Raw genomic sequence first — 95,424 nt, forward strand, 5'->3', positions numbered from 1 at the left:
GGTGGGACACAGGAATCGCCCTCGCCATAGCGGCCTTCGTTGCCGTACGCGCGGTGATGCTCGGGCGTGAGGTGCTCGCTGTGCTGGGCCAGCACGCTCCTGCCGACGTCGAGCCGCGCGAGATCCTCGAGGCGCTCGAAGCCCTCGGGTCGGTCGAGGACGTGCACGACCTGCACGTGTGGCAGCTCACGAGCGGAATGAATGTCGCTACAGCTCACGTCGTCGCCTCCCCAACGGGTGCCCGCGACGGCGTAGCCCTGCGAGAAGCGAGCGACCTGCTGCGAACGAAGTTCAGCATTGCCCACGCGACGCTCCAGGTGGAGACCGGCGTCGAGAACTGTGAAGGGGCGGATTGGTGACGACATTGACTGCTGAACGTCGGGCCGCCCTCGGGCGCCGGGCGCAGTGGCTTGCGCTCGCGACGGTGCTCTACAACACCGTCGAAGCGTTCATTGCCATTTCCGCCGGCAAGATTGCGGGCTCGGTGGGTCTTGTCGGTTTCGGTCTCGACTCGATCATCGAAGTGTCAAGCGGCCTCATCATCCTGTGGCAGTTCCGTCATGCCATGCCAGAGTCCAGGGAGCAGACCGCGCAGAAGGCGATGGCCTTCGGGTTTGCTGCGTTGGCGCTGTTCGTCGGCTACGAAGCCATCTCGGCGCTCGTGCGGCGGGAGGCGCCGGATGTCTCGTGGGTCGGCATGCTACTCGCGGCGTTGAGCGTCGTGATCATGCCGTTCCTGTCTTACGCCCAGCGATCCACGGGTCGAGAGCTCGGTTCGGGATCGGTTGTCGCCGATTCGACACAGACGCTGCTGTGCACGTATCTGTCGGTCGTGCTCCTCGTGGGACTCGGGCTCAATGCACTGTTCGGATGGTGGTGGGCCGATCCGATCGCGGCCCTCGCCCTGGCTGCGGTCGCCGCCCGGGAGGGTTGGCAGGCATGGCACGGGGAAGGCTGCTGTGCCGTTGGGAACTCAGGTACCCCTTGCTCGGCAACCCCCACGGTCGACGACTGCTGCTCCGGCAACGTTGCCACCGGACCCGAGCGTGTCGATGCCTGCGCAGACGGCTGCTGCTCGGGTGAGCACTCGAAGTCGTCCACGCCGCAGCTCGTGCAGTTGGGGCGCAGCTCTGACGCGTGAAGTCCGCGGATGACGATCGGGCCGGGCACTCTCCATTGAGGTGCCCGGCCCGATCGTCATCGGTGACCGTGGTCAGTTCATGAAGTGCGCGGCGAGGAGACCCCCGCCGAGCAGGATGCCGTAGGCGAGCTGGAAACGTCCGGTGCCGGCGAGGGCGGGTACGAGGTCGCGGCCCGTGGCCCCGCCGAGAACACGACGCAGTGGCGGCACCGCGAGGACGAGGGACACGAAACCGGCGGCTGCGGGCAGGTGGTAGACGGCGCAGACGCCGACGGCGAGGGCCGCGACAGCCACGAGGACGGCGTAGAAGATGCGCGTCGGGCGGTCGCCGAGCCGGACGGCGAGGGTGTTCTTACCGACCTCGGAGTCCGAGGGGATGTCGCGCAGGTTGTTCGTCACGAGGATCGCGCAGGCGATGGCACCGACGCCGACAGCGCCGGCGATCGCCGGAACGGAGATCTCCTTGGCCTGGGTGTACGTGGTGCCGAGCACTGCGACGAGGCCGAAGAAGATGAACACGAAGACCTCGCCGAGGCCCTGGTAGCCGTACGGGTTCTTACCGCCGGTGTACTTCCACGCGGCGATGATCGCGGCAACCCCGACGAGCAGCAGCCATGGGGTGTTGGCCAGCGTGATGAGCGCGAGCCCGACGAAGGCGGCCACGAAGAAACTGGCGAACGCGGCGAGCTTCACGTTGGACGGGTTCGCGAGGCCCTGACCGACGAGTCGAACGGGCCCCACACGGTCCTCGTCGGTGCCGCGGATGCCGTCGGAGTAGTCGTTGGCGTAGTTGACGCCGATCTGGAGGAAGAGCGCCACGAATAGCGCGAGCAGCGCGAAGCCGGCGTTGCCCCGGTCCAGCGCGTACGCGGCGCCGGTGCCCACGGCGACCGGTGCAACGGCGGCGGGCAGGGTGCGGGGGCGTGCGCCTTCGACCCATTGGTTGAGCGTGGCCATCGGTGTCTTTTTCTCCGTCGGATCGGCAAGGAAGCAGAAGTGCTAGCGCAAATTCTGCCACTGGTCATGGCGAGCGACGAACGCGCGATCCGGCTTGCCCACGCCCGTCAGCGGCAGGGCCTCCTCGTAGCGGACCAATCGTGGAACCGCGTACGGCGGCAACAACCTTCGGCACTCGATGAGCAGACGTTCGGAGAGTTCCTCGGTTGCATCGACGGCCGCGTCCGTGACGATTGCCACAGCGACGGTCTGGCCCCAACGCTCGTGCGGGCGGGCGACAACCACAGCGTCGCGTACTCCGGGCACGCGTTGGACGGCTTCCTCGACGACGCGCGGGCTCACCTTGTAGCCACCGGTCGTGATGACGTCGTCGATGCGTCCGGTGATGGCGAGGGTGCCGTCGAAGCTGCCGAGGTCGTCGGTGAGGAAGTGATGTGCGCCGGCCTCGTCGACGAACGTGACGGCGGTGCGCTCGGGGTCGCCGAGATAGCCGGCGGCGAGCATCGGGCCCGTGAGGGCGATGCGACCGACACCGTCGTCGTCGGGCTCGATGACGCGTACGCCGACGCCGTCCAGCGGGGTGCCGTCGTAGACGCAACCGCCGGAGGTCTCGCTCGAGCCGTACGTCGTGACGACGGAGAGGCCCCCCTCACGGGCCCGCTCCAGCAAGGCGCGGGGTGTGGCCGAGCCGCCGACGAGGATGCTGCGGTACCGCCGGGCCGCGGCGAGGGCGCGCGTGTGTGTTTCGTCGTCACCGTCGAGCAGGTCGCGCAACTGAGTGGGCACGAGGCTCGTGTGGATCGGCGAGAACGGGGGAGCGTTTCGGGCGACGAGGCCGGTCGCCTTCGTAAAGCCCTCGAGGCTCCAGGCGTCGAGGACGGTGGGCGTCGTGCCGGAGACGATGGAGCGGACGATCACCTGGGTGCCGGCGATGTGGTGGGGCGGCAGTGGCAGAAGCCACGTGCCGGCGCCGATGCGGTCGTGGGTGGCGGTAGCACTCGCGACGAGAGCGCCGCGCGTCAGCATCGCGCGTTTGGGGGTACCGGTGGAGCCGCTCGTCGCGACGACGAGGGCGAGGTCGTCCGGTGCGGCGGCGAGTGCGGCGGCGTCGAACTCGGGTGCCGGGGCGCCTGCCTCGTACGGCGCGAGCGCCGGTCCCGCGCCATCGAGGGCGGCGGCGAGGGCCTCGTAGTAGCCGGTGATGTCGGCGCGGTCGACGGGGAACGGAACGAGCTCGGGCATGTCCTTCACCCTAGTCACGCCGGTCGGCGAGCCCGCGCAGGGTACATGGTGACGGTTGGGGTTCTTGGTGACGCTTGACCGTCACCAAGAACCCCAACCGTCACCAACGATGGCGGGTCAGCCTCGTCGTCGGGCCTGACGCAGCGCGCCGATGAGCGTGATGACCGCTCCGATCGCGATGACGGCCCAACTCGCGAGGATCATCAGGCCGGCGCCGATGTTCGCCCCGATCACCTCGTCGTTGCGGTTGCTGTACTCGCCGAGCCCCCACAGGCACAGGCCGACGACGATGACGGCGATTCCGATACGGACCATGGCTCCCCTTCAGGCGTTGAGTTCATCGCCTGCGGAGGATCGCGCGGCGCACAGTTCCGACCGTACTCATCTGCAGCCCTCCACCGCGGACCTGAGCGCTCATTGTGGAGACCACGCGACACAATGAGCCCATGACGAATCGCAAGGTGGCAGTGGTGACGGGCGCGAGCAGCGGCATCGGGCGGGCCAGCGCCCGCGCGCTCGCGGCGAAGGGCTACGAGGTCGTGTGCGCGGCCCGTCGTCTCGATCGCATCGAGGAACTCGCTCGCGAGATCGACGGCCGCGCCGTCCAGTGCGACGTGACGAACCGCGAGGACGTCGAGCGTCTCGCCGCCGAAGCCGGGCCCCGCGTCGACGTCCTCGTCGCGAACGCCGGGGGAGCGTTCGGCACCGACCCCGTGGCGAGCGCCGACCTCGACGACTGGCGTCGCATGTACGAAATCAACGTGCTCGGCACGCTCTCGACGATCCAGACGACGCTGCCCGCCCTCGAAGCGGCGCACGGCGTCATCATCACGATCGGCTCGACGGCCGGGCTCGTCTCGTACGAGGGCGGCGGCGGGTACTGCGGCGTCAAGCATGCGGTGCGCGCCATGATGGGCTCGCTGCGCCTCGAGCTGTTCGACAAGCCCGTGCGCGTGTGTGAGATCGACCCGGGCATGGTCAAGAGCGACGAGTTCGCGCTCGTGCGCTTCGACGGTGACGAGGAGAAGGCCGCAGCCGTCTACGCAGGTGTCGAGGCGCCCCTGACGCAGGAGGACATCGCCGACGCCGTCACATACATCGCGGAGCTGCCGGAGCATGTCAACATCGACCAGATGGTCGTGCGCCCGCGCGCTCAGGCGGCCCAGCACAAGGTGTTCCGCACGTCTTGACCGGCGCGCCCGACGCGCGTTCCACCCGCCGAACTGCTCGGCGGGCGGACCCTCGTCCAACGCGGCATGCCGCGGCTCTACGGTGGGTGAATGCGGCCCGATCGGATGGCCGCATTCATGACTGATCGGGTCCACGCGTCGGCCCGAAGCGCTCTCAGGAGGTGGCTCGTTGTCGACCCCACGTCTGCGCACCCGGGGCGGCACAGCCCCCGCGGTGCTCATGGTCATCGGATCCTGCACGTCGCTGCAGTTCGGTGCCGGCCTCGCCGTCCAGCTCTTCCCGGAGATCGGCGCCGCGGGTGTGACGACGTTGCGTCTCGGCTTCGCTGCCGTGCTCCTGCTGCTCGTCACCCGTCCGAAGCTGCGTACCTGGACGAAGCAGCAGTGGTTCGCCGTCGTCGCGTTCGGTCTGTCGTTGGCCGGCATGAACGGCCTGTTCTACGAGGCGATCGCGCGCATTCCGCTCGGTCCGGCCGTGGCCATCGAGTTCCTCGGTCCACTCGGTCTCGCGGCGGTGCTCTCGCGCAAGCTGCGCGACTTCGCGTGGATCGGCCTCGCACTCGCCGGCGTCGCGATGCTCGGTCTCGACGACGGGGGCGGCTCGCTGGACCCGGTGGGTGTCGCGTTCGTGCTCGGCGCTGGCTTCTTCTGGGCCCTCTACATTCTGGCGAGCGAGCGCGTCGGCTCGCTCCTCGACGGTGCGGGTGGCCTCGCGATGGCACTCGTCATCGGCACGCTTGCGATCATGCCGTTCGGCGCTCCCGGGGCTGTCGAGGGCCTCACGGACACCCACTTCTTCATGCTGGCGCTCGGCGTCGGCATGCTGTCGTCGGTCATTCCGTACGGCTTGGAACTCTCTGCGCTGCGTCTGTTGCCGAAGGCGGTGTTCGGGGTGCTGCTGGCGCTCGAGCCCGTCATCGCGGCGCTCGCCGGGTGGCTGTTGCTCGATCAGGGTTTCGGCATGGTCAGTGCTCTCGCGGTGGCGCTCGTCGTCATCGCCGGCGCCGGCTCCGCCATCACTGCGTCACGCTCGGCCAGCACCATCACGCCGCCGGAGGACACCCCCGACGAGGTGACGGCGTCCGTTCACGCGTGACGCACCACGCCGAGTAGGCACCGATAGGCTGACCGGCGTGAGTGACGAGACGCAGAAGCAGCCGGGCAACCCGTTCGACCCCACGGCCTGGAAGGTCGTCGAGGGGTTCGAGGATCTGACGGACATCACCTACCACCGCAGCGTCGAACTCGGCTGCGTGCGCGTGGCGTTCGACCGCCCTGAGGTGCTCAACGCGTTCCGCCCGCACACCGTGGACGAGCTGTACCGCGTGCTCGACCACGCGCGTCGCACGCCGGACGTCGGTGTCGTCCTTCTCACCGGCAACGGCCCCGGCCCGGAGGGCACCGGCAGCGCCGGCAAGTGGGCGTTCTGTTCGGGCGGCGACCAGCGCATCCGCGGCCGCTCGGGCTACCAGTACGCGGCCGACCACGACGGCGACCAGACGGCGTCCGGCGTCGACGAACTACGCGTCAAGGCCGAGGGTGGGCGTCTTCACATCCTCGAGGTGCAGCGCCTCATCCGCACGATGCCGAAGGTCGTCATCTGCCTCGTCAACGGTTGGGCAGCCGGTGGCGGCCACAGCCTCCACGTCGTCTGCGACCTGACGATGGCCTCCCGCGAACACGCGCGCTTCAAGCAGACCGACGCCGACGTGGGTTCCTTCGACGGCGGCTACGGCTCCGCGTACCTCGCGAAGATGGTGGGCCAGAAGTTCGCGCGCGAGATCTTCTTCCTCGGCCGCACGTACACGGCCGACGACATGCACCGCATGGGCGCGGTCAACATCGTCAGCGCGCACGACGAACTCGAGTCGGATGCCCTCCAGGCGGCCCGCGAGATCATGAGCAAGTCGCCGCAGGCGCAGCGCATGCTGAAGTTCGCGTTCAACCTCTCCGACGACGGCCTCATGGGCCAGCAGGTCTTCGCCGGCGAAGCCACGCGCCTCGCGTACATGACCGACGAGGCTGTCGAGGGGCGCGACCAGTTCCTCGAGAAGCGCGACCCCGACTGGTCGGGCTTCCCCTGGTACTTCTGATCGGCATTTCGTACTGCCCTGTCGGACAAGCGAACCAGCGAGAAATCGACGCCGAGGGAGACACTGGAGCGGTGAGAGCATGGTGGTTGCTGGCCGTTGCGGTCGCGTGTGAGGTCTCCGGTTCGCTTGCCATGAAGGCGGCTGTCGATGTGCCCGCCTGGTACGTCCTCACCGCCGTCGGGTACACGGCGTCACTCGCTCTGCTCGCGCTCGTGCTGCGTACGGGAATGACCGTCGGCAAGGCCTACGGCATCTGGGGCGCCACGGGCGTCGCACTCACCGCCGTTCTCAGTGCCGCCATCTTCGGTGAACCTCTGACGCCCCTCATGGGCCTCGGCGTGCTCCTCGTCATCGCAGGTGTTCTGCTCGTCGAGTTCGGCTCGCGCCCCAAGGCGAGCGACACGGTGGAGGCAGCGTCGTGAGGTGGGCTTACCTGGCGGTCGCCATCATCTGCGAGGTGACGGCAACCCTTTCGCTGCGGCAGGCCACCGTCACCGGGCGTCGGTGCTGGTACGCCTCCGTGGTGGCGGGATACCTCGCCGCGTTCACCCTGCTCGCCCTGACGCTGGCCGCAGGCGTCCCGCTCGGCGTCGCCTACGGAACGTGGGCCGCCTGCGGCGTCGCGCTCACGGCGCTCGCGAGCCGCGTGCTCTTCGACGAGGCTCTCACCCGGACGATGTGGGTCGGCATCGGCTGCATCGTCGTGGGGGTGCTGCTCATCGAGCTCGGCGCCAGCGGCGCGCACTGAGCCGACTTTCGTCTCGCGGGGACCAACGCCAGTGTGGCGAACCCGAAGGCATCGTCGCTCGCTGCGGTGCGGGGGCGGTCGAGCCGATCAGGCCTGCGTCCAGGGCGTCGTCATACCGAGAACCCGCGAGCCGTCGAGGTCGCCGAGCGACACCCCGGCGAACGTCGCGGCAGCGTCGCTCGTCTGCCAGCGGAAGCGGTACTCGTCGGCGAGGGCCGCACCCGCGATCGCCTCGCCGGCGCTCTCCGCCGACTGCGCGTTCGCGAACGCGCCCGCCGTGCGCGCGAGGTAGGCGTCGAGCTGTTCCTGATACGGTCCGCCGTCGATCTTCTCCACGTTGTCGACGAACTGGGTTGCCACGGCAGCCGGCTCGATGACGGAGACGCGAACGCCGACCTGAGCGGCGACGGTCGAGAGCGACTGCATGAAGCCCTCGACGGCGAACTTCGCGGCGCAGTACGCGTCGGCGAACGGCTGTCCGACCACGCCGCCGACGGAGGTGACCGTGACGATCGTTCCGCGTCGTGCCTCGCGCATGTGCGGGAGGACGGCCTGCGTCAGGGCGACGACGGAGAAGTAGTTCGTCTCCATCTGCCCGCGCACGGTCTCCATCGGCAGGGTCTCGGCGGTGCCGACGCATCCACGGCCCGCGTTGTTGACGAGAACGTCGAGGCGTCCGTGATCGCGCACGACCCCCTCGACGAAACGGGCGTTCGCGGCATGGTCGGTGACGTCGAGTTCACGGATGTCGAGTGTGACGTCGGCGCCGGCCGCCGCCTCTTCGAGCGCAACGGCGCGCTCCTTCGAGCGGACCGTTGCGACGACGGTGCACACCGCCTTCGCGAGGGCCAGGGCGGCGTGCAGGCCCATACCGCTGGAGGTTCCGGTGACGACCGCGACGCGATTCATGCCCCCAGTGTGAGCCCTATCGGATCTCGCCGTCACCGGCGTCCACAGGTGCCCCGGTCTGCGCCAGGCGCTGACGGGCCGTTGCCAGCCCCGGTCCGACCGGGACGGTTCCCAGCGCCTTCCCGAGGCCGAACTCGGGCATGTTGACGTACACCGACTCGCACCCCTCGGGCGGGCACACGTAGGTCTCGTGCCAGATGCCCACGTGTCCCTCGCGCCCGAGCTTGCGGAAGTCGCGCCACGGCTTGAGGTGGGGAGCGTCGGCGTTCGTGGCGAAGGCGTGAAGGTGTTCGGGGGAACGCCAGTACTGCACCGAGATCGTGGTGCGCCCGAACCACTGTTCGTGGTGGAGCAAACCGGCGTCCGGGTCCCGCACGAGGTGGTTCAGCATCCGGGGCATCGAGACGGCGACAGGCCCCCAACGGTCAGGGCGCCACAGCGAGTTGAAGCGCATGCCGATGAGGAAGACGATGACGTCGCCGTCCGTCGTCGCCGTCGTGCGAGCAGTGTTGATGGTCATGGCAGCCTCCGGTCGCCGAGTTCCGTAACACTGTTATAAAACGATGTTTTGTTACCGTCGTCAAGTGCCTCGACCCAAGACCTACGACGACGCCGACCGTGCGCGCATCGTCGAACGCGCTGCCCGTGTCATCGCGACGGAGGGCGCCTCGGGACTCTCGCTGCGCTCCCTTGCCGCCGACTCCGGCGTCTCGACCACGGCGGTCTACTCACTCATCGGGGGCAAGGACGACGTCATCGCAGCCGTCGTTCACGAGGCCACTCTGTCGTTCGCCACAGCGCAGGCGAATGCCGTCACGGGCGAGGATGCCCACACCGACTTCAGGCGTCTCGGCGTCGCCTACCGGGCATGGGCGATCGAGCATCCGAGCCTGTACGCCGTCATCTTCACCGGCCGCGCAGGCAGCGCCGGCGAGACGCACGAAGCGGCGGCATTCGAGCCCCTGCTCGACACCGTGACGCGATTGTCGGAGGCGGGGCGACTGCACGGCGACGACCCGCAGGCGGCGGCGCTCGCCATCTGGGGCTCGGTGCACGGCGCCGTGTCGCTCGAACTCGAACTGTGGCCCGATCAGCCGAAGGCGGAGTCGGCTCGCGCGTTCGACGTCATGCTCGACGCCGTCGAACGCGCGTGGGTGCGCTGACGCGCTTCACGCGGTGCGGGTCGACGCCTGCGCTTCGCAGTAGTCGCGAAGCTGTGCGGCTTCGGCGTTCAGCTTCTTCTCGAGCAGCGGGCCGCTCATGGACGCGTTCACCTTGGCGAATGTGCTGTCCATGCGCAGCAGGAAGTGGACAGCGACGTGACGCTCGTCCACCTGGCGCAGCGTGTACTCGAACGTGACGCCGCCGCCGGTGGTCTCCGCGGAGTAGGTGAGGCGTTCGTTCGGCCGGTAGTCGTGGATCGTGAGGCGCTGATTGTCGAAGCGCCACCAGGCCTGGGAGGCGCTGTACCGAGCGCCGGGCCCGGGGGCCGTCGTACCGTTCTCAGGTTTCACGTCGGTGAGGTCATCCATCCACTTCACCCAGTTCTGCGGGTCGCCGAGTGCGGCCCAGACCGTCGCGAGGTCCGCGTGAATTTCCTGCGTTGTCGAAAACTCCATGACGATTGCTCCCTGAGATGGTCGTTCCCCGATGACAAGAACCTAAATGCGTATGACGCGCCGTGACGCGGTCGAAGGCGTTGTTCACCAGAACGTCACCCGGACGGCGGCCGACCTCCCACGTGGTTCGACTGCGGCGCCTGTCTACGCTGACGGGATGACGTTCGATGCACGCGCCGCGCTGCTCGCCAAACGTGCCGAGACGACGCAGCGGCTCAAGGGGCTCGACGAGAGCTTCGCCGACATCGTCGAGTCGGTGCGCGACAGCAACCTCGACGACGAGCACGATCCGGAGGGCTCGACCGTGGCCGTTTCACGCGCCCAGGTCGCGTCGCTCGCGCAGGAGGGGCGCGAACAGCTGCGTGAAATCGAGGCGGCCCTGCGGCGTCTGGACGACGGCGCGTACGGCACCTGTGCCCGCTGTGGTGGGCCAATCGGCGATGCGCGCCTCGAAGCGCGGCCGACAGCGACGCTGTGCATCGGCTGCGCGCAGCAGGAGAACGCGAGCCCGCGCCGATGACGCCGGGCAGCCACGTTCGCACTGGAGCGGGCGTCGGGTCCCACGGGCCGCGCATCTGACCTGGTCCTAGGCTTTGATCATGGCGTTGCCCCCGCTCTCCGACCTGCTCGACGGCCTCAAGGTCGTCTCACTGCCGCTCAACACGCGCTTTCGCGGCGTGCAGCACCGCGAGATCGCCTACATCGAGGGGCCGTGCGGCGTGGGGGAGTTCGCCCCGTTCCTCGAGTACGAGCCGGACGAGGCATCACGATGGCTCGCGGCCGCCCTCGAGGCTGCGTACGTGGGGTGGCCCGAGCCGGTGCGTGACGTAGTCGCGGTCAACGCCACCGTGCCGGCCATCCCGGCGGCCGACGTGCCGCGGGTGCTCGCGCGCTTCGACGGCTGCTCGACGGCCAAGGTCAAGGTGGCGGAGAAGGGGCAGGCGCTCGACGACGACGTTGCCCGCGTCGCCGCGGTGCGTGACGGGCTGGGGCCCGAAGGCAGAGTGCGCCTCGACGCGAACGGCGGCTGGGGCGTCGACGACGCCGTCGCAGCCATCACGCGGCTCGCGGCCTTCGACCTCGAATACGTCGAGCAGCCCGTCATGCCGGTCGACGACCTGGCGCGCGTGCGCCGAAGCCTCGCCGCATCGGGCGTCGACGTGCGCATCGCCGCCGACGAATCCATCCGCAAGGCCGACGACCCCCTGCGCGTCGTCGAACTCCATGCCGCTGACCTCGCCATCGTCAAGGTTGCACCGCTCGGCGGGGTGACGGGCGCGCTGCGCATCGCGGAGCAGACGGGCCTGCCCATGGTCGTCAGTTCCGCGCTCGATTCGAGCCCCGGCATGGCGGCGGGCCTGGCGCTCGCGGCCGCACTGCCGGGGCTCGAGCACGCGTGTGGCCTCGGCACGATCAACCTGCTCGACGGCGACGTCGTCGAGCGATCGCTCGTGCCGGTGGGTGGCAACCTCACAGTCGCTCAGATCGACGACGCGCGTGCGCTCGACCCAGAACGCCTCGAGCGCTACCGGGCGAGCGCCGAGCGCGAGGCGTGGTGGCGCGAGCGCGTCGCCGCGAGCTACGAGGTGCTGGCCGCTCACTGAGCGAGCGAATTGACGGCGTGGGCATAGAGACGGCACCGTCGCTGTTGTCAGGAAGGACCAACACAATCGACCGAGGAGGTCCCGTGGCACACGTCGGAATCGTCGGAGGACACGGCAAGATCGCACTGCTCACCGCACCGCTGCTCGTCGAGGCAGGGCACGAGGTGACGTCCATCGTGCGCAACCCTGACCACGTGGGCGACGTCGAGGCGACCGGAGCCACTGCGCTCGTCGCCGACATCTCTGCCCTCAGCACCGAGGAGATGCAGAAGCTCTTCACCGAGCAGGGCTTCGACGCCCTCGTCTGGTCGGCTGGTGCCGGCGGAGGCGACCCGAAGCGCACCATCGCCGTCGACCGCGACGCCGCGATCCGCACGATGGACGCCGCGTCCGCCGTCGGACCCGAGCGCTACGTCATGGTGTCCTACCTTGGCGCCTCGCTCGATCACGGTGTGCCCGAAGACAACGACTTCCACACCTACGCCCAGGCGAAGGCCGAGGCGGACGAGCACCTGCGCGGCACGTCGCTGAAGTGGACGCTCGTCGGGCCGACGGCGCTGTCGCTGGACGAGCCGAGCGGTTCGATCGAGATCACGACGAAGCCTGGCGACGTGAAGGCCTCACGCGCCAACGTGGCCCGCGTCATCGCTGCAGTGCTCGCCGACGACTCCACAATCGGCAAGGCGTTGCCGTTCACCGACGGTGACGCACCGATCCCCGAGGCCGTGGCGCAGGCGCCGGCGTCGGACCGCCTCGCCTGAGTGGGCCAATGCCGAAGGCGCCGAACGGTATTCGTCCGGCGCCTTCGGTGTGTGGCGCGAGTCAGTCCTGCTGAACCATCTCGCGCACGAGGGCCTTCTGCAGTTTGCCCGTTGCCGTCTTCGGCAGGTCGCCCGTCACCTTGACGAGCTTGGGCACCTCGAAGGGCGCGAGGTGCTCGCGGGCGTACGCCACGACGCGATCCGGCAGTTCCTCCTCGGCCACCGAGCCGTCCGGCACGACGACGGCGCACACGGCCTCACCCCAGCGCGCGTGCGGCACGCCGATGACGGCGCACTCGGCGACACCGCCGAGTGACATCAGAGTGCGTTCGACGTTGAGCGACGAGACGTTCTCGCCGCCGGTTTTGATGATGTCCTTGAGGCGGTCGGTGAACCAGACGACGCCGTCGTCGTCGAGGTGCCCGACGTCGCCGGAGTGGAAGTAGCCGTCGGCGAACGCAGCTTCGTTCGCGGCAGCGTTGTTCCAGTACCCGAGGCAGACGTTGGGGGAGCGGTAGACGATCTCGCCCGTCTCGTTGCGCGCGTTGACCTGGCCTGCGGTGATCGTCGTGGCGAACACCGTGGGGGCCTGCGGGCCCCACGAATCCGCTGCGCTGTGACGATGCTCGGGCCACTGCATCGTCGTGGCCGGCACGACCTCCGTCTGACCGGAGCCGAGCAGCACGTCGGCGTTGGGGAACAGGTCGTCCGACGCTGCCAGGATGTGCGCGGGCATGGGAGCCATCGCGTAGATGGCTCGTCGGACGCTCGAGAGGTCACGGGCACGCTTCTTCTGTTCCGCGAGGCACGCGGCGAACATCATCGGCAGCATCGCGAAGTGCGTGACGTGGTGCTTCTCGATGGCATCGAGCATGCCATCCGCAGTGAACGACTTGCCAGCGAGCACCACCGTGCCGCCCATCCGCAGCGGTGGCATGGCGAGGGTGTTGAGGGCGGTGACGTGGAAGAGCGGCAACGCGATGGCCATGACGTTCGACTTCTCGCCCCACGGCTGGTCCGTTGCGAGCGCGTTGCTCAGCAGCGCGATGCTAACGGCGACGTGACTGGTCAGAACGCCCTTGGGCTTGGACGTCGTGCCGGAGGTGTAAAGGCACTGCACGGCGTCACGTTCGGGAACGATGACTTCGAGTGGTTCCGAGGGCGCGTTCTCGACAAGACCTTCCCACGTCGTCGACGTCACTCCGTCGATCTCGGGGACCGGCGCTCCGAGCCCCACGAGGTGCGTGATGCCGGCACCGAGGGAGGCGATCTCACGGGCGCGCGGGAGCACCGCGGCGTCGCTGACGAGTGCGTGACACCCGGCGTCCTTCAGGATCCACACGAGGTCGGCGGTGGTGAGCAGGTAATTCAGTGGCAGGAAGACGAGTCCGGCGCGAGCGCACGCGAAGTACGTTGCGAGGAACTCCCAGGAGTTCGTCACCATGACGGCGACGGGCTCGCCCGTCTCGAGGCCCAGCGAGCGCAGGCCGTGACCGAGGCGGTCAGCGGTCTCGACGAGCGTGCGGAACGTGACTTCCTTGTCGCCGTCGACGATCGCAACCCGATCGGGAAAGAGCGCAGCGGTGCGCACGAGGTCGTCGCCCACGTTGACGCGGGTGGCCAGGTGGTGGTGGAGAGGGTCGACGAGGGACAGATCGGGTTTCATGGCGAGCCTTTCACTCTGTGACGCTGGGTGGGTCGAGGAACAGATCCAGCGCGAGGCTCTCGGCCTCACCGCCGTAGGGGGAGAGGTCGGTGATGCCGGCCGAGGCGAGCACCTCGTCGTCGATGAGGAATTGGCCCGTGCCAGCGTCCATCCCGCGGGTGAGGACGACGTGCGCGGCGTCGGCCATGATCTGCGGGGTGCGGCTGATGCGCATCGCCTCGTCGCCGCCGAGGATGTTGCGCACCGCAGCGGTGGCGATGGTGGTGCGCGGCCAGAGACTGTTCACGGCGATCCCTGCTTCGCGTGCCTCCTCGGCCAGTCCGAGCGTCACGAGGCTCATGGCGTACTTCGCCATGGTGTAGCCCAGGTGGGAGCCGGCCCAGCGCGGCGCGAGATTGATCGGCGGTGACAGTGTCAGGACGTGGGCGCGATCCGATTGCTCGAGGTAGGGCAGGGCCGTCTTGGCCATGAGGAACGTGCCGCGGGCGTTGATGTCCTGCATGAGGTCGTACTTCTTCATCGGCAGGTCTTGCGTCGAGGACAGGTCAATGGCGCTCGCGTTGTTGACGACGATGTCGACGCCCCCGAATCGTTCGGCCGCCTGCTCGAAGACGCGGGTCACGTCGGCGTCGTTGCGCACGTCACCCGCGAAGGCGAGGGCGCGCCCTCCCGCCTCCTCGACCGCAGTGGCAGCCGTGTGCACCGTCCCCTCGAGCGAGGGGTGCGGCTGATCGGTCTTGGCGAGCATGACGACGTTGGCCCCGTCACGCGCTGCGCGCAGAGCGATGGCCAAGCCGATGCCGCGGCTGCCGCCGGACATGACGATCGTGCGGTCCTTCAGGTTCGCTCCCACGGGTTTGCTCCTTCGGTGACGGGGGCGGAGGTGCGCCGGCGGCTCAGGCCGGCAGGCCGTCCTGGCGGGCGAGGACCTGCAGCATCACTTCGTCGGCTCCACCGCCGATGGAGACGAGGCGGGCGTCGCGGAAGAAGCGGGCCGTCCACGTGTCCTCGATGTAGCCGCCACCGCCGTGGAACTGCAGGCATGTGTCGGCGACCTCGCGGATGAGACGGCCGACCATGAGCTTGCCGACGGTCGCGGCGCGGGTGATGTCCTCGCCCGCGAGAATCGCCTCGCAGGTCTGCATGTTGTGACTGCGCACGAGTTCGAGCTGCGCCTGCAGCTCCGTCAACCGGAACGCGACGTACTGCTTGGAGGCCAAGGGGGAGCCGAAAACCGTGCGCTCGTGGAGGTACTGGCGGGTGAGGCGCAGGGCTCGGTCGCACTGACCGGTGGCCGCGTAGACGCCGTACATGCGCTCGGTGACGAACTGCTTCATCTGCTGCTGGAAGCCGCGCCCGGGTGTACCAATCGTGTTCTCGATCGGAACGCGGACGTTGTCGAAGGCGAGCAGCGTGGTGTCGGAACTGCGGTTTCCGAGCTTGTCCAGCACGCTGACGACCTCGAAACCTGGGATGTCGGTGGGCACGACGATCTGCGACATCCCGCGGTGGCCGCCCTCGTCGGATGTCCGCGCGAGCAGGCAGATCCAGTCGGCCTGAGCGCCGTTGGTGATGTACATCTTGCTCCCGTTGATCACCCAATCGTCCCCGTCTCGGCGGGCGCTCGTGCGCAGGGACGCGACGTCGGAGCCGGTGTCCGGCTCGGTGACGCCGATGGCGGCGACGTGCTCGCCGGCGATGGCGGGAACGAGGAAGCGCTGCTTGAGTTCCTCGCTGCCGAACTCCGCGAGGGAAGGGGTGGCCATCATCGTCTGAACGCCGATGGCGAGGGGAACACCTGCGGCGTGGGCGCCGCCGAGTTCTTCGGCCGCGACCATCTGGAAGCTGTGGTCGGCGTCGAGACCTCCGTAGGCCCCGTCGTACTCGATACCGAGCAGCCCCTGTTCGGCGGCCTTGGCGAACACGTCGTGCGCCGGAAAACGCCCGGCCGCCTCCCACTCGTCGGCGTGCGGGTTGATGACGTCGTCGACGAAACGGCGGACGGACGAGCGGAAGTCGGCGTGGTCCTTGGTGAGTCGCATGACAGCACGCTAGGTCCGCCCTGAATCAAAAGCAAGCATGCTTGCTTGTTTATTTATTTCGACTGTGACATGTTCGTCGCATGACGCAGATGGAGAACGCGCCGAGCCCGGGAGGCCCCGAGGCTCGCCTGCGCGTCGGGAACTGTTCCGGCTTCTACGGCGATCGGCCCTCCGCCATGCGCGAGATGCTCGAAGGGGGCGACCTCGACGTTCTCACCGGCGACTACCTCGCCGAATTGACGATGCTCATCCTGTTCAAGGACCGCATGAAGGACCCGGCCGCTGGGTACGCGCGAACCTTCGTCGCCGCGATGAAACAGAACATGCGAACCGCCAAGGAGAAGGGCGTACGCATCGTCGTCAACGCCGGCGGGCTCAACCCCGCCGGGTGTGCGGATGCAGTGCGAGAACTCGCCGAGGGGGAGGGGCTCGACCTCGTCGTGGCCGTCGTCGACGGCGACGACCTCAGCGCCCGCGCCGGTGACCTCGGTCTCGGTGAAGGGGTTCTCGCCAACGCCTACCTCGGCGCGTTCGGGATCGCGGAGGCCTGCACAGCGGGTGCGGATGTCGTCGTCACGGGCCGCGTCACGGACGCTTCACTCGTCGTCGGCCCGGCGATAGCCCACTTCGGCTGGGGCCGTGAGCAGCTCGACGAGATCGCCGGCGCCATGGCCGCAGGGCACATCATCGAGTGCGGCACCCAGGCCACGGGCGGCAACTTCGCCTTCTTCGGCGAAGTCGCCGACATGACTCGGCCAGGCTTTCCCATCGCCGAGGTCGGCTCCGACGGTTCGGCCGTCATCACGAAGCACGAAGGCACAGGCGGTGCCGTCACGCGCGAGACGGTGCTGAGCCAACTGCTCTACGAGATCCAGGATCTTCGCTACGCCGGCCCCGACGCGGTGCTGCGCCTCGACAGTCTCGAGGTGAGCGAGGTCGGCCCCGATCGAGTGCTCGTCCGCGGTGCTCGCGGTGAACTGCCACCGCCGAAGGCCAAGGTTTCCTGCACGCGCCTCGGCGGATTCCGCAACGAGTTGGAGTTCGTCCTCACCGGCCTCGACATCGAGGCCAAGGCTGATCTCGTCAAGGAGCAGATGACCCACGCGATGACGACGCAGCCCGCCCAAGTGGAGTGGTCACTCGCCAAGACCTCTCACACGGACCCGGACACCATCGAGCGGGCCGCGTCGATCCTGCGCGTCGTCGCTCGAGATCAGAACGCCGACGTCGTGGGCCGCGCCTTCTCGGCTGCCGCCGTCGACATCGCCCTTGCGAGTTACCCCGGATGCTTCCTCACCCGACCGCCGTCGGGAGGGAGTGCGTACGGCGTCTACACGGCTGGGTACGTCGATCAGGGCGTACCCAGTCATCGGGTCACTCTGCCGGACGGCCGACGCGTCACCATCGACCCGCCGCGCGAGACCGCACCGCTCGAGCCCTTGACCGAAGTCGGTGCCCGCCCGCCGTTGCCCGGCACTGCCGGCGCGACTCGCACCATCGAGCTCGGTCGAATCTTCGGCGCTCGATCCGGCGACAAGGGCGGCAGCGCCAACGTCGGGGTGTGGGCGCGCGACGACAACGCCTACGCGTGGCTGCTCGCCAATCTCACGGTCGAGGAGTTCAAGCGGCTGCTGCCGGAGACCGAAACCCTGAGCGTGACCCGCGTCCTGCTCACGAACCTTCGCGCGCTCAACTTCGTCGTCGAGGGAATCCTCGGCGAAGGCGTCGCCTACGGCGCTCGCTTCGACCCGCAGGCCAAGGCCCTCGGGGAGTGGTTGCGAGCCCGACACATCGCCGTTCCCGCCGACCTCGTCGGATCGTCATCGGAAGGAGACCTGTCATGGCCGTCTTGAAGAGTGTCGTCGACCCCGCGTCACCGGAGTTCGAAGCGAACTGCCGCGGGATGCAGAGCCAGCTCGACGAGATCGACGCAGTCGCCCAGCAGGTGGTGCTCGGCGGCGGTGAGAAGGCGCTCGCACGTCACGCGAAACGCGGCAAGCTCACCGCGCGAGCGCGCATCGAACTGCTGCTCGATCGTGACGCACCGTTCCTGGAGCTCGCCCCGTTCGCCGGTTACGGCTCGGACTTCGCCGTCGGCGGCAGCGTCGTCGGCGGTATCGGAGTGGTCGAGGGCGTCGAGTGCATGATCATCGCCAACGACCCGACGGTGAAGGGCGGAGCGTCGAACCCGTGGTCGCTCAGGAAAACCTTGCGGCTCCAAGACGTGGCACGAGAGAATCGTCTGCCCGTGGTCTCGCTCGTCGAGTCCGGTGGCGCGGAGCTGCAGACCCAGAAGGACATCTTCATTCCGGGCGGTGCCACCTTCCGCAACCTGACGCAGCTGTCCGCGGCTGGCGTCCCGACCGTCGCGATCGTGTTCGGTAACTCGACGGCCGGCGGGGCCTACCTGCCCGGCATGAGCGACTACGTCGTCATGATCGAGGAGCGCTCGAAGGTCTTCCTCGCCGGGCCGCCGCTCGTCAAGGCGGCCACGGGCGAGATCGCCGACGACGAATCGCTCGGCGGTGCGGCGATGCACGCGCGCACGAGCGGCCTCGCCGACTTCTACGCCGTCGACGAGCCCGACGCGATCCGGCTGGGCCGCGGCATCGTGCGTCGTCTCAACTGGCGCAAGCGTGGCCCCGCACCTGCCACGACGTCACCCAAGCCGCCGCGGTATCCCGAGGAGGAACTGCTCGGCATCGTGCCGCCCGATCTCAAGATGCCGTTCGATCCGCGCGAGATCATCGCCCGCATCGCCGACGACTCCGACTTCGACGAGTTCAAGGCTCTCTACGGCACGTCGCTCGTCACCGGGTGGGCGCAGCTGCACGGCTACCCGATCGGCATTCTCGCCAACGCCAGGGGTGTCCTGTTCAGCGAGGAAGCGCAGAAAGCCGCGCAGTTCATCCAACTGGCCAACCGCTCGAACACGCCGCTGCTGTTCGTTCACAACACGACCGGCTACATGGTCGGCACGCAGTACGAGCAGGCCGGCATCATCAAGCACGGCGCCATGATGATCAACGCGGTGTCGAACTCAACCGTGCCGCACCTGTCGTTGATCGTCGGAAACTCATACGGCGCAGGTCACTACGGCATGTGCGGGCGTGCCTACGACCCGCGGTTCCTCTTCGCCTGGCCGAGCGCCCGCTCGGCCGTGATGGGCGCCGCTCAACTCGCGGAGGTCGTGTACACCGTCTCCAAGGCGTCGGCGCGGAGCCAGGGCAAGCCCTTCGACGAGGACGGGGCGCAGCAGATCCGCGCCTACGTCGAAAAGCAGGTCGAGAGCGAGTCGTTACCGCTTGTCCTCTCCGGCCTCATCTACGACGACGGCATCATCGATCCGCGTGACAGCCGCACCGTGCTGGGGCTCTCGCTCTCGGCGATCCATTCCGGCCAGTACGAGGGCGCCGACAGCTTCGGCGTCTTCAGGATGTGAGGCAGCGATGACGACCATCACCAGTGTGCTCGTCGCCAACCGCGGCGAGATTGCCCGGCGTGTTTTCGCGACGTGCCGAGCCCGGGGCATCGACACCGTGGCCGTGTACTCCGACGCCGACGCGAACGCCCCCCACGTGCGCGAAGCGGACGCAGCCGTCCGGCTTGCCGGCGTGACGCCGGCGGAGACCTACCTGCGATCCGACCTCATCGTCGACGCGGCCCGTCGCGCGGGAGCGGACGCCGTCCACCCGGGCTACGGGTTCCTGTCGGAGAACGCCGACTTCGCGCGCGCCGTCATGGACGCGGGCCTGACGTGGATCGGCCCGCCGCCGGAAGCCATCGACATGATGGCGTCCAAGGTGGCCTCGAAGGCGATAATGGAGGACGCCGGTGTGCCCGTTCTCGAGCGCCTCCCCGTCGAGGAGATCACCGCCGACCACCTCCCGGTGCTCGTCAAGGCGTCCGCGGGCGGCGGCGGGCGCGGTATCCGCGTCGTGCGCGCTCTCGAGGAGTTGGAGGACGCCTTCGCGCGGGCCTCGCGTGAGGCCGAGAGCGCTTTCGGTGACGGCACCGTTTTCTGCGAACGCTACGTCGAGTCAGGCCACCACATCGAAGTGCAGGTCATGGCTGACGCCCGCGACACCGTCTGGGCCATCGGTGAACGTGAGTGCTCCGTGCAGCGTCGCCTCCAGAAGGTCATCGAGGAGGCGCCGGCGCCGCTCGTCGAACGCGTCGGCGGCGACATGCGCGAACGCCTCGCCACGGCCGCTCGGGATGCCGCTCGCGCCGCCGGCTACCGGGGTGCGGGCACCGTCGAGTTCCTCGCCGACGATCGGGGGAACTTCTGGTTCCTCGAGATGAACACGCGCCTCCAGGTCGAGCACCCGGTAACGGAGTGTGTGACGGGGCTCGACCTCGTCGGGCTGCAGATCGACTGCGCCGAAGGTGTGGCGCTCGAGGGCGACGAGCCTGTGATGCGCGGGTATTCAGTTGAGGCGCGCCTCTACGCGGAGGATCCGCTGACGGACTGGGCTCCGGCGAGCGGCACGCTCGAACTGCTCGAGGTGCCCTTCGTCGAGACGACGTTCACCCCGCCGGCGTCCGGTGGCATTCGCCTGGACGCGGGCGTGGAGAGCGGTTCGGAAATCGGCATCCACTACGACCCGATGATCGCGAAGGTCATCTCGTTCGCCGACGAGCGCGCCACGGCGGTGCGTCGTCTCGCGCAGGCCTTGCGCAGGGCGAAGGTCCACGGCCTCACGACGAACCGTGATCTGCTCGTGGCGACGCTGCTGTCGCCGGACTTCCTCGAGGGCGACTTCGACACACGCTTCTACACGATGCACCCGCCGCAGGACCTCGTGCCGGACGCCGGCCTGAACGCCGGGCTGGCGGCCTGCGTCAGCGCTCTCGCGGACCGGAGTGTCGACGCCTGGCGTGACGGGCCGACCGGTGGCTTCCCCGCGGGCTTCCGCTCCCTGGCGGGTGAGTACCAGAACCGGACTTACGCGCTCGGCGACGAGTCGTTCGAGGTGCGCTACCGCGAGCGGCGCGGGCGGGTGGAGTTCGCCGAGCTTCCGGGCGGCATCGAATCGCTCGAGGTGTTCAGCGCCTCAGGCGGCGAGGTGCGCCTGCAGATCGACGGCGTCGTGCGCACGTTCCGTGTCGACCGCTATCGAGACGGCGCCACGGTCGTCGTCGACGGCGGCGCGCTCGGTACACGCACCCTCGCCGCCCAGCCGCGTTTCGTCGACGCTGCGAGCCGCCTCGCGGAAGGGGCGCTCACGGCCGTCATGCCCGGCGTCGTCACGAACGTGGCGGTCGAGGTCGGCCAGAGCGTCACGGCAGGTCAGCCACTCGTGTGGCTCGAGGCGATGAAGATGGAACAGTCCGTGACGGCGAGCGCTGACGGAGTCGTGAGCGCCCTTCACGTGAAAGTGGGCGACCAGGTGGAGCCCGGCACCGTGCTGGCCGTCGTCGATGCCGCCGAGGCCGAGGGGGAGCAGGCATGAGCGAGAACACTCAGGAGCCGGTGGTGCGCTACGACGTTGCGGGCGGCGTCGCGACCATCACTCTCGACTCGCCAGCGAACCGTAATGCCCTGTCGCCTCGCCTCGTACACAAGCTCACCGAGGCGCTGACCAGGGCGGAGAGCGACGACACGGCGCGCTGCGTGGTCCTCACTCACACGGGGTCGACGTTCTGCGCGGGCGCCGACCTCACGTCGCCTCCGGTGCCGGGCGCGGAACGAAAGAGTCCGGCCGACGCGGTCACCGATCTCATGGTCGCCATGCTCGCTCACGACAAGCCGATCGTCGGGCTCGTCACGGGGCATGTCCGGGCCGGCGGGATGGGTCTCGTGGGAGCCTGCGATCTCGTCGTCGCGGGGCCGAAGGCGGACTTCGCCCTCACCGAGGTACGCCTGGGCCTGGCCGCCTCGATCGTCTCTATGACGATCCTGCCGCGTCTCGCCGGCCGGGACGCCGCGCGAGTGTTCCTCACCGGTGAGACCTTCGACGCCGCCCGTGCCGCCGAGCTCTCCTTCGTGTCGGCCGCTGCCACCACCGATGACGGTCTCGTGAGCGAGCTGAAACAGCTGACCGACGCGTTCGCTCACTGCTCACCGCAGGGCCTGCGGGAGACGAAGCGTCTGCTGAACGAGGAGATCCTGGTGCGAATCGAGCGAAAGCGGGCGGACCTCGGCTCACAGTCGATGCGCCTGTTCTCCTCCGACGAGGCACGTGAGGGCATCGCCGCTTTCCGTGAGAAGCGCCGCCCCGCGTGGGTTCTCGGCTGAGGCGATTCGCGCCTCCGGGCCCGTCCTGGCAGCATTCGAGGCCTCATGACTACAGAACCCAAGCAGGAGCGCAGCCGCCGCACGCGGCAGAGCATTCTCGACGCCGCGGTGGTCTCCCTGGCGAACCGGGGCTGGAACGAGACGACGGTCGGTCTCGTCGCGGCGGACGCGGGCACGAGCCGCGGCGCGCTGCAGCACCACTTCCCCACGCGTGAGGACCTGACGCTGGCCGCGCTGCACTACATGTTCGAGCAGCGCTCCCGACTCCTGCGGGAGTTTCGTACCCCCGAGGGTGTCGAGGGAGCCGAGAAGGTGGGCGCCGTCGTCGATCAGCTCGCCGAGCTGTTCACGGGCATCACTTTCCGTGCCGCGCTTCCGGTGTGGACGGCCGCAGCGGTCGACGATGACCTGCGTGATCGCGTTCTCGAGCTCGAGCGACGCTTCGGTCAGGACGTGCACGAGCGGACCATCGAAATGCTCGGCGCGGATGGGAGCGACCCGGCGGTGCGCCGGCTGGTCGAAGTAACTCTCGACCTCCTGCGCGGCCTGGGGCTGGCCAACATTCTTTCCGACGACTCGAAGCGTCGTTCGCGCGTGATCGAGACCTGGCTGCCGCATCTCACAGAGGGGCTCGACCTCCCCTGAAATAAAACAAGCAAAGATGCTTGTTTGGTGTCGGTTCTGGTGACAACATCGGCACATGAGTGAACTTCGCGACGTCACAGCAGCCTTCCTCACCCAGTGTGATGCGCTCGATGACGCCGTCGCGGCACGTGACGACACCGACTGGCGCCGCGCGACGCCTGCAGCCGGTTGGGACGTTGCCGACCAGGTTGCCCACCTCGCGTGGACGGACGAGGTCGCCCTGCTGGCATGCGCCGACCCGACCCGGTTCCAGGAGTTGGTCGCCCAGGCGATGACGACACCCGACATCGTCGACCTCGAAGCACACCGGTGGGCGAGCAGGCCGCGCGCAGAACTCCTGGCGACATGGCGCGAGGGGCGGCGACGTCTCGTCGAGGCGTTGGAATCCCGCCCGGGCGACGCCGGTCGCATCCCGTGGTTCGGCCCGCCGATGTCGGCGCGGTCGATGGCCACCGCCCGGCTCATGGAGACCTGGGCGCACGCCCAGGACGTCTACGACGCACTCGGCCTCGCCCGTCCGACGAACGAGGGGCTCGGCGACATCGCTCACCTCGGGGTGCGAACGCGCGATTTCGCGTACGGGATCAACGATGTCCCACCGCCCACCGAGGAGTTTCGCATCGAACTGGCCGACGGCGAAGGGGCGCTTTCGACGTGGGGGCCGCCGGACGCCGCCGGCCGGGTGGAGGGTGATCTCGAGGAGTTCGTCCTGCTCGTCACCCAGCGTCGCTCGGCCGACGACCTGAACCTTCGCTTCGAGGGCGAGGCCCGCACCTGGGCCACGATCGCGCAAGCTTTCGCGGGCCGTCCCGGGCGTCGCGGCGCATCGTCATGAGCCTCGATCCGTGGACGACGCCAGAGCTCACGGCACTGCGCGAGAGCGTCACCCGATTCACGCGTGACGCCGTTCTGCCGCATCAGAACGAGCGGGAGGAGGCGGGTCTCCTGCCCCGTTCATTGTCGCAGGCAGCGGGACGGCAGGGCCTGATCGGCACCGGTTTTCCCGAGTCGGCCGGCGGACAGGGCGGTGGGCAGCGCGAGAGCCTCACGCTCACCGAGGCGTTCCACGAGGCCGGCGGTGCCGCGGGTACGTACGCGTCGCTGTTCACCGCAGGGATTGCCTGCCCCCACATCGTCGCCGCGGGTGATGCGGGCCAGATCGCCCGCTGGGTGGCGCCGACGCTGGCGGGCGAACTCGTCGGGTCCCTCGCCATCACCGAACCCAGCGGCGGTTCGGATGTCGGCAACCTGCGCACCACGGCGCGCAGGGACGGCGACGCCTACGTCGTCAACGGCTCCAAGACCTTCATCACGTCGGCCTGCCGTGCCGACTTCGTCACGACGGCGGTGCGCACCGGCGGAGTCGACCTGCCCGGCGCTCGCGGCATCTCCTTGCTCGTCATCGAGAAGGGCGCGCCCGGCTTCGCGGTCAATGGTCCACTCAAGAAGCTGGGGTGGCGATCGTCGGACACGGGGGAGTTGTCGTTCACCGACGTCCGCGTGCCCGCCGAAAACCTCGTGGGTCCGGAGAACGCGGGATTCGCGCTCATCGGTTCGGCCTTCGTGTCCGAGCGGGTGGCACTCGCAGCGCAGGGGTACTCGCAAGCGCAGCGCTGCCTCGATCTTGCGGTGGCGTGGGCGCGTGAGCGCCGGACGTTCGGCGAACCGCTCATCGCGCGTCAGAGCGTGCAGGACCTTCTGGCCCGCATGGCAGGGCGAATCGACGTCGCCCGCGTCTACACCAGACACGTCGTCGACCGGTACGAGGAGGGCGAGAGCGTCGAATCCCTGATTCCTGCAGTGTGTTTCGCGAAGAACACGGCCACGGAGACCGCCGAGTGGGTGGCGTCCAAGGCCCTGCAGCTCTTCGGTGGCACGGGTTACATGGCCGAGTCGGAGGTCGAGCGTCAGTACCGCGACGTGCGCATCCTCGGCATCGGCGGGGGCACGGTGGAGATCCTCAACCAGATGGCGGCGCGACGCCTCGGGTTCACGAGCTGAAGGTCGTCAGCCTCGATGTGCGATCGCCAGAGGTGAGGTCACAGGTGTGAGCGCAGGCGCTCGTGCAGCTGCGGGTCGGCGGCGACGAGCAGCGGAGTCGGAGTGCGCTCGAAGCGCGGGTCGTAGTCGGTGCCGTCGGCGTAGGCGGAAACACCACCCGATTCGCGGATGAACAGCGCGCCGGGTGCGTGGTCCCAGGGCTTCGTCGTGACGTAGAGGATGTAGTCGGCGCCGCCGGAGGCGATCTGCGGGTAGTCGACGGCGCAGCACACCCAGGAGAGCTTGAGCGGCGGCAGGCCGTCGAGCGACTCACCGACGCGGGTGGGGCGCGACGTGACGCCCTGGGCAACCTCGCCGACGGTGCGCGGGGCGATGCGCTCACCGTTGCGGAACGCGCCCGCGCCCTTCTCGGCCACGTAGGCGACGCCGTGCTGCGGCTGCCACATCCAGCTGCGGACGACGTCGCCGCCGCGCATCTCGGCCACCATGACGCCGTGGTCGGGGGAGCCGTGGACGAAGTTCTTCGTGCCGTCGACCGGGTCGACGGTGAACCAGTGATCGGCGTGCTCGGTTCGGTCGAGGATGCTCGGGTCGGCGGCGACCGCTTCCTCGCCGACGATGAGTGCGTCCGGGTAGGCGTCCAGAAGGCGGGCGGTGATGGCGACCTCGGCCTCGCGGTCGGCGACCGTCACGAGGTCGCCGGGGTTCTTCTCCATGACCTCGTGTCGGGCGAGAGATTCGAATCGGGGGTTGATGAACTCGTCGGCGGCTTCTTGCAGCATGGTCAGGACGGCCTGGGTATCCACACGTCCGATCCTAGTGGCCCCGGTGGGCCCGCGATGTCGCCGTCGTGAGCGTGCAACACGGAACGACGGCCTCTCCCGAACCGTGTCGTATCGCGCGAGAAAACCTCAGGCCCCCGAGAACCTTCTCGGGGGCCTGAGGTCGAGCCGCACAATGCGGCGAGGAAGTCAGTTCGTCGGGTCGTGGTCGATGATGTCGCCGGCTTCCTTGACGAGAGCCTTGGTGCGACGGCGGTGGGCGAACCACTCGTAGGCCATCGGCAGCACGCTCACGAGGACGATGGCCATGATGGCGATGTCGATGTTCTTGCCGAGGCCGGGGAAGGCCTTGCCGAGGAAATACCCGGCGAACGTGATGGAGAAGACCCACAGCACGGCGCCCACGGCCGACCACGTGAAGAAGCGCTTGCGCTCCATGTGGCTGGCGCCGGCAACGACGGTGATGAACGTGCGCACGATGGGCACGAATCGGCCGATGACGAGGGCCTTGTTGCCGTGCTTGTCGAAGAACGCGTTGGTCTGTTCGAAGTATTTCTTCTTGAGGATCTTGCCGTCGCGTTCGTACAGCGGTGTGCCGAGCAGGCGTCCGAGTTCGTAGCCGACGACGTTGCCGAGGAACGCTGCGATGCACAGCGCGGGCAGCGAGACGTAGAGCGGGATGTCGAAGCCGCTCGTCGCCGACGTCGCGGTGAACATGCCGATGGCGAAGAGCAGGGAGTCGCCGGGAAGGAGCGGGAAGAACAGTCCGCACTCGACGAAGACGATGGCGAGGGAGACCCAGAAGAACGCTCCGCCGAAGTGGCTGAGGAGGTAGTTCGGGTCCATGAAGTCGGGGCCGAGGGCATGCATCACGTTGTCGAGCGTACCGGGGTGGCCGGTGTGGGGCCTGTGAGCAACGCCGCGGCGGTGAGGGGCAAATGAGAGGTTCGCGCGGGCCGCCGGGGCGGCCACTACCCTTGACGCTCGTGGGTGAAGCGATCGAGGAACGTCCGGATCACGTCGTCGGGGTCGGACCGTGGCAGGGGCCGTGGCCGCTCGATGACGACGGTGAACTCGACGCTCGCTTCGACCCGAAACTCCTGCGTGACGGCGACCGCCGCAACGTCGAGGACCGGTTCCGATACTGGCGCCACGACGCCATTGTCAGGCACCTCGACGAGTCGCGGCACGACTTCCACGTGGCGGTGGAGAACTGGGAGCACGACTTCAACATCGGCTCCGTCATCCGCACGGCCAACGCGTTCAACGCCAAGGCGTTCCACATCGTCGGCCGGCGCCGGTGGAACCGCCGGGGCGCGATGGTGACCGACCGGTACCAGCACGAGATGCACCACACGTCGGTCGACGACCTGCTCACGTGGGTGGCGACCGCGGGCCCGGCTGACGCCGCGGGTAACGCGACGCGCATGCCCGTCTACGCCATCGACAACGTCGCGGGCAGCGTGCCCCTCGAGACGTTCGACCTGCCGCGACACTGCGTCCTGCTGTTCGGTCAGGAGGGCCCTGGCGTCAGCGCGGAAGCGCTCGAGAAGGCCGACGCCGTTCTCGACATCGCGCAGTTCGGCTCGACGCGCTCGATCAACGCCGGCGCCGCGGCCGCCGTCACGATGCACGCCTGGATCCGTCGGCACGTGTTCGGCCAGCGCATCGGCGAATGACCCCGCAGTGTCAGTGTCCGAAAGCTGAGCATCGCTGCTCACTCCTCGGCCCGTCCGGCGCCGTAACGCCCACGTCCGTGTGGTGCGTGAAAGGATGAATCGGACGGCCGTGCCAGCACCCGGTACGGCCCGCGAACCGCAGATCGACAAGGGAGTGGACATGCCCATCGCAACCCCCGAGGTTTACCGCGAGATGCTCGACCGTGCGAAGCGTGAGGGCTTCGCGTACCCGGCCATCAACGTTTCGTCGTCGCAGACGCTGAACGCCGCCATCCGTGGTTTCGCCGAGGCCGGTTCGGACGGCATCATCCAGGTTTCCACCGGTGGCGCCGAGTACTTCTCGGGCCCCACGGTGAAGAACATGGTCACCGGCGCCCTCGCGATGTCGGCCTTCGCCCACGAGGTGGCGAAGAACCACGACGTCAACATCGCCCTGCACACCGACCACTGCCCGAAGGACAAGCTCGACAGCTTCGTCCGCCCGCTCGTCGACGCCTCGATCGAGCGCGTCAAGGACGGCGGTCAGCCGTACTTCCAGTCGCACATGTGGGACGGTTCGGCCGTTCCGCTCGAGGAGAACCTCGAGATCGCCAAGGAGCTGCTCGACAAGTGCCAGCAGGCGAACATCATCCTCGAGATCGAGGTCGGTGTCGTCGGCGGTGAAGAGGACGGCGTCGACAACGAGATCAACGACCAGCTGTACTCCACGCCCGAGGACGCCATCGCCACGGCCGAGGCTCTCGGCGCCGGTACCGACGTGTACTACATGACGGCCCTCACCTTCGGAAACGTGCACGGCGTCTACAAGCCGGGCAACGTCCAGCTGCGCCCGTCCGTGCTCAAGGACGCGCAGGACGCCGTCAAGGCCAAGTTCTCCGAGGCCGAGGACAAGCCGTTCCACCTCGTCTTCCACGGTGGCTCGGGCTCGTCGGAGGAGGAGATCAAGGAGGCCGTGTCGTACGGCGTCGTCAAGATGAACGTCGACACCGACACGCAGTACGCCTTCACCCGCCCGATCGCCGGCTGGATGCTCGGCAACTACGAGGGCGTCCTCAAGATCGACGGCGAGGTCGGCAACAAGAAGCAGTACGACCCGCGCGCCTGGGGCAAGGCTGCCGAGGAGGGCATGGCCAAGCGCGTCGTCGAGGCGTGTGAGCACCTCGGCTCCGCCGGCAAGAGCCAGGGCGCCAAGAAGGCCTGACGCCTCACCCGAGTCGTTCGACGCGAGCGGCCCGTCCACGAACAATCGTGGGCCGGCCGCTCGTTTCGTTGTGCGGCGTTCAGCGGTGGAGGGCTGCCGCCAGAACGTCAGCGCGGGAACGCGGGCGGTCGGCTGCCGAGACGGGGAGGCCTGCGGCGTCGAGCAGGTCCGCCTGCCACGGTCGATCGAGCTGCGCGTGACGCAGGAGGTCGGCGTCGCCCAGGAGGGCGCCGGCGTCGTCACTGACAGCACGCCCGGCGTCGAGCAGCGTGACGGTGTCGGCCCACTCCCACACGAGCGCCATGTCGTGGGTCGACAGGACGACGGTCGTGCCCGCGCCTTCGAGCCGCTCGAGACACGCGAGGAGAGCCGCGCATCCGGCGGGGTCGAGGCCGGCCGTCGGCTCGTCGAGCAGGAGGAAGCGCGGCTGCATCGCCACGGCGCCGGCGAGGGCGACGCGTTTGCGCTGGCCGTACGAGAGGTGATGCACGGGGCGGGTGAGCAGCTCGGTGATGCCCAACAGTTCAGCGGTCTCTGCCACCCGCGCACGGACGGCGTCGGGGTCGAGTCCGAGGTTGGTGGGGCCGTAGGAGATCTCGGCGTGGACATCGGCGGAGAAGAGCTGATCGTCCGGATCCTGTAGGACGAGCTGCACGGCGCGGCGGTGGGTGGTGAGTGCTGTGCGCTTGAAGTTCAGGGGCGTCTCGTCGACGAGGACCTCGCCGGCGGTGGGCCGCAGGCTGCCGCTCAAGGTCCGCAGGAGCGTCGTCTTGCCCGCACCGTTGGCGCCGATGAGCGCGAGGCGACGGCCCGCCTCGACCTCCACGTCGGCGTCGCGCAGCACCCACGCGTCGCGGCCGTACCGGACGCTGACCCCGTGCAGGGCGAGCGCACTCATCGGGTCATCACCGCGACGACGCCCAGCGCCATGACCACGCAAGCGCTGAGGCCGACGAACGGCACCGAGACGTTCTGCGCCCGGGGCGTGACGACGAGCGCGCCGTCGAAGCCGCGCCCTTCGAGCCCTTCGCCGAGACGCTGAGCCCGCACCCAGGCCGTTCGGAGCGTGGCGGACAGCAACGACGCGACGCTGGCCCGGGCGATGCGCGCCGATGCGTACCCAAGGCGGGCCTCCTGCGTAGCCCGGACGTTGCCTGCCACGTCGAGGAGGACGAAGAGCATCCGGTAGACGAGGCCCGCGATCTCCACCATCGTCGCGGGCACCTTGGCGCGACGGGCCGCCGTCAGGAGGTCGGTCATTGGGGTGGTGAGGGCGAGCAGCATGAGGGCCGAGGCCGCCGCGAGTGAGCGGCCGACCGTCTCGACGGAACGCTCGATCGACGCCGGCGCCGACCAGAACGGGCCGAACGACCACACGGCGTCAGGAGCGGGGTGGCCGATCGACACCGCCGCCACGAGTGCGCCGATCACGATGAACGTCACCGGCAGCGTGAGCACGCGCGAGGCGAGCCTCGGTTCGACGCGGGCGCCGACGAGGATCGCGACCAGGCAGACCACGACGAGGGCGGCGTGGAGCCAGGGCGCCCGCGTCACCATCGCGACGACGAGCAGCCCGAAACTGAGCACCGACTTCTCGAGAACGGAGCGATCGCGCCACCTGTTGCTCCAGGCGGCGCGATCGACGGCCGGGCCGGGGCCCGTCCTGGCTCCCACGGTCAGCTGCTGTGGGTTGTCGACTCGGGGGTGCGTGCGGCGTTCTGCGGGGAGTCGTCGGCGTTCGGCGCCGTTTCCGTCGAACGCTTACGGCGCTCGCGGAACGTGCCGAGCACGAAGCCGAGAATGCCGGCGCCGATCGCTGCCTGCAGCGCGAAGAGGCCGGATTCGACCTCGCCGCCGGGCTGCTCCCAGATCGGCGAGAACCACGGCTCGTAGTCCTTGTTCGAGGCCTCGATCTGCTCGGAGGCAGCGGCGTCCGTTCCGCCGAACTCACCGCCGGAGTGGGTGCCCATGAGCAGGGCGATAGCGAACACGACGGCCGCCAGGGCGAGAAGTGCGACGTTCTTCCACACGGTCGAGCGCTTCATCGGGCACCTCCGGCGGGCGTGTTGAGGGTGTCGTCGGTCGTGGCGGGAGTGTCGGATTCGCCAGGCTCGTCGTCGAAGACATCGCGGCGGCCCTTGCCGAAGCCGAGGCCCTGCAGCTGCGGGCCCGCCCACGAACGCAGGGCGTTCATGAGGAGCACGCCGATGAGGCCCTCAACGATGGCGAGCGGAATCTGAGTGAGCGCGAACAGGCCGAGGAAGCGCGACCATGCGCCGAAGAAGCCGCTCTGGGCGTCGGGGAACGCGATGGCCAGCTGCGTGGCGGTGACGACGTACGTGGCCAGGTCGGCCAGGGCGACGGCGAAGAAGACGGCCACCGAGAACGGCGCCCGGCCCAGGAGACGGTAGGTGCCGTAGGCGACCCACGGCCCGACGATCGCCATGGAGAACACGTTGGCGCCCAACGTCGTCAGGCCGCCGTGCGCGAGCAGCAACGCCTGGAAGATGAGCACGATCGTGCCCAACGCGGCCATGACGGGTGGCTTGAAGATGACGGCGCCTTCACCCGTGCCCGTCGGGTGCGACGAACTGCCCGTGACCGACGGCAGCTTGATGGCCGACAGCACGAACGAGTAGGCGCCGACGCCGGCGAGCAGGAGTTTGGAATCAGGGTGTTCACGCGTGATCTGCGTGATGCGGCGGACGCCGTGAACGACGAACGGCGCGGAGACGGCCGTCCAAGCGGCCGCGTGGAGGGGTGGCAAGAAGCCCTCGGCAATATGCATGGCAATGCACCTTCCCGGGATGACGCGTCCCGACAATGCTTCGCCCTCGAGTTCCTGACTCGCGGAAAACCCGCTCACAGTGGCGCGACCGTCCCGGATTCTCACCGGGTTCCTCGATCTTGAGGCGACGACGGGAGCCTAGCAGCGCCCGCCGTCGCCGTGGGGCGCAAGCACCCGACGATCAGCCGTTGTCGCCACCGGTATCCTGCTGGGGACCGCCGCGCTCGGTGGCGGTGTCGCCGGCGTCCGACCACACCCACTTCGCCACGACCGGGATGTCCTCGCCGTTCTCGTACGCATACGCGCGTGCCTCCAGGCGGGCGTCCTGCATCTCCTGGCGCAGACCGGCCGTACGGGCTCCGAGCCCCTCGACGCGATCCAGCACGTCCATGACGAGGTGGTACCGGTCGAGGTTGTTGCGCATCACCATGTCGAACGGCGTCGTGGTGGTGCCCTCCTCGATGAAGCCGCGCACTTGCAGGTTCGCGTGGCCGGTGCGTCGGTAGGTCAGACGATGGATGAGCCAGGGGTAACCGTGGTAGGCGAAGACCACCGGCTTGTCGGTGGTGAAGATCGCATCGAACTCGCGCTGCGAGAGGCCGTGCGGGTGCTCCTCGGACGACTGCAGACGCATGAGGTCGACGACGTTGACCACCCGAACCTTCAACTGCGGCAGCCGGTCCTTTAGGATGCCGGCGGCCGCCAGCACCTCGACCGTCGGGATGTCACCCGCGCAGGCGAGGACGACGTCGGGTTCCCCGCCCTCATCCTCGGTTCCGGCCCATTCCCAGATGCCGAGGCCACGCGCGCAGTGGCGCACCGCCTCGTCCATCGACAACCACACCGGGTTCGGTTGCTTGCCCGCGACAACGACGTTGACGTACTGCGACGTGCGCAGGACGTGGTCGAACGTCGACAACAGCGTGTTCGCGTCCGGCGGCAGGTAGACGCGCACGACCTCGGCCTTCTTGTTCACGACGTGGTCGATGAACCCCGGATCCTGATGGCTGAAACCGTTGTGATCCTGACGCCACACGTGGGAGCTCAAGAGGTAGTTGAGCGAGCTGATGGGGCGCCGCCACGGGATCTCGTTCGTCACCTTGAGCCACTTGGCGTGCTGATTGACCATCGAGTCGACGATGTGGATGAAGGCCTCGTAGGAGGACATCACACCGTGACGACCGGTCAGCAGATAACCCTCGAGCCAGCCTTGGCACTGGTGCTCCGAGAGCATCTCCATGACCTTGCCGACACGCGCCATGGGGTCGCCCGAATCGTTCGGCTCGTAGTCACCGAGCCACTGCTTGGGGGACGTCTCGTAGACGCCCTGCAGACGATTAGAAGCCGTCTCGTCCGGGCCGAAGAGTCGGAAGTTGTTCGGGTTCGCAGCCATGACCTCGGCCAACCACTCGCCCAGGACGCGTGTGCCCTCCGATGTCACCGAGCCACGCTCGTCGTCGCCGCTGCGCTCCACGGCGTGATCGCGGAAATCGGGCAGGTCTAGGTCGACGCGCAGCTCACCGCCGTTGGCGTACGGGGTTGCGCCCATGCGCAGTTCGTCCGCGGGTGCGAGACCACGAATGTCCTCGGCCACGCAGCCGGATTCGTCGAACAGGTCGTCGGGCCCGTAACTCGAGAGCCACTTCTCGAGATCGTGCAGGTGCTCGTCGGTGTCGCGGGCGCTCGACAGCGGCACCTGATGGCTGCGCCAGTGCCCCTCGGTGATCTTGCCGTCGATCGTCTTCGGGCCGGTCCATCCCTTCGGCGTGCGGAAGACGATCATGGGCCAGCGCGGACGTTCGGCCTTCTCCGCGCCGACCTCGTGCGCCTCGCGCTTGATGCGGGCGATCTCGTCGAGCACCTCGTCGAGAAGCTGCGCGAAGCGCCGGTGCACCGAGGTGTGGTCCTCGTCGTCGAAGCCTGCGGTGAAGACGAACGGGGTGTGGCCGTATCCGCGCATGAGCGCGTCGAGTTCGGCGTCGTCGATGCGCGCGAGCACCGTGGGGTTCGCGATCTTGTAGCCGTTGAGGTGCAGCACCGGCAGGACGACGCCGTCCGTGACCGGGTTGAGGAACTTGTTCGAGTGCCACGAGGTGGCGAGCGGGCCGGTTTCGGCCTCACCGTCGCCGATGACGGTGAACGCGAGAAGGTCGGGGTTGTCGAACACCGCGCCGTAGGCGTGGCTGAGTGCGTAACCGAGTTCACCGCCCTCGTGGATCGAACCGGGGGTCTCCGGGGCGGCGTGGGAGGGGATGCCCCCGGGGAAACTGAACTGCTTGAACAGCCTCTGCAGGCCCGCCTCGTCGAGCCCCACACGCGGGTAGATCTGCGAGTAGGTGCCCTCGAGGTAGGTGTTCGCCACCATGCCGGGGCCACCGTGGCCGGGGCCGGTGACGTACAGCGTCGGCTGCGAGCGCTCGGCGATGACGCGGTTGAGGTGGGCGTAGAGGAAGTTCAGGCCGGGCGTCGTGCCCCAGTGGCCGAGCAGGCGTGGCTTGACGTGCTCCGCCTGCAGCGGCTCACGCAGCAGGGGGTTGTCCAGGAGGTAGATCTGACCGACCGAAAGGTAGTTCGCGGCGCGCCACCACCGGTCGATGGATTCCAGTGTTCGCTCGGCGATCTCGCCCGGCCCACTGCGCCATTCGTGTGTGCTGTCGCTGCTCATACCTCGAGTATGGCGGCGATCACTGACAACGGCACCACCCTGTGGGGGACGTTCCGCTCGGGGCCACACGGCATTCATGACAATGCCCGGGCGGGAAGTCCCCGCAACCGCACCCGACGGTGCAGCAGCGTTGTCGGAACCCGATGCTTGAATGGCCTCATGGACAATCTTCTGGGCATCCCCGAGACCAAGCTCGACGTCGACCCGGCTGCCGCCAAGCTCGACGCCGGGGTCCACCCGCGTGACGTGGCCCGCATGTACCCGGCCAGCTCGCTCGTGTGGGCCCAGCTCGCCGAGGACGCGCTCGACGACGGCGAGGCCGTCGAGGGGTACGCCTACGCCCGCACCGGCTACCACCGCGGGCTCGACTCGCTGCGCAAGGCCGGCTGGCGCGGCCAGGGCCCGGTGCCGTGGGAGCACGAGCCGAACCGCGGCTTCCTGCGTGCACTCGGCGCGCTGAGCAAGGCCGCCGGCGCCATCGGCGAAACCGACGAACAGCGTCGCTGCGCCGACTTCCTGCGCGACTCCTCGGCCACGGGCGCTCGCGAGCTCGGCCTCTGACCAGCTGATCGAGCCCCGGCGCGACTCGCGTTGGTGCTGTCCCGATTCGTCGTCACGTGAGGGAACCGATCGTCACCCGCCTGCGTCAGAGGTGTGCGATGGCGCGTTCAGGGAGCGTTCGTCTCTGGGGGACGAGCGAACGAGGGAACAGCGTGCGCATCGTCTGCCACCGTCCGCGGTGGCGGGGACGAGGGGGACATGGCCGGGAGGGGTCATGTCCCCCTCGTCTGTCCTAATGTGGACGCGTGAACCGCCTCGCCGTCCTCGGCCTCGACGACCTTGCCGAACAGCTCTACCGCCAGGTGCTGCGCGATCAGGCGCGTCCCGCGTCCGTGTATGCCGCGCGCCTCAACCGGTCCACCGCCGAGATCGACGACGCCACAGAGGCGCTGCGCGCCATGCGGCTCGTCCGGATCAACGAGGAAGGGCTCGTCCAGGCCGACCACCCGCGCGCCGGCCTCGAGCGCATCCTCTCGGCCGAGGAGGCGCGCCTCGCGGAACGCCGCCGAGACCTCGCCCGGCTGCGTGACGCCATCGACGGATTCGCCGGCGACCACCGTGCCGGGCAGGAGCACTCGTTGTCCGACGAGCCCGCCCGCGAGTACATCGACGCCTCCGGCCTCGCCGATGTCATGGAGCACTTGGCCGCCTCGACGTCCGGCCCCATCCGCATGACGCACACCGACGCCGTCGCCTTCACGCCCGACGAACAGCCCGTCCTGTGCCGCCTCGTCGAGGAGGGGCGCGGGCTCTACGGACTGCACGAGTTCGACGCCGCGAGCAGCCGCACCCTCGAGGTGGCCCAGTGGGCAGCCATGGGGGAGAGTCAGCGCCTCGCCAACCACATCCCGAACGAATTCGTCTGTTACGGCACCGATCTCGTCCTCGCCAACACCGAGTGGGGCGGTGACGAGGGCCGATACGCCGTGCTGCGGGATCCCGTCGTCGTGCGGGCCTTCGTCGAACTGTTCGACCGCCTCTGGGCAGCCTCGTCCACCGTCGACGACGGCGTCGACACGACATCGGAGCGTCTCGTCGAGCTCATGCAGGCCGGCCTCAAGGACGAGGCCATCGCCCGCGTGCTCGGCGTCAGCCTGCGCACCGTCCGCCGTCGGATCGCCGCGCTCATGGACGAGTGCGACGTCGAGACACGCTTCCAACTGGCGGTCGAACTGACCGAGCGCGGAATCGTCGGCTCAGGTCAGCGAAGAAGCTCCGGAGCCTGAACGTCCCCATGCCGCAGTGAGCGTCATCACGGCCCCGACGAGGCGAGCGGGTACCCTTGGGCGGTAAGAGTCGACGCCCCGCGCGGGTGTGCCGCACGGCACGCGCCGCGCCCGAGGGCGTCGGCCCAGCAGCAACCAAAGGCAGTTGATCCGCATGCCGGCAATCGTGCTCGTCGGTGCCCAGTGGGGCGACGAAGGCAAGGGCAAGGCCACCGACCTCCTCGGAAGTCGCATCGACTACGTCGTGAAGTTCAACGGCGGTAACAACGCCGGCCACACCGTCGTCGTGGGCGGCGAGAAGTACGCCCTGCACCTGTTGCCCTCGGGCATCCTGACGCCGGGCGTCACGCCCGTCATCGCCAACGGCGTTGTCGTCGACCTCGGCGTCCTCTTCGAGGAGCTCGACGCTCTCGGGGCCCGCGGCGTCGACACGTCCAAGCTCGTCGTGTCCTCCAACGCGCACCTCATCCCGCGTTACAACAAGGTCATCGACCAGGTGTCCGAGCGTTTCCTCGGCCAGCGCAAGATCGGCACCACCGGCCGCGGCATCGGCCCCACGTACGCCGACAAGATGAACCGCATCGGCATCCGCGTGCAGGACATCTTCGACGAGTCGATCCTGCGCCAGAAGGTCGAAGCGGCGCTCGAACTGAAGAACCAGCTGCTCGTCAAGACGTACAACCGCCGCGCCATCGAGGTCGACGAGGTCGTCGAGGACCTGCTGCAGTACGCCGAGCGCCTGCGCCCCATGGTGGCCGACACGTCCTTGCTCCTCGGCAAGGCTCTCGACGCCGACGAGGTCGTCCTCTGCGAGGCCGGCCAGGCCACGCTGCTCGACGTCGACCACGGCACCTACCCGTACGTGACGTCGTCCAACGCCATCTCCGCGGGCGCCTGCACCGGCGCCGGCATCCCGCCCACGCGCATCGACCGCGTCATCGCCATCCTCAAGGCGTTCACCACGCGCGTCGGCGAGGGCCCGTTCCCGACCGAATTGCACGACGAGGTCGGTGACACCCTCCGCGAGATCGGCCACGAGTTCGGCACGACGACCGGCCGCCCGCGCCGCGTCGGCTGGCTCGACGTCGTCATCGGCCGCTACGCCGCACGCGTCAACGGCGTCACCGACTTCGTCGTGACGAAGCTCGACAACCTCGACACCTTCGACGAGATCCCCGTCTGCGTCGCCTACGAGGTCGACGGCAAGCGCTTCGACGAGATGCCCGAGAACCAGACCGACTTCCACCACGCGAAGCCCGTCTACGAAATGCTGCCCGGTTGGAAGCAGGACATCACCGGCTGCCGCACCTTCGAGGACCTGCCGGAAAACGCGCAGAAGTACATCCTCTTCGTCGAGGAGCAGATCGGCGCACGCATCTCCGCCATCGGCGTCGGCCCCGGCCGCGACGAGATCATTCAGCGCCACGAGCTGGTCTGAGCCTTCCCTCGCCCCGTCTTCCGGCGAAGGCCCCCGAACTGCGAGCGAGCTCGCAATTCGGGGGCCTTCGCTCGGTGCGACAGGGCTTCGGGCCGTGAGGTCGTGCGCGGGGCTCGCACCGGCTTCGCAAGCTCAGCCGCTGCTTCGCGCCGCGCTCGACCTCACGGCGTCCGCTTCCAGCGTGGTGCCATTCTGGGGTTTCGGCTTTCGTTGCTGCTCGGACGTGACCTCGTCCGCGTCTTCGGGACATGGCCTGCGTCGCGTCGGGTCGGGTCGGTCCGAATTGGGATGTTTTCTTCCCTTCTTGTGTCCAAGACGTCTGCTTGCGCGCAAGAAGGGAAGGTCTCTTCCCTCGTGGTGTGCAAGGCGCTTGCTTGCGCACACGTGGGGAAGATTTCTGTGCTTGTGGTGGGCGGGGCATCCGGTCGCGCAAAAGAAGGGACGATTTCGGGTCCGTGATCAGTGAGCGCGACGGCGCCGGGCGGCCAGGCGGCGCACTCCGACGATGGTGAGTCCGAGCATCAACCCCGCGCCAGGCAGCGGGCGCACCGACCTCGAGCGCCGCAAACCACGCCGTCGGCGTATATTTCCTGAGACCGACGGCGAGTCCGACCACTGCGCCGATTGCGCCGAGTCCTCCGCTCAGGATCGCCACGAGTCGAGCGTCGTGCCGCGAGAAGCCGGGTGAGGGGGGCGTCGGACGCGTCGTACCCGAGGTGACGTGCTGTGACATGGCGTTCCGCCCTTCTCCGCAAATTTGAGCGGTTGCTCAATTGCTGATGTAGGGCTCATTGAGCGACTCCTCAAGGGTTTCGGGGGAGGAGTTCCATGGCGAGGGAAGCAGCCGCACTCACCCAGCGCCGTCTCCGTGCGGCCGTCGTCACGATCGTCGGACGGCGCGGACTCGCGTCCGTCACGGCGCGATCCGTGGCGGCCGAGGCAGGCGTCAACCAGGCGCTGATCTTCTACCACTTCGGCACCCTGGGCGACCTCGTCGCGGCCGCCTACCGCGAGTCCGTCGACGAGGCGCTTGAGCGGTACCGCGAGGCCCTCGCCTCGGCCCACGGGCTCGGCGAGGTCCTCGACGCCGTGAAGGCCGAACTCGGCACCGACCGCGCTGACGGCGGTGCGGCGCTCATGGCTCAGCTCCTCGCCGCTGCGGGGCAGGACGAGGCGCTGGCGAAGCTGGCGCGGGAGTTGCTCGGCGAGTGGCGCACGGTCGTCGGCGAGGCGCTCGAGCGAGCGATGGTCGACAGTCCCGTCGAGGGGCTCGTCTCGCCCGCGAGCGTCGTCGAGGCAGCCCTGTCGGGCATGCTCGGCACAGTGCTCGTCGACGGCGCCGAACCGGGCGCGCTGTCGGGCTCCTTCGCCACACTGCGCGAACTCGACCGAACCCTCGCGCGGTTCTCCCGGCTGCCCTCACCCGTTCGTCGTGCCGTCCGGTCCGGCATCGCGCCGAAGTTCGCATCGGACGCCCCGAACCACCCCTCTCGGTAGGCTGACGACGTGGCGCGCGAGAAAACACGACTTCAATTCGGCAAGTACAACGGCGACGAGCACTGGGGCAGCGAACTGGAGATCCTCGGCCAGGACGCCAACGGCCTGTGGCTCGGCGGGCGCAAGGGCACCGAGGTGAGCAAGCCCGGCACGAGCCAGAAGGTGCCGTGCAACCACGTCGTGCTCATTCCTGACGAGCAGTGGTGGGTCGCCACGTTCAACGCCGAACCCGCCGGGCGCAGCCGCACGATCGAGGTCTACGTCGACATCACGACGCCGACCACCGTCAACCAGGGCGAAGCCTTCACGCTCGACCTCGACCTCGACGTCATCAAGCGGACGACGGGCGTCGTCGAGATCGACGACGAGGACGAGTTCGAGGCGCACACGCGCGACTTCGCCTACCCGGCACGGCTCGTCACGGCTGCTCGCGAAGCGGCCGACGCCGTCCGCTCGATGATCGAGAACGGTGAAGCGCCCTTCGACGGCTCCCACCGAGCCTGGCTCGCCAAGATCTGAGCCGAGTACGCCCGCTCGACGCCCTCGGCGCTGGGCAGACTTCCCTGCGGTTGGGTAGTCGCTGCCTCGGCCCGACCGCAGCAAACTCCGCCCAACGGCATGAGGTGACCCCTCCGTCGCCAAACGCGCCGAAACCCGGTCGAGCCGCCGCGCCGCCGCCCTCTAAACTGGCCGGGTGACTACTGTGCTGCCGCCCGACGCCGACTGGGTTTCCCGACTTGCCGACGAGACGATCGCCGAGGCCGAACGCCGCGGCACGAAGGTCGTCGTCGCCTCCGGCATCAGCCCCTCTGGCCCGGTGCACCTCGGCAACCTGCGCGAGGTCATGACCCCGCACCTCGTCGTCGACGAGATCCGCCGCCGCGGCGTCGAGTGCGAGCACATCATCAGCTGGGACGACTTCGACCGCTACCGCAAGGTGCCCAACGTCCCGAACGTCGACGACTCCTGGCAGCAGTACATCGGCATGCCGCTCACGCGCGTGCCTGCGCCGAAGGGTTCCAGCGCGTCGAGCTGGGCCGAGCACTTCCGCACCGAGTTCGAGGCCGGCCTCGACGCCCTCGGTGTCGTCTACCGCGGCATCAGCCAGACCGAGCAGTACACGTCCGGGGCCTACACCGACGAGATCCTCTTCGCGATGAGCAAGCGCGACGAGCTCGACGCCATCCTCGCCCGCTACCGCACGCTTCCCAAGGACGACGCCGCTGCGAAGCCCGTCAAGGGTGGCAAGAAGGCGCCCGTCCTGTCGGAGGAGGAGCAGGCCGCGGCGGCCGAGGCAGAAGAGGGCTCCGGCGCGGCCGGTGAGGACGACGGCGGCAGCTCGAGCGGCTACTACCCGTACAAGCCCTACTGCTCGAAGTGCGGCACCGACTTCACCACCGTCACCGCCTACGACGACGAGACCACCGACCTCACCTACACGTGCCGCTGCGGCCACGAGGAGACGGTCGTTCTGCGCGAGCACCACAACGGCAAGCTCGTGTGGAAGATCGACTGGCCGATGCGCTGGAAGTACGAGGGCATCGTCTTCGAGCCCTCCGGCGTCGACCACCAGAGCCCCGGCAGTTCATTCGTCGTCGGCAAGGACGTGGCACCCATCTTCGGGTGGGAGCGTCCCCTCGGCCCGATGTACGCCTTCGTGGGCATCAAGGGCATGGCGAAGATGAGCTCGTCCAAGGGTGGCGTGCCGATTCCCACCGACGCCCTGACAATCATGGAGCCCGCGCTGCTGCGCTGGCTGTACGCGCGCAAGAAGCCCAACCAGAGCTTCACCGTCGCGTTCGACTCCGACGTGCAGCGCATGTACGACGAGTGGGACGCGCTCGTGGCCAAGGTGGGCTCCGAGAAGGGCCAGCCCGGTGACGTGGCTGCGCTCGTGCGCGCCTCGACGACGGCCGAGGGCGAGCTGCCCTCCACGCCGCACCCGGTGGCCTACCGCACCCTCGCGAGCATCAACGACATCACGACGGGCGATGAGGAGCAGACGCTTCGCATCGTCGGCAACCTCGACCCGGCGAACGCGCCCTCGAGCCTCGACGTCCTGCGTCCGCGCCTGAGCTGCGTGGAGCGCTGGGTCGAGCGGTACATGCCCGACGACGAGCGCACTGTCGTGCGCGAGACGAAGGACGAGGCGGGCATCGCCGCGGCCACCGACTCGCAGCGCGAGCAGCTCCGCATCCTGCTCGACGGCAAGGACGTCGACGGCGCCGAGGGCCTCGGCCGCATCGAGGACGCGTGGACGCTCGACGGACTCACCACCCAGGTCTACGGAGTACCGAAGGTTCAGGCGGGCAAGGACGCGAACTTCCGCCCCGACCGCAAGGCCGACCCCGAGACGGCCGCCGAGCTCGGTGCGAGCCAGAGGGAGTTCTTCAAGCTGCTCTACAACCTGCTCATCGGCAAGGACACGGGCCCGCGCCTTCCCACGCTCCTGCTGGCCGTCGGCCCGCAGCGTCTGCGCGAACTCGTCACGCCCTGATCGAGCCGTGACGAAGCCCGCTCACCTCACGAGGTGAGCGGGCTTCGTCATGTCGTGCCTACTTCGTCGGCGCGCTCGAGTAAACGCCGTCCTTCGTCATCGACGGGATCAGCTCGTCGATCGTGACGAGGGTGTAACCCTGCTTCTGCAGCTCGTCGACGATGCCGGGCACGGCCTTCGCCGTCGACGGGTGAATGTCGTGCATGAGGACGATGGCGCCCGGGTGCGCGCCGTCGACGACACGCTTGGTCGTCGTGTCGGCGTTGCGGTTCTTCCAGTCCTCGGTGTCGATGTCCCACAGGACGAAGGGCGCGCCGGCGTGCGGCGTCGCCTCGGTGTAGGCGCCGTAGGGCGGGCGAACGGCGACCGGGTCACTGCCCGTGATCTTCTTGAGAACGTCGGCGGTGCGGGTGATCTCGCTCGTCACCTGGGCGTCGGTGAGGGTGGTGAACTGCGGGTGCGACCAACTGTGGTTGCCGACTCCCATGCCGAGCTTCACCATGCGCCGCACGGTGGCGGGCGCGGCCTGGACGGCCGGGCCGAGGGTGAAGAAGGTGGCGCGCGCTTTCTTCTTCTCGAGGGTGTCGAGGATCGAGTTCGTGTCCGGGCCCGGGCCGTCGTCGAAGGTCAGCGCGATGCACTTGGCCTTGGTGCAGTCGGTCTTCTTGCCGGCGTTCTCCGGCTTGGTGGTGGACGTCGACGGCGCCGGTGACGTACTCGACGCCGGGCTCTTCATCGCGGCCTCGCGCACGCGGCGCCCGTCGTCGGAGAGGTAGCGCTCCGGGTTCTTCACCGTGGCGTAGTGCTGCCCGGCCGACATGGGCCCGATCGTTCCCTCGGCGACGGCGGCGACGAGGGTGCCGTCGGGGGTGAAGCTGACGTCGGTGAAGACTTCCTCGGGTGTGGCACCTTCGAACGGCTCGCCGCCGCCGTTGACCTGCACGGCCTGACGTTCGAGTTCCTTGACGAGGGCGGCGCGTTGCGAGTCGTCGATGAGCTGGAGCGAGGTAAAGGAGGAGTCACCGTCGCCGTACAGCGTCGTCGAGGTGGCCGCAGAATCGGCTGCCGTGACGGTGTGTCGGAGCCGGATGCCGTACAGCCCCGAGGCGTTGACTACGGGCTCCCACACGACCGTCATGCCGGAACGCGGCCCCGAGTACGTGCCGACGTAATCGCGACGCCAGCTCTGGATCTGGCGCTCGAGCGCTTCGGAGAGCTTCTCCGATCCCGGGAGCGTGGGCCACTGTGCCGAGTAGCGGGGGGCGTTCCACGAGCTCTCGGCACGAACGTCGGAAGCGTCGAGTTCGAGCTTCACCGGCGACACCTTGGGCGCCGACGAGGAGACGCTGACGCTCGGCTTCGCCGAGGCGCCCTTCGAGCCCGACGACGAGCCGGACGGGTCGTCCGTCGTGCACCCCGCAACAGCAGTGGCAACCACGAGGGCGAGGGCAGCGAAGCGACGAGACGTTCTCACGGCGCAATCATTCCACCGTCACCTCGGTGGCGGCTGGACGGGAAGGGAGTGTCGCCCGAGACCGGCCACGCCCGATCGGGCACCCTGCGGACCGAGGGGTTCGTTTCTCCTGCAAACGGCCCGACGTTGTCGGTGGCGTCTCCTAGAGTTCGGGGCGTGCTTCGTTCTCACTCCCGCATTGCCACCTGCTCGTTGTTTCTCTCGGCGGCCGTGCTGGGCGTGACGGGGTGTGGCTCGCTCGACTCTTCGCCATCACCGTCGGATGCCTCGACCACGAGCAGCACTGAGGCACCCACCGACGAGACGTCGCCGCCGACCGATGCTCCGTCGTCCACACCGACCGCGTCGGATGACGCCCACGAGTCCGGCAACTCCAGCGACGCGTCGAGCGACCCGAGCAGCACGTCATCGGCCGAAGGGGCGGACGGCGACCGTCGCGGCATCGGTGCGGGCACAGGCGCGGGGCCGCTGTACGACGTCGTCGGCATCTCGGACGGGGACACCATCAAGGTGCGCATCAGCGGGGTGAAGGAGAGCATCCGCATCATCGGGCTCGACACCCCGGAGACGCGTAAGCCGAACGCGCCGGTCCAGTGCTTCGGCAAGGAGGCGAGCAGCAACATGCAGTCGCTCGTGCAGAGCAAGCAGGTTCAGCTCGAGGCCGATCCGAGCCAGGGGGAGCGCGATCGGTACGGGCGCCTGCTGCGCCACGTCTTCGTCGACGGTTCGACCAACGTCGCGCTCGCGCAGATCGAGGGCGGGTTCGGCAAGGAGTACACCTACGACGGGCATTACGCGCACCGGCTCGAATACCTGGCGGCGATGAACCGGGCGAAGACGGCGAAGCGCGGCACGTGGGGGCCGCCGTGCAACGGGTTCCACGAGGGGCTCGCCACCACGGCGCCTGCGCAGCCGGCCCCTACCGCCTCCGCGCCTGCGGTGAAACCCTCGGCCGCCCCCTCAGCCTCGACGAGTGAGCCGGGCGTCTGCTCGATCAAGGGCAACATCAACTCCGACGGTGAGAAGATCGCTCATCGCCCGGGCGACTCGGCGTACGAGCGCACCAAGATCTCGACGGGCAAGGGCGAGCGCTGGTTCTGTTCCGAAAGCGAAGCTCTCGCGGCGGGGTGGCGCATGGCCCGCGCCTGAGCGCTTCCTGAAAATTTCCTGGCGAGTAACTGAACCAATTCCCTTGTGGTGTGGCACAGTTCACAGCGGCCGCAACCGGGCGGCCCGAATCAGGAGGATCTTCGTGAACCACACCTTCATGCGTAAGGCCGTCGCCACGTGCGCGGCTACCGGAGCCGCGGCAAGCTTCGCGGTGTTGTCGGCACCGGCTCAGGCTGCGCCGCCCGTGCCCTCCGAACCCCTCCCTTCGCCGACGTCCTTCGTCGTGCTTCAGGCGGGAAAGGGCACCGACAAGGCAACCGCTGCAGTGAAGGCGGCGGGCGGCACTGTCGTTCAGGAATGGCCGCAGATCGGCGTCGTCATCGCTCAGGCCTCCGACGGCGCCTTCGACGACAAGGCGCGCAAACGTCCGGGCGTCGTCGCAGCTGGTCCAACGCGCGCCATGAGCGCCCTCGCGGGAGCGGGCAACGTTGTCCCTGACGGCGAAGTGACGGGACTGGGCCCCGGAACCTCCGGTGGCGACGACACGAAGGAAGCCCTCAACGCGGACCAGTGGGACATGCGTCAGATCGGCGCCGACAAGGCCCACCGCAAGACCGACGGCAACCGGGCGATCACCGTGGGCGTCCTCGACAGCGGAATCGAAGCCGATCACAGCGATCTCGCGGCCAACGTCGACCCCTCTCAATCCGTGAGTTGCAACGACCGAGGGGTACCGAACACCAACCCGAAGGCCTGGCAGCCCACGACATCCGACCACGGAACACACGTCGCCGGCACCATCGCGGGTGCCCGCAACGGCACGGGTATCGTCGGCGTCGCGCCGAACGTCAAGCTGGCAGCGGTCAAGGTCGTCGACGACGACGGGTACATCTACCCCGAGTACGCGATCTGCGGCTTCGTCTGGGCGGCTGACAAGGGCATGGAGGTGACGAACAACTCGTACTTCATCGACCCGTACTTCCTGTGGTGCAAGGCAGACCCCGAGCAGCGACCCGTCATCGAGGCCGTGAATCGCGCACTCAAGTACAGCGAGAAGAAGGATGTCGTCAACGTCGCCGCAGCAGGCAATTCGGGCTGGGATCTGTCGAAACCCATCACCGACACCGGCAGCCCGAACAACTCCGATGACCCGCAGCCGCGTGAAACGGACCACCGCTGCTACGACATCCCCGCCGAGGCCGGCAACACCGTTGCGGTGTCCTCGGTCGGCCCCACGGCTGTGAAGTCCTACTTCTCCAACTACGGTCGCGGTGTCGTCGACGTGGCCGCACCGGGTGGTGACAGCCGCGTTCCCGCTGACACTCCGAGCAAGAACGGGCGCATCCTGTCCACCGTTGTCGGCGGTGGCTGGGGCTACAAGCAGGGCACCTCCATGGCTTCGCCGCATGCGGCGGGCGTCGTGGCGCTGCTGCGCGGCACGCAAACAGGCCTCAACGCCAAGCAGACGATCTCCACCCTGAAGCGCCAGGCGAACCCTCTTGCGTGCCCCGAGTTCTACGACCAGGACCGTGACGGCGTGAACGACGCGACGTGCGAGGGCAAGAAGCAGGGCAGTGGTTACTACGGCGCTGGGCTCGTCGACGCCTTGAAGGCTGTCGGCGGCTGACGTTCCTCCTGTTCGTTCGCATCGGCCCGTCCTCGCGCAGTGTGGGGGCGGGCCGAGCGATGAACGGCGGGTGTTCGGCGTCAACGGCGGCCACTAGCATCGCGTTCATGCGCGATCACCCCCTCGACGTCCTCTTCACAGCGGCCCGCGACGGTGAGAGCGTCGTCGTTCCGCCCGGTTGGGGACAGGGCCGCGCCACGTTCGGTGGCGTCGTCGCGGGCGCGATGCTCAGCCGCGTTCTCGCCGCGGTGGACCTGCCGGAGCAGGACGTACGGGCCATGACGATCAACTTTGTCGGCCCCGTCGAAGCCGGTGACGCACGCGTCACGGCCGAGGTGCTGCGTCAGGGCAAGTCCGCGACGCAGGTGGAGGCCCGCGTGACGCAGGCCGACGCCTCGGGCGTCGAGTCGGTGCGGGCCGTCGCGCTCGTGACGATCGGTGCGGCGCGCCCGTCGTCGCTCTCCTTCGCGGCGTCACCGCTCGGCAAGGGCCTTCCCGAGCACGACTCGCTCACGCCGATTCCTTACGTCGAAGGCATGACGCCCGAGTTCATCGCGCGCCTCGACATGCGCCTCGCGAAGGGCCGTGGGCCGTTCAGCGGCGGCGAGGACGGCGACATGCACGGCTACATGAGCTTCCGCGAGCCCACGGACGACTTCGGGCTCGCGCACCTCGTGGCACTCGTCGACTGCTGGCCGCCCGCAGCAGGACAGATGCTGACCAAGGTCGTCCCGATGTCGACGATGACGTGGACGATGGACTTCGTCGCGCCCGTCACCGGAACCGGCGCCGACCGCTGGTGGTACGAAGTGACCACCGATGCTGCGCACGACGGTTACGGCCACACGGCCGCCCGGGTGTACACGGCGAGCGGTGAGCCCGTCGTCATCAGCCGCCAGACGGTGGCCGTCTTCGGCTGAGTTCAGGCACTTTGCGCGCCCTTGTCGCGTGGCTGACTCGCAGGATCCTCGCTTCGCTGCGGTCCTACGATCCATGTGCGCTCGGCGGCATGGTGTTTTTGGCGCGCCTTTGTCGCGTGGCGGTCTCGCAGGATCCTCGCTTCGCTGCGGTCCTACGATCCATGTGCGCTCGGCGGCACGGTGTTTTTGGCGCGCCTTTGTCGCGTGGCTGACTCGCAGGATCCTCGCTTCGCTGCGGTCCTACGAGTCAGCCACGCTCGGCGGCGCGCACGTGGTGGTGGATGACCTCGTCGATCACGAAGCGCAGGAACTTCTCCGAGAACTCCGGGTCGAGGCCCGACTCGGTCGCCAGCGCGCGCAGCCGCGCAACCTGACGTTCCTCGCGCGACGGGTCTGCCGGCGGCAGCTCGTGCGTCGCCTTGTACTCACCCACGGCCTGCGTGATGCGGAAGCGCTCGGCGAGCATGTGGATGATCGCCGCGTCGATGTTGTCGATGCTGCGCCGGTAAGCGCCCAGCACCTCGTCCGACGTGCCGGCCACGGAACTGTGTGGCGAACGCCCACCGTCGCTCGGCGGCATGGCAGGCTCGGGGGTGGTCGTCATGGCAGGGCCCTTCGCATCGGGGTCAGCGGACGTCGAGCACCGTCATGCGATGCGCGGCACGAGTCAGCACAACATAGAGAACCCGGGCGCTGCCAGGCGATTCCGCGGTGATCTCATCGGGGTCGACAACGAGCGTCGCGTCGTACTCCAGGCCCTTCGTCGACATCGGGTCGATGACGACGACGCGTCCCGAACGTCCGTCGAGTTCCTCGAGAACCTCACGCCACTTCGCAGGAGCGATGACGGCGACACTGCCGTCGACCTGCTCGAGCAGCGTGGCGACCTCCGAGCGGGCCTGGGCGAGAACGTCGTTCGGGGACACCGTGACCGACGTCGGGTGATTGCCGGTCTCGCGAACGGCCTGCGGGATGTCGGCGTCCGGCACGTAGCGGCGGATGAGCTCGGCGGCGAAGTCGAAGATCTCGCGCGCGTTGCGGTAGTTCGTTGTCATGTGGAAGCTCTGACGCTTCTTCGAGCCGAACGCTTCGTCGCGCGCCGCAGTGGCCTCTTCGAGGTCCGGCCACGACGCCTGCGCGAGGTCGCCCACAACGGTCCACGACGCGTAGCGCCCGCGGCGGCCGACGGCCCGCCACTGCATGGGGGAGAGGTCCTGCGCCTCGTCGACGAGCACGTGGCTGTACTCGTCCGCGCGCGTCAGGCGTCCGGCGAGCAGGCGCTCACGGGCATCCTTCGGCGTCACCTCGTAGCCGACGTCGTGGCTCTGGCGGCGCGAACCGGTCACCTCGACCTCGGTTACGCCGTAGTCCGAGAGGCTCTCGAACTCCTCGATCTCGTAGAAGCCGCGTTCCTCACGCTGGGCCTCCGGCACCTCGGCGAGGCGCGCGAGCAGGTCGTCGACGAGGGCGACGTCGGCCACGGACCACTCACCGGTGGCGAGGGCGGCCTCGAACGAGCGGACGAGCTCGGCCTGTTCGGCGTCGGTGAGGACGCCGCGGGCGAAGCGCGCCAGGCGGCCCGCGTCGGTGAGCCACAGGAGCACCTGACGCGGGTCGATCGGGCGCCACCAGTCGGCGACGAACGCCTCGACGTCACGGCTGTCCTCGAACCGATCGATGAACTCGGTTCGCTCCATTTTCGTGTGCGTGCGCACCTGATTCCATGCGGCAGAAGCGAGTTCGCTGACAACATCGCTAGGGTCGCCCGCGAGCTTGTTGTGCTGGTGGTGAGAGAGCAGGCGGCCGCGGATGCGACGCAACGTCGGCTCGTCGAGGTTGACGGCGAGGCCCGCGACCATCGCGCGCAGGCTCCCCGGCGCGTCGGGTGCCACGTCCTTCGCCGCGCGCGAGAGCACCGTGCGGATGCTGAGCGTGCCCTTGATGCGGGCGGCCTCCGGGGTGTCGAGGCGCGTTGCCGTCATGCCGCCCACGACGTCGCCGAGGGCTCGGAGAGCGACGGAGTCCTCACCGAGTGAGGGCAGCACGCGCTCGATGTAGGCGGTGTACGCGGACGACGGGCCGACGACGAGGATGCCGCCCGACTCGAAGCGGCGGCGATCGGAGTAGAGCAGGTACGCCGCGCGGTGCAGCGCGACGACGGTCTTGCCCGTACCCGGGCCTCCCGTGATGAGGGTGACGCCGCGCGCGTCGGCCCGGATGGCCTCGTCCTGGTGACGCTGGATCGTGGCGACGATGTCGCGCATCTGCGCGCCGCGCGAACGGGTGAGCGCCGCCATGAGCGCGCCGTCGCCGACGACCGTCATGCCCTCGGGCGCCTCGACGACCATGAGGTCGTCCTCGACGCCGAGCACGTTCGCGTCGCGGCAGCGCAGCACGCGGCGGCGCACGACGTTTTCGGGGGCCACCGGTGTCGCGCGGTAGAAGGGCGACGCCGCGGGGGCGCGCCAGTCGATGACGAGGGGCTCGTACTCGTCGTCACGCACGCCGAGGCGGCCGATGTAGCGCACCTCGAGGTCGTCGCCGGAGCCGGTGGAGACCGAGCCGGAACCGTCGGAGCTCATCGCGTGGTCCATGTCGAGGCGTCCGAAGACGAGTCCCTCGAACTGTTGCTCGAGAGTGGCGCGGCGCTTGCCCGCGGAGAACATGAGGGCGTCGCGTTCGAACAGGCCGGCCTTCTCCTCGTCGCGCATGTCGCCGGAGCGGCTCGCGCGCCCGCGCGCGAGGCCTTCGCTCTCGACGAGCTGGACGCGCTCGCCGGCCTTCGCCAGTTCGGAGTACACGCGATCGACGTGCGCCTGCTCGTGCGCGATCTCGTGCTTCACCTCGTCGGGCAGTTCTTCGTGCGAACGTGTGCCCTGAGCTGTGCTCACGCAGTGTTTCCCATCGCCGTGCGGTCCGTTCACCCTCGCAGGGTGGCACTCCAGCTTAGTCGTCGCTCGGTGTGCGATCACGCCCCGCCCGGCGCCCGTCTCACGGGCGCCTGTGCGGCCCGCTCGGGTCGAGCGACGTCAGCCCTGTGCGAGCAAGTACTCACGCGGCGCACGACCGACCTTAGCGCCCACTCCTGCCGCGGAGCGGACCTCTTGGAGAGCTCTGGCCCGAATCCCCTCTGTCGACTATAATCGACACATGTTCGAGGTTCTCACCACCCAGGACTTCGATCGTTGGCTGCGTCGGCTGAAGGACAGGCAAGGCCGTCTGCGGATCTTGGCCCGTCTCGATCGTCTGAGCGCCGGCAACCTCGGCGATGCGAAACCGGTCGGTGGCGGCGTCCTGGAGCTGCGTCTCACCGTCGGCCCCGGATACCGGATCTACCTGACGCGCCGAGGTCAGCAGGTGGTCCTGCTGCTGTGCGGCGGGGACAAGTCCACCCAGACCGACGACATCGCCAAGGCGCGGCAACTGGCCAGCGCTTGGAACACGCAGGAGGGGCACGATGACTGAGACCTACACCCGATTCGACGCCGCGAGCTACCTCGAGAACATCGAGGACGTCGCTGGCTACCTGCAAATCGCCCTCGAGGAGTCTCACGAGGACCCGACCGCGGTGCCCCGCGCTCTGGGGGTCATCGCCCGGTCGGGCAACATGAGCGAACTCGCCCGCCGGGTCGGCATGAGCCGCGACGGCTTGTACAAGGCCCTGTCCGATCAGGGCAACCCCACCTGGACGACCGTGCTGAAGGTGAGCGAGGCGCTCGGGCTTCGCCTGTCGTTCGAGGCTGTCGCCTGACCCACGCGTGCTTCGCCGCGTAGCAGGGCCCTTCAGGTGTCTTCATGGCGGCGCTGGCCTCACTCGATGCCTCACGTCCCGGCTCGAGTTTGCGAGTCCAACGAGGCTGGCGAGGTGGACGGCTGGAGCGATCCTGTAGGCCGTCACCGCCTTCACTCGTGTAACGGATCGCCCATTTCGCGGCGGTTCTCCACGACACATCACAAGCGTTCCGCGGCGCGAGTGCCACCCGTCGTCGATGATCATCGGGCCAGACACAAGCGGGTACAGACTGTGTGAGCGGTGTTGGAGCGGGCAGCGTGGGCACTGAAGGCCTTCCGGCGTGGTGTGGGAACCAGACACTCCAATTGCACCTAGCGAGGCCTTCAGTGCAACGTCGGGGGAGCTGGCCGCACTTGCTCTGATCCAATGCGCGCTCAGACGGCGAACCGTGCGTCGGAACAAGACACCGTGTACCTTTCCCGCAGGCTCAGGTGTTGCGATCTCGACAACGAGCCCTGCGATGTTCGTCGCACGGACTTCCGCGCGCTCTGCGGGCCCACCTACGCCCCGTTCGGTCGCGGGCAGCCCCGGTAGGGTTGGGCGCATGAAGACACTCGTCGTCGGTACGGGCGCGCGCGAGCACGCGATCGTCAGGGGTCTGGCCGCAGACCCGCAGGTCGAAGCCGTCCTCGCAGCGCCGGGAAACCCCGGAATCGCGCAGATCGCTGACTGCCGACCGGTCGATGCGAATGACGGCGACGCCGTCGCGGCGCTCGCGCAGGAGGTCGGGGCCGACCTCGTCGTCATCGGGCCCGAGGCGCCGCTCGTCGCGGGCGTCGCTGACGCGGTGCGGGCTGCAGGAATCGACACATTCGGCCCCTCTGCCGAGGCCGCTCGCCTCGAAGGTTCGAAGTCGTTCGCCAAGGACGTCATGAACGCCGCGAACGTCCCCACTGCGGGGGCTCACACCTGCACCGATCTGGATGCCGTCGCTGCAGCGCTCGACGCGTTCGGCGCCCCGCACGTCGTCAAGGACGACGGGCTCGCTGCCGGCAAGGGCGTCGTCGTCACTGACGAGCGTGACGAGGCGCTTGCCCACGCGAAGGCCTGCCTCGACGCGGGCTCGAGCGTCGTCATCGAGGAGTACCTCGACGGCCCGGAGGTCTCCCTCTTCTGCATCACCGACGGCGCGAGCGTCGTGCCGCTGCAGCCGGCGCAGGATTTCAAGCGCGTCGGCGACGACGACGCGGGCCCGAACACCGGTGGCATGGGCGCCTACTCGCCCCTCGAGTGGGCGCCGGCCGATCTCGTCGACGAGGTCGTGCGCACGGTTGCGCAGCCGACGATCGACGAGATGGCGCAGCGCGGCACCCCGTTCGCGGGTGTGCTCTACGTCGGCCTCGCGCTGACGTCGAAGGGCCCGAAGGTCGTCGAGTTCAACGCGCGTTTCGGTGACCCGGAGACGCAGGTCGTGCTCGCGCGGCTCGTCACCCCGCTCGGCCAACTACTGCGCGCGGCCGCACGCGGTGAACTGGTCGACTTCCCGGCGCTGCAGTGGCGCAACGAGGCCGCGGTCACCGTCGTCGTCGCGAGCGACGGGTACCCGGCTCAGCCCAAGACCGGCGACCCCATCAGCGGGCTCGAGGACGTCGATGGCGACGGCTCGCGCGCCGGTGGCGGCGCCTACGTCCTGCACGCGGGCACGAAGGCCGGCGACGACGGCACGCTCGTCTCCTCGGGTGGCCGCGTGCTCTCCGTCGTCGCCCTCGGCGCCGACCTCGGCGAGGCCCGCGAGGTGGCCTACGCGGGCGTCGAGAAGATCGACCTGCCCGGCTCGCACCACCGCAGCGACATCGCACTCAAGGCCCTGCGCGGCGAGATCACCGTCTGAGCCTCACGCCCACACCCTCGACGAACCCGCACCGCTCCAAGGAGAGTCCATGACCGACGCCCCGAACCTGCCGGGTTACGCGCACGTCTACTCGGGCAAGGTGCGTGACCTCTACGCGCCGCTCGACGACGCGGGCAACCCGCGCGACGACCAGGTGCTGCTCGTCGCGAGCGACCGCATCTCGGCGTTCGACTACGTCCTGTCGACGCCGATTCCGGACAAGGGCGCGGTGCTGACGCAGCTGTCGCTGTGGTGGTTCGAGCAGATGGCGGACCTCGTGCCCAACCACGTCATCTCCACGGACGTGCCGGAGGCAGTCGCCGGGCGGGCGGTGCTCGTCGAGCGTCTCGACATGGTGCCGCTCGAGGCGATCGCCCGCGCCTACCTCACCGGTGGCGGGCTGTCCGAGTACCGCGAGACGGGTTCGGTGTGCGGCGTCGCGCTGCCCGCGGGGCTCGAGGACGCGTCGAAGCTGGACGAGCCGATCTTCACGCCGACGTCGAAGGCCGAGCTGGGGGAGCACGACGAGCCCATGACGTACGACGAGGCCGTCGATCTCATCGGTGCCGAGCGAGCCGGGGAGATTCGGGACATCACCGTCCGGATCCTGCAGCGCGGCAACGAGATCGCGTCCGAGCGCGGCATCCTCATCGCCGACACGAAGGTGGAGTTCGGGGTTCGCGCCGACGGCACGCTCGTGCTCGCGGACGAACTGCTCACGCCCGACTCGTCCCGCTTCTGGCCGGCCGACGACTGGCAGCCTGGCCGCGCACAGAACAGCTTCGACAAGCAGTTCGTGCGCGACTGGCTCACCTCCGACGCATCGGGCTGGGACAAGGCGAGTGGCGAGGAGCCGCCCGCCCTGCCTGCGGACGTCGTGGAGGCAACCCGCGCGAAGTACGTCGAGGCGTACGAGAACCTTACCGGCCGCTCGTTCTCCTGACGCCGGCGGGCGAGCGCGGGCCCCTCGCGTGACGGTTCGAGCCTCGCAGGGTGACGGCGACGCCGAGCATGACGACACCGAGGCCGATCCACTGCGAGTCGCCGGGACGCTGCGCGAACATCACCCAGGCCCAGAGGGTCGTCACCGGCGGTGTGAGATACAGCAGGGTGCTCGTGGCAGAGGCGCCGAGTGTGCGCAGACACGCGAGATAGGAGCAGTACCCTCCGAGGCCCGACAGGACGACGAGCCAGAGCAGCGCGCGGACCGAAGAGCCGGTTGCGGGAAGGCTCAGGGTGTCGGTCGTGGCGGCAAGTGCGGTGAAGGCGACCGCAGCCGTGACGGTCTGCATCGTGACGCTGAGCAGCAACGGAGTCTGCGGACTCCAGCGCCGTTCGAGCATCGCGCTGGCGCTGAGGGCGATGAGACTGGCGAAGACGAACCCGACCTCCGCCGTGGCGCCCATGTCGACGCCGCCCAGGCTGCATCCGACTCCGGCGAGCCCCAGGAGCAGCCCCGCGACCTGGCTCGCGTGAACACGATCGCCGAAGAGCGGCCGGCTCGCGAGCGTGACCAGCAGGGGCTGCAGGGCGCACACGAGGGCTGACAGGCCGGCGTCGAGCCCGGTCTCGGCCGCGGCGAACACTCCACCGAGGAAGACGACGTGGGCCATTAGTCCGAGGATTACCTGACGCCCCAGTTCACGTGCGGTCAGGTTCACCCGTACCCCGCGGGGGCGGGCTGTCACGCAGAAGGTCACCAACATGACTGCGGTGAGGACGTATCGCCACGCCAGGAGCGGGCGCCAGCCGACCTCGTCGCCGGCGAGCCCGGTGCCGACGAAGCCCGAACTCCAGGTCACGACGAAGCAGGCGCCGAGAAGGAATCGCTTCATCGGAAAAGGTAAACATACAGGTCGGTATACTGTCAGTGTCCCGACGCGACGTGGAGGTGCACTCATGAGTGAGAAGGCCATCGATCTCGGGTTGACGCCCCTCGAGGTCGCCGCGAGCACACCCGCCGGGGAGCGCATTCTGGCCGCCGCGTCCCGTCTCTTCTACGAGCGTGGCATCGGTGCGACGGGTGTCGATCTCATCGCGCTCGAATCGGACGTCACCAAGCGCACCCTCTACCAGCGATTCGGTTCGAAGGAGAACCTGGTGGCGCGGTACCTCAATGCCCGGGCGCACGCCTGGCAGCGCGAGGTGCTGGCGCATCTCGACGGCCGGGAGCCGCTCGCTGCGATCGTTGCGCTCTATGACCTCGCCGAGTCGTGGAGTGACGCAGGGCGCGGGTGCGCCTTCGTCAACGCCTGGGGCGAGGTCGGGGAAACGTCGCAAGCCGTCGCCGAGGTCGTGCGCGCCGAGAAGGGGTGGATGCGGGCGCTCTTCGACACCCTCGCCGGATCCGCCCAGGTGGGGGCGGTGCTGCACGCGTTGTACGAGGGTGCCCAGGTCAACGCCTCCATCGAGCGTTCCGACGAACCATTCCGTGCGGCGAGCGCAGCCTCGAAAACCTGGCTCGCTCAGGGTCTCTCCGGTGACGACGCACGCTGAGGGGGAGACCGCGCTCCCGTAGACTTCTCGGGTAACGGCTCACCTCAGCCAACCACCGACGCCCGCACGGGCGGCAAAGCAACCTGCAGGAGTTACCCCCATGGGCCACGTCGTCGTCGACGTCATGCTGAAGTCCGAGATCCTCGATCCGCAGGGGCAGGCCGTCGCCGGCGCACTGCCGCGCCTCGGTTTCGAACAGTTCACCGACGTGCGCCAGGGCAAGCGCTTCGTCCTCGAGGTCGAGGGTGACGTCACCGAAGCCCACCTCGCTGCGGCGCGCGACGCCGCCGACAAGCTCCTGTCGAACCCGGTCATCGAGGACGTCATCAGCGTCCACGACCTGGCCGACGAGGACGCCCGATGAAGATCGGCGTCATCACCTTCCCCGGTTCGCTCGACGACCACGACGCCAAGCGCGCCGTCCGTCTCGCAGGCGGAGACCCGGTCGACCTGTGGCACGGCGACGCTGACCTCAAGGGCGTCGACGCAGTCGTCGTACCCGGCGGGTTCAGCTACGGCGACTACCTGCGCTGCGGCGCCATCGCGCGCTTCGCGCCGGTCATGGACAAGCTCGTGCCCGCCGCGCAGGGCGGCTTGCCGGTGCTCGGCATCTGCAACGGCTTCCAGATCCTGTGCGAGTCCCACCTCCTGCCCGGCGCGCTCATCCGCAACGAGCAACAGAAGTTCTTCTGCACCGACCAGGTGCTTCGCGTCGAGAACGCCTCCACCGCGTGGACGAACGACTTCGAGCAGGGCGCGGAGATCACCATCGCGCTCAAGAACGGTGAGGGCTGCTTCGTCGCCGACGCCAAGACCCTCGACGAACTCGAGGGCGAGGGGCGCGTCGTCTTCCGCTACCTGCACGGCAACCCGAACGGCTCCTACCGCGACATCGCCGGCGTGACGAACGAGCGCGGCAACGTCGTCGGCCTCATGCCGCACCCGGAACACTGCGTCGAGGAGGGCTTCGGCCCCTCGACCGACGGCCTGGCGTTCTTCACGAGCGCGATCAAGGCGCTCGCGAACGTCTGAGGGGATACGAGAACACATGAGTGACCTGAGCATGACGCCCGAGCCCGGCCACGAAGCCGGCGCCCGCGAACACCACACCGACAGCAACCAGATCATCGCTGCTCCCAAGACCGACGGCCTCGACACGGTGACGAAGGCCGAGGCCTCGCCCGACGTCGAGCAGCCGTGGGCGGAACTCGGCCTCAAGGAGGACGAGTACGCCCGCATCCGCGAGATCCTCGGCCGCCGCCCGACAAGCGCCGAACTGGCCATGTACTCCGTGATGTGGAGCGAGCACTGCTCCTACAAGAGCTCGAAGGTGCACCTGCGCCGCTTCGGCGACCTGCCGAGCGAGACCCCGCGCGGCAAGCAGCTCGCCGGCATCGGTGAGAACGCCGGCGTCATCGACATCGGCCAGGGCTGGGCCGTCACCTTCAAGGTGGAGTCGCACAACCACCCGAGCTACATCGAGCCCTACCAGGGCGCGGCCACAGGCGTCGGCGGCATCGTGCGCGACATCATGGCCATGGGCGCGCGCCCGATCGCCGTCATGGACCCGCTGCGCTTCGGCGCCCTCGACCACCCCGACACCGCCCGCGTGCTGCCCGGCGTCGTCGCCGGCATCGGCGGGTACGGCAACTGCCTCGGCCTGCCGAACATCGGCGGCGAGGTCGTCTTCGACGACTGCTACCAGGGCAATCCGCTCGTCAACGCCCTGTGCGTCGGCAAGCTGCGTCACGAGGACCTGCACCTCGCGAAGGCTGCGGGCAAGGGCAACAAGGTCATCCTGTTCGGCGCCAAGACGGGCGGCGACGGTATCGGAGGCGTCTCTGTTCTCGCCTCGGAGACGTTCGACGCCGAGGGCCCGGCCAAGCGTCCGGCCGTTCAGGTCGGCGACCCGTTCGCCGAGAAGGTGCTCATCGAGTGCTGCCTCGACCTGTACGCCGCGGGCGTCGTCGAGGGCATCCAGGATCTCGGTGGCGCGGGCCTCTCGTGTGCGACCTCCGAGCTGGCCTCGGCCGGTGACGGCGGCATGCGCATCGAGCTCGACCGTGTTCCGCTGCGCGACAGCTCCCTTCGGGCCGAGGAGATCCTCATGTCCGAGTCGCAGGAGCGCATGATGGCCGTCGTCGAGCCGGAGAAGCTCGACGAGTTCATGGCGATCGCGAACAAGTGGGACGTCGAGGCCACCGTTCTCGGCGAGGTCACGGACGGCGAGCACCTCGTCATCACGTGGCACGGCGAGGTCGTCGTCGACGTTCCGCCGCGTTCTGTTGCTCACGACGGCCCCGTCTACGAGCGTCCGCTCGCGCGCCCCGACTACCTCGACGCACTGCAGTCCGACTCCGCGTCACTGCTGACGCGCCCGTCGTCGGGTCACGAGCTGCGCGAGCAGCTGCTCGCTGTGCTCGGTTCGCCGAACATCGCCGACAAGTCGTGGATCACCGACCAGTACGACCGCTACGTCATGGGCAACACAGCGCTCGCGATGCCGGACGACGCGGGCGTCGTGCGCGTCGACGAAGGCACCGGCCTGGGCGTCGCCGTTTCCACCGACTGCAACGGACGCTTCACGAAGCTCGACCCGTTCATCGGCTCCCAGCACGCCGTCGCCGAGGCGTACCGCAACGTCGCGGCCACGGGTGCGACGCCGCTCGCCGTCTCCGACTGCCTCAACTTCGGTTCGCCGGAGGACGCGGGTGTCATGTGGCAGTTCAGCCAGGCGGTCGACGGCATCATCGAGGCGTGCCGCTCGTTCGGTACGCCGGTGACCGGCGGCAACGTGTCGTTCTACAACCAGACCGGTGACGTGGCCATCCACCCGACGCCCGTCGTCGCTGTGCTCGGCGTCATGGACGACGTCAGCAAGCGCACGCCGTCGGCATGGAAGGACGCTGGCCTCGCGCTCTACGTCCTAGGCGAGACGCGCGACGAGCTGAACGGCTCCGAATGGGCGGGCGTCGTGCACGGCCACCTCGGTGGCACGCCGCCGCAGATTCACCTCGACAGCGAGAAGGCACTCGCCACCGTCCTCATCGACGGTGCGCGTGACGGCCTGTTCGCCTCGGCGCACGACCTCTCGTCCGGTGGCCTCGCGGTCGCACTGGCTGAGGGTGCGGTGCGTCACGGTGTGGGTGCGTCCATCGAGTTCGAGCAGGGCAACGCGTTCGTCTCGCTGTTCTCCGAGTCGGCCGGACGTGCACTCGTCGCTGTTGCGCCCGAGCACGTCGAGGCCTTCGAGGCCATGGCCGGTGGGCACGGCGTGCCCGCGACGAAGATCGGCGAAACGGGCGGGGGAGCGCTCGCCGTCGGCGACCTGTTCTCCGTGCCGGTGGCCGAGCTCGCCGAGACGCACCAGGCGCCGCTGCTCAAGGTCTTCGGCTGATCGACCGAACGAAAGCGGCGGGAGCGTCACACGATCAGCAGGGGGAGAGGATCAGCCCGAAGCCGCGTAGCAGGTGGACGGCGGCCAGGGCGAGCAGGATGGCAACCAAGCCCGCGCGCAGCGCCACCGGCGGCTTGTCCGCAAGGCGCTGGACGGTCGGAGACCACGTCACCCAGGCGCAGACACCGAGAGCGATCGCAACGAAGAAACCGGTCAGATCGACGGACGAGCACGAGGTGACCTCGCCGTTGTGAGTTTGCGTTGAGGTCTGACTGAGTTTGACGCCGAAACCGAGCAGACCGATGGCCAGACCGACCCAGAACGCGTTGGGGACGGCATTGAGGTTCGGCGTGGTCCGGGAGGGTGCGTTCGGTGACGTCGTCATCGGTCTCATTCCTTCATCGGCGATCTGAAAGCGTTGCGGGGCAGGCTCTGTGGCCACGCTGAGGGTGAGACGCACCGAACAGTTGGATGGCTCCACTGGACTTTGCGAATGTTGGGTCTCGTCGTGAGCCGCGGCGGGCCCTCTGTCGATGGGCTGCTGCCGATGAGTATGGTCGGACCATGCCTGCGATCGTCGAAGCCCTGCGTGAAGTTCTGCCCGCCGACGTCCTCGTGACCGACACTGACGTCATCGCGTCCTACGCCCACGACGAGGCCGAGTGGGCGCCGTTCGGAACCCCCGCCGCCGTCGTACGACCGACGACGTCGGAGCAGGTTCAGCAGGTTGTTCTGGCCTGCCTCGAACACGATGTCGCCGTCGTGCCACGGGGCGCCGGAACGGGCCTGTCGGGTGGCGCGAACGCACTCGACGGCTGCGTCGTCGTCAGCCTCGAGAAGATGAACCGCATCGTCGAGATCAACGCGACGGAGCGCCTCGCGGTCGTGCAGCCCGGCGTCGTCAACGACCACCTGCGCGCCGCTGCGGGAGAGCAGGGCCTGTGGTACCCGCCGGACCCGGCCTCCGCGCCCTGGTCGACGATCGGCGGCAACTGCGCCACCAACGCCGGCGGCCTGTGCTGCGTCAAGTACGGCGTCACGCGCGACTACGTCCTCGCCCTCGAAGTCGTCACCGGCACCGGCGAACGCGTGCGCGTGGGACGCCGAACGGCGAAGGGCGTCGTCGGCTACGACCTCGTCGGCCTCATGGTCGGCAGCGAGGGAACACTCGGCATCATCACCGAGATCACCGTCAAACTGCGCGCGGCCCGCGCACCCGAGACGACGGTCGTGGGGTTCTTCCCGGACGTCGTCTCCGCCGGAAACGCCGTCCAGGGCGTCGCGGACGCCGGAATCGCGCCCTCCGCACTCGAGCTCGTCGACCAGGTGTGCCTCAAGGCCGTCGACGACTGGAAGAACATGGGCCTGCTCGACATGTGCTCCGAGCACCTCGACGGCGAGAGCGAGGATAGGGGCGGCGCTGCCGTTCTGCTCGGCCGCATCGACGACCCGGGCGCCGTCGGCGAGCAGGAGGCCACCCGCATGGTCGACGTGTTCACCTCCGCCGGAGCGAGTTTCGCCGCCCGCTCGACGAGCGAGGAGGAAGCGGAGACGTTCTTCGCGGCGCGCCGCCTGGCCTACCCGGCGCTCGAACGCCTCGGCGACACGCTCACCGAAGACGTCTGCGTGCCCAAGGCCGAGGTGCCCGGCATGCTCTCGCGCATCGAGGAGATCGCCGCGAAGCACGACACCGTCATCGCCAACATCGCGCACGCCGGCGACGGCAACCTCCACCCGCTGCTCATCACGGAGCCCGGCGATGACGCCGCCCGCGAACGCGCCCAAGCGGCGTTCGCCGAGATCATCGACGCCGCTCTTGCCGTCGGTGGCACCGTCACCGGCGAGCACGGCGTCGGCCTGCTCAAGATGCCGGGGCTCGAGCAGGAGCAGACGGGTGTCGTCATCGACATGCAGCGCGCGATCAAGCGCGCACTCGACCCGAAGGGCATCTTCAACCCGGGCAAGGTCTTCTCGGCCTGACGGCAAGCCGCGTGCCGGGGGTCACCGCTGGCGCAGCGCGGTCATCTCTCCGACGGCAGGACGTCTCGGCGGGTCACTGAAGCCGAAGCCGCACGCGGTGAGGTCCGTCAGGTTGCCGAGTGGCCGTCCTGTGTAGGTGCCGGAGACGGCCGTGATGACGCGCTCGCCGCGCGCACAGTGGTGCTCGCGGCGGCCGTCGCGTAGGCGTCCGACGGCGTACACCGCGCGAAAGCTCGGCACACCGAGCGACAGGACGCGCAGCATGATCTCGGTGAACCAGGCGAACCCGCGCGTCTCGGTCACGGATGACGGGAGGCGTGAGATGACGGCCCCGCGGCGCGTCGGGCTACCCAGCGTGAGGGTGAGACGTGACAGCGGTGGCCCCTCGACGGGATCGACCTCGACGGCCCATTCCTGCCCCGCCTGCGCGATGCGGACGTCAGCAAGGACGACGTTGTCGATGTCGTGGAGCAGCCGCACGTCGTCGGCGAGGATCTCGCTCTCCACGTAGAGGGTTCGACAGCCGTCGGCCTCCGCGACGAGCAGGCCGCACCACGAGCCGAACGGTGATTCGTCCCAGCACGAGGCGACGAAGCGCTCACCACTCGTCGTGGCGAACGACGCGAGCCGGCCGCGGTAGCGCTCGAGATCCGCGGCGCGGTGACGAGGCAGCGGGATTCGTGATGCAAGTTCACGCATTGGCGCGGCGCCGACGATGGCGCGGCTGGCACGACGGGCACCAGAACAGGTTGCGGCCCGCGAACTCCTCGAGCGCAACGGGTGTGCCGCACACCAAACACGGTTGACCGGCCCGGCGGTAGACGTAGACCTCGCCTCCGTGCTTGTCGACGCGCGGCTCGCGCCCCATCGCCTCCGGCGTGTGCTCGGGTCGCACGGTGTCGATTCGACCGTCACGCACACCGAGTGGCATGAGGGCGACGAAGTCCGCCCAGATCGCGTCGAACTCCTCGCGCCGTAGGAACTTGCCGGGCATCTTCGGGTCGATGCCGTGACGGAACAGCACCTCGGCTCGGTAGATGTTGCCGACGCCGGGAAACACCTTCTGATCCATGAGGAGCGCGGCGACGGGCGTGCTCGTGCGTCGCACTCGAGCCCAGGCACGTTCGGGGTCGGCGTCACCGCGCAGGGGATCCGCGCCGAGCTTCGACGTGATCGTGTCGACCTCGTCGGGCGTGCGCAGCTCGCAGACGTTGGGCCCCCGCAGATCCATGACGACGCTCCCGCGCGGGTCGCCGTCCGTTGCGGAGACCCCGAGCCGCCACCGGATGGCGCCCGTCGCCGGCACGTCGGCCGGTTCGATTCCCTCGGTGAAGAAGAACTTGCCGAGCAGCCCGAGGTGGATGTTGACGCGCTCGTCCATGCCCTCGAACCCGACGAACATGTGCTTGCCCCACGCCTCGGCCGCGTCGAAGACTCGCCCGTCGACGCGAGCGGCACTGTCGCTGAATCGGCCCTGCGGCGACGAGGATTCGACGACACGTCCGGAGAACTGGTCGTTGAGAATGCCGGCGATTCGGTGGGTGACGTGACCTTCGGGCATCAGGTGACCTTCCGTGGGCGAGCGGGGCGCGTCATCGCACTCGCCACGCGCCGAGTTCGGGTGGGACGGGGGATCGTTCGGCATCTGTCGTGAAAGCGGGCGCGCCGCGGAAGAGCGAGGTGAGTTCGGCGCCCGCCCGGACTCCCGTGGGGAACATGGCGCGAGCCGCGCTTTGTCGAATCGTCGCGACGTCGAGGGACGATTCCGTCCGTGTCGCAGCGAGAACGACATTGCCGAACCGACGGCCCTTGAGCACTTCCTGGGCCCCGACGACGACGGCGTGGGGGAGCCGCACGACGAAGGTTGCCGCGGCTCGGCCGGTCCAGGCGAAGCCCGGCTCGTCGGACAGGTTCGCGAGTAGCACACCGCTCGGCTTGAGCACTCGCGCCACGTCATCGGCGAACGCTGGGGAGACGAGCTCCGCGGGCACACGCCCGTCCGCAAACGCGTCGAGGACGACGACGTCCGCCGACTCGTCCTTGAGATCGCGCACGCCGGCCGCCCCGTCGACGCCGCGCACACGGATGCGGTGGCTGCGTGGAAGAGGCAGCTCACGGCGCACGGCCTCGGTGAGTTGGGTGTCGGGTTCGAGCACGATCTGCGGTGAGCCGGGGCGCGTGGCTTCGACGTAGCGCGCCAGGGTGAGCCCGGCGCCGCCGACGTGGGTGACCCCGAGCGGTGCGGGAGCCGGCGGCGCGAGAGCGTCGACGAGCATCGCGAAGTGCTGGACGTACTCGAACTCGATGGAGGTCGGGTCGTCCGGGTCGACGTGCGATTGCGGGTGACCGTCGCGCATCACCGTCACGCCGCCGCGATCGTCGCGCACGAACTCGAAGCGTTCGTTCGTCGGTGCGGACGGCGCGGGGTCGGGGGAGGAGCGACGGCGGGCCATGCCCCAACTCTAGGTCGGTGGGCTCGCTTGCCTCGTCCTGCGTGGGCTGTGGTGCAGCGCAAGCCTGCCCGCGCGCTACACGGGGCGGGCCTGTCGGAGGGAAGGGGGCGACACCGTTCTAGGATCGACGCCATGCCACCTCGTCGACGTATCGACCCCGCCGCGGGCCGCGAGGCCGTCCTCACCTGGGCGCTCGACCCCGAGGCCGCGACGCGACCCGTCACCGCGACCGCCGTGCGCTACACGCTCGAGGAGCTGGGCATCCAGGCACCCGGGCGCACGGTCGAAGTGCGTGTTCCGCCGTTCGGGGCAGTGCAGTGCGTCGCGGGCCCGGTGCACACGCGAGGCACCCCGCCGAACGTCACCGAGACCGACGCGGCGACGTGGCTACGCCTCGCGACCGGTCGCCTCACGTGGGCCGAGGCTGCCGCAGGCGGGAAGCTGCGCGTCTCCGGTCAGCGCGCGGATGTTTCTGCATATCTGCCGATCGTGCCGGTCATCTGACCGTCCGACGCCCCGTTCACCGCTTCCGCGCGGCTACTGCGTCACATGACGACGCCGCCCGCCCCCAGCAGGGGACGGGCGGCGTCGTTCGTGCGTCGGGTCAGCGCTTCGAGGCGTCCCAGTGGCGGAACATCGCAGCCTTCGCGGCGTCCTCGCTCGTGAACCACACCTCGGCTTCTGTCTGCTCGTAACCCGGGCTGTCGGGCGTGTGGAACAGCATCGAGTCGGCGTTGCCCTTGATCGTGAACTCGGGCGACGGCGCGGAGCCGTCCTCGTTCGGCTCGGCCGAACCCGGGCCGAACGGGCCGTCCTGCTGGCCCGCCGAGCTCGCGTGGTCGGGCTCGCCGTCGTTCGAGTCACCCTCGTCCGTGCCGGCGACGAACGTCTGCTCGTCGGACTCCGACCGCGTCTGTGACTGCGACGACGAAGCCTCGTCGGTGGCGCTCGCGGAGCGGCTCTGCGAGTCGTCCGAGACGTCGGCGGAGACGGAGGACTCGTCGCTGTTCGTCTCCTGGACCTCGCCGATCTTGGCGGGGGCCGCGTTCTCCGGCGTCGTCGGGGCGACACCGCTGTCCTCGACGACGGCACTGTCGGAGGCGGCGAGCTCGTCGTCCTCACGCTCGAGCTCGACGTCGTCGGCCGACGGCTCCCCGGTGGCACCGGCGTCAGCCGCGGCCTCGGTGCTCTCGGAAACGGGCGCGTCGGTCGTCTCCGCCTTCGGAACCGGGGCGCTGTCGAGCTGGTCGAGCGGCAGGGGCTCGGTGCCCCAGTCGTCGCCACCCGAGCTCGCGGGTGCCGCCGCAGCGGCCGGAGCCGATGCGGAGTCTGCGGAGTCGGAGCTCGCCGGCGCCTGCGTCGACTCGGTCGAGTCCTCGGACTCACTCTCGGACGCCGCAGCATGCGGTGCACCTGCGGCGTCCGATGCGGGAGCCTCGTCCTCGACGGCATCCCTGGAGGCGTTGGCAGCTGCGTCGCCCGCGGCGGTGTCGTCGGCTGCCGCGCCCTGCGAGGACGTCTCCGGGGAGGCAGCTTCCGTGTCATCCGACGTCGCGTCGCTCGACGGCTGCTCCGACGCCTCAGCGGGCGACTCGGCCGGCTCGGACTGCGCGGCGGGAGCGTTGTCGAGGTCGGCCAGGGCCGGGGGCTCGGTGTTCCAGTCGTCCCCACCCGAACCACCGGAGCTCGCAGCGGCGGCAGTGGCCGCCGTGGCCGTCGCAGCAGCCGCAGCCGGCGCGACGCTGCTCTTCTCGCCCTCGGACTTCTCGGTCGTTTCCTCAGCGTCGGACTCGTCGCTCGAAGCGGGCTTCGTCTCCTCCGCTGTGGCCTCCTCAGCGCGAGCCTTCGAGTCGGACTCAGCCGACTCGGACGGTGCTTCGCTCGTCGACTGCGTCGAGGTCTCGGCGGACGACGCAGCGGGAGCGCTGTCGAGGTCCTCCAGAGCAGGGGGCTCGGTGGCCCAGTCGTCGCCGCTCGAGCTGGCCGGCGCAGCGGCAGCCGGCTTCTCGTTCGCCACTGACGACTCCAGGGCCTCACTGGTCTCGGCCTTCGGAGCCTCGGCGTCACTCGGCTCGGACGGCTTCGTCGCAGCCTTCTCGTCGTTCGCCGACGCGGCCGGAGCGCCGTCGAGGTCCTCGAGAGCCGGCGGCTCGGCGGCCCAGTCGTCGCCACCCGAGCTCGCGGCGGCGGCAGGCGCGGCAGCGGGCTCGGTGTTGGTAGCCGCGCCCGAGGAAGCCTGCGTCTCCGTGGGCTTGTCCTCGCTCTTGACTTCGGCAGGGGCCGAGTCGTCGAGAGCCGGGGGCTCCGCATCCCAGTCGTCGCCGGACGCGGCGGGCGCGAGAGCGGCCTTCGTGTCGGCAGCGGCCGAGTCGTCGAGGGCCGGGGGCTCGGCATCCCAGTCGTCGCCCGACGAAGCGGCGGCAGGAGCGGCCTCGGCCTTGCTCTCGGACTTCGGCTCGGCAGCCGACGAGTCGTCGAGAGCCGGGGGAGCAGCGTCCCAGTCGTCGCCGGAGGACGCAGCCGGAGCGGCTTCGGTCTCGGCGGGCTTGCTCTCGGTCTTCGCGGACGCGTTGTCCACGGCCGGGGGCTCGGCGTCCCAGTCGTCGCCCGACGAGGCGGCAGGAGCCTCGTTCTTCGCTGCGGTGTCCTTGTCGGCAGCCTTGGCCGAGTCGTCGACGGCGGGCGGGGCTGCGTCCCAGTCGTCGCCAGCAGCAGCCTGCGCGTCGTCGTTCTTCTCGGTGTTGGCCACCGGGGCCGGAGCGGCGTCCCAGTCGTCGGAGCCGGAAGCGTTGTCGTCCTTCGAGGAGGCGGCAGCAGCCGCACCCGCGGCACCGGCAGCGCCGGCCGCGGCGGCGGTCTTCCCCTTGCCGTCCTGCTTCTTCGCGTCCTTGCCGGAGGTCTCGTCGACCTCGGCCTTCGCAGGCTCGGCCCTGTCGGCGTCCTGCTCGGCCTTCGAACCGGCCGTCTCGATCTCGTCGGACTCCCCGTCCGTTGCCTCGAGGGTCTCCGGCTCCTCCTCGGAGCCGATCTTGTTCTTGCCGCTCACGCCGTGGATGCCGACAGAGCCACCCTTCTTCGGGTCGCGCATCAGCAGCCATGCGATACCCGCCACGGCGAGGAGCACGACGAGGAGGATCAGCCACTTCATGGTTCGTCCCATCGATGATTGAGCAATGACATACCTACCGGCACCTTACCGCCGGGTCACTTCGCGTGGCTGGCTCCTCGGCGCAGCCGTTTCCTGGGCGTGACGCGGCTGCAGCGCCCGTGCGCCGCGTTGCTACCGTTGGCATCGTGAGATCACGCAACGCGAAGAAGCCCGCCGCCGTCGCCGACCAGCGTCCGGTGCAGGGCGAGGACGGTATCCCCCTCGCACGGGTGAGCCGTTCGCCGCGCATCCTGCCGTTCGTCCTCACGGGCCTCGTGCTGGGTGTCGTCGTCGGTCTCGTCATCGCCATCACCGGCGGTGAGGGCGGCAACTACACGGAGGGTTCCACCCTCGGTTACTTCGCCCTCCTCTTCGGCGGCATCGGCGCCCTCCTCGGTGGGGTCGGCTTCGCCCTCGCCGACAAGCGCGCCCAGCGCTGACGGCAACGGCGCCCCGAACCTTCGAAGCCCTGAGACCGCCGTCTCAGACGCTCGTCCGCACCGGGTAGCCGGCGCGTGAAACAATGGCGCGGTGACACGCGGTGACGGAAAACTCACGCACGATCTCCTCCCCGGCGAGAAGGGGCCGCAGGACGCCTGTGGCGTCTTCGGCGTCTGGGCCCCCGGCGAGGACGTCGCGAAGCTGACCTACTACGGGCTGTACGCCCTGCAGCACCGCGGGCAGGAGTCCGCGGGCATCGCCACGAGTGACGGGCGAAGCATCCTCGTCTACAAGGACATGGGCCTCGTCTCCCAGGTATTCGACGAGACGAACCTCGCCTCCCTCAAGGGCCACCTCGCCATCGGTCACTGCCGGTATTCGACGACCGGCGGTTCGACGTGGGAGAACGCCCAGCCGACGCTCGGTGACACGGCCAAGGGCACGGTCGCGCTCGCGCACAACGGCAACCTCATCAACTCCGCCGAGCTGCGCGAGACGCTCGAGGACATCCACGGCGAGCTGGGCAACACCCAGGGCGAACTGCGTCGCGGCAACACCACCGACACGGCCCTCGTGACGACGCTGCTCGGCTCGCACCCCGAACTCTCCCTCGAGGAGACCGCGCTCAAGGTGCTCCCGCAGCTGCGCGGGGCATTCTGCTTCACCTTCATCGACGAGAACACGCTGTACGCCGCGCGCGACCCCCAGGGCATCCGCCCGCTCGTCATCGGCCGCCTCGACCGCGGCTGGGTCGTCGCGAGCGAGACGGCCGCGCTCGACATCGTGGGCGCCAGCTTCGTGCGCGAGGTCAACCCCGGCGAGATGATCGCCATCGACTCCGACGGCCTGCGTTCGACGATGTTCGCCAAGCCCGAGCCGAAGGGCTGCGTCTTCGAGTACGTCTACCTCGCCCGCCCCGACACGACGATCAGCGGCCGTGAGGTCTACGAGAGCCGCGTCGAGATGGGTCGTCAGCTGGCCCGCGAGTTCCCCGTGGACGCCGACATGGTCATGCCGACGCCCGAATCCGGCACGCCGGCGGCCATCGGCTACGCCGAGGAATCCGGCATCCCCTACGGCATGGGCCTCGTGAAGAACGCCTACGTCGGGCGCACCTTCATCGCGCCGAGCCAGACGATCCGTCAGCTCGGCATCCGCCTCAAGCTCAACCCGCTCAAGCCGATCATCAAGGGCAAGCGCCTCGTCGTCGTCGACGACTCGATCGTGCGCGGCAACACCCAGCGCGCGCTCGTGCGGATGCTGCGCGAAGCCGGTGCCCTCGAGGTGCACGTGCGCATCTCCAGCCCGCCCGTGCGCTGGCCCTGCTTCTACGGCATCGACTTCGCCACGCGCGCCGAGCTCATCGCGAACGGTGCCAACGTCGAGGAGATCTGCACGTCGATCGGTGCCGACTCCCTCGGCTACATCAGCCCCGAGGGCATGATGGCGGCCACCCAGCAGGAGCCGGAGAACCTGTGCTCCGCGTGCTTCACCGGCGAATACCCGGTCGAGCTGCCGTCGTCCGACCGCCTCGGCAAGAACCTGCTCGAACTGCAGCTTCCCGTCGAGTTCGCCGGGGCCGACCCCACCGACGTCGGCACGGCCGACCTCGCCCGCACCAACCCCGACGGTGTCTCGCCGCTGGCCGGTGGCGGCGCGGTCGACCCGTCCCGCATCTCGCACTGACCGCCGACACGCCCCCATGAAGGACGAACGACACATGACGCAGAACGAGGCCATCACCTACGCCGGAGCCGGTGTGGACGTCGAAGCCGGTGACAAGGCCGTCGAGCTCATGAAGGAGTCGGTCAAGGGTGCGCAGCGCCCCGAGGTCCTCGGCGGCCTGGGCGGGTTCGCCGGGCTGTTCGACGCCTCGGTGCTCGGCGGAATGACGCACCCGATCCTCGCGACCTCGACCGACGGTGTGGGCACGAAGGTGGCCATCGCGCAGGCACTCGACAAGCACGACACGATCGGGTTCGACCTCGTCGGCATGGTCGTCGACGACATCGTCGTGTGCGGCGCGGAACCGCTCTACATGACCGACTACATCGCCACCGGCAAGGTCGTTCCCGAACGCATCGCCGCGATCGTCTCCGGCATCGCTGCCGCGTGCCGCCAGGCCAATGTCGCTCTCATCGGCGGCGAGACGGCCGAACACCCGGGCCTGCTCGCCGAGGACGAGTACGACGTCGCGGGCGCCGCCACCGGCGTCGTCGACAAGAAGGACCTCATCCTGCCCGAGTCCGTGCGTGAGGGTGACGTCGTTCTGGGCCTCGCCTCGAGCGGCATCCACTCGAACGGGTACTCGCTCGTGCGCAAGGTCTTCTCCAGCGCCGGTTGGGGCTACGACAAGAACGTCGAGGAGTTCGGGCGCACGCTGGGGGAGGAACTGCTCGAACCGACGCGCGTGTACGCCGCCGACCTCCTGCGCCTCATCCGCACGGACGGAGTTGACATCCACGCCCTCTCCCACGTCACGGGCGGGGGGCTCGCGGCCAACGTGGCGCGCGTCCTGCCCAAGGGCATGGGTGCGCGCATCGAGCGTGCGACGTGGACGCCGCCCGCGGTCTTCGACGTCGTCCAGCGCGTCGGCAACGTGCCGCAGAGCGACCTCGAGCGCACGCTCAACATGGGTGTCGGCTTCGTGGCCGTGCTGCCCGCGGAGCAGGCCGCCACGGCCGTCGATGTCTGTGAAGAGATGAACCTGCCGGCGTGGCGCATGGGCGAGATCGTCGCCACCGATCGCCTCGACGCCGCCGAAGCCGAGGTGGTCTCCGGCGCCAAGGGCGTCGACGCGGGCGCCTGTCAGATCGTCGGCGACTACGCCTGAGCTTGTCGCGGCCGACGCTGACCTGCCCCTTCCACCGAGGGGCGAAAGCGGACGGCGTCGGACGTGACGAGGGCATGACGAATGCCTCCGACCCCGAAGGGTGGGAGGCATTCGTTCACATCAACTCAGATGCGGGTTGAGCTACGAGAGGTGGACGCTCAACGGTCGCCCGACGCCCACGTGTCGTACTCGTCGTACTCGTCGCCGTCGTTCACTCGGTCAGCCGACGAGTCTCGAGCGTCCGACGTGCTGCGCGAAGCGCGCAGTTCACGCTCCAGCGCCCTCAGGTCGGTGTCCGGAGTCGAGTACTTGAGCTCGCGAGCAACCTTGGTCTGCTTGGCTTTGGCCCGGCCGCGCCCCATGGCGAGACCCCCTCTGTGTTTGCCAGGGCGGCCCCCATCAGTCCATGCACGCAGCATCGACCTCAGGAGGAGGGCCCTGGGGATCCTAAGTTTCTGTCGTGGGGGTAACGCTACCTCAGAACAGGGCCGGAACGCCCATCGGGTCGCCCGTCTAGGACGCGCTCTCACCGCGTCAGCCCGGCGCTGACGCGGTGGTTCGCCCTGCGCGAACGCGCCGGCGGGTCAGCGGGGGTCGTCCTTGGTGCGCTTGCGCATGACGAGGAACGTTCCCGCGACCGCCGCAGCAGCCGCCACGGTGCCTCCGATGACGAACAGGGGCATGTTGTCGCCGGGCTCGTCCGTGGTCGGGGTCGACGGGCCCTTCACCGTCGATGAGGACGCGGGGGAGCTGGGGTCGACGGGCTTGAGGGTGCCCGGCGCCTCGGAGCCGTTGGAGGTGCCCGTCGACGTCGAGGAGTTCGCCGCGCCCTTGAGCGTGAACGAGTACGAACCGCTGATGGGGTGACCGTCGGAGGAGGTGACCCGCCACGTCACGGCGTACGTGCCGTTGCCGGTCGGCTCGAACGGCACCGTCACGCGCTGGCCGTCCGCCTTCGGCGTCCCCTGCTTGGTCTTGCCGTCCGGCCCCTTGACGGCGACCTGGCTGCCCACGTCGAGCACCGGCGCACTGAACGTCAGTGTCAGCCGCTGCGGAGCCGACGTGACGGTGGTGCCGGCGGCCGGCTGAGCACCCGTGAGGGAGTCGTGCGCGGATGCGGCGGGGGCGCACGCGAGAGTGATGAGCGCTGCGGCGCCGGGGATGAGGACGCGAGAGGTACGTGCGGTCATGCCCCCATTGTGGCGCGGCCGCGCTGAGTGTGGGCTTCCGGGCCTAGTGTTGCGTGTCATGGTGGAGCGCTACACGACGATCGCCCGCGCCGTGCAGGCCGAGATCGAGGCCAAGAGGTCACGTTTCCTGTGCGACCTCGTGCCGGTGGCGAGCGAGGACGAGGCTCGTGCCGTCGTCGAGAGGGCTCGCAAGGAGCACTGGGACGCCCGCCACCACTGCAGCGCGTTCGTGCTCGGGCCGGCCGCCGACATTCGGCGCTCCAACGATGACGGTGAGCCCTCAGGCACGGCAGGTACCCCGATGCTCGACGTGCTCACCGGCGCCGACCTGACGGACGTCGTCGCCGTCGTCACCCGGTGGTTCGGCGGCACGTTGCTCGGCACGGGCGGCCTCGTCAAGGCCTACTCCGACGCCGTGCGGGCGGCGCTCGACGAGGCGCGTCTCGTCCACTACGAGCGGCAGGTGCGACTGACCTGCCAGGTGACTCTCGCGGACGTCGGGCGCGTGGAGAACGCGCTGCGGGCAGCGGGTTTCGTCGTCGCCGACGTCGACTACGCCACGCACGCGGCGGCCGGGCGCGCCGGCCTGGAGGTCGCTGCACCGTCGGATGCGCTGGGGCGCGCCGACGCGGCTCTGGCGGAACTCACGTCCGGCGAGGCGGCGTTCGAGCGGGTCGGGCAGACCTGGGCGGCGAAGGGCTGACCAGCGGTCCGCCCGCCCGCGCGGACACCCGAGGGAAGTGCAGGTGAGACGAGGGTGGCGCCTGGCGTCGGCGTGGGAGAAGGTGAAGGCATGAGCACGCCCAAGCTGAGCACCCAAGAAACGTACGATCTCGACCGCGCGCACGTGTTCCACTCGTGGTCCGCGCAGGGATCCCTCGACCCGATGGTCGTCACGCGCGCGCAGGGGACGCGCCTGTGGGACGGCGACGACAACGAGTACCTCGACTTCACCGGCCAACTCGTCTTCACGAACATCGGCCACCAGCATCCGCGCGTGGTCGAGGCGATCCAGGAGCAGGCGGCCACGCTGTGCACCATTGGCCCGAGCAACGCCAACGACCGTCGTTCGCAGCTCGCGTCGATGATCTCCGACCTGCTGCCCGACAACCTCAACAAGGTCTTCTTCACCAACGGTGGCACCGAGGCCAACGAGCACGCCGTGCGCATGGCCCGCGAGTTCACCGGTCGGCGCAAGCTGCTGTCGGCCTACCGCAGCTACCACGGGGCGACGGCGCAGTCGATCCACCTCACCGGTGAGCAACGCCGCTTCGCCAACGACAAGGGCGCGAGCGAGGTCGTGCACTTCTTCGGGCCGTTCCTCTACCGCAGCGAGTTCTTCGCCGAGAGCCCCGAGCAGGAGTGCGAGCGTGCCCTCGCCCACCTCGAGCGCACCATCCAGATGGAATCGCCCGACGCGTTCGCGGCCCTCGTGCTCGAGCCCGTCATCGGTTCGGCGGGCATCATTCCGCCGCCCGCCGGCTACCTCGAGGGCGTGCGCGAGATCTGTGACCGCTACGGCATCGTCTTCATCGCCGACGAGGTCATGGCCGGCTTCGGTCGTACCGGAAAGTGGTTCGGCCACCAGCACGCCGACGTCGTGCCCGACCTCATCACGTTCGCCAAGGGCGTCAACTCCGGTTACGTGCCGCTCGGCGGCGTCGTCATCAGCGACGCCATTGCCGGGCACTTCGACGAGCGCGCCTACCCGGGCGGCCTGACGTACTCCGGTCACCCGCTCGCCTGCGCTGCCGGCGTCGAGACGATCACCACGATGAAGGACGAGGGCATCGTCGACAACGCCCGCCGCATCGGCGAGGACGTGCTCGGCCCGGGGCTGGCGAAGCTCGCCGAGACTCACGACATCGTGGGTGACGCTCGTGGCGTGGGGGTCTTCTGGGCCCTGGAGCTCGTCGAGGACGCGGAGACGAAGAAACCCGCCACGGAGGCTGCCGCCACGGTGGCTGCCGCCGCGAAGAAGAACGGCCTGCTCGTCATCGCTGCGGGCAACCGCCTGCACATCGTGCCGCCGTGCACCGTGAGCGACGAGGAGATCTCGACGGCGCTTTCGATTCTCGACGAGGCGCTCGGCTCGCTGAGCTGACGCTCGCTCGATGGTTCTGCGCCGTCTCGTGCCCTTCGGGGTGCGGGGCGGCGCAGTTCGTCGTCCCGGGGGAGCGTCGAGCGTGGAGAGGCCGTCGGGCAAGACCTTGGAGACACGGAGAAGCCCCCGAGTGTGAACTCGGGGGCTTCCTCGGTGGAGCGTGGCCAGAGACGGGGTCGAACCGCCGACCTAGCGATTTTCAGTCGCTCGCTCTACCAACTGAGCTATCTGGCCCTTGGGAAAGGGATGGCGACCCCGACGGGACTCGAACCCGCGACCTCCGCCGTGACAGGGCGGCGCGCTAACCAACTGCGCTACGGGGCCTTGAAATAAGGCCGATTTGTGCTGGTATCCCCAACGGGATTCGAACCCGTGCCGCTGCCGTGAAAGGGCAGTGTCCTAGGCCGCTAGACGATGGGGACATGCGCAAATCATCGAGCTTTGCTTTGCGATCTTCACCTCTCGGCGCCGCTCGAACTTGCGTAACTTTAGTACACGTCTCGGGGGCATTGCAAAACGGCCCGATCTGCCCGGAACCTCAGGGAATCTCCTTGCGAGCGAACGCCCGGACGCGGTCGGCCGGCCACGTCGTGATGACCCGTTCCAGGGGCACGTCGAGCCGCTCGATGCGTTCGGCGCCGTAGGCGAGGAAGTCGAGCTGGCCCGGCGCATGGGCGTCCGAATCGAGCGAGAAGTAGCAGCCGAGATCGAGTGCCTCGCGGATGAGGTCGTCCGGTGGGTCGCAGCGTTCGGGTCGTGCGTTGATCTCGACCGCGACGCGGTGTTCGGCGCACGCGGTGAAGACGGCCTTCGAGTCGAACGTCGACGGCGGACGCTTTCCCCGTTCCCCCTCGACGAGCTGCCCGGTGCAGTGGCCGAGGATCGTCGTGGCCGGATTCTCGATCGCCCCGAGCATCCGCTTCGTCATGGCTGCCGGGCCGGAGCGCAGCTTGGAGTGCACGGACGCGACACGGACGTCGAGCTTGGCGAGTATCTCGTCGCTCTGGTCGAGGCTGCCGTCGTCCTTGATGTCCACCTCGATGCCCTTGAGCAGTTCGAAGTCGGTTCCGGTGGAGGCCACAGCGTCGTTGAGGGCTTCGATGACGCCGAGCTGCTTCGTGAGGCGTTCGGCCGACAGGCCGTTCGCCACGCGCAGCGAGGGCGAGTGGTCGGTGAGCACGAGGTACTCGCGTCCGAGGCCGATGGCGGCCATGACCATCTCGTCGATGGGGGAGCCACCGTCACTCCAGTCGGAGTGGCTGTGGCAATCGCCCCGCACGGCCTTCATAACGTCCTGCCCGCCCTCGACGAGGAACTCCGGGCTCGACTCCTCCAAGGTGGCGAGGTACTCGGGCGTCTCGCCGTCGAGTGTCTGCGTGATGACGGCGAGCGTCGTCTTGCCGATACCGGAAACGTCACCGAGCGTGCCCGCGGCGTGTCGGGCGCGCACCTCGTCGTCCGACAGCTTCGCGAGGGCGCGTGAAGCCCCTCGGAAGGCCTTGACGCGGTACGTTCCGGCGCGTCGGCGCTCGAGGAGGAAGGCGATGCGATCGAGCGCCTCACGGGGGGTGGGCACGGTGTCCATGCGAGTGAGCCTACGTGGGGTGCAAGCCCCCGCCGGGTCGTCTGCCTCGGCGCGGACGGGCCACTCACGCTCGGGCAGGCACAATGGGTGCGTGAGATCGTGGTCCCTTGTCATCGTCATCGTCGTGCTCTGCGCGCTGGTCGTGTACCTGCGCAGCAAGATGCGCGAGGGCGTGACCCGGTGGGCTGCCGAGCGCCTCGGCGGGGGAGCAGCACGCGCTCGCGCGAAGGCACTCCTGTGGTACGGATCGGCCAGTGCTGCGGCGATTGCCGTCCTCATAGCCGGTTACGTTGTCGCGCGCGCAGGTGGGTCCGTGGCGTACCTGCGGTTCGTCGCAGCGTTCCTCGTTTTCGTGCTCTTCGTCCCGGTGGCGACGCTCGGCGCCCCGAAGCTCACCAAATGGCAGAAGAACTTCGGGCGACGCCTGCACGAAGCAGGCGCCGCCCGAGAGGCCGCGGAGGTGTTCGCGCGCGTGGCGCGCGTCTTCTCAGTGGTCGGTGTTCTGTGCGGCGTCGGCGCCGTTCTCCTGGTCGCTCACCACACGCCGTGACGGGTCGCCCGCCTCGATCTGAGTGGACTGCGACGTGGAGCTCTGCTCGTTCGAGCCGAGCGGGTTCGCGAGCGTCGACTCGAGGGCGGGCTTCGGCATGGCCTTCTCCTGAAGCTTCGCCGTCGAGTTCTGGATCGCCTTCGTCACCCAGGGGCCGGCGAGGCTGACGACGGCCGCGCCGGCCGCCATCCACAGGCGCGGGTTACGCACGCCGCGCTTGACGAGCATCTTCTCGACGGTCTTGTCGACGCGCAGCGCGAGGCCCGACGTCACGAGCGCCATGCCGGCCGACGAGGCCGAGACGAGGTTGGCGCCTGCGCGCGAGGCGGGGCGGCCGTCGACGAGGTTGATCGTGTCGTCGGTCTTGCCGGCGATCTGGGATCGCGCCGGGCGACGGTCGCCCGCGACGGCGGCACCTACGGCCGTCAGGGTGTTCGACATCGCGAGGCCGCGACGCACCCAGCGGGGGAAGCGGGCGGGCCGGATGTAGGTCGTCGCCGCAGCGGTGAGAGCCGTGACGGCGGCTTGGCCGAACTGGGATTCGAGTGCGGGCACGGAGAATCGAGGCATGGTGTCAGCCTAGTTCGCGCGAGTGCCCGCGCAAGCGTCAGTTGGCGTGCGTGGTGCGTGAGAGGAGGCGCTTCGCCCCGACGGCGAGGACGAACGCGAGCGTGGTGGCGGCGAGCGTCACCTTGAACGCGGGGGCGACGCCGCCTTCGTCGACGAGGCGACCGGCGAGGGCGGCGCCTGTCGCGTAACCGAGACCGGTGGCGCCGGCGAGCAGCGTCATCGCCGTAGCTGTGCGCGAACGGTGCGTGATGAGTTCGCCGAGCGTGAACGTCGTGATCATGTACGGCGCGATGGCGAAACCGAGGATGACGAGCTCTGCGGCGAGCAGCGTGAGGTTGTCGACGGCGAGCAGCGGCAGGGAGAGAACCCACATCGCCGTGGCGAACAGGAGCAGACGCTTGGGGTGGTTCGGCGCCTTCGTCAGGCGGCCGAGGGCGATTCCGGCGCTCACCGAACCGATGCCGAGCAACGCGTGGAACAGACCCGAGCTCTCGGGGTGCCCGGCGAGTTGAGTGAGCAGCGTCGTGCCCGTCTGGATCGAGCCGAACAGGTTGCCGATGAAGAACTGCGCGGCGACGAGGACCGTGAAGGCCGCGGTCCACAGCGGGGCCTTCGACGTGCCGACGGGCGTCGGCGCGAAGCGGCTGCTCGGGTGGCGGGCGAACTGGATGCCGAAGAGGCCGAGTAGCACGGCGGCGGCGAGGAGAGGCGCCCACGTGCCGAGGGCTGCCGCGGCGGCGCCGACGAGCACCGGGCCGACGACGAAGGACGCTTCGTCGGCTGCACCCTCGTAGGAGAAGGCGGTGCCGACGAGCCGGTCGTCGGCCTTGCGACCGACGATGATGGGGCGCCACCGCACACGGGCCAACTGGCCGACCTGCGGCAGGACGAACCCGGTGAGGGCAGCGACGACGGCAGTGGCGACCCAGTGAAGGTCGAAGTAGCGCGTGGCCACGGTGGCGAACAGGCCGATCGTGCCCGCCACGCACTGGAACATGAGGACGCGCGACTGGCCGTGACGGTCGGTGAGCGACCCGAACCAAGGGGCGCCGACCGCGTTGCAGACGGCGAGCGCGCCCGCGCAGATTCCGGCCTGGGTGTAGGACTTCGTCGTCGTCGCGACGAGCAGCAGCGTGCCGAGCTGGGACATGGCCAGGGGCAGGCGTGCGATGAAGGCGACGACGATGTAGCGGTACCCGGTCAGCCCGAATAGCCCTGAATAACCCACTGCCGTACTCACCGCGCAAGTGTACGGGCGCGGACGACGGGGGCCGTCACCGTCGGGTTGCGTGACGTGTGAGCGTCGGCCCGTTCTGTGACCGGCGCAGCTCACGTAGTGGGCCAACGCTCACAGGGTGGGCCGGGGTGCGAGATACGGTCGCAGGGTGAGTGCCGGAGTGAGAATCGCTGTCGTGGCGCTGGTAGCCCACGACCGCGTGCTTCTTGTGCATCGCCATCCGAGTCGTCAAAACTTCCCCGACCTTTGGGATCTGCCGGGTGGTCACGTCGAGGACGGCGAGGACTGGTCGGACGCTGCTGCGCGCGAGTGCCTCGAAGAACTCGGGGTAGGGGTGAAGAACCTGCTGCAGGTTCCTGTCGGACTCGCCATTCCTGGGGTGGACGCACGGGCATTCGTCACCAGCTGTTGGTCGGGTTCTCCCGCGAATCTCGAGCCTGACGAGCACGCTGACCTGGGGTGGTTCACCGCGGAGGAACTCGTCGGGCTGACGATGGTCCACCCCTCGACGCGTGCCGCCGTCGAAGGAGCGCTCGAGTTGGGGATTAGCTGCTGAGCTTCGCAACTCGCACGATGGCGAATCCGAACCGCGCTCCCCGTTACGTCGCGCCAGGAGGGGTGGTTTCTTCCCTTCTTGCGTCGAAACGGCGGCCTTGGGCACAGGAAGGGAAGAAATCGTCCCTTCGCGTGCGGACGTTCTCGCTCAGCGCGGCGAACCCCACTGATCGCCGAGGCCGCGCTGCTCGTTCGGAGGCGGGGCGTAGGCACCCTGGTGCGGCGGAACGTCGTGTCACTGGGGTGGGTAGTTTGGCCCGCCCTGCGCGCCGTCCCAGGCCTGACGCTGCTCGGGTGTTTCCCACCCGCGCTCCTCCGGCGTGCCCTGCGACATCCGGAGGTGACCGATGTTCGGCGGCACGGGGCTCGCGTTGATCTGCTCGACGTAGCGCTTCGCCGCGCCCCATCCGGCGATGGACTCGTCGTGACGACGGTCGTCCACCGTCACCCGGACCGGCACGCGCGCTCCGCCGAGGCTGCGCACGAGCAATACCGGCAGCGCGAAGATCCACTGCAGCAGGCACTCCGCGAGGAAGAACGGCAGGATGAGCAGCGCTGGCACGAGCCAGGGCAGCACGAGTATGAACATGAAGCAGCCAATGGCGGCCGAGACCGGGTCGTCGCCGCCACCGTGATTGTCCGTCGGCACACGGTCCCACAGCCTCGCGTTGACAGCGCGCGTTCGGCTGCGCCACGGCAGCCACAGCCGGCGTGCCTTGTGCCTCTGAGCCACGTCGTCCCTCCCTGTCATCGAGCACGAGCAACCTGGTGTGGCCCTCGCGATCTGGTTCAGCCTAGGTCCGACGCAGCCGAACGCTCGTCGGCTCCACGATGTGGTGGGCGTCCCCGACCGCGTCGGCCCCGGGCCGGCTGAAATGCTCGCGCGGCGTGCGCGGTGGCGGGGCTACGCTCGAGGCCGTGCTTCTTCGCCTTCTGCGCGAGCGCCTCGCGCCCTACCGTGGCCTGCTCGCGGGCATCATCGTCGTTCAGCTCGTCAGCGTCCTGACGTCGCTGTACCTGCCCAACCTCAACGCCGACATCATCGACCGCGGCGTCGTCACCGGCGACACCGACTACATCTGGCGCACCGGCGGATGGATGCTGCTCGTCAGCTTCGTCTCCGTCATCGCCTCGATCAGCGCGGCCTGGTTCGCCTCGCGCACGGCCATGAGCGTCGGGCGCGACCTGCGCAGCCGCGTGTTCCACACCGTGCTCGGGTTCTCCTCGCGCGAGGTCGGCCAGTTCGGCGCTCCGTCGCTCATCACGCGCTCGACGAACGACGTGCAGCAGGTGCAGATGCTCGTACTCATGGCCTGCAACCTCATGGTCATGGCGCCGATCATGATGATCGGCGGCATCACGATGGCGCTACGTCAGGACGTCGGGCTGTCGTGGCTCGTCGTCGTGTCCGTGCCCACCCTCGCCGTGCTCATCGGGCTCATCGTCGTGCGCATGGTGCCGGGCTTCCGACTCGTGCAGGAGCGCCTCGACGTCGTCAACCGCGTCATGCGAGAGCACCTCTCGGGCATCCGCGTCATCCGTGCCTTCGTGCGGGAGCCGCACGAGCTCGAGCGCTTCGGGGAAGCGAACGACAACCTGGCCCGCGCGAGCCTGCGCGTCGGCAACCTCATGGCGCTCATGTTCCCGTCGGTCTTCCTCGTCATGAACGTCTCGACCGTCGCCATCTGGTGGTTCGGCGGGCACCGCGTCGCCGCCGGAGACATGCAGATCGGCGCGCTCACCGCGTACATGACCTATCTCATCCAGATCCTCATGGCCGTCATGATGGCGACGTTCATGTTGGTCATGATCCCCCGCGCCTCCGTGGCCGCGGAGCGCATCGGCGAGGTGCTCGGGACGTCGCCGTCGGTGGTGCCACCCGCCGACCCGCAGCGCCCGACCGAGAGCCATGGCGTTGTCGAACTCGACGGCGCGACGATGCGCTACCCCGGCGCCGACGCGCCGGTGCTGCGCGACATCACGCTGCGCGCCGAGCCCGGAACGACGGTCGCGATCGTCGGCTCGACCGGTTCCGGCAAGTCGACCCTGCTCTCCCTCGTGGCCCGCCTCATCGACGTGACGGACGGGGCGGTGCGCATCGACGGCGTCGACGTGCGCGACCTCGACCCCGAGGCCCTGTGGGGCCGCATCGGCATCGTGCCGCAGCAGGCCTACCTCTTCAGCGGCACCGTCGCGACGAACCTGCGCTACGGCAACCCGGACGCGACCGACGACGAGCTGTGGCAGGCCCTCGAGATAGCCCAGGCGCGTGACTTCGTCGAACGCATGGACGGCGGCCTTGACGCCGCGATCGACCAGGGCGGCACGAACGTCTCGGGCGGCCAGCGTCAGCGCCTGTGCATCGCCCGCGCGCTCGTCGCGTCGGCGAACATCTACCTCTTCGACGACTCCTTCTCCGCACTCGACGTCGCCACGGACCGGCGCCTGCGCGAGGTCCTCGCACCCCACGTGCGGCACGCGACGGTCTTCGTCGTCGCGCAGCGCATCTCGAGCATCCGTGACGCCGACCAGATCCTCGTCCTCGAGGACGGCGCCGCCGTCGGGTTGGGTACTCATCACGAATTGCTCGAGAGCTGCCCGGAGTACCGGGAGATCGTCGAATCCCAGCTCGGTTCGCGGGACGCGGCATGAGCGCCCCGGCAGGACGCGGCGCCCCCGCGAACGCGCAGCGCGGCCCGGGCCACGGCCCCGGCGCCGGAATGGCACCCGCCGCCAAGACGATGGACTTCAAGGGCTCGTCCCTGCGCCTGCTCGGTTTGCTGCGTCCCCACCGCCTCAAGGTGATCGCGGTGCTCGTGCTCAGTGTCGCCTCCGTTGCGATGAATGTGCTCGGCCCCCGCATCCTCGGCAAGGCCGTCGACGCGATCTTCTCCGGCTCGGTTGCGATGCGCCTGCCCACCGGGCAGACCAAGGAACAGGTCGTCGCCGGGCTGCGCGCCTCCGGCAACACGAAGTTCGCCGAGATGGTCAGCGCCATGGATCTGGTGCCGGGTCAGGGCATCGACTTCGGTCACGTGGGTCGGATCCTGCTCGCCGTCCTCGGCCTGTACATCGCGGCATCGCTGTTCCAGGTCGTCCAGGCGCGGCTGCTCAACTCGCTCGTGCAGCAGACGATGAAGAAGCTGCGCGCCGACGTCGACGCCAAGCTGACGCGCGTACCGCTCGCCTACGTCGACGGCCGCCCGCGCGGTGAACTCCTCTCGCGCGTGACGAACGACATCGACAACGTCGGTCAGTCGATGCAGCAGACGATGAGCCAGCTGCTCGTCTCGATCTGCACCGTCGTCGGCGTCGTCGTCATGATGTTCACCGTCTCATGGATGCTGACGCTCATCGCGCTGCTCACCATCCCGCTCGTCATGCTCGTGGCGAGCCGCATCATGAAGAAGTCGCAAGGTCACTTCATCGCGCAGTGGCAGCACACGGGTGAACTCAACGGTCAGATCGAGGAGGCCTTCAGCGCGCACGCCCTCGTCAAGGTGTTCGGCCGCGGCCCGCAGGTCGAGGCGGCCTTTGACGATCGCAACGAGAAGCTCACCGACGTCAGCCGACGGGCGCAGTTCCTCTCCGGTCTCATGATGCCGATCATGATGTTCGTCGGGAACCTGCAGTACGTCGTCATCTGTGTCGTCGGTGGCCTGCGCGTGGCGTCGGGGCAGATGACGCTCGGTGACGTCACCGCGTTCGTCCAGTACTCGCGCCAGTTCACGCAGCCGGTGACGCAGATCGCGTCGATGGTCAACCTCCTGCAGTCCGGCGTGGCCAGCGCCGAGCGTGTCTTCGAGGTGCTCGACGCGCCCGAGGAATCACGCGATGAGCCGGGCAACCTGTCGCGCCCGACGCAGGGGCGCGTCGCCTTCGACGGCGTCGCGTTCGGCTACACGCCCGAGCGGCGCCTCATCGACGGTCTCGACCTGACCGTGGAGCCGGGCCAGACCGTCGCGATCGTCGGTCCCACCGGCGCGGGCAAGACGACGCTCGTCAACCTGCTCATGCGCTTCTACGAGATCGACGCCGGCCGCATCACGCTCGACGGCGTCGACATCCGCGACGTGCCGCGCCGCGAACTGCGTGAGCGCCTCGGCATGGTGCTGCAGGACAGCTGGGTCTTCCACGGCACGATCCGCGACAACCTGCGCTACGGCAACCTCGACGCCACTGACGACCAGCTCCGGGCGGCGGCCGAGGGCACCTTCGTCGACCGATTCGTGCGGTCGCTGCCCGACGGCTACGACACGATCATCAGCGACGACGGCGCCAGCCTCTCCAGCGGCGAGCGTCAGCTCATCACGATCGCGCGGGCGTTCCTCGCCGAGCCGGACGTGCTCATCCTCGACGAGGCCACGTCGTCGGTCGACACGCGCACCGAGGTGATGCTGCAGCAGGCCATGGCGGCGCTGCGCAGCGACCGCACGAGCTTCGTCATCGCCCACCGCCTCTCCACGATCCGCGACGCCGACGTCATCCTCGTCATGGAGGACGGCGACATCGTCGAGATGGGCGATCACGACGCGCTCATCGCGGCCAAAGGTGCCTTCTGGCGCCTGTACGAGGCGCAGTTCGCAGCGCCCATCGAGGAGGCTTGAGCTCTCGTCAGTTCGGCGCGAAATCCCACGCCCCGCGCGTGTACTGCTCGGGGTAGGGCGCGTCGCGCCAGGTGACGCCGAGCTCCGACGCTGCGCGCAGCGGCCAGTACGGCTCGCGCAGGGCGGCGCGGCCGAGCAGGACCGCGTCGGCGTGGCCCTCGGTGAGAATTGCCTCAGCTTGCGCCGGCTCGGTGATGAGGCCGACTGCGCCCGTCGCCACCCCGGAGCGTTCGCGGATGGCCTGCGCGAAAGGCACCTGGTAGTTCTTCTCCGCCGGGATGTCGGCGATGACGTTGCCACCGGAGCTGACGTCGACGAGGTCGACGCCGATCTCCTTGAGAAGCGTTGCGAGCCGCACGGATTCGTCGACGTTCCAGCCCGTGTCGGCCCAGTCCGTGGCCGAGATGCGCACGAAGAGCGGCTTGCTCGCCGGCCAGATCTCGCGCACCTCACGGGTGACGCGCAGCAGCAACCGGGCGCGGTTCTCGAACGACCCGCCGTACTCGTCGTCGCGGCGGTTGGACGCGGGGGAGAGGAACTCGTGCAGCAGGTACCCGTGCGCCGCGTGGATCTCGACGACGTCGAAGCCCGCCTCGTCCGCCCGCGCCGCAGCGTCGACGAAGGCATCGACGACATCGTCGATCTCCTCGAGTGTCATGGCGCGCGGTTCGGCAAGGGTGTCGAAGGCGATGGCCGACGGAGCGAGCGTCGGCCAGCCGGCGTCCGATTCGGAAACGCTTCCGTTCGCCATCCCGGCGAACGGGGGGTAAGTGGAGGCCTTGCGTCCGGCGTGTGCGAGTTGGATGCCCATCTTCGCGCCGTGACTGTGGACGACGTCGACGACGCGTCGCCAGCCGGCGACCTGATCGTGGTTCCAGATGCCCGCGTCTCGGGGGCTGATGCGGCCTTCAGGCGCGACAGCGCTCGCTTCCGCGATGAGCAGTCCGAACCCGCCGACCGCGCGCGTCGCGTGGTGGACGAAATGCCAGGCGGTGGGGATGCCGTCGCCGGCGTCGCAGCTGTACTGGCACATGGGTGCGAGCCAGATGCGGTTGGGGAAGGTGACGTCGCGCAGGGTCAGGGGCTCGAAGATGTGCGGCACGGTCTCGCCTTTCGTGTGGGGTGTCATCCGGCCAACGTCGCCGAGGGGCGCTCGCATTCCACGTCCCGGCGCCAGCGGGCGAGGAACGCTGCGCCGGCGGCGTCGTTCGTCAGGTCGTCGGGCGCGACCTCGACGGGGTAGTCGCGCTCGAGGCGGCCGTCGGCCGGGCGCACGTCACCGTGGCGCACGACGAAACCGCGCTCGTGGAGCCGGTCGGCCATGGCGTAGTCGCTGCGTGAATCCCCGAGCGTGCGCCACTCCCGCGGTGTGATGCCGAGTCCGGCGAGGTAGGCGACGGCCTTGTCAGCGCCGACCTGCTTGCCCGTGCCGATGTGTTCGACGTCGGTGGAGATGATCGTCGGGTCGATGCGCAACGCGACGTCGTCACTGTCGTTGAGCGCCGTGCGGTCCTCCCACGCGACGCCGATCTCCTGCTCGGCGAGGAAATCCCAGATGCGCTGCTCGATCTCGTGCTGCCGGCGCCCGTAGGTCTCGAGGTCGATCCCGTGCAGCGCCTCGAAGCTGACCATCGCCTTCTTCGTCGCGTCGAAGAACATCGCGTCCTCGAAATCGGGGGCAATGCTGCGGCAGAACTCGACGAGCCCCGTTGGCACGCGCAGACGCTCGTCGACCTCGAGATCGTCGCCCGCGCCGTCGAGGTGCTCGGGCTTCGGCACGAACCACGTCGAGCCCTTCTCGCACACGGCGAGGACGACGGCGTCGTCAGGCAGTCCGGCTGCGACGAGCGACGGCATGACGGTGCGCGCGACGAAGACGTCGGAACGGCCCGTGTTGAACACGAGCGGGACGCCCGCCCGGGCCATCGCGACGAGATCGGCGGCGATGGAATCGATCGCGAGGGTGCGCGTCACCGGGCTCGCGACGGGGCCGTCGACGTCGAGCAGGAGCGCGTAGAGGGGCTTGGAGGTCATGGATGCAGTCTGGCACCACGCACCGGCAGGGCATCACGCCCCACAGGTTCGGTTAATGGTGATTAACTGGATTCGGATGTGAGGTGGATCTCACGGCCACATGGTCGCGTGCCGCCCGAAGTCTTCGAGTGCAGGAGGAGAAGTGGACAAAGTCGTGGCGTCTGCCGCGGAAGCGGTCGCGGACATCGGGGACGGTTCGTCGCTCGCCGTCGGAGGATTCGGCCTGTGCGGCATCCCGAGCGTGCTGATCGGCGAGCTGCACAAGCTCGGATCGACGAACCTCGCGGTCGTGTCGAACAACTGTGGCGTCGACGACTGGGGCCTCGGGGTTCTACTGCGCGATAAGCGCCTGCGTCTCGTCACCGCCTCCTACGTCGGTGAGAACAAGGAGTTCGCGCGCCAGTACCTCGAGGGCGAACTCGAGGTGCATCTGACGCCACAGGGCACGCTTGCGGAGAAGCTGCGTGCCGGCGGCGCCGGCATTCCGGCGTTCTTCACGGCCACGGGCGTGGGCACGCAGGTGGCCGACGGCGGCATGCCGTGGAAGTACGGCGCTGATGGCCAGGTGGAGAAGGAATCGCAGCCCAAGGAGACGCGTACCTTCGGCGAGGGTGACGACGCCAAGGACTACGTGCTCGAGGAGAGCATCGTCACGGACTTCGCGCTCGTGCACGCGGCCAAGGGTGACCGGCACGGCAACCTCGTGTTCAACCTCTCCGCGCGCAACTTCAACCCCTTGTGCGCGATGGCGGGCAAGACCGTCATCGCCGAGGTGGAGGAACTCGTGGAGCCCGGCGACATCCATCCGGACGAGGTGCACCTGCCGGGTATCTACGTGCAGAGGGTGGTCGCGTTGACGCCGGACCAGGTTGAGGACAAACGGATTGAGAAGCGCACGACCCGCGAAGCGGAAGGTGCGGCGAAATGATGTGGCGAGAGCTCGCGGGGCGGGCGTTCGACCAGGGGTGCGAGAAGCGTCCGACCCGTGACGCGGAAGGCGGTAACTGACATGGCGTGGACACGTGAGCAGATGGCGGCGCGCGCTGCGGCGGAGCTGGAGGACGGCGACTACGTCAACCTCGGCATCGGCCTGCCGACGCTCGTGCCGAACTATGTCGACGACGACGTCGAGCTGGTGCTGCAGTCGGAGAACGGCCTGCTCGGCGTGGGTGCGTACCCGAGCGACGACACGGTCGACCCCGACCTCATCAACGCGGGCAAGGAGACGGTGACCCTGCGTCGTGGCGCGTCGATCTTCGACTCTGCGACGTCGTTCGGCATGATCCGCGGCGGCAAGGTGGATGCGGCCATCCTGGGCGCGATGCAGGTGTCGACGAACGGTGACATCGCGAACTGGATGATCCCCGGCAAGATGGTCAAGGGCATGGGCGGCGCGATGGATCTCGTGCACGGTGCCAAGAAGGTCGTCGTCCTCATGGAGCACTGCGCGAAGGACGGTTCGCCGAAGATCCTGCCCGAGTGCACGCTGCCGATCACGGGCCTCGCCGTCGTCGGGCGCATCATCACGGACCTGGCCGTCATCGACGTGACGGACGATGGGCTCGTGTGTATCGAGCTGGCACCCGACGTCACCTTCGACGAGGTCGTCGAGAAGACGGGCGCGCCGCTCAGCGCCGGGGCGGGCATCGCCTGACGTTTCGCGGCCCCGCGCGGGCTTTCCTGTGTGCCAACGATGTAGCGTGAAACCAGGAGGTGTTCGTTCATGGGAACGTGGAATTACGTGGTGAACCAGCAGCAGTTCACCGACCAGTACGGAGAGGGTGCCGCGGTGCGGTACGCCGAGGTCATCGGAGACATTGCCGCGCGGATGACACCGGGTGATCGTGAGGGTGCTCTGGAGATCGTCAACGCGGCGTTCGACGAGCACGGTTTCGACATGCCGGAGATGATGCGCGACAAGATCGCCGAGAACCTGACGCTGGCGGAGCACGACCGCGTCGTCATCAGCGACGAGTTCGACAACGTCATCGCCGAGCACTCGTTGCCGAGTGACCGCGAAGCCCTCGACGAGGAGGACCGTCCTCACATCGATCCGGAGAACGACTCGCGCCCGACGTACAGCTGACGTCGGTCAACGCCTGACTGCGGAGCACCCACGCCGGGTGCTCCGCAGTCACGCGTTCCGGTCGGTCGTTGCGCGGGCCGCACGCAACGACGACGCGGTGGGGCGTTGTGCGCGGGTGTGGCCCGTCGGGCTAGGCTGGCCCACGCGCTGCGCGAACTCGCCGGCGCCAGGGCCTTTAGCTCAATTGGCAGAGCTGCGGACTTTTAATCCGTAGGTTGTGGGTTCGAGCCCCACAGGGCCCACCAGAGCGTCGTTGTTCAAACCACCGACGTTTCCGGTTTTACCCGCCTCGTTTCCGCCCTCGCCCTGTCGGGCGAGGGCGGTTGCTTGTACGCCGGGGTCGAAGAAGATGTTGAACGGCACTCCGGGTTCCCCTTCAACGACGTCGCCGTCGGTGACGACGAGCCGGTTGAAGAAGGCCTGGTTCGCGATCCGGCGCAGCGAGTCGTCCAGGCTCATGTAGATCGTGTGCGCGTCACCGGCTAGCGCCAGGCAGTCATCGAGGTGGGCTCGTGCTTGGTCGTACTCGACCTCGCTGGCCTCGATCCGTGAGTCGAGGAACGCGACCTGACGGCCGATGCGGTCCTGCTCGGACTTCAAGAGGTCAAGGGGTACGGCTCCGGCGTAGTGGGCCTGGAGCAGTTTGTGGCGTTCGTCGTAGAGCCGGTCGCGTTCGGCGATCTGGGCCTTGCGCTCGGTCTTGGCCGTGGCGTGGAGCCGGTCGAACTCGGCATGGATCAGTTCGCGCAGAGGCCCGATGATGTGTGCGGGGATCTGCACGGTGCGGTAGTAGTCCTCCACGGCGGCCTCGACATCGGGCACGAACATGGCCTTGCGGTTGCAGTTGGTGCGCTTCTTGTGCCGGCCCGAGCAGATGAAGTACGGGTAGATCACCCCGCGGCGGCTCTTGGCGTTGGTCAGGATCAGCCGGGACCCGCAGATGCCGCAGAACACCGACCCTTTCAAGTAGTGGTCGTGGGCCTGGGTCTTCTCCCCGGAGACCTGGTGCGCGGCGAGCACGGTCTGGACTCGATACCAGATTTCCGGGGCGACGAGGGGCTCGTGCAGGCCGTCGTAGGTGGCGCCTTTGAACAGCACGTTGCCCTTGTAGTACGGGCTGGACAGCATCCGCTGGATCGAGGACAGCGCCGGTGGCCGTGCGGGGCGTTTCGGCGTTGCCACCGTGGTCAGCCCGCGGTCGATGAGTTCTTCGCGCAGGGTGGCGGTGGAGTAGTTGCCGGTGGCGTAGGCCTCGAATGCCCAGCGGATGAGCGGGCCGCGGTGCGGGTCGACCTCAATGGTGCGCAGCTCGCGGCCGAGCTCGTCACGGCGGGTGACGTTGAGGTAGCCCATCGGGGCCTTGCCGTTGGTGCCGCCCGTGATGGCTTTCTGCGTCATGCCCTTAGAGACCTCGTTGGCGAGGTTGCGGGAGTAGAACTCCGCGATCGTGGACATGATGCCGTGCAGGAGCATCCCGGAGGGGGTCTCGTCGATGTTCTCCGTGGCCGAGACCAACAACACCCCGGCCTCTTTGAGAGCGAGGTGGATGGCCACGTCGTCAGCGCGGTTGCGAGCCAGCCGGTCGACCTTGTGGACGATGCAGTAGGCGACCGGGTGGGTCTTGACGTACTCGATCAGCTCCATCAGCGCGGGACGGTCGGCCTTGCGGGCGGACTCGCCCGCGTCGACGAACTCCTCGATGATGATCGCGTTCAGGCCCTGGGCTTTGCGCAGGTTCGCCTCGCGCTGGGCGGGGATCGAGAAGCCTTCGTCCCGGCCGCCCTTGGATGCCTGCTCCTTGGTCGAGACGCGCAGGTAGGAGACCGCCAGCGTGGTGGTCTCCCCGATCTGGTCCAGCCCGAACGCCGATCCTGATGAGGGCTCGGGTGCCTGATCGAGCTCGGTGCAGCCGGCCGTGCGGGTCTGGGTGGCGCTGCGGTGCAGCGAAGCGGGCGCGTTGGTGGTTGTCATGGGTCGCGTTCCTTCCCCAACAGAGGTGGGGCCAACACGAGACAGCACGGGCGGCTGCTCGTGCGGTGCGAGGTAGGAAAGGAACACGACCCGTGCCGTCCGCGAGGGGCGGGCTGGGTAGGCCACGAAGGGCTAGTAGATAAGACAACGCACCACGGTCGCCGTTGCGGGCGACCACTGGCTTGGTACGTCTACGATTCTACGTCGTGATCAGCGTCGTCGACAGCGGGCGGGTTCTGCGGTGCGGTGTGGGCGCGGTGCTCGTTGGCGGCGCGGGCCTGGGCCATGCCGATGAAGACCTGGGCGAGCTTGTGCAGATCGGGGCTGTCTCGCAGCTCGGCCTCGATGCGGTAGTCGCGCATCCGCTGCGGTGGCAGGTTGTTGGTGTTGCTGGTCATCGCAGTTCTCCAGTGTCCAGATCGATGCCGGCGAAGAACGCTTCCTCGGCTTCACGCCGGGTCGCGACCTCGTCGAGGACGTACTGCACGAAGTCCGCGTCGCGGTCGGTGATGATGGTGTCCTCGACCGGGGCGGCTGGCTCCTCGCCGGGCCAGGTCGTCTGCCGGGTCGGCCGGTCGCGATCCAGGCGGGTGCCGCTGGTGGAGACCCACTCGCGCAGCCGCTGGCGGGCATCGGCGAAGTCTCGATGCCAGCCCAGCGGCGCTGATGCGTCCTGCTCGGGGTCGTAGGCGCCCAGCCAGTGCAGATGCAACCCGCTGAGCTCCCAGATCAGCTCCTCGTGGCGGTGCCAGTACGGCGGGATGATCGAGGCGGGCAACCCGTAGGTCCGCCGTAGCCAGGTGACCCACTCGTTCAGTGCGAGCAGTTCGGCTTCCAGATCATCGGAGCTCAGCAGGTTCCAGTTGATCGGTCGCGGCACGGCGTGCATATCGGCCTCATCAAACGCGGGCGCCTCCTCGCCATCGGGGTCGGGGGCCTGCTCGCCGGGCGTGAACTCGTCCATGGTGGTCTCCTCCTCGTCTCTTACAGGCCCATCGAGTGGCCGCTGGCCTGCTGCTGTCGCGGGCCGCTGTTGTCGAACTGCGGCAGACCTCGTCTGGCCGGCTGGGCCGGTTCGGCGCGTTTGGGGCCGGCGGCCGCGCGGCCGGTGGCGTCCTGGGCTTGGGCGTCGTGGCCGAGGTTCCTGGCCGGGGCCCGGCCCGTGGTGGTGTTGGGTGTTGCCCTGGCGATGAGGAAGCGGCTGGCCTCGAACTGTTCCTCGGCTTCTCCGGTCCGCTTGTTGACGTAGGGCGCGACGGTGCCCTGGGCCATGAAGCGGTCCTTCTCGCGCAGGTTCTCGATCCCGAACTTGGCAGCGCCCTTGTAGGCCACGACGTCGTGGAACGTCGTCGGCGAGTTCGTCCACCCGTTGTCCGGGTCGTAGTGGCGGTGGCGCTGCCCGGCCTTGAAGTACAGGCGCGGGTCGCCGTTCTCGGTGTAGGTCAGGCGCGGCTTGGAGGCCACGAAGGCGTACATGCTGTCCTTGACCTCTAAGCCGGTCGGGGTTTCGGTGCTCATCGACGTGCTCCTGCTCGCGCGACCACCCCGGTGATGGCCGCTGGTGCAGTCAGGTGCGCGGGCGCGGCATCACGGCGTATCGCGCCGGCGCAGCAGCGCCTCGACCTCGGTCCGGTCGGCCCGTAGCCGATCGCCGTCGGGCCGATCGGGCCAGGCGGCCAGATCGGTGATGATCGGTGGTGCCGACCGCAGCAGGGTCACGGCGGTGCCAAACGGCAGCGTCCTGATCCGGTCCGGGGGCAGGACAGCGATTCGGCGCACCGAGCGCTGGTTCGAGCGGGTGCCGTGGTCTCCGAGGGTGACGCTGTCGGTGTACTCGTCGCGCTCCCCGATGAGACTGCTGAGGTCTTGGAGATCCTTGCTGTTGGAGGCGCCACCGAGGATGAGCTTGACGATCGCGGCATCCCACAGCGCGTTCGCCTGGTTCTCGTTCCACTTGTCGCGGGCCTGCGCCAACGATTGCAAGACCGGCAGGGTGGTGATCCCGGTGCCGCCTCCCTCAGCCATGAGCACCGGCAATGACGGCAGTGGACTGAGATTGGCGATCTCATCCAGCGCGAGCAGCATGGGCGGGTCGAGCCTCGCGCCCGGTGAACGGGCGGCCATCTGGCGGGCGGTCTCGATCAGGTCCTCCACCAGCGCGGCCACCAGCGCCGCCGATGCGCCTGCTCCGGCGCCGGTCGCGAGCAGGTAGAGGGTGCCGCGGTCGCGGATGAACGTTTCGGGGTCGAAGTCCTCACCCTGGTCCGGTGAGACGGCATCGAGGACGCGAGGGTCGGCCAGTGCGGCCAGCGACAGGCTCACGCCCTGCCAGATCGAGTCGCGGGTGCGCGGGTCGGCGTCGATCATCGACTCCAGCGACTCGGCCCACCCGGCGGCCGCGTCCGGACTGTTGGTCAGGATCGCCACCGCGTCGCTGGCGGCGGTGGGGTCCAGTGTCCAGCGGAACAGCTCAGAAGGCGGACGAGAGTCGAGCGCGGCAGCGTGTAAGAGCGCTTGAAGCGCGGCACGGGTCTTGCCTTCCCAGAATCCTCCGGACTCCACACCTCCAGCGCTCAGGCCCGTCGCCGAGGCCAGGCCGGTGGCGCGGATCATCGCCGTCAGGGGCGACTGGCATCCTCGGATCGGTGACCAGCGCATACCCGCCGGCACGCCCTCTGCCAGGTGCTGCGGATCGAAGACCGCGACGGGGCCGACCCGTTCGCGAGCCCGCAGGGTCGCGGTCAGGTTGTCCGGGCGAGTGCTGGTGGTCACGACCGCGCCCGGTGCGTCCACGATGAACGGGATGACCACATGCAGGCCCTTGCCGCTGCGAGGAGGGCCGAGCAACAGCATCGAGTCCTCGACGCTGGCCCAGACCTGCTGGCCGCGTGAGCGGCCCAGCCGGTAGCCGATGTCGGCGGGCTTCGGGTGTTCCAGCGACGGGCGCAGGTTGCCGCCGCGGCGCATCAGTGCCGTCTCCGAGGCGGCCTGGGCGACCTCGTGCCGGGTCGCGACACCGGCCAGGCGGCGCGGATCGGTCTCGGTCTTGCGGGTGTGGCGGCGCATCCGCGTCCACACCCAGGCGATCGCGGCGGTCAGCGCCGCCAGGAGAACGACCGTGACGATCCAGTACACGACCGGGTTCAACCCCTCGGCCTCCAGGACTCGGCCGGGATCGTTCGGGGCGAACAGCACCAGCGCTCCGGCTGCTGGCCCGGCCGCCGGTTGCGCGGCACCGGTCACGAACGCCGTCACCGACCCGGCCGCCCGCAAGATCAGCGCGAGGGCGAATACCCCGACCAGTCCGATCATCAGCGCGTTGGTCAGCTCGTCACCGAATCCGCCGGTCTGACGTCCTTGCGAGGTGCTCATGACAGGCCTCTTGCCGCGATGGTGCCCGAGACCCGCCCGACCAGCAGGACCTCGCCGGCACCGGTCTGGGACGGGTCGACCTGGGCACGGGCGCGACCATCGGCAGTAGCGGCGGTGGTGGCGATGGCCAGGGCGACGGTGATCTCTTCTCCGGCGGTGAAACCGTCGGCCGTGACCTCCACCGGTCCTTCGGGCGTGGCCGGTTCCATCGGTGTCTCGCCTGGTGCCGGCGCCTCAGTCGCCAGTTCGACGAGGGGGTCGGGTGCCGGACGGCGGATGGCGTGGATGAGGTCGGTGAAGGTGCTGCCGTCGCTCTCGTGGACCTCGACGCGCACGGCGACACGGCGGTCGTCGGTGACCAGATCGAGCATGTCGGCGAACCGGGCACGGGTCCACGACTGCTCGTCCTCGGGTGCCGGGAGGTCGATGCCATCGACAGTGACCCTCAGCGTGCCAGGTTCGTCGACGGTGACCACGACGTGCGGCAGACGCACCGGCGGCGCGTCCTCACGGTCCTGGCGGTGAGGTTTCGGGCTGGTGGTCTGGCGCCGATGGTGGCGGCGGTTCTCATGGCTGCTCGTCATGAGCCGAAGGTGCGCCCAGCCTGCCATCACGGCTCGTGGGTCAGTCGCGTGCTGCTGCCCGAGAGCTCGTATCGAACAGCTCAAGCTCGGCAGGATGGAGTTGGTGCTGAGAAAGGAAGGCTCTTTCCTTGATCCGCCACAGCCCCTGCCCGACCGAGAGCGTGGGCAGCAGTTGACGCTCAGTGCCCGTCAGCCCCAACGTCTTGGCGGTGCTGCCGAGCTGGTCGGATTCCTGGCGGTAGATGATGCGGCACTCGGCGTTGGCGAGCAGGCTGGTCGCCAGGGCTCGGGCCGCTGAGCCTGCATCGCCAACGGTCTCCAAGTCGGAGAGCTTGTGGAAGATCAACATGTTGGCCAGGCCGTAATGGCGGGCGAGCCTCCAATGGGAGTCCATGCGTTTGAGCAGGGCGGGATGGCTCATCAGACGCCAGGCCTCGTCGTAGATGACCCACCGCTGCCCGCCGGCCGGGTCCTGCAAGGCCGCTTCCATCCACGCGCTCGTGCAGGTCATCAGCACGCTGATCAAGGTGCTGTTCTCGGTGACCCGGCTCAGGTCGAGACTGATCATCGGCAACGTGGGGTCGAAGGTCTCGGTGCTCGGCCCGTCGAATAACCCGGAGAGGTCGCCGCCGACGAGTCTGCGCAGCCCGTGGCCGACCATGCGGCCGTCCTCGGCCAGCCGCCCGTCCGGGTCGTCGGACGGGGCGAGGATGCGATCGACCACCTGCGGCAGGATCGGCGTGGAGTTCTCGCGCACCGCCGCGGCCAGGGCGGTGTCGACGCAGGTGTGTTCCAGCGGCGTCAGCGCCCGCTCCAGCACGGTCGCGGCCAGCGCCCCGATCAAGTCACGGCGGCGTGAGGCGACCTGCACGGCCCATTCCTCATCGGAGATGGTCGATGCCCGGTAGCCCTCGTCGAGCGGATTGAGCCGGCTGGGCATCCCGTGGCCGAGCTCGATGGCCTTGCCGCCAACCGCGCGGGCGACTCGCGTGTGCTCCCCTTTGGGGTCACACGGGATGTAGACGCGGCGCCCGAACGGCAGACTGCGCGTATACAAGCTCTTGGCCAAGGAGGACTTTCCCGATCCGACGATGCCGGCGACGATGACGTTGGGGGCGGTGATGATCCCGCGGGCGTAGAGCACCCACGGGTCGAACACGAATGATCCTCCGCTGTAGAGGTCTTGGCCCACGAACACTCCCTGTGGCCCCAGACCGCCTTCGGCGAGGAAGGGATAGCTCGCCGCGAGGGTGGCGCTGGTGTCCTGGTGGCGCGGCAACCGGAACCGACCCGGCGTGCGCAGGGCCGCCGGGCCGGGCTGCCCGGCCGTGGGCAAGGTGATGGTGGCCTTCTGCTCGGCCCGCTGCTGGCGGGCCTCCTGCCGGGCAGTCTCGCGGTCGGCTTCTCGTTGCTCGGCGGCGATCCGGGCCGCGGCGGCCCGGCGCTGCTTGCGGGTCTTGCGTCGCTCGCTGGCCGGGGCGACCAGGACCGCGGTGTGCAGACGCTCCTCGCGGTTCACAGTCCCAGCCCTCGATCGCGCTTGACCGCGGCGACACCGCGATGGGCGAACCATGAGCCGTCCCGTCCACTGGCTCCGCGATCGGTCGTGGTCTTGTGCGTGCTCTCACGGGCGAACGCCGAGGCAGCCGCCCCACGGCCCAGTCCAGCCTGCCCGACTGCCGGGCCGCCAGCAGAACCTGCTGGCCTGCTCAGCAGCTCGCGGGTCCCGAGCCCCGGTTCGGGCGGGAGCTGGTCGGCCGGGTCGATGGTGTGCTGGCGGTAGAGGGCGACGTGCCCGGCCTGCGGGTTGTAGACCATCCGGTAGTCGCCGCGGTCGGCCTCACGATCGAGCATCCCGCTGGGCGGATCGTCGTAGACGTGCCCGTTCTCCAACGCGGCGTCGGTGGTCTCGGTGCCGTAGTCGAAGCCGGTCATGTGGTCCAGACCTGCCTCGACACCGTCGCGGTCGATCACGTCGAGCACCGTGTCGGCGTCCTCGCCCTGGAGGAACGCGACGCTGACCCACCGGTGAGCAGGCCCCTGGTGGGTGGGATCTTCGCGCACCGGCGGCAGCGTCTGGGCTGCTTCGTGGCCGAGGGGATCGTGCCAGGCGATGCGGCTGGTGGCCTGGGAGCCGGCGTCCAGTCGCTCGGTGACGTCGTCGAGCAGGGTGCCGGCCTGGTGCAGCTCATCGGCGGCGGCCAGCGCGTCGTGAGCGCCGGTGAGGTGATCACCGGCGTCGTCGTGGGCGCGGGAGCGGTGGTCGATGTGCGCGGCGGCGAGCTGGTCGAGGGTCTGGCGCAGTGAGCGTGTGCTGGCCAGCAGGTCGCCGATCACCGGGTGCAGGTCGCGGGGGTAGTCGAAGTGGCGGGAGGCGTGCGCCAGCCCCCGTAGGGCCTCGGCGGCCTCGGTGGAGTCGGCGGCGGGATCATAGAACGTCGGCATGATGGGCCCTTTCTGGGATCGGTGGTGGGGACGGTCACGGCCCGGTGCCGCGACCACGAACGAGTGGGGTGTCATACGCGCCGGCACAGCGGCAGCGCGGCGGCGGTGAACGCCACGGCCTGCTGACCGACCAGGCGGCGGGTCTCGCAGGAGGACTGGATCGCGGCCTGCTCGATCGCGGAGACGGCGGCTTCGAGCTCGTCGACGGTCTCGGCGGAGACCGAGACCAGGCCCGTGTAGCGCAGCACGCCGTGTCCTGCGGTCAGGTCGCTTTCCTGGCGCAGCACGTCCTGGTATTCGGCGGTTTGCCCGGCGTCCTCGATCTGTCCGATCCGGGCTCGCTGGGAGGCGTCGGAGACGTATTCGACCTTCTTCTTGCGGATGTCGCGGACGGCCTGGTCGGTGCGCATCGGCGTGCAGATCAGCGAGAACGAGCGTTGGATGCCCGTCGTCAGCAGCAGCGGCGCCAGGAACGTGCCCGGATACACCTGCGAGCGTGGCCATTCGCTGATCCACAGCACGGCGTGGTGGGCCGAGTCGGTCCGCAGCCGCGTCCAGGTCTCGGTGACCGCGACCGGCCCGGCCGTGGCCAGGTCGTGGCCGAGCTCGCCGTGGCGTTCCAGGGTCGCTGCGATCGCCGGATCGTAGGCCGAGCGCAGGACGACGGCGATCTGCCCGGTGCCGAGCCAGTCGCCGGGGTTCAGGTCCGCCGCCCGCAGTGCCGCGGTCACGGTGGTCATCTCTTGGCGCAGCACGGCAGCGGCCCCGCGGATACCGCCGCCGGCGGTGCGTATCTGGCGGGCGGCGGCCTTCATGTCCAGGCTCAGGCTGATCGTCGAGGCGTGCCGCTCACCGGCGGGTCCGGCCCGGTCGATGAGCTCGGCGTAGGTCCTCGCCGGCCAGGACCCGTCATCGGTGCCGTGTTCGGACCACCATTCGGCCAGCCCCTGCCCGGCGTCGGGCAGGGTGCGCTCCAGCACCTGCACCGTCGCCACCCGTCCGGAGCGGCAGACCGTGGCCAGCGCCCGCCCCCAGCTGGTGACCCGGCGCTGTTGCTCGGCCGGGTCGAGGAGCACGAACGCTGGATGGGTGACCTCGACGATCGCGGTCAACGTGGACTGGTGCGGGTCATGGATCATGCCCGCCCCGGTCTCGGGGTCGACGTACTCGCGCAGTCGGGCCATGTCACCGGGCAGGGCGAGCGTGCCCTCCGGGCGCGGCACGACGATCCGGCGACGGTAGGCCAGCTGCCCGATGGTCGTGCGCCAGGCCCACCAGATGACGACGGGCAGCCACTCCACCAGGGGCCGGCCGGCCACGGGCACCCAGGTGATGGCCGCGGCGACCAGCCAGATCGGCGCGGTCATCGCGATCAGCAGGCCACCACCGGCGTAGAACGCCCACACCAGCGAGGCTCCGCCGATGCCCAGGGCGACGAGCTGGGAGACCGACAGGCCCAGCAGGACACCCCTGCGCGTCAACCGGGAGAACTTCACCGGGACCAGCTCGGTGCCCGGCGTCGAGCTGTCATCACTCGCGGACATGGCCTACTCCTTCCCCGAGGGCGTCTGAGCCGATCCGCCGCCAGCCGGCGGAGTCGGATTGGTCGGCAGCGGCGGCTGGGGCGCTGGAGGCTGCGAGGACGGCGGCTGGGAGGCCGGGGGCTGGCCGCCCTGGTTGTTCTGGCCGTTCTGGTCGGCGCCATCGGAGGCGCTCTCGGCCTGCCCGGCCACGGCCTGGCCGGCCTTCGGTCCCGCGGTGGCGGCCTTCTTGGCGACCTCCGCGCCGATGACCACCGCCGCGGCGGGGCCCGCTGCTGCCGCGGTGCCACCCGTGGC

93 protein-coding genes, 4 tRNA genes, 3 pseudogenes and 1 riboswitch (1 of these 101 cut by a window edge) are annotated in these 95,424 nt (G+C 69.0%); of the genes and pseudogenes, 53 read left to right on the plus strand and 47 right to left on the minus strand.

The genetic code is table 11. The features are described 5' to 3' along the window. Positions 1–359: the final stretch of a cation diffusion facilitator family transporter gene (locus EVU97_RS08395; RefSeq protein WP_047312422.1), read on the plus strand. It extends 562 nt beyond the left edge of the window; 359 of the gene's 921 nt are visible here — the last part of the coding sequence; its start codon lies off the left edge, out of view; it ends in the stop codon at positions 357–359. 65 nt (positions 360–424) lie between these two features. Beyond that, positions 425–1,141 carry a cation diffusion facilitator family transporter gene (locus EVU97_RS08400; RefSeq protein WP_240730167.1) on the plus strand — a complete coding sequence of 239 codons (717 nt, stop codon included), beginning with the start codon at positions 425–427 and terminating at the stop codon, positions 1,139–1,141. 72 nt (positions 1,142–1,213) lie between these two features. Here the strand turns inward: EVU97_RS08400 and EVU97_RS08405 are convergent, their stop codons facing one another. The 3 genes from EVU97_RS08405 to EVU97_RS08415 form a co-directional block, all read right to left on the minus strand. Further along, the gene (locus EVU97_RS08405; protein ID WP_118914204.1) at positions 1,214–2,098 is read right to left on the minus strand and encodes a 1,4-dihydroxy-2-naphthoate polyprenyltransferase; all 885 of its coding nucleotides are present in this window, start codon (positions 2,096–2,098) and stop codon (positions 1,214–1,216) included. Positions 2,099–2,140: 42 nt separating this feature from the next. Continuing rightward, entirely contained in the window at positions 2,141–3,340 is a 1,200-nt protein-coding gene (locus EVU97_RS08410; protein ID WP_129665023.1) for an AMP-binding protein, read from the minus strand. 117 nt (positions 3,341–3,457) lie between these two features. Then, positions 3,458–3,655 carry a hypothetical protein gene (locus tag EVU97_RS08415; protein ID WP_129665025.1) on the minus strand — a complete coding sequence of 66 codons (198 nt, stop codon included), beginning with the start codon at positions 3,653–3,655 and terminating at the stop codon, positions 3,458–3,460. Positions 3,656–3,786: 131 nt separating this feature from the next. Here EVU97_RS08415 and EVU97_RS08420 point away from each other — a divergent pair, with 131 nt between their 5' ends. From EVU97_RS08420 to EVU97_RS08440, 5 genes are all read left to right on the plus strand, one after another. After that, the gene (locus EVU97_RS08420; RefSeq protein WP_047312419.1) at positions 3,787–4,530 is read left to right on the plus strand and encodes an SDR family NAD(P)-dependent oxidoreductase; all 744 of its coding nucleotides are present in this window, start codon (positions 3,787–3,789) and stop codon (positions 4,528–4,530) included. Positions 4,531–4,699: 169 nt separating this feature from the next. Next, complete coding sequence (locus EVU97_RS08425; RefSeq protein WP_240730168.1) at positions 4,700–5,626, plus strand: DMT family transporter; 927 nt, start codon at positions 4,700–4,702, stop codon at positions 5,624–5,626. A gap of 37 nt (positions 5,627–5,663) precedes the next feature. After that, complete coding sequence (locus EVU97_RS08430) at positions 5,664–6,623, plus strand: 1,4-dihydroxy-2-naphthoyl-CoA synthase (RefSeq protein ID WP_047312417.1); 960 nt, start codon at positions 5,664–5,666, stop codon at positions 6,621–6,623. 71 nt (positions 6,624–6,694) lie between these two features. Continuing rightward, positions 6,695–7,045: a multidrug efflux SMR transporter gene (locus tag EVU97_RS08435; protein WP_129665027.1), complete on the plus strand. Its 351-nt coding sequence runs from the start codon at positions 6,695–6,697 to the stop codon at positions 7,043–7,045. Continuing rightward, positions 7,042–7,371, plus strand: a complete 330-nt coding sequence (locus tag EVU97_RS08440; RefSeq protein WP_129665029.1) for a multidrug efflux SMR transporter — start codon at positions 7,042–7,044, stop codon at positions 7,369–7,371. The genes EVU97_RS08435 and EVU97_RS08440 overlap by 4 nt, the downstream gene beginning before the upstream one ends. An 87-nt stretch (positions 7,372–7,458) precedes the next feature. On the opposite strand, the gene EVU97_RS08445 is transcribed toward EVU97_RS08440, so the two are convergent. Then, positions 7,459–8,280 (minus strand): SDR family NAD(P)-dependent oxidoreductase, encoded by an 822-nt coding sequence (locus EVU97_RS08445; protein WP_129665031.1) that lies wholly within the window; start codon positions 8,278–8,280, stop codon positions 7,459–7,461. 16 nt (positions 8,281–8,296) lie between these two features. Further along, entirely contained in the window at positions 8,297–8,800 is a 504-nt protein-coding gene (locus EVU97_RS08450) for a DUF4188 domain-containing protein (protein WP_129665033.1), read from the minus strand. 64 nt (positions 8,801–8,864) lie between these two features. Between EVU97_RS08450 and EVU97_RS08455 the strand changes: the two genes are divergently transcribed. Then, positions 8,865–9,443, plus strand: coding sequence for a TetR/AcrR family transcriptional regulator (locus EVU97_RS08455; RefSeq protein WP_165357918.1), 579 nt, complete (start codon positions 8,865–8,867; stop codon positions 9,441–9,443). Between the two features lie 6 nt (positions 9,444–9,449). Here EVU97_RS08455 and EVU97_RS08460 read toward each other — a convergent pair whose 3' ends face one another. After that, the gene (locus EVU97_RS08460; RefSeq protein WP_129665037.1) at positions 9,450–9,899 is read right to left on the minus strand and encodes an SRPBCC family protein; all 450 of its coding nucleotides are present in this window, start codon (positions 9,897–9,899) and stop codon (positions 9,450–9,452) included. Between the two features lie 157 nt (positions 9,900–10,056). On the opposite strand from EVU97_RS08460, the gene EVU97_RS08465 reads away from it, so the two are divergent. The 3 genes from EVU97_RS08465 (at position 10,057) to EVU97_RS08475 (ending at position 12,264) form a co-directional block, all read left to right on the plus strand. Beyond that, positions 10,057–10,419 carry a TraR/DksA family transcriptional regulator gene (locus tag EVU97_RS08465; RefSeq protein WP_129665039.1) on the plus strand — a complete coding sequence of 121 codons (363 nt, stop codon included), beginning with the start codon at positions 10,057–10,059 and terminating at the stop codon, positions 10,417–10,419. 79 nt (positions 10,420–10,498) lie between these two features. Then, positions 10,499–11,503, plus strand: a complete 1,005-nt coding sequence (locus EVU97_RS08470) for an o-succinylbenzoate synthase (protein ID WP_205744877.1) — start codon at positions 10,499–10,501, stop codon at positions 11,501–11,503. An 83-nt stretch (positions 11,504–11,586) separates the two neighbouring features. Next, positions 11,587–12,264 carry an SDR family oxidoreductase gene (locus EVU97_RS08475; RefSeq protein WP_129665041.1) on the plus strand — a complete coding sequence of 226 codons (678 nt, stop codon included), beginning with the start codon at positions 11,587–11,589 and terminating at the stop codon, positions 12,262–12,264. Between the two features lie 61 nt (positions 12,265–12,325). Here the strand turns inward: EVU97_RS08475 and EVU97_RS08480 are convergent, their stop codons facing one another. The 3 genes from EVU97_RS08480 to EVU97_RS08490 are packed head-to-tail and all read right to left on the minus strand — an operon-like array spanning position 12,326 to position 15,972. Next, positions 12,326–13,930 (minus strand): class I adenylate-forming enzyme family protein, encoded by a 1,605-nt coding sequence (locus tag EVU97_RS08480; RefSeq protein ID WP_129665043.1) that lies wholly within the window; start codon positions 13,928–13,930, stop codon positions 12,326–12,328. A 10-nt stretch (positions 13,931–13,940) separates the two neighbouring features. After that, positions 13,941–14,783 carry an NAD(P)-dependent oxidoreductase gene (locus EVU97_RS08485; RefSeq protein ID WP_129665045.1) on the minus strand — a complete coding sequence of 281 codons (843 nt, stop codon included), beginning with the start codon at positions 14,781–14,783 and terminating at the stop codon, positions 13,941–13,943. A gap of 43 nt (positions 14,784–14,826) precedes the next feature. Beyond that, positions 14,827–15,972, minus strand: coding sequence for an acyl-CoA dehydrogenase family protein (locus EVU97_RS08490; RefSeq protein WP_129665047.1), 1,146 nt, complete (start codon positions 15,970–15,972; stop codon positions 14,827–14,829). Positions 15,973–16,052: 80 nt separating this feature from the next. Between EVU97_RS08490 and EVU97_RS08495 the strand changes: the two genes are divergently transcribed. Genes EVU97_RS08495 through EVU97_RS08525 form a run of 7 tightly spaced genes read left to right on the plus strand, consistent with a single transcriptional unit; the run spans position 16,053 to position 24,859 of the window. After that, positions 16,053–17,825, plus strand: coding sequence for an acyclic terpene utilization AtuA family protein (locus EVU97_RS08495; protein ID WP_240730169.1), 1,773 nt, complete (start codon positions 16,053–16,055; stop codon positions 17,823–17,825). Further along, entirely contained in the window at positions 17,813–19,414 is a 1,602-nt protein-coding gene (locus tag EVU97_RS08500; RefSeq protein WP_129665049.1) for an acyl-CoA carboxylase subunit beta, read from the plus strand. Before EVU97_RS08495 ends, EVU97_RS08500 begins: the two co-directional genes overlap by 13 nt. Positions 19,415–19,421: 7 nt before the next feature. Next, positions 19,422–21,428, plus strand: a complete 2,007-nt coding sequence (locus EVU97_RS08505) for a biotin carboxylase N-terminal domain-containing protein (protein WP_129665051.1) — start codon at positions 19,422–19,424, stop codon at positions 21,426–21,428. Further along, positions 21,425–22,213: an enoyl-CoA hydratase family protein gene (locus tag EVU97_RS08510; protein WP_129665053.1), complete on the plus strand. Its 789-nt coding sequence runs from the start codon at positions 21,425–21,427 to the stop codon at positions 22,211–22,213. The genes EVU97_RS08505 and EVU97_RS08510 overlap by 4 nt, the downstream gene beginning before the upstream one ends. Positions 22,214–22,258: 45 nt before the next feature. Further along, the gene (locus EVU97_RS08515; RefSeq protein WP_129665055.1) at positions 22,259–22,858 is read left to right on the plus strand and encodes a TetR/AcrR family transcriptional regulator; all 600 of its coding nucleotides are present in this window, start codon (positions 22,259–22,261) and stop codon (positions 22,856–22,858) included. Positions 22,859–22,913: 55 nt separating this feature from the next. Continuing rightward, positions 22,914–23,693 carry a TIGR03084 family metal-binding protein gene (locus EVU97_RS08520; protein WP_129665057.1) on the plus strand — a complete coding sequence of 260 codons (780 nt, stop codon included), beginning with the start codon at positions 22,914–22,916 and terminating at the stop codon, positions 23,691–23,693. Further along, positions 23,690–24,859, plus strand: a complete 1,170-nt coding sequence (locus tag EVU97_RS08525) for an acyl-CoA dehydrogenase family protein (protein WP_129665059.1) — start codon at positions 23,690–23,692, stop codon at positions 24,857–24,859. The genes EVU97_RS08520 and EVU97_RS08525 overlap by 4 nt, the downstream gene beginning before the upstream one ends. A 38-nt stretch (positions 24,860–24,897) precedes the next feature. Here the strand turns inward: EVU97_RS08525 and EVU97_RS08530 are convergent, their stop codons facing one another. Beyond that, positions 24,898–25,665 carry an inositol monophosphatase gene (locus tag EVU97_RS08530; protein WP_129665061.1) on the minus strand — a complete coding sequence of 256 codons (768 nt, stop codon included), beginning with the start codon at positions 25,663–25,665 and terminating at the stop codon, positions 24,898–24,900. A gap of 165 nt (positions 25,666–25,830) precedes the next feature. Next, complete coding sequence (locus EVU97_RS08535; protein WP_047312407.1) at positions 25,831–26,511, minus strand: DedA family protein; 681 nt, start codon at positions 26,509–26,511, stop codon at positions 25,831–25,833. 68 nt (positions 26,512–26,579) lie between these two features. On the opposite strand from EVU97_RS08535, the gene EVU97_RS08540 reads away from it, so the two are divergent. Both EVU97_RS08540 and fbaA read left to right on the plus strand, forming a co-directional pair. Continuing rightward, positions 26,580–27,320, plus strand: a complete 741-nt coding sequence (locus EVU97_RS08540) for a TrmH family RNA methyltransferase (protein WP_129665063.1) — start codon at positions 26,580–26,582, stop codon at positions 27,318–27,320. Between the two features lie 109 nt (positions 27,321–27,429). Continuing rightward, on the plus strand, positions 27,430–28,521 hold the full coding sequence (gene fbaA / locus EVU97_RS08545; protein ID WP_255417461.1) for a class II fructose-bisphosphate aldolase: 1,092 nt from the start codon (positions 27,430–27,432) through the stop codon (positions 28,519–28,521). A 79-nt stretch (positions 28,522–28,600) separates the two neighbouring features. On the opposite strand, the gene EVU97_RS08550 is transcribed toward fbaA, so the two are convergent. The 5 genes from EVU97_RS08550 to EVU97_RS08570 all read right to left on the minus strand — a co-directional run bounded on the left by EVU97_RS08550 (position 28,601) and on the right by EVU97_RS08570 (position 33,974). Beyond that, a complete protein-coding gene (locus EVU97_RS08550; RefSeq protein ID WP_129665067.1) occupies positions 28,601–29,419 on the minus strand; it encodes an energy-coupling factor ABC transporter ATP-binding protein in 819 nt (272 codons plus the stop codon). Next, positions 29,416–30,195 (minus strand): cobalt ECF transporter T component CbiQ, encoded by a 780-nt coding sequence (gene cbiQ, locus EVU97_RS08555; RefSeq protein ID WP_165357919.1) that lies wholly within the window; start codon positions 30,193–30,195, stop codon positions 29,416–29,418. Before cbiQ ends, EVU97_RS08550 begins: the two co-directional genes overlap by 4 nt. Positions 30,196–30,197: 2 nt before the next feature. Next, positions 30,198–30,566, minus strand: coding sequence for an energy-coupling factor ABC transporter substrate-binding protein (locus EVU97_RS08560; protein ID WP_129665071.1), 369 nt, complete (start codon positions 30,564–30,566; stop codon positions 30,198–30,200). Next, positions 30,563–31,309 (minus strand): energy-coupling factor ABC transporter permease, encoded by a 747-nt coding sequence (locus EVU97_RS08565; protein WP_082128877.1) that lies wholly within the window; start codon positions 31,307–31,309, stop codon positions 30,563–30,565. Before EVU97_RS08565 ends, EVU97_RS08560 begins: the two co-directional genes overlap by 4 nt. Before the next feature lie 48 nt (positions 31,310–31,357). Next, a riboswitch (cobalamin riboswitch) is annotated at positions 31,358–31,424 on the minus strand. Positions 31,425–31,490: 66 nt separating this feature from the next. Beyond that, positions 31,491–33,974, minus strand: a complete 2,484-nt coding sequence (locus tag EVU97_RS08570) for a phosphoketolase (protein ID WP_129665073.1) — start codon at positions 33,972–33,974, stop codon at positions 31,491–31,493. A gap of 159 nt (positions 33,975–34,133) precedes the next feature. On the opposite strand from EVU97_RS08570, the gene EVU97_RS08575 reads away from it, so the two are divergent. The 7 genes from EVU97_RS08575 (at position 34,134) to lysS (ending at position 41,193) form a co-directional block, all read left to right on the plus strand. After that, on the plus strand, positions 34,134–34,535 hold the full coding sequence (locus tag EVU97_RS08575) for a DUF3151 domain-containing protein (RefSeq protein ID WP_129665075.1): 402 nt from the start codon (positions 34,134–34,136) through the stop codon (positions 34,533–34,535). Between the two features lie 245 nt (positions 34,536–34,780). Continuing rightward, positions 34,781–35,761, plus strand: a complete 981-nt coding sequence (locus EVU97_RS08580; protein WP_129665077.1) for a response regulator transcription factor — start codon at positions 34,781–34,783, stop codon at positions 35,759–35,761. Between the two features lie 154 nt (positions 35,762–35,915). After that, positions 35,916–37,199, plus strand: coding sequence for an adenylosuccinate synthase (locus EVU97_RS08585; protein WP_129665079.1), 1,284 nt, complete (start codon positions 35,916–35,918; stop codon positions 37,197–37,199). Between the two features lie 505 nt (positions 37,200–37,704). Further along, the gene (locus tag EVU97_RS08590; RefSeq protein WP_129665081.1) at positions 37,705–37,887 is read left to right on the plus strand and encodes a hypothetical protein; all 183 of its coding nucleotides are present in this window, start codon (positions 37,705–37,707) and stop codon (positions 37,885–37,887) included. Between the two features lie 140 nt (positions 37,888–38,027). Continuing rightward, positions 38,028–38,696, plus strand: coding sequence for a TetR/AcrR family transcriptional regulator (locus EVU97_RS08595; RefSeq protein ID WP_129665083.1), 669 nt, complete (start codon positions 38,028–38,030; stop codon positions 38,694–38,696). Between the two features lie 9 nt (positions 38,697–38,705). Further along, positions 38,706–39,215, plus strand: a complete 510-nt coding sequence (locus EVU97_RS08600) for a DUF402 domain-containing protein (protein ID WP_118914173.1) — start codon at positions 38,706–38,708, stop codon at positions 39,213–39,215. A 184-nt stretch (positions 39,216–39,399) separates the two neighbouring features. Further along, positions 39,400–41,193, plus strand: a complete 1,794-nt coding sequence (lysS, locus tag EVU97_RS08605) for a lysine--tRNA ligase (protein ID WP_129665170.1) — start codon at positions 39,400–39,402, stop codon at positions 41,191–41,193. A gap of 58 nt (positions 41,194–41,251) precedes the next feature. On the opposite strand, the gene EVU97_RS08610 is transcribed toward lysS, so the two are convergent. After that, a complete protein-coding gene (locus EVU97_RS08610) occupies positions 41,252–42,667 on the minus strand; it encodes a polysaccharide deacetylase family protein (RefSeq protein ID WP_129665085.1) in 1,416 nt (471 codons plus the stop codon). A gap of 156 nt (positions 42,668–42,823) precedes the next feature. Between EVU97_RS08610 and EVU97_RS08615 the strand changes: the two genes are divergently transcribed. The 3 genes from EVU97_RS08615 (at position 42,824) to EVU97_RS08625 (ending at position 46,324) form a co-directional block, all read left to right on the plus strand. Further along, entirely contained in the window at positions 42,824–43,816 is a 993-nt protein-coding gene (locus tag EVU97_RS08615) for a thermonuclease family protein (RefSeq protein WP_240730171.1), read from the plus strand. Positions 43,817–43,919: 103 nt separating this feature from the next. Beyond that, on the plus strand, positions 43,920–45,404 hold the full coding sequence (locus EVU97_RS08620) for a S8 family serine peptidase (protein ID WP_240730172.1): 1,485 nt from the start codon (positions 43,920–43,922) through the stop codon (positions 45,402–45,404). 107 nt (positions 45,405–45,511) lie between these two features. After that, positions 45,512–46,324, plus strand: a complete 813-nt coding sequence (locus tag EVU97_RS08625) for an acyl-CoA thioesterase II (RefSeq protein ID WP_165357920.1) — start codon at positions 45,512–45,514, stop codon at positions 46,322–46,324. Positions 46,325–46,571: 247 nt separating this feature from the next. Here EVU97_RS08625 and EVU97_RS08630 read toward each other — a convergent pair whose 3' ends face one another. Further along, on the minus strand, positions 46,572–46,904 hold the full coding sequence (locus tag EVU97_RS08630) for a chorismate mutase (RefSeq protein WP_047312604.1): 333 nt from the start codon (positions 46,902–46,904) through the stop codon (positions 46,572–46,574). A gap of 46 nt (positions 46,905–46,950) precedes the next feature. Further along, a complete protein-coding gene (locus EVU97_RS08635; RefSeq protein WP_129665089.1) occupies positions 46,951–49,215 on the minus strand; it encodes an AAA family ATPase in 2,265 nt (754 codons plus the stop codon). Between the two features lie 259 nt (positions 49,216–49,474). On the opposite strand from EVU97_RS08635, the gene EVU97_RS08640 reads away from it, so the two are divergent. Further along, positions 49,475–49,789: a type II toxin-antitoxin system RelE/ParE family toxin gene (locus EVU97_RS08640; protein ID WP_129665091.1), complete on the plus strand. Its 315-nt coding sequence runs from the start codon at positions 49,475–49,477 to the stop codon at positions 49,787–49,789. After that, positions 49,782–50,075 (plus strand): addiction module antidote protein, encoded by a 294-nt coding sequence (locus EVU97_RS08645; protein ID WP_047312394.1) that lies wholly within the window; start codon positions 49,782–49,784, stop codon positions 50,073–50,075. The genes EVU97_RS08640 and EVU97_RS08645 overlap by 8 nt, the downstream gene beginning before the upstream one ends. Positions 50,076–50,181: 106 nt before the next feature. Here EVU97_RS08645 and EVU97_RS15430 read toward each other — a convergent pair. Then, positions 50,182–50,382, minus strand: a pseudogene (locus EVU97_RS15430) (leucine zipper domain-containing protein); the annotation flags it as partial. A gap of 279 nt (positions 50,383–50,661) precedes the next feature. Here EVU97_RS15430 and purD point away from each other — a divergent pair. Both purD and EVU97_RS08660 read left to right on the plus strand, forming a co-directional pair. Continuing rightward, on the plus strand, positions 50,662–51,948 hold the full coding sequence (gene purD / locus EVU97_RS08655; RefSeq protein ID WP_129665093.1) for a phosphoribosylamine--glycine ligase: 1,287 nt from the start codon (positions 50,662–50,664) through the stop codon (positions 51,946–51,948). Positions 51,949–51,997: 49 nt separating this feature from the next. Then, positions 51,998–52,891 carry a phosphoribosylaminoimidazolesuccinocarboxamide synthase gene (locus EVU97_RS08660; protein ID WP_129665095.1) on the plus strand — a complete coding sequence of 298 codons (894 nt, stop codon included), beginning with the start codon at positions 51,998–52,000 and terminating at the stop codon, positions 52,889–52,891. On the opposite strand, the gene EVU97_RS08665 is transcribed toward EVU97_RS08660, so the two are convergent. Next, positions 52,869–53,783: a DMT family transporter gene (locus tag EVU97_RS08665; protein WP_129665097.1), complete on the minus strand. Its 915-nt coding sequence runs from the start codon at positions 53,781–53,783 to the stop codon at positions 52,869–52,871. The genes EVU97_RS08660 and EVU97_RS08665 overlap by 23 nt on opposite strands. A 64-nt stretch (positions 53,784–53,847) precedes the next feature. Between EVU97_RS08665 and EVU97_RS08670 the strand changes: the two genes are divergently transcribed. The 4 genes from EVU97_RS08670 (at position 53,848) to purL (ending at position 57,841) form a co-directional block, all read left to right on the plus strand. Then, entirely contained in the window at positions 53,848–54,444 is a 597-nt protein-coding gene (locus tag EVU97_RS08670) for a TetR/AcrR family transcriptional regulator (protein WP_165357921.1), read from the plus strand. A gap of 100 nt (positions 54,445–54,544) precedes the next feature. Further along, a complete protein-coding gene (gene purS, locus EVU97_RS08675) occupies positions 54,545–54,808 on the plus strand; it encodes a phosphoribosylformylglycinamidine synthase subunit PurS (RefSeq protein WP_047312388.1) in 264 nt (87 codons plus the stop codon). Next, positions 54,805–55,476: a phosphoribosylformylglycinamidine synthase subunit PurQ gene (purQ, locus tag EVU97_RS08680; RefSeq protein WP_129665101.1), complete on the plus strand. Its 672-nt coding sequence runs from the start codon at positions 54,805–54,807 to the stop codon at positions 55,474–55,476. Before purS ends, purQ begins: the two co-directional genes overlap by 4 nt. Positions 55,477–55,492: 16 nt before the next feature. Beyond that, a complete protein-coding gene (gene purL / locus EVU97_RS08685; protein ID WP_240730173.1) occupies positions 55,493–57,841 on the plus strand; it encodes a phosphoribosylformylglycinamidine synthase subunit PurL in 2,349 nt (782 codons plus the stop codon). Positions 57,842–57,875: 34 nt separating this feature from the next. On the opposite strand, the gene EVU97_RS08690 is transcribed toward purL, so the two are convergent. Further along, positions 57,876–58,283, minus strand: a complete 408-nt coding sequence (locus EVU97_RS08690) for a hypothetical protein (protein ID WP_129665103.1) — start codon at positions 58,281–58,283, stop codon at positions 57,876–57,878. 122 nt (positions 58,284–58,405) lie between these two features. Here EVU97_RS08690 and EVU97_RS08695 point away from each other — a divergent pair, with 122 nt between their 5' ends. Further along, on the plus strand, positions 58,406–59,821 hold the full coding sequence (locus tag EVU97_RS08695) for an FAD-binding oxidoreductase (protein ID WP_129665105.1): 1,416 nt from the start codon (positions 58,406–58,408) through the stop codon (positions 59,819–59,821). Positions 59,822–59,842: 21 nt separating this feature from the next. Here the strand turns inward: EVU97_RS08695 and EVU97_RS08700 are convergent, their stop codons facing one another. From EVU97_RS08700 to EVU97_RS08710, 3 genes are read right to left on the minus strand one after another with little or no spacing between them, the layout of a single operon-like run. Next, positions 59,843–60,520 (minus strand): hypothetical protein, encoded by a 678-nt coding sequence (locus tag EVU97_RS08700; protein ID WP_129665107.1) that lies wholly within the window; start codon positions 60,518–60,520, stop codon positions 59,843–59,845. Next, positions 60,513–61,382: an Fpg/Nei family DNA glycosylase gene (locus EVU97_RS08705; protein ID WP_047312602.1), complete on the minus strand. Its 870-nt coding sequence runs from the start codon at positions 61,380–61,382 to the stop codon at positions 60,513–60,515. Before EVU97_RS08705 ends, EVU97_RS08700 begins: the two co-directional genes overlap by 8 nt. Before the next feature lie 31 nt (positions 61,383–61,413). Then, positions 61,414–62,274 carry a spermidine synthase gene (locus tag EVU97_RS08710; protein ID WP_129665109.1) on the minus strand — a complete coding sequence of 287 codons (861 nt, stop codon included), beginning with the start codon at positions 62,272–62,274 and terminating at the stop codon, positions 61,414–61,416. A gap of 132 nt (positions 62,275–62,406) precedes the next feature. Between EVU97_RS08710 and EVU97_RS08715 the strand changes: the two genes are divergently transcribed. Then, a complete protein-coding gene (locus EVU97_RS08715; RefSeq protein WP_047312382.1) occupies positions 62,407–62,778 on the plus strand; it encodes a sterol carrier family protein in 372 nt (123 codons plus the stop codon). A 100-nt stretch (positions 62,779–62,878) separates the two neighbouring features. On the opposite strand, the gene EVU97_RS08720 is transcribed toward EVU97_RS08715, so the two are convergent. Continuing rightward, entirely contained in the window at positions 62,879–65,422 is a 2,544-nt protein-coding gene (locus EVU97_RS08720) for a hypothetical protein (RefSeq protein WP_129665111.1), read from the minus strand. A 146-nt stretch (positions 65,423–65,568) separates the two neighbouring features. Here EVU97_RS08720 and EVU97_RS08725 point away from each other — a divergent pair, with 146 nt between their 5' ends. The 3 genes from EVU97_RS08725 to purM all read left to right on the plus strand — a co-directional run bounded on the left by EVU97_RS08725 (position 65,569) and on the right by purM (position 68,696). Further along, positions 65,569–65,862: a hypothetical protein gene (locus EVU97_RS08725; RefSeq protein WP_129665114.1), complete on the plus strand. Its 294-nt coding sequence runs from the start codon at positions 65,569–65,571 to the stop codon at positions 65,860–65,862. 91 nt (positions 65,863–65,953) lie between these two features. After that, the gene (gene purF, locus EVU97_RS08730) at positions 65,954–67,549 is read left to right on the plus strand and encodes an amidophosphoribosyltransferase (protein WP_118913416.1); all 1,596 of its coding nucleotides are present in this window, start codon (positions 65,954–65,956) and stop codon (positions 67,547–67,549) included. Between the two features lie 34 nt (positions 67,550–67,583). Further along, positions 67,584–68,696 (plus strand): phosphoribosylformylglycinamidine cyclo-ligase, encoded by a 1,113-nt coding sequence (gene purM, locus EVU97_RS08735; protein ID WP_129665116.1) that lies wholly within the window; start codon positions 67,584–67,586, stop codon positions 68,694–68,696. A 158-nt stretch (positions 68,697–68,854) separates the two neighbouring features. Here purM and EVU97_RS08740 read toward each other — a convergent pair whose 3' ends face one another. Then, a complete protein-coding gene (locus EVU97_RS08740; RefSeq protein ID WP_047312377.1) occupies positions 68,855–69,058 on the minus strand; it encodes a DUF3073 domain-containing protein in 204 nt (67 codons plus the stop codon). 222 nt (positions 69,059–69,280) lie between these two features. Next, positions 69,281–69,886 (minus strand): copper resistance CopC family protein, encoded by a 606-nt coding sequence (locus tag EVU97_RS08745; RefSeq protein ID WP_165357922.1) that lies wholly within the window; start codon positions 69,884–69,886, stop codon positions 69,281–69,283. 58 nt (positions 69,887–69,944) lie between these two features. Here EVU97_RS08745 and EVU97_RS08750 point away from each other — a divergent pair, with 58 nt between their 5' ends. Both EVU97_RS08750 and EVU97_RS08755 read left to right on the plus strand, forming a co-directional pair. Further along, positions 69,945–70,589 carry a YigZ family protein gene (locus EVU97_RS08750; protein WP_129665120.1) on the plus strand — a complete coding sequence of 215 codons (645 nt, stop codon included), beginning with the start codon at positions 69,945–69,947 and terminating at the stop codon, positions 70,587–70,589. Positions 70,590–70,679: 90 nt separating this feature from the next. Further along, entirely contained in the window at positions 70,680–71,990 is a 1,311-nt protein-coding gene (locus EVU97_RS08755; RefSeq protein ID WP_129665122.1) for an aspartate aminotransferase family protein, read from the plus strand. A 161-nt stretch (positions 71,991–72,151) separates the two neighbouring features. Here the strand turns inward: EVU97_RS08755 and EVU97_RS08760 are convergent. The 4 genes from EVU97_RS08760 to EVU97_RS08775 all read right to left on the minus strand — a co-directional run bounded on the left by EVU97_RS08760 (position 72,152) and on the right by EVU97_RS08775 (position 73,575). Then, positions 72,152–72,224, minus strand: a tRNA-Phe gene (locus EVU97_RS08760). 13 nt (positions 72,225–72,237) lie between these two features. After that, positions 72,238–72,314: transfer RNA gene (locus EVU97_RS08765), tRNA-Asp, on the minus strand. Positions 72,315–72,336: 22 nt separating this feature from the next. Next, positions 72,337–72,412 (minus strand) — tRNA-Glu (locus EVU97_RS08770). A 116-nt stretch (positions 72,413–72,528) separates the two neighbouring features. Further along, positions 72,529–73,575 carry a PHP domain-containing protein gene (locus EVU97_RS08775; protein WP_129665124.1) on the minus strand — a complete coding sequence of 349 codons (1,047 nt, stop codon included), beginning with the start codon at positions 73,573–73,575 and terminating at the stop codon, positions 72,529–72,531. 91 nt (positions 73,576–73,666) lie between these two features. Between EVU97_RS08775 and EVU97_RS08780 the strand changes: the two genes are divergently transcribed. Then, the gene (locus tag EVU97_RS08780) at positions 73,667–74,125 is read left to right on the plus strand and encodes a hypothetical protein (protein ID WP_129665126.1); all 459 of its coding nucleotides are present in this window, start codon (positions 73,667–73,669) and stop codon (positions 74,123–74,125) included. Here EVU97_RS08780 and EVU97_RS08785 read toward each other — a convergent pair. Together EVU97_RS08785 and EVU97_RS08790 are read right to left on the minus strand one after the other, a co-directional pair. Next, complete coding sequence (locus EVU97_RS08785; protein ID WP_129665127.1) at positions 74,063–74,695, minus strand: hypothetical protein; 633 nt, start codon at positions 74,693–74,695, stop codon at positions 74,063–74,065. The two genes, EVU97_RS08780 and EVU97_RS08785, sit on opposite strands and share 63 nt — an antisense overlap. Before the next feature lie 37 nt (positions 74,696–74,732). Next, positions 74,733–75,935, minus strand: a complete 1,203-nt coding sequence (locus EVU97_RS08790; RefSeq protein ID WP_240730174.1) for an MFS transporter — start codon at positions 75,933–75,935, stop codon at positions 74,733–74,735. 172 nt (positions 75,936–76,107) lie between these two features. Between EVU97_RS08790 and EVU97_RS08795 the strand changes: the two genes are divergently transcribed. Next, the gene (locus EVU97_RS08795) at positions 76,108–76,488 is read left to right on the plus strand and encodes an NUDIX hydrolase (RefSeq protein WP_165357923.1); all 381 of its coding nucleotides are present in this window, start codon (positions 76,108–76,110) and stop codon (positions 76,486–76,488) included. Positions 76,489–76,722: 234 nt separating this feature from the next. Here EVU97_RS08795 and EVU97_RS08800 read toward each other — a convergent pair whose 3' ends face one another. Then, positions 76,723–77,220, minus strand: a complete 498-nt coding sequence (locus tag EVU97_RS08800; protein WP_129665131.1) for a hypothetical protein — start codon at positions 77,218–77,220, stop codon at positions 76,723–76,725. Between the two features lie 185 nt (positions 77,221–77,405). Between EVU97_RS08800 and EVU97_RS08805 the strand changes: the two genes are divergently transcribed. Beyond that, a complete protein-coding gene (locus EVU97_RS08805; RefSeq protein WP_129665133.1) occupies positions 77,406–79,139 on the plus strand; it encodes an ABC transporter ATP-binding protein in 1,734 nt (577 codons plus the stop codon). Continuing rightward, positions 79,136–81,094, plus strand: a complete 1,959-nt coding sequence (locus EVU97_RS08810; RefSeq protein WP_129665135.1) for an ABC transporter ATP-binding protein — start codon at positions 79,136–79,138, stop codon at positions 81,092–81,094. Before EVU97_RS08805 ends, EVU97_RS08810 begins: the two co-directional genes overlap by 4 nt. Positions 81,095–81,101: 7 nt before the next feature. Here the strand turns inward: EVU97_RS08810 and EVU97_RS08815 are convergent, their stop codons facing one another. Both EVU97_RS08815 and EVU97_RS08820 read right to left on the minus strand, forming a co-directional pair. Beyond that, the gene (locus EVU97_RS08815; protein WP_205744878.1) at positions 81,102–82,196 is read right to left on the minus strand and encodes an NADH:flavin oxidoreductase/NADH oxidase; all 1,095 of its coding nucleotides are present in this window, start codon (positions 82,194–82,196) and stop codon (positions 81,102–81,104) included. Positions 82,197–82,219: 23 nt separating this feature from the next. Next, the gene (locus EVU97_RS08820) at positions 82,220–83,128 is read right to left on the minus strand and encodes a hypothetical protein (RefSeq protein ID WP_129665139.1); all 909 of its coding nucleotides are present in this window, start codon (positions 83,126–83,128) and stop codon (positions 82,220–82,222) included. Positions 83,129–83,270: 142 nt separating this feature from the next. On the opposite strand from EVU97_RS08820, the gene EVU97_RS08825 reads away from it, so the two are divergent. From EVU97_RS08825 to EVU97_RS08840, 4 genes are all read left to right on the plus strand, one after another. Beyond that, positions 83,271–84,056, plus strand: coding sequence for a CoA transferase subunit A (locus EVU97_RS08825; RefSeq protein ID WP_129665141.1), 786 nt, complete (start codon positions 83,271–83,273; stop codon positions 84,054–84,056). Positions 84,057–84,137: 81 nt separating this feature from the next. Further along, positions 84,138–84,782: a CoA transferase subunit B gene (locus tag EVU97_RS08830; protein ID WP_129665143.1), complete on the plus strand. Its 645-nt coding sequence runs from the start codon at positions 84,138–84,140 to the stop codon at positions 84,780–84,782. Between the two features lie 69 nt (positions 84,783–84,851). Further along, complete coding sequence (locus tag EVU97_RS08835; protein ID WP_047312363.1) at positions 84,852–85,214, plus strand: hypothetical protein; 363 nt, start codon at positions 84,852–84,854, stop codon at positions 85,212–85,214. Positions 85,215–85,383: 169 nt separating this feature from the next. Next, positions 85,384–85,459, plus strand: a tRNA-Lys gene (locus EVU97_RS08840). A 598-nt stretch (positions 85,460–86,057) separates the two neighbouring features. Here EVU97_RS08840 and EVU97_RS08845 read toward each other — a convergent pair. The 10 genes and pseudogenes from EVU97_RS08845 to EVU97_RS15120 form a co-directional block, all read right to left on the minus strand. After that, positions 86,058–87,185, minus strand: a pseudogene (locus EVU97_RS08845) (recombinase family protein); the annotation flags it as partial. 191 nt (positions 87,186–87,376) lie between these two features. Next, complete coding sequence (locus tag EVU97_RS08850; protein WP_075866916.1) at positions 87,377–87,583, minus strand: hypothetical protein; 207 nt, start codon at positions 87,581–87,583, stop codon at positions 87,377–87,379. Next, positions 87,580–88,149 carry a hypothetical protein gene (locus EVU97_RS08855; RefSeq protein WP_075866915.1) on the minus strand — a complete coding sequence of 190 codons (570 nt, stop codon included), beginning with the start codon at positions 88,147–88,149 and terminating at the stop codon, positions 87,580–87,582. The genes EVU97_RS08850 and EVU97_RS08855 overlap by 4 nt, the downstream gene beginning before the upstream one ends. A gap of 20 nt (positions 88,150–88,169) precedes the next feature. Then, positions 88,170–88,703, minus strand: coding sequence for a single-stranded DNA-binding protein (locus EVU97_RS08860; RefSeq protein WP_083669151.1), 534 nt, complete (start codon positions 88,701–88,703; stop codon positions 88,170–88,172). A gap of 69 nt (positions 88,704–88,772) precedes the next feature. Next, positions 88,773–90,557, minus strand: a complete 1,785-nt coding sequence (locus tag EVU97_RS08865) for a type IV secretory system conjugative DNA transfer family protein (protein ID WP_075866913.1) — start codon at positions 90,555–90,557, stop codon at positions 88,773–88,775. Further along, positions 90,554–91,141: a hypothetical protein gene (locus EVU97_RS08870; RefSeq protein WP_234993849.1), complete on the minus strand. Its 588-nt coding sequence runs from the start codon at positions 91,139–91,141 to the stop codon at positions 90,554–90,556. Before EVU97_RS08870 ends, EVU97_RS08865 begins: the two co-directional genes overlap by 4 nt. 40 nt (positions 91,142–91,181) lie before the next feature. Beyond that, positions 91,182–92,660: an ATP-binding protein gene (locus EVU97_RS08875; protein WP_075866911.1), complete on the minus strand. Its 1,479-nt coding sequence runs from the start codon at positions 92,658–92,660 to the stop codon at positions 91,182–91,184. Then, the gene (locus tag EVU97_RS08880) at positions 92,657–93,586 is read right to left on the minus strand and encodes a hypothetical protein (protein ID WP_084451509.1); all 930 of its coding nucleotides are present in this window, start codon (positions 93,584–93,586) and stop codon (positions 92,657–92,659) included. Before EVU97_RS08880 ends, EVU97_RS08875 begins: the two co-directional genes overlap by 4 nt. A gap of 71 nt (positions 93,587–93,657) precedes the next feature. Continuing rightward, complete coding sequence (locus tag EVU97_RS08885; RefSeq protein ID WP_075866910.1) at positions 93,658–95,130, minus strand: SCO6880 family protein; 1,473 nt, start codon at positions 95,128–95,130, stop codon at positions 93,658–93,660. 3 nt (positions 95,131–95,133) lie between these two features. Then, a pseudogene (locus EVU97_RS15120) lies at positions 95,134–95,424 on the minus strand (conjugal transfer protein TrbL); the annotation flags it as partial.

It is taken from the genome of Dermacoccus sp. 147Ba (genome assembly GCF_004151355.1).
GTDB lineage: Bacteria > Actinomycetota > Actinomycetes > Actinomycetales > Dermatophilaceae > Dermacoccus > Dermacoccus abyssi.

What these genes read in the sequence shown, in the direction of transcription:
- EVU97_RS08405 (WP_118914204.1), bottom strand. Translation starts at nt 2,098, where the DNA reads ATGGCCACGCTCAACCAATGGGTCGAAGGCGCACGCCCCCGCACCCTG.
- EVU97_RS08410 (WP_129665023.1), bottom strand. Translation starts at nt 3,340, where the DNA reads ATGCCCGAGCTCGTTCCGTTCCCCGTCGACCGCGCCGACATCACCGGC.
- EVU97_RS08415 (WP_129665025.1), bottom strand. Translation starts at nt 3,655, where the DNA reads ATGGTCCGTATCGGAATCGCCGTCATCGTCGTCGGCCTGTGCCTGTGG.
- EVU97_RS08420 (WP_047312419.1), top strand. Translation starts at nt 3,787, where the DNA reads ATGACGAATCGCAAGGTGGCAGTGGTGACGGGCGCGAGCAGCGGCATC.
- EVU97_RS08445 (WP_129665031.1), bottom strand. Translation starts at nt 8,280, where the DNA reads ATGAATCGCGTCGCGGTCGTCACCGGAACCTCCAGCGGTATGGGCCTG.
- EVU97_RS08450 (WP_129665033.1), bottom strand. Translation starts at nt 8,800, where the DNA reads ATGACCATCAACACTGCTCGCACGACGGCGACGACGGACGGCGACGTC.
- EVU97_RS08460 (WP_129665037.1), bottom strand. Translation starts at nt 9,899, where the DNA reads ATGGAGTTTTCGACAACGCAGGAAATTCACGCGGACCTCGCGACGGTC.
- EVU97_RS08465 (WP_129665039.1), top strand. Translation starts at nt 10,057, where the DNA reads ATGACGTTCGATGCACGCGCCGCGCTGCTCGCCAAACGTGCCGAGACG.
- EVU97_RS08470 (WP_205744877.1), top strand. Translation starts at nt 10,499, where the DNA reads ATGGCGTTGCCCCCGCTCTCCGACCTGCTCGACGGCCTCAAGGTCGTC.
- EVU97_RS08480 (WP_129665043.1), bottom strand. Translation starts at nt 13,930, where the DNA reads ATGAAACCCGATCTGTCCCTCGTCGACCCTCTCCACCACCACCTGGCC.
- EVU97_RS08490 (WP_129665047.1), bottom strand. Translation starts at nt 15,972, where the DNA reads ATGCGACTCACCAAGGACCACGCCGACTTCCGCTCGTCCGTCCGCCGT.
- EVU97_RS08495 (WP_240730169.1), top strand. Translation starts at nt 16,053, where the DNA reads ATGACGCAGATGGAGAACGCGCCGAGCCCGGGAGGCCCCGAGGCTCGC.
- EVU97_RS08500 (WP_129665049.1), top strand. Translation starts at nt 17,813, where the DNA reads ATGGCCGTCTTGAAGAGTGTCGTCGACCCCGCGTCACCGGAGTTCGAA.
- EVU97_RS08505 (WP_129665051.1), top strand. Translation starts at nt 19,422, where the DNA reads ATGACGACCATCACCAGTGTGCTCGTCGCCAACCGCGGCGAGATTGCC.
- EVU97_RS08510 (WP_129665053.1), top strand. Translation starts at nt 21,425, where the DNA reads ATGAGCGAGAACACTCAGGAGCCGGTGGTGCGCTACGACGTTGCGGGC.
- EVU97_RS08515 (WP_129665055.1), top strand. Translation starts at nt 22,259, where the DNA reads ATGACTACAGAACCCAAGCAGGAGCGCAGCCGCCGCACGCGGCAGAGC.
- EVU97_RS08520 (WP_129665057.1), top strand. Translation starts at nt 22,914, where the DNA reads ATGAGTGAACTTCGCGACGTCACAGCAGCCTTCCTCACCCAGTGTGAT.
- EVU97_RS08525 (WP_129665059.1), top strand. Translation starts at nt 23,690, where the DNA reads ATGAGCCTCGATCCGTGGACGACGCCAGAGCTCACGGCACTGCGCGAG.
- EVU97_RS08535 (WP_047312407.1), bottom strand. Translation starts at nt 26,511, where the DNA reads ATGCATGCCCTCGGCCCCGACTTCATGGACCCGAACTACCTCCTCAGC.
- EVU97_RS08540 (WP_129665063.1), top strand. Translation starts at nt 26,580, where the DNA reads ATGAGAGGTTCGCGCGGGCCGCCGGGGCGGCCACTACCCTTGACGCTC.
- EVU97_RS08550 (WP_129665067.1), bottom strand. Translation starts at nt 29,419, where the DNA reads ATGAGTGCGCTCGCCCTGCACGGGGTCAGCGTCCGGTACGGCCGCGAC.
- EVU97_RS08560 (WP_129665071.1), bottom strand. Translation starts at nt 30,566, where the DNA reads ATGAAGCGCTCGACCGTGTGGAAGAACGTCGCACTTCTCGCCCTGGCG.
- EVU97_RS08565 (WP_082128877.1), bottom strand. Translation starts at nt 31,309, where the DNA reads ATGCATATTGCCGAGGGCTTCTTGCCACCCCTCCACGCGGCCGCTTGG.
- EVU97_RS08570 (WP_129665073.1), bottom strand. Translation starts at nt 33,974, where the DNA reads ATGAGCAGCGACAGCACACACGAATGGCGCAGTGGGCCGGGCGAGATC.
- EVU97_RS08575 (WP_129665075.1), top strand. Translation starts at nt 34,134, where the DNA reads ATGGACAATCTTCTGGGCATCCCCGAGACCAAGCTCGACGTCGACCCG.
- EVU97_RS08585 (WP_129665079.1), top strand. Translation starts at nt 35,916, where the DNA reads ATGCCGGCAATCGTGCTCGTCGGTGCCCAGTGGGGCGACGAAGGCAAG.
- EVU97_RS08590 (WP_129665081.1), top strand. Translation starts at nt 37,705, where the DNA reads ATGGTGAGTCCGAGCATCAACCCCGCGCCAGGCAGCGGGCGCACCGAC.
- EVU97_RS08595 (WP_129665083.1), top strand. Translation starts at nt 38,028, where the DNA reads ATGGCGAGGGAAGCAGCCGCACTCACCCAGCGCCGTCTCCGTGCGGCC.
- EVU97_RS08625 (WP_165357920.1), top strand. Translation starts at nt 45,512, where the DNA reads ATGCGCGATCACCCCCTCGACGTCCTCTTCACAGCGGCCCGCGACGGT.
- EVU97_RS08630 (WP_047312604.1), bottom strand. Translation starts at nt 46,904, where the DNA reads ATGCCGCCGAGCGACGGTGGGCGTTCGCCACACAGTTCCGTGGCCGGC.
- EVU97_RS08640 (WP_129665091.1), top strand. Translation starts at nt 49,475, where the DNA reads ATGTTCGAGGTTCTCACCACCCAGGACTTCGATCGTTGGCTGCGTCGG.
- EVU97_RS08645 (WP_047312394.1), top strand. Translation starts at nt 49,782, where the DNA reads ATGACTGAGACCTACACCCGATTCGACGCCGCGAGCTACCTCGAGAAC.
- purD (WP_129665093.1), top strand. Translation starts at nt 50,662, where the DNA reads ATGAAGACACTCGTCGTCGGTACGGGCGCGCGCGAGCACGCGATCGTC.
- EVU97_RS08660 (WP_129665095.1), top strand. Translation starts at nt 51,998, where the DNA reads ATGACCGACGCCCCGAACCTGCCGGGTTACGCGCACGTCTACTCGGGC.
- EVU97_RS08665 (WP_129665097.1), bottom strand. Translation starts at nt 53,783, where the DNA reads ATGAAGCGATTCCTTCTCGGCGCCTGCTTCGTCGTGACCTGGAGTTCG.
- EVU97_RS08670 (WP_165357921.1), top strand. Translation starts at nt 53,848, where the DNA reads ATGAGTGAGAAGGCCATCGATCTCGGGTTGACGCCCCTCGAGGTCGCC.
- purS (WP_047312388.1), top strand. Translation starts at nt 54,545, where the DNA reads ATGGGCCACGTCGTCGTCGACGTCATGCTGAAGTCCGAGATCCTCGAT.
- purQ (WP_129665101.1), top strand. Translation starts at nt 54,805, where the DNA reads ATGAAGATCGGCGTCATCACCTTCCCCGGTTCGCTCGACGACCACGAC.
- purL (WP_240730173.1), top strand. Translation starts at nt 55,493, where the DNA reads ATGAGTGACCTGAGCATGACGCCCGAGCCCGGCCACGAAGCCGGCGCC.
- EVU97_RS08695 (WP_129665105.1), top strand. Translation starts at nt 58,406, where the DNA reads ATGCCTGCGATCGTCGAAGCCCTGCGTGAAGTTCTGCCCGCCGACGTC.
- EVU97_RS08700 (WP_129665107.1), bottom strand. Translation starts at nt 60,520, where the DNA reads ATGCGTGAACTTGCATCACGAATCCCGCTGCCTCGTCACCGCGCCGCG.
- EVU97_RS08705 (WP_047312602.1), bottom strand. Translation starts at nt 61,382, where the DNA reads ATGCCCGAAGGTCACGTCACCCACCGAATCGCCGGCATTCTCAACGAC.
- EVU97_RS08710 (WP_129665109.1), bottom strand. Translation starts at nt 62,274, where the DNA reads ATGGCCCGCCGTCGCTCCTCCCCCGACCCCGCGCCGTCCGCACCGACG.
- EVU97_RS08715 (WP_047312382.1), top strand. Translation starts at nt 62,407, where the DNA reads ATGCCACCTCGTCGACGTATCGACCCCGCCGCGGGCCGCGAGGCCGTC.
- EVU97_RS08720 (WP_129665111.1), bottom strand. Translation starts at nt 65,422, where the DNA reads ATGAAGTGGCTGATCCTCCTCGTCGTGCTCCTCGCCGTGGCGGGTATC.
- purM (WP_129665116.1), top strand. Translation starts at nt 67,584, where the DNA reads ATGACGCAGAACGAGGCCATCACCTACGCCGGAGCCGGTGTGGACGTC.
- EVU97_RS08740 (WP_047312377.1), bottom strand. Translation starts at nt 69,058, where the DNA reads ATGGGGCGCGGCCGGGCCAAAGCCAAGCAGACCAAGGTTGCTCGCGAG.
- EVU97_RS08745 (WP_165357922.1), bottom strand. Translation starts at nt 69,886, where the DNA reads ATGACCGCACGTACCTCTCGCGTCCTCATCCCCGGCGCCGCAGCGCTC.
- EVU97_RS08750 (WP_129665120.1), top strand. Translation starts at nt 69,945, where the DNA reads ATGGTGGAGCGCTACACGACGATCGCCCGCGCCGTGCAGGCCGAGATC.
- EVU97_RS08755 (WP_129665122.1), top strand. Translation starts at nt 70,680, where the DNA reads ATGAGCACGCCCAAGCTGAGCACCCAAGAAACGTACGATCTCGACCGC.
- EVU97_RS08775 (WP_129665124.1), bottom strand. Translation starts at nt 73,575, where the DNA reads ATGGACACCGTGCCCACCCCCCGTGAGGCGCTCGATCGCATCGCCTTC.
- EVU97_RS08785 (WP_129665127.1), bottom strand. Translation starts at nt 74,695, where the DNA reads ATGCCTCGATTCTCCGTGCCCGCACTCGAATCCCAGTTCGGCCAAGCC.
- EVU97_RS08810 (WP_129665135.1), top strand. Translation starts at nt 79,136, where the DNA reads ATGAGCGCCCCGGCAGGACGCGGCGCCCCCGCGAACGCGCAGCGCGGC.
- EVU97_RS08820 (WP_129665139.1), bottom strand. Translation starts at nt 83,128, where the DNA reads ATGACCTCCAAGCCCCTCTACGCGCTCCTGCTCGACGTCGACGGCCCC.
- EVU97_RS08830 (WP_129665143.1), top strand. Translation starts at nt 84,138, where the DNA reads ATGGCGTGGACACGTGAGCAGATGGCGGCGCGCGCTGCGGCGGAGCTG.
- EVU97_RS08835 (WP_047312363.1), top strand. Translation starts at nt 84,852, where the DNA reads ATGGGAACGTGGAATTACGTGGTGAACCAGCAGCAGTTCACCGACCAG.
- EVU97_RS08850 (WP_075866916.1), bottom strand. Translation starts at nt 87,583, where the DNA reads ATGACCAGCAACACCAACAACCTGCCACCGCAGCGGATGCGCGACTAC.
- EVU97_RS08855 (WP_075866915.1), bottom strand. Translation starts at nt 88,149, where the DNA reads ATGGACGAGTTCACGCCCGGCGAGCAGGCCCCCGACCCCGATGGCGAG.
- EVU97_RS08860 (WP_083669151.1), bottom strand. Translation starts at nt 88,703, where the DNA reads ATGAGCACCGAAACCCCGACCGGCTTAGAGGTCAAGGACAGCATGTAC.
- EVU97_RS08865 (WP_075866913.1), bottom strand. Translation starts at nt 90,557, where the DNA reads ATGAGCACCTCGCAAGGACGTCAGACCGGCGGATTCGGTGACGAGCTG.
- EVU97_RS08870 (WP_234993849.1), bottom strand. Translation starts at nt 91,141, where the DNA reads ATGACGAGCAGCCATGAGAACCGCCGCCACCATCGGCGCCAGACCACC.
- EVU97_RS08880 (WP_084451509.1), bottom strand. Translation starts at nt 93,586, where the DNA reads ATGCCGACGTTCTATGATCCCGCCGCCGACTCCACCGAGGCCGCCGAG.
- EVU97_RS08885 (WP_075866910.1), bottom strand. Translation starts at nt 95,130, where the DNA reads ATGTCCGCGAGTGATGACAGCTCGACGCCGGGCACCGAGCTGGTCCCG.